Annotated in this window: 103 protein-coding genes, 5 tRNA genes and 1 pseudogene (1 of these 109 cut by a window edge); 65 read left to right on the top strand and 44 right to left on the bottom strand. The window is 67.0% G+C overall.

The window, feature by feature from the left end; all coding sequences use genetic code 11:
- Together aroC and GA0116996_RS16210 are read left to right on the top strand one after the other, a co-directional pair.
- Positions 1–257, top strand: the final stretch of a protein-coding gene (gene aroC, locus GA0116996_RS16215; RefSeq protein WP_026164292.1) for a chorismate synthase. Its footprint begins 853 nt before the window's first position; only the last 257 of its 1110 coding nucleotides appear in the window; its start codon lies off the left edge, out of view; it ends in the stop codon at positions 255–257.
- A gap of 1 nt (position 258) precedes the next feature.
- The gene (locus GA0116996_RS16210) at positions 259–1530 is read left to right on the top strand and encodes an MFS transporter (protein WP_092313648.1); all 1272 of its coding nucleotides are present in this window, start codon (positions 259–261) and stop codon (positions 1528–1530) included.
- Here GA0116996_RS16210 and GA0116996_RS16205 read toward each other — a convergent pair.
- Both GA0116996_RS16205 and GA0116996_RS16200 read right to left on the bottom strand, forming a co-directional pair.
- Positions 1452–2558 carry an NAD(P)/FAD-dependent oxidoreductase gene (locus tag GA0116996_RS16205; RefSeq protein ID WP_092313645.1) on the bottom strand — a complete coding sequence of 369 codons (1107 nt, stop codon included), beginning with the start codon at positions 2556–2558 and terminating at the stop codon, positions 1452–1454. The genes GA0116996_RS16210 and GA0116996_RS16205 overlap by 79 nt on opposite strands.
- A 38-nt stretch (positions 2559–2596) precedes the next feature.
- On the bottom strand, positions 2597–3313 hold the full coding sequence (locus GA0116996_RS16200) for a FadR/GntR family transcriptional regulator (RefSeq protein WP_092313642.1): 717 nt from the start codon (positions 3311–3313) through the stop codon (positions 2597–2599).
- A 243-nt stretch (positions 3314–3556) separates the two neighbouring features.
- Between GA0116996_RS16200 and GA0116996_RS16195 the strand changes: the two genes are divergently transcribed.
- From GA0116996_RS16195 to GA0116996_RS16185, 3 genes are all read left to right on the top strand, one after another.
- A complete protein-coding gene (locus GA0116996_RS16195) occupies positions 3557–4453 on the top strand; it encodes a flagellar brake domain-containing protein (protein ID WP_092313639.1) in 897 nt (298 codons plus the stop codon).
- A gap of 89 nt (positions 4454–4542) precedes the next feature.
- Positions 4543–5664: an esterase/lipase family protein gene (locus GA0116996_RS16190; RefSeq protein ID WP_092313636.1), complete on the top strand. Its 1122-nt coding sequence runs from the start codon at positions 4543–4545 to the stop codon at positions 5662–5664.
- Entirely contained in the window at positions 5651–6697 is a 1047-nt protein-coding gene (locus GA0116996_RS16185; protein WP_092313633.1) for a lipase secretion chaperone, read from the top strand. Before GA0116996_RS16190 ends, GA0116996_RS16185 begins: the two co-directional genes overlap by 14 nt.
- Positions 6698–6779: 82 nt before the next feature.
- On the opposite strand, the gene GA0116996_RS16180 is transcribed toward GA0116996_RS16185, so the two are convergent.
- Positions 6780–8468 carry an electron transfer flavoprotein-ubiquinone oxidoreductase gene (locus tag GA0116996_RS16180; protein ID WP_092313630.1) on the bottom strand — a complete coding sequence of 563 codons (1689 nt, stop codon included), beginning with the start codon at positions 8466–8468 and terminating at the stop codon, positions 6780–6782.
- Positions 8469–8842: 374 nt separating this feature from the next.
- Between GA0116996_RS16180 and GA0116996_RS16175 the strand changes: the two genes are divergently transcribed.
- The 5 genes from GA0116996_RS16175 (at position 8843) to GA0116996_RS16155 (ending at position 13347) form a co-directional block, all read left to right on the top strand.
- Entirely contained in the window at positions 8843–9628 is a 786-nt protein-coding gene (locus GA0116996_RS16175) for an SDR family oxidoreductase (protein WP_092313627.1), read from the top strand.
- Between the two features lie 267 nt (positions 9629–9895).
- Entirely contained in the window at positions 9896–10498 is a 603-nt protein-coding gene (locus tag GA0116996_RS16170; RefSeq protein ID WP_092313624.1) for a TRAP transporter small permease, read from the top strand.
- Positions 10495–11799 carry a TRAP transporter large permease gene (locus GA0116996_RS16165; RefSeq protein WP_174549297.1) on the top strand — a complete coding sequence of 435 codons (1305 nt, stop codon included), beginning with the start codon at positions 10495–10497 and terminating at the stop codon, positions 11797–11799. The genes GA0116996_RS16170 and GA0116996_RS16165 overlap by 4 nt, the downstream gene beginning before the upstream one ends.
- Before the next feature lie 65 nt (positions 11800–11864).
- Positions 11865–12893: a DctP family TRAP transporter solute-binding subunit gene (locus GA0116996_RS16160; protein WP_092313621.1), complete on the top strand. Its 1029-nt coding sequence runs from the start codon at positions 11865–11867 to the stop codon at positions 12891–12893.
- 52 nt (positions 12894–12945) lie between these two features.
- The gene (locus tag GA0116996_RS16155) at positions 12946–13347 is read left to right on the top strand and encodes an acyl-CoA thioesterase (RefSeq protein ID WP_092313618.1); all 402 of its coding nucleotides are present in this window, start codon (positions 12946–12948) and stop codon (positions 13345–13347) included.
- 12 nt (positions 13348–13359) lie between these two features.
- On the opposite strand, the gene GA0116996_RS16150 is transcribed toward GA0116996_RS16155, so the two are convergent.
- Positions 13360–13905 carry a PAS and helix-turn-helix domain-containing protein gene (locus GA0116996_RS16150; protein WP_092313615.1) on the bottom strand — a complete coding sequence of 182 codons (546 nt, stop codon included), beginning with the start codon at positions 13903–13905 and terminating at the stop codon, positions 13360–13362.
- A 181-nt stretch (positions 13906–14086) separates the two neighbouring features.
- Between GA0116996_RS16150 and GA0116996_RS16145 the strand changes: the two genes are divergently transcribed.
- The 3 genes from GA0116996_RS16145 (at position 14087) to GA0116996_RS16135 (ending at position 16022) form a co-directional block, all read left to right on the top strand.
- On the top strand, positions 14087–14788 hold the full coding sequence (locus tag GA0116996_RS16145; protein ID WP_092313612.1) for a CoA transferase subunit A: 702 nt from the start codon (positions 14087–14089) through the stop codon (positions 14786–14788).
- 11 nt (positions 14789–14799) lie between these two features.
- Positions 14800–15438 (top strand): CoA transferase subunit B, encoded by a 639-nt coding sequence (locus GA0116996_RS16140; protein ID WP_092313609.1) that lies wholly within the window; start codon positions 14800–14802, stop codon positions 15436–15438.
- Between the two features lie 203 nt (positions 15439–15641).
- Positions 15642–16022, top strand: coding sequence for a putative zinc-binding protein (locus tag GA0116996_RS16135; protein ID WP_092313606.1), 381 nt, complete (start codon positions 15642–15644; stop codon positions 16020–16022).
- Between the two features lie 43 nt (positions 16023–16065).
- Here the strand turns inward: GA0116996_RS16135 and GA0116996_RS16130 are convergent, their stop codons facing one another.
- Entirely contained in the window at positions 16066–16557 is a 492-nt protein-coding gene (locus GA0116996_RS16130; protein ID WP_092313603.1) for a DUF411 domain-containing protein, read from the bottom strand.
- A gap of 39 nt (positions 16558–16596) precedes the next feature.
- On the bottom strand, positions 16597–17373 hold the full coding sequence (locus GA0116996_RS16125) for a 3-hydroxybutyrate dehydrogenase (RefSeq protein WP_092313600.1): 777 nt from the start codon (positions 17371–17373) through the stop codon (positions 16597–16599).
- Positions 17374–17576: 203 nt separating this feature from the next.
- Between GA0116996_RS16125 and GA0116996_RS16120 the strand changes: the two genes are divergently transcribed.
- The 13 genes from GA0116996_RS16120 (at position 17577) to GA0116996_RS16060 (ending at position 29781) form a co-directional block, all read left to right on the top strand.
- Positions 17577–18458 carry an alpha/beta fold hydrolase gene (locus tag GA0116996_RS16120; RefSeq protein WP_092313597.1) on the top strand — a complete coding sequence of 294 codons (882 nt, stop codon included), beginning with the start codon at positions 17577–17579 and terminating at the stop codon, positions 18456–18458.
- A gap of 70 nt (positions 18459–18528) precedes the next feature.
- On the top strand, positions 18529–18891 hold the full coding sequence (locus GA0116996_RS16115; RefSeq protein ID WP_092313594.1) for a RidA family protein: 363 nt from the start codon (positions 18529–18531) through the stop codon (positions 18889–18891).
- Positions 18892–18906: 15 nt separating this feature from the next.
- Positions 18907–21135, top strand: a complete 2229-nt coding sequence (locus GA0116996_RS16110) for a RelA/SpoT family protein (RefSeq protein ID WP_092313591.1) — start codon at positions 18907–18909, stop codon at positions 21133–21135.
- Between the two features lie 21 nt (positions 21136–21156).
- A tRNA-Val gene (locus GA0116996_RS16105) sits at positions 21157–21233 on the top strand.
- A 360-nt stretch (positions 21234–21593) separates the two neighbouring features.
- The gene (gene thrS / locus GA0116996_RS16100; protein WP_092313588.1) at positions 21594–23501 is read left to right on the top strand and encodes a threonine--tRNA ligase; all 1908 of its coding nucleotides are present in this window, start codon (positions 21594–21596) and stop codon (positions 23499–23501) included.
- Between the two features lie 47 nt (positions 23502–23548).
- Positions 23549–24070 (top strand): translation initiation factor IF-3, encoded by a 522-nt coding sequence (gene infC, locus GA0116996_RS16095; protein WP_081479471.1) that lies wholly within the window; start codon positions 23549–23551, stop codon positions 24068–24070.
- A gap of 167 nt (positions 24071–24237) precedes the next feature.
- The gene (gene rpmI, locus GA0116996_RS16090; RefSeq protein WP_006575466.1) at positions 24238–24435 is read left to right on the top strand and encodes a 50S ribosomal protein L35; all 198 of its coding nucleotides are present in this window, start codon (positions 24238–24240) and stop codon (positions 24433–24435) included.
- A 28-nt stretch (positions 24436–24463) separates the two neighbouring features.
- Positions 24464–24820 (top strand): 50S ribosomal protein L20, encoded by a 357-nt coding sequence (gene rplT, locus GA0116996_RS16085; RefSeq protein ID WP_008650487.1) that lies wholly within the window; start codon positions 24464–24466, stop codon positions 24818–24820.
- A 250-nt stretch (positions 24821–25070) separates the two neighbouring features.
- A complete protein-coding gene (pheS, locus tag GA0116996_RS16080; protein ID WP_012352553.1) occupies positions 25071–26102 on the top strand; it encodes a phenylalanine--tRNA ligase subunit alpha in 1032 nt (343 codons plus the stop codon).
- Between the two features lie 59 nt (positions 26103–26161).
- Complete coding sequence (gene pheT, locus GA0116996_RS16075) at positions 26162–28609, top strand: phenylalanine--tRNA ligase subunit beta (protein ID WP_092313585.1); 2448 nt, start codon at positions 26162–26164, stop codon at positions 28607–28609.
- A gap of 87 nt (positions 28610–28696) precedes the next feature.
- Positions 28697–29107 carry an integration host factor subunit alpha gene (locus tag GA0116996_RS16070; protein WP_026200608.1) on the top strand — a complete coding sequence of 137 codons (411 nt, stop codon included), beginning with the start codon at positions 28697–28699 and terminating at the stop codon, positions 29105–29107.
- A gap of 116 nt (positions 29108–29223) precedes the next feature.
- Complete coding sequence (locus GA0116996_RS16065) at positions 29224–29649, top strand: MerR family transcriptional regulator (protein ID WP_092313582.1); 426 nt, start codon at positions 29224–29226, stop codon at positions 29647–29649.
- A 55-nt stretch (positions 29650–29704) separates the two neighbouring features.
- A tRNA-Pro gene (locus GA0116996_RS16060) sits at positions 29705–29781 on the top strand.
- Positions 29782–29889: 108 nt separating this feature from the next.
- On the opposite strand, the gene GA0116996_RS16055 is transcribed toward GA0116996_RS16060, so the two are convergent.
- Positions 29890–30417: a hypothetical protein gene (locus GA0116996_RS16055; RefSeq protein WP_092313579.1), complete on the bottom strand. Its 528-nt coding sequence runs from the start codon at positions 30415–30417 to the stop codon at positions 29890–29892.
- The gene (locus GA0116996_RS16050; RefSeq protein ID WP_244159892.1) at positions 30405–30797 is read right to left on the bottom strand and encodes a tyrosine-type recombinase/integrase; all 393 of its coding nucleotides are present in this window, start codon (positions 30795–30797) and stop codon (positions 30405–30407) included. Before GA0116996_RS16050 ends, GA0116996_RS16055 begins: the two co-directional genes overlap by 13 nt.
- 90 nt (positions 30798–30887) lie before the next feature.
- Between GA0116996_RS16050 and GA0116996_RS28065 the strand changes: the two genes are divergently transcribed.
- The 4 genes from GA0116996_RS28065 to GA0116996_RS28285 all read left to right on the top strand — a co-directional run bounded on the left by GA0116996_RS28065 (position 30888) and on the right by GA0116996_RS28285 (position 34529).
- Positions 30888–31307 carry a lysozyme gene (locus GA0116996_RS28065; protein ID WP_141693746.1) on the top strand — a complete coding sequence of 140 codons (420 nt, stop codon included), beginning with the start codon at positions 30888–30890 and terminating at the stop codon, positions 31305–31307.
- 561 nt (positions 31308–31868) lie between these two features.
- Positions 31869–32276, top strand: a complete 408-nt coding sequence (locus GA0116996_RS28060) for a hypothetical protein (RefSeq protein ID WP_133250545.1) — start codon at positions 31869–31871, stop codon at positions 32274–32276.
- A gap of 274 nt (positions 32277–32550) precedes the next feature.
- Complete coding sequence (locus tag GA0116996_RS16035) at positions 32551–33687, top strand: acyltransferase family protein (protein WP_092313570.1); 1137 nt, start codon at positions 32551–32553, stop codon at positions 33685–33687.
- 701 nt (positions 33688–34388) lie between these two features.
- Complete coding sequence (locus tag GA0116996_RS28285) at positions 34389–34529, top strand: hypothetical protein (protein ID WP_165835159.1); 141 nt, start codon at positions 34389–34391, stop codon at positions 34527–34529.
- Between the two features lie 15 nt (positions 34530–34544).
- On the opposite strand, the gene GA0116996_RS16030 is transcribed toward GA0116996_RS28285, so the two are convergent.
- The 3 genes from GA0116996_RS16030 to GA0116996_RS16020 form a co-directional block, all read right to left on the bottom strand.
- Positions 34545–34769, bottom strand: a complete 225-nt coding sequence (locus GA0116996_RS16030; protein ID WP_092313567.1) for a DUF2188 domain-containing protein — start codon at positions 34767–34769, stop codon at positions 34545–34547.
- Positions 34770–35034: 265 nt separating this feature from the next.
- Positions 35035–35541 carry a cupin domain-containing protein gene (locus tag GA0116996_RS16025; RefSeq protein ID WP_092313564.1) on the bottom strand — a complete coding sequence of 169 codons (507 nt, stop codon included), beginning with the start codon at positions 35539–35541 and terminating at the stop codon, positions 35035–35037.
- A 44-nt stretch (positions 35542–35585) separates the two neighbouring features.
- Entirely contained in the window at positions 35586–35846 is a 261-nt protein-coding gene (locus GA0116996_RS16020) for a hypothetical protein (RefSeq protein ID WP_092313561.1), read from the bottom strand.
- Between the two features lie 185 nt (positions 35847–36031).
- On the opposite strand from GA0116996_RS16020, the gene GA0116996_RS16015 reads away from it, so the two are divergent.
- From GA0116996_RS16015 to GA0116996_RS16005, 3 genes are all read left to right on the top strand, one after another.
- Positions 36032–36418, top strand: coding sequence for a hypothetical protein (locus tag GA0116996_RS16015; RefSeq protein ID WP_092313558.1), 387 nt, complete (start codon positions 36032–36034; stop codon positions 36416–36418).
- A 130-nt stretch (positions 36419–36548) separates the two neighbouring features.
- Positions 36549–36749, top strand: coding sequence for a hypothetical protein (locus GA0116996_RS16010; RefSeq protein WP_167355519.1), 201 nt, complete (start codon positions 36549–36551; stop codon positions 36747–36749).
- A gap of 169 nt (positions 36750–36918) precedes the next feature.
- A complete protein-coding gene (locus GA0116996_RS16005; RefSeq protein WP_092313555.1) occupies positions 36919–37272 on the top strand; it encodes a hypothetical protein in 354 nt (117 codons plus the stop codon).
- A gap of 21 nt (positions 37273–37293) precedes the next feature.
- Here GA0116996_RS16005 and GA0116996_RS16000 read toward each other — a convergent pair whose 3' ends face one another.
- Both GA0116996_RS16000 and GA0116996_RS15995 read right to left on the bottom strand, forming a co-directional pair.
- Entirely contained in the window at positions 37294–42147 is a 4854-nt protein-coding gene (locus GA0116996_RS16000; RefSeq protein WP_092313552.1) for an NAD-glutamate dehydrogenase, read from the bottom strand.
- 165 nt (positions 42148–42312) lie between these two features.
- Positions 42313–42873 (bottom strand): MarR family transcriptional regulator, encoded by a 561-nt coding sequence (locus GA0116996_RS15995; protein WP_092313549.1) that lies wholly within the window; start codon positions 42871–42873, stop codon positions 42313–42315.
- Between the two features lie 386 nt (positions 42874–43259).
- Here GA0116996_RS15995 and GA0116996_RS15990 point away from each other — a divergent pair, with 386 nt between their 5' ends.
- Complete coding sequence (locus GA0116996_RS15990) at positions 43260–44777, top strand: acetyl-CoA hydrolase/transferase family protein (RefSeq protein ID WP_092313547.1); 1518 nt, start codon at positions 43260–43262, stop codon at positions 44775–44777.
- A gap of 66 nt (positions 44778–44843) precedes the next feature.
- On the opposite strand, the gene GA0116996_RS15985 is transcribed toward GA0116996_RS15990, so the two are convergent.
- The 3 genes from GA0116996_RS15985 to GA0116996_RS15975 all read right to left on the bottom strand — a co-directional run bounded on the left by GA0116996_RS15985 (position 44844) and on the right by GA0116996_RS15975 (position 46923).
- Positions 44844–45203 (bottom strand): hypothetical protein, encoded by a 360-nt coding sequence (locus GA0116996_RS15985; protein WP_092313544.1) that lies wholly within the window; start codon positions 45201–45203, stop codon positions 44844–44846.
- A 320-nt stretch (positions 45204–45523) separates the two neighbouring features.
- Complete coding sequence (locus GA0116996_RS15980; RefSeq protein WP_092313541.1) at positions 45524–46504, bottom strand: tripartite tricarboxylate transporter substrate binding protein BugE; 981 nt, start codon at positions 46502–46504, stop codon at positions 45524–45526.
- 343 nt (positions 46505–46847) lie between these two features.
- Positions 46848–46923 (bottom strand) — tRNA-Lys (locus GA0116996_RS15975).
- 140 nt (positions 46924–47063) lie between these two features.
- Between GA0116996_RS15975 and GA0116996_RS15970 the strand changes: the two genes are divergently transcribed.
- Positions 47064–47972 carry a LysR substrate-binding domain-containing protein gene (locus GA0116996_RS15970; RefSeq protein WP_092313538.1) on the top strand — a complete coding sequence of 303 codons (909 nt, stop codon included), beginning with the start codon at positions 47064–47066 and terminating at the stop codon, positions 47970–47972.
- A 138-nt stretch (positions 47973–48110) separates the two neighbouring features.
- Positions 48111–49499, top strand: a complete 1389-nt coding sequence (locus GA0116996_RS15965) for an 8-oxoguanine deaminase (RefSeq protein ID WP_092313535.1) — start codon at positions 48111–48113, stop codon at positions 49497–49499.
- 108 nt (positions 49500–49607) lie between these two features.
- On the opposite strand, the gene GA0116996_RS15960 is transcribed toward GA0116996_RS15965, so the two are convergent.
- Positions 49608–49683: transfer RNA gene (locus GA0116996_RS15960), tRNA-Lys, on the bottom strand.
- A 227-nt stretch (positions 49684–49910) separates the two neighbouring features.
- Between GA0116996_RS15960 and GA0116996_RS15955 the strand changes: the two genes are divergently transcribed.
- Positions 49911–50174 (top strand): DUF1488 family protein, encoded by a 264-nt coding sequence (locus GA0116996_RS15955; protein ID WP_018006788.1) that lies wholly within the window; start codon positions 49911–49913, stop codon positions 50172–50174.
- Positions 50175–50356: 182 nt separating this feature from the next.
- On the opposite strand, the gene GA0116996_RS15950 is transcribed toward GA0116996_RS15955, so the two are convergent.
- From GA0116996_RS15950 to folD, 5 genes are all read right to left on the bottom strand, one after another.
- On the bottom strand, positions 50357–52150 hold the full coding sequence (locus tag GA0116996_RS15950; RefSeq protein ID WP_092313532.1) for a SulP family inorganic anion transporter: 1794 nt from the start codon (positions 52148–52150) through the stop codon (positions 50357–50359).
- Positions 52151–52170: 20 nt separating this feature from the next.
- Positions 52171–52689: a homoprotocatechuate degradation operon regulator HpaR gene (gene hpaR, locus GA0116996_RS15945; RefSeq protein WP_092313529.1), complete on the bottom strand. Its 519-nt coding sequence runs from the start codon at positions 52687–52689 to the stop codon at positions 52171–52173.
- A gap of 109 nt (positions 52690–52798) precedes the next feature.
- Positions 52799–53629, bottom strand: coding sequence for an exodeoxyribonuclease III (xth, locus tag GA0116996_RS15940; protein ID WP_181487010.1), 831 nt, complete (start codon positions 53627–53629; stop codon positions 52799–52801).
- Complete coding sequence (locus GA0116996_RS15935) at positions 53626–55710, bottom strand: M3 family metallopeptidase (protein ID WP_092313526.1); 2085 nt, start codon at positions 55708–55710, stop codon at positions 53626–53628. Before GA0116996_RS15935 ends, xth begins: the two co-directional genes overlap by 4 nt.
- A gap of 128 nt (positions 55711–55838) precedes the next feature.
- Entirely contained in the window at positions 55839–56690 is an 852-nt protein-coding gene (gene folD, locus GA0116996_RS15930; protein WP_092313523.1) for a bifunctional methylenetetrahydrofolate dehydrogenase/methenyltetrahydrofolate cyclohydrolase FolD, read from the bottom strand.
- Between the two features lie 159 nt (positions 56691–56849).
- Between folD and GA0116996_RS15925 the strand changes: the two genes are divergently transcribed.
- Entirely contained in the window at positions 56850–57530 is a 681-nt protein-coding gene (locus GA0116996_RS15925; protein WP_092313519.1) for a hypothetical protein, read from the top strand.
- A gap of 85 nt (positions 57531–57615) precedes the next feature.
- Here GA0116996_RS15925 and GA0116996_RS15920 read toward each other — a convergent pair whose 3' ends face one another.
- Positions 57616–58248, bottom strand: coding sequence for a response regulator transcription factor (locus GA0116996_RS15920; RefSeq protein ID WP_092313516.1), 633 nt, complete (start codon positions 58246–58248; stop codon positions 57616–57618).
- 159 nt (positions 58249–58407) lie between these two features.
- Entirely contained in the window at positions 58408–61020 is a 2613-nt protein-coding gene (locus tag GA0116996_RS15915; protein ID WP_092313513.1) for a PAS domain S-box protein, read from the bottom strand.
- Positions 61021–61445: 425 nt separating this feature from the next.
- Between GA0116996_RS15915 and aceE the strand changes: the two genes are divergently transcribed.
- The 4 genes from aceE (at position 61446) to lpdA (ending at position 68539) form a co-directional block, all read left to right on the top strand.
- Entirely contained in the window at positions 61446–64133 is a 2688-nt protein-coding gene (aceE, locus tag GA0116996_RS15910; protein ID WP_092313510.1) for a pyruvate dehydrogenase (acetyl-transferring), homodimeric type, read from the top strand.
- A gap of 167 nt (positions 64134–64300) precedes the next feature.
- On the top strand, positions 64301–65974 hold the full coding sequence (gene aceF, locus GA0116996_RS15905; protein WP_092313507.1) for a dihydrolipoyllysine-residue acetyltransferase: 1674 nt from the start codon (positions 64301–64303) through the stop codon (positions 65972–65974).
- A gap of 72 nt (positions 65975–66046) precedes the next feature.
- Positions 66047–66721, top strand: coding sequence for an Ntn hydrolase family protein (locus GA0116996_RS15900; protein WP_092313504.1), 675 nt, complete (start codon positions 66047–66049; stop codon positions 66719–66721).
- A 33-nt stretch (positions 66722–66754) separates the two neighbouring features.
- Positions 66755–68539, top strand: coding sequence for a dihydrolipoyl dehydrogenase (lpdA, locus tag GA0116996_RS15895; protein ID WP_092313501.1), 1785 nt, complete (start codon positions 66755–66757; stop codon positions 68537–68539).
- A gap of 359 nt (positions 68540–68898) precedes the next feature.
- On the opposite strand, the gene phaP1 is transcribed toward lpdA, so the two are convergent.
- Positions 68899–69477 carry a TIGR01841 family phasin PhaP1 gene (gene phaP1 / locus GA0116996_RS15890; RefSeq protein ID WP_092313498.1) on the bottom strand — a complete coding sequence of 193 codons (579 nt, stop codon included), beginning with the start codon at positions 69475–69477 and terminating at the stop codon, positions 68899–68901.
- A gap of 358 nt (positions 69478–69835) precedes the next feature.
- On the opposite strand from phaP1, the gene GA0116996_RS15885 reads away from it, so the two are divergent.
- From GA0116996_RS15885 to pbpG, 5 genes are all read left to right on the top strand, one after another.
- Positions 69836–70762: a histone deacetylase family protein gene (locus tag GA0116996_RS15885; protein ID WP_092313495.1), complete on the top strand. Its 927-nt coding sequence runs from the start codon at positions 69836–69838 to the stop codon at positions 70760–70762.
- Positions 70759–71685, top strand: coding sequence for a DMT family transporter (locus GA0116996_RS15880; protein WP_092313492.1), 927 nt, complete (start codon positions 70759–70761; stop codon positions 71683–71685). Before GA0116996_RS15885 ends, GA0116996_RS15880 begins: the two co-directional genes overlap by 4 nt.
- 84 nt (positions 71686–71769) lie before the next feature.
- Positions 71770–72228, top strand: a complete 459-nt coding sequence (locus GA0116996_RS15875) for an acyl-CoA thioesterase (protein ID WP_092313489.1) — start codon at positions 71770–71772, stop codon at positions 72226–72228.
- 16 nt (positions 72229–72244) lie between these two features.
- A complete protein-coding gene (locus GA0116996_RS15870; RefSeq protein WP_092313486.1) occupies positions 72245–72967 on the top strand; it encodes a nitroreductase in 723 nt (240 codons plus the stop codon).
- A gap of 273 nt (positions 72968–73240) precedes the next feature.
- Positions 73241–74458: a D-alanyl-D-alanine endopeptidase gene (pbpG, locus tag GA0116996_RS15865; protein WP_133250546.1), complete on the top strand. Its 1218-nt coding sequence runs from the start codon at positions 73241–73243 to the stop codon at positions 74456–74458.
- Between the two features lie 67 nt (positions 74459–74525).
- Here the strand turns inward: pbpG and GA0116996_RS15860 are convergent, their stop codons facing one another.
- The 3 genes from GA0116996_RS15860 to GA0116996_RS15850 form a co-directional block, all read right to left on the bottom strand.
- Positions 74526–75938, bottom strand: a complete 1413-nt coding sequence (locus GA0116996_RS15860; RefSeq protein WP_092313483.1) for an FAD-binding oxidoreductase — start codon at positions 75936–75938, stop codon at positions 74526–74528.
- Between the two features lie 15 nt (positions 75939–75953).
- Positions 75954–76703 carry a FadR/GntR family transcriptional regulator gene (locus GA0116996_RS15855; RefSeq protein WP_092313480.1) on the bottom strand — a complete coding sequence of 250 codons (750 nt, stop codon included), beginning with the start codon at positions 76701–76703 and terminating at the stop codon, positions 75954–75956.
- 141 nt (positions 76704–76844) lie between these two features.
- The gene (locus GA0116996_RS15850) at positions 76845–77630 is read right to left on the bottom strand and encodes an IclR family transcriptional regulator (RefSeq protein WP_092313477.1); all 786 of its coding nucleotides are present in this window, start codon (positions 77628–77630) and stop codon (positions 76845–76847) included.
- Positions 77631–77867: 237 nt separating this feature from the next.
- Here GA0116996_RS15850 and GA0116996_RS15845 point away from each other — a divergent pair, with 237 nt between their 5' ends.
- Genes GA0116996_RS15845 through GA0116996_RS15835 form a run of 3 tightly spaced genes read left to right on the top strand, consistent with a single transcriptional unit; the run spans position 77868 to position 80302 of the window.
- The gene (locus GA0116996_RS15845; protein ID WP_092313474.1) at positions 77868–78593 is read left to right on the top strand and encodes a (Fe-S)-binding protein; all 726 of its coding nucleotides are present in this window, start codon (positions 77868–77870) and stop codon (positions 78591–78593) included.
- A 30-nt stretch (positions 78594–78623) separates the two neighbouring features.
- Positions 78624–80036 carry a LutB/LldF family L-lactate oxidation iron-sulfur protein gene (locus GA0116996_RS15840; protein WP_092313471.1) on the top strand — a complete coding sequence of 471 codons (1413 nt, stop codon included), beginning with the start codon at positions 78624–78626 and terminating at the stop codon, positions 80034–80036.
- Entirely contained in the window at positions 80033–80302 is a 270-nt protein-coding gene (locus GA0116996_RS15835; protein WP_092313468.1) for a hypothetical protein, read from the top strand. The genes GA0116996_RS15840 and GA0116996_RS15835 overlap by 4 nt, the downstream gene beginning before the upstream one ends.
- A gap of 46 nt (positions 80303–80348) precedes the next feature.
- Here GA0116996_RS15835 and GA0116996_RS15830 read toward each other — a convergent pair whose 3' ends face one another.
- The gene (locus GA0116996_RS15830; protein WP_092313465.1) at positions 80349–81236 is read right to left on the bottom strand and encodes a LysR family transcriptional regulator; all 888 of its coding nucleotides are present in this window, start codon (positions 81234–81236) and stop codon (positions 80349–80351) included.
- Between the two features lie 116 nt (positions 81237–81352).
- Between GA0116996_RS15830 and GA0116996_RS15825 the strand changes: the two genes are divergently transcribed.
- The 3 genes from GA0116996_RS15825 to GA0116996_RS15815 are packed head-to-tail and all read left to right on the top strand — an operon-like array spanning position 81353 to position 84251.
- Complete coding sequence (locus tag GA0116996_RS15825) at positions 81353–82354, top strand: ornithine cyclodeaminase family protein (RefSeq protein WP_092313462.1); 1002 nt, start codon at positions 81353–81355, stop codon at positions 82352–82354.
- A complete protein-coding gene (locus GA0116996_RS15820) occupies positions 82351–83208 on the top strand; it encodes a phosphate/phosphite/phosphonate ABC transporter substrate-binding protein (RefSeq protein WP_092313459.1) in 858 nt (285 codons plus the stop codon). Before GA0116996_RS15825 ends, GA0116996_RS15820 begins: the two co-directional genes overlap by 4 nt.
- A complete protein-coding gene (locus GA0116996_RS15815; protein WP_092313456.1) occupies positions 83205–84251 on the top strand; it encodes a Bug family tripartite tricarboxylate transporter substrate binding protein in 1047 nt (348 codons plus the stop codon). Before GA0116996_RS15820 ends, GA0116996_RS15815 begins: the two co-directional genes overlap by 4 nt.
- An 81-nt stretch (positions 84252–84332) precedes the next feature.
- Here the strand turns inward: GA0116996_RS15815 and GA0116996_RS15810 are convergent, their stop codons facing one another.
- The 14 genes from GA0116996_RS15810 to GA0116996_RS15745 form a co-directional block, all read right to left on the bottom strand.
- A complete protein-coding gene (locus GA0116996_RS15810; RefSeq protein WP_062798235.1) occupies positions 84333–85127 on the bottom strand; it encodes an ABC transporter ATP-binding protein in 795 nt (264 codons plus the stop codon).
- Position 85128: 1 nt separating this feature from the next.
- Positions 85129–86025 (bottom strand): ABC transporter permease, encoded by an 897-nt coding sequence (locus GA0116996_RS15805; protein ID WP_012352597.1) that lies wholly within the window; start codon positions 86023–86025, stop codon positions 85129–85131.
- 179 nt (positions 86026–86204) lie between these two features.
- Positions 86205–87182: an ABC transporter substrate-binding protein gene (locus GA0116996_RS15800; protein ID WP_092313453.1), complete on the bottom strand. Its 978-nt coding sequence runs from the start codon at positions 87180–87182 to the stop codon at positions 86205–86207.
- 436 nt (positions 87183–87618) lie between these two features.
- On the bottom strand, positions 87619–88653 hold the full coding sequence (locus tag GA0116996_RS15795; protein WP_092313450.1) for a quinone-dependent dihydroorotate dehydrogenase: 1035 nt from the start codon (positions 88651–88653) through the stop codon (positions 87619–87621).
- A gap of 108 nt (positions 88654–88761) precedes the next feature.
- On the bottom strand, positions 88762–89559 hold the full coding sequence (locus tag GA0116996_RS15790; RefSeq protein WP_092313447.1) for an arginyltransferase: 798 nt from the start codon (positions 89557–89559) through the stop codon (positions 88762–88764).
- A gap of 77 nt (positions 89560–89636) precedes the next feature.
- Positions 89637–90389, bottom strand: coding sequence for a leucyl/phenylalanyl-tRNA--protein transferase (gene aat / locus GA0116996_RS15785; RefSeq protein ID WP_092313444.1), 753 nt, complete (start codon positions 90387–90389; stop codon positions 89637–89639).
- A gap of 40 nt (positions 90390–90429) precedes the next feature.
- The gene (locus GA0116996_RS15780; protein WP_062798246.1) at positions 90430–91014 is read right to left on the bottom strand and encodes an NUDIX hydrolase; all 585 of its coding nucleotides are present in this window, start codon (positions 91012–91014) and stop codon (positions 90430–90432) included.
- A 196-nt stretch (positions 91015–91210) separates the two neighbouring features.
- Positions 91211–91286: transfer RNA gene (locus GA0116996_RS15775), tRNA-Met, on the bottom strand.
- A 122-nt stretch (positions 91287–91408) separates the two neighbouring features.
- The gene (locus GA0116996_RS15770) at positions 91409–92161 is read right to left on the bottom strand and encodes an RES family NAD+ phosphorylase (RefSeq protein WP_092313441.1); all 753 of its coding nucleotides are present in this window, start codon (positions 92159–92161) and stop codon (positions 91409–91411) included.
- Entirely contained in the window at positions 92121–92510 is a 390-nt protein-coding gene (locus tag GA0116996_RS15765) for an MbcA/ParS/Xre antitoxin family protein (RefSeq protein WP_018004354.1), read from the bottom strand. The genes GA0116996_RS15770 and GA0116996_RS15765 overlap by 41 nt, the downstream gene beginning before the upstream one ends.
- A gap of 111 nt (positions 92511–92621) precedes the next feature.
- Entirely contained in the window at positions 92622–93866 is a 1245-nt protein-coding gene (gene boxA, locus GA0116996_RS15760) for a benzoyl-CoA 2,3-epoxidase subunit BoxA (protein WP_092313438.1), read from the bottom strand.
- Positions 93867–93879: 13 nt separating this feature from the next.
- A complete protein-coding gene (gene boxB, locus GA0116996_RS15755; RefSeq protein ID WP_092313435.1) occupies positions 93880–95304 on the bottom strand; it encodes a benzoyl-CoA 2,3-epoxidase subunit BoxB in 1425 nt (474 codons plus the stop codon).
- Positions 95305–95337: 33 nt separating this feature from the next.
- A complete protein-coding gene (gene boxC / locus GA0116996_RS15750; RefSeq protein WP_092313432.1) occupies positions 95338–97035 on the bottom strand; it encodes a 2,3-epoxybenzoyl-CoA dihydrolase in 1698 nt (565 codons plus the stop codon).
- Positions 97036–97138: 103 nt separating this feature from the next.
- On the bottom strand, positions 97139–98083 hold the full coding sequence (locus tag GA0116996_RS15745) for a helix-turn-helix transcriptional regulator (protein WP_092313430.1): 945 nt from the start codon (positions 98081–98083) through the stop codon (positions 97139–97141).
- Positions 98084–98367: 284 nt separating this feature from the next.
- On the opposite strand from GA0116996_RS15745, the gene GA0116996_RS15740 reads away from it, so the two are divergent.
- From GA0116996_RS15740 to GA0116996_RS15685, 12 genes are all read left to right on the top strand, one after another.
- On the top strand, positions 98368–99981 hold the full coding sequence (locus tag GA0116996_RS15740; protein ID WP_092313427.1) for a benzoate-CoA ligase family protein: 1614 nt from the start codon (positions 98368–98370) through the stop codon (positions 99979–99981).
- A gap of 34 nt (positions 99982–100015) precedes the next feature.
- Positions 100016–100831, top strand: coding sequence for an alpha/beta fold hydrolase (locus GA0116996_RS15735; RefSeq protein WP_092313424.1), 816 nt, complete (start codon positions 100016–100018; stop codon positions 100829–100831).
- 121 nt (positions 100832–100952) lie between these two features.
- A complete protein-coding gene (locus GA0116996_RS15730; RefSeq protein WP_092313421.1) occupies positions 100953–102158 on the top strand; it encodes an ABC transporter substrate-binding protein in 1206 nt (401 codons plus the stop codon).
- A 259-nt stretch (positions 102159–102417) separates the two neighbouring features.
- Positions 102418–103284 (top strand): branched-chain amino acid ABC transporter permease, encoded by an 867-nt coding sequence (locus GA0116996_RS15725; protein ID WP_012352611.1) that lies wholly within the window; start codon positions 102418–102420, stop codon positions 103282–103284.
- A gap of 1 nt (position 103285) precedes the next feature.
- Entirely contained in the window at positions 103286–104365 is a 1080-nt protein-coding gene (locus GA0116996_RS15720; protein ID WP_092313417.1) for a branched-chain amino acid ABC transporter permease, read from the top strand.
- Complete coding sequence (locus GA0116996_RS15715) at positions 104362–105132, top strand: ABC transporter ATP-binding protein (protein ID WP_092313414.1); 771 nt, start codon at positions 104362–104364, stop codon at positions 105130–105132. Before GA0116996_RS15720 ends, GA0116996_RS15715 begins: the two co-directional genes overlap by 4 nt.
- Positions 105129–105869: an ABC transporter ATP-binding protein gene (locus GA0116996_RS15710; protein WP_092313411.1), complete on the top strand. Its 741-nt coding sequence runs from the start codon at positions 105129–105131 to the stop codon at positions 105867–105869. Before GA0116996_RS15715 ends, GA0116996_RS15710 begins: the two co-directional genes overlap by 4 nt.
- A gap of 320 nt (positions 105870–106189) precedes the next feature.
- Positions 106190–108088 carry a potassium transporter Kup gene (locus GA0116996_RS15705; protein ID WP_092313409.1) on the top strand — a complete coding sequence of 633 codons (1899 nt, stop codon included), beginning with the start codon at positions 106190–106192 and terminating at the stop codon, positions 108086–108088.
- Between the two features lie 446 nt (positions 108089–108534).
- On the top strand, positions 108535–108924 hold the full coding sequence (locus tag GA0116996_RS15700; protein WP_092313406.1) for a hypothetical protein: 390 nt from the start codon (positions 108535–108537) through the stop codon (positions 108922–108924).
- 123 nt (positions 108925–109047) lie between these two features.
- Positions 109048–110136 carry an alpha/beta fold hydrolase gene (locus tag GA0116996_RS15695; protein ID WP_092313404.1) on the top strand — a complete coding sequence of 363 codons (1089 nt, stop codon included), beginning with the start codon at positions 109048–109050 and terminating at the stop codon, positions 110134–110136.
- Between the two features lie 172 nt (positions 110137–110308).
- Positions 110309–110749: an Hsp20/alpha crystallin family protein gene (locus GA0116996_RS15690; RefSeq protein ID WP_092313401.1), complete on the top strand. Its 441-nt coding sequence runs from the start codon at positions 110309–110311 to the stop codon at positions 110747–110749.
- A gap of 15 nt (positions 110750–110764) precedes the next feature.
- Positions 110765–111187, top strand: a complete 423-nt coding sequence (locus tag GA0116996_RS15685) for an Hsp20/alpha crystallin family protein (RefSeq protein ID WP_092313398.1) — start codon at positions 110765–110767, stop codon at positions 111185–111187.
- Positions 111188–111253: 66 nt separating this feature from the next.
- Here GA0116996_RS15685 and GA0116996_RS15680 read toward each other — a convergent pair.
- A pseudogene (locus GA0116996_RS15680) lies at positions 111254–111565 on the bottom strand (bifunctional UDP-4-keto-pentose/UDP-xylose synthase); the annotation flags it as partial.

Below are 111565 nucleotides of genomic sequence, written 5' to 3'. Positions count from 1 at the left end.
ACGTCACCGTGTCGCTGGCGATCAAGCCGACCTCGTCGATCCGCACCCCGCGCGAATCGATCGACAAGGCCGGCAACGCCGCCACCGTCGAGACCTTCGGCCGCCACGATCCGTGCGTGGGCATCCGCGCCACGCCGATCGCCGAGGCCATGCTGGCGCTGGTGCTGATCGACCACGCGCTGCGCCACCGCGCCCAGTGCGGCGACGTCCGCGTCGAAACGCCGCGCATCCCCGCGCAGGCCGGCCAGACCCGCTGACTTGACGCCGCAGCGCGCGGGCGGCCAAAGCGGGGCCGGCGGCCCCGACCATGCCCGCTTCGGGCTCTTTTACCTGGGCTATTACGGCTACGTCGGCCTGATCTCGCCCTACGTCAGCCTGTACTTCGCCGATCGCGGTTTCGACCCGGTGCAGATCGGCGTGCTGATGGCCAGCTTCCAGGTCAGCCGCATCGTCGGGCCCTACCTCTGGGGCTGGCTGTCCGACGTCATGCACACGCGCGTGCGCATCCTGCGCGTGAGCGCGTTCACGTCGCTGCTGGCGTTCCTGATGCTGCCCGGCGTCGGCAGCTACGGCGGCATGATGGCGATGATGCTGACGCTGAGCCTCTTGACCAGCGCGATGTCGCCGCTGGGCGATGCCCTCACCATTTCCACGCTGCGCCGTCACGGCGCCTTCGACCACAGCTACGGCCGCATCCGCATGTTCGGCTCGCTCGGCTTTATCGGCGCGGTGCTGGCCGGCGGGGCGTTGTTCGAGGCGGTCGGCATGCGCGCGTTCCCGTGGGTGGCAAGCGCCGTGCTCGCGATCCTGGCCGGGGTGGTGCTGACCATGCGCGATGCCGCCGACGAGGGCCCGCGCACGGCGCCGCCGCGCGCCTTGCCGCTGCTGCGCCGCCCGGACGTGGCCTGGTTCCTGGCCTCGGCCTTCCTGATGATGTTCGCGCACGCCGCGCTCTACGTGTTCTATTCGCTGTGGCTGGAGACGCTGGGCTACAGCAAGTTCGCCATCGGCATGATGTGGACCATCGGCGTGGTCGCCGAGATCGTCTTCTTCTACTACCAGGGGCTGCTGTTCGCGCGCCTGGCGCTGCGCACCATCCTGGCGGGCACCTTCGTGCTGGCGGCGCTGCGCTTCGGGCTGACCGGCTACTTCGCGCAGTTGGCATGGCTGATGGCGCTGGTGCAGGTGCTGCACGCGGCGACTTTTGCCGCGCACCACAGCGCCAGCCTGAAGCGCCTGCAGGCCTGGTTTGCCGGGCCGCTGCAGGGGCGCGGGCAGGCGCTGTACACCGGCATCTCCTACGGCGTCGGCGGCACGCTGGGCGGGCTGGCGATGGGCTGGACCTGGAACGCGCTGGCGCCGGCGCACACCTTCGGGCTCGCCGCCGCGGCCGCGGCGGCGGGGGCGTTCTGCGCGGTGATGAGCTTTCGCGCGGAAGGCGACGGCGCGCTTCAGTCCAGCGCCGCGCAGACCCGCTCGGCAATCGCCAGCGACGAGGTCAGCCCGGGCGATTCGATGCCGAACAGGTGAACCAGGCCCGGCACGCCGTGCACGGCGGGGCCGTCGATGCGGAAGTCCGCCGCGGCTTCATGCGGGCCGCTGATCTTGGGGCGGATGCCGGCGTAGCCGGGCTGCAGCGCGTCGTCGGCCAGTCCCGGCCAATAGCGGCGCACCTCGTCATAGAAGGCGTCGGCGTCCGCCGCATCCACGCCGTATTCGATCTCGTCGATCCAGCGCACATTGGGGCCGAAGCGCGCCTGGCCGCCCAGGTCGATGGTCAGGTGCACGCCAAGGCCGGCGGCCTCGGGCACGGGATAGATCAGCCGTGAGAACGGCGCGCGGCCGGCTAGCGTGAAATAGCAGCCCTTGGCGTAGTACTGCGGCGGGATGTGGGCTTCGGGCATGCCGTCGATGCGGCGCGCCAGTTCCGGTGCCGTGAGCCCGGCCGAATTGACCACCGTGCGCGCCAGCAGCGTGGTGGCGCTGCCGTCTTCCGCGCCGATCTCCAGCCGGATGCCGTCCGCCGTGACCGCGCCGCCCAGCACCGGCGACTGCACCGCCAGCATTGCGCCGGCGTTTTCCGCATCGCCCAGCAGCGCCGTCATCAGGCCATGGCTGTCGACGATGCCGGTCGACGGCGACAGCAGCGCCGCGTGGCACTGCAGCTGAGGCTCCAGCGCCTGCGCTTCGGCGCGGTCGAGCAGGCGCAGGTCGTCCACGCCATTGGCGGCGGCCTTGGCGCGGATGCCTTCGAGCGTCGCCACCTGCGCCGCGCTGGTGGCGACGATCAGCTTGCCGCAGCGCTGGTGCGCCACGTGCCGGCTGGCGCAGTAATCGTACAGCATGGCCTTGCCGCGCACGCACAGCTGCGCCTTGAGCGAGCCGGCCGGATAGTAGATGCCGGCATGGATGACCTCGCTGTTGCGCGCGCTGGTGATGGTGCCGAAGGCGTTCTCGGCTTCCAGGATGATCACTTCGCGGCCTTGCAGCGCCAGCGCGCGCGCGACCGCCAGTCCCACCACGCCGGCGCCGATTACGACGCAATCCACTGTTTCCATGGTTGTTCCTTGCTTCAGGGGTCTCGATATATCCGGGTTCAGGCAGGCAGGCCCAGGCGCGCGGCGGCGGCTGCCAGGTGCTGCTGCGCGGCGTTGCGCGCGGCCGTGGCGTTGCCGGCGGCAATGGCTTCGGCCAGGGCCGCGTGTTCCTGGTCGGCGGCGCGCGGCGCGCCGGTGGCGTTGCTCAGCCGCGCGGTGTTCTCCCACGCGCGCTGGCGCGCGGCCAGCATCTGCTGGCTGACGAAATCCGTCAGCCCGGTAAAGCAGGGGTTGTGCGCGGCTTCGGCAATGGCATGGTGGAACGCCATGTCGGCCGCGGCGGCGCTGGCCATGTCGCCGTGCCCGTCGGCCTGCGCCTGCATTGCCGCCAGCGCGGCGCGGATGGCCTCGATGTCGGCCTCGGTGCGCCGCCGCGCCGCCATTTCGGCGCAGGCGGTCTCCACCACGCGGCGCAGCTCGAACAGCTGCGCCAGCGTCGGGCCGCCGTCGGGCGCGCTGGCCACGCGCCAGGCCTGGCCGCCCGGGGTCTCCGACACATAGGCGCCGGAGCCCTTGCGCGTGACCAGCACGCCGTCGGCCTTCAGCTGGGCAATGGCCTCACGCACGATCGGGCGGCTGACGCCGAAGGCGTCGGCCAGCGCGGACTCGGCCGGCAGGCGCGCGCCCGCGCCGTAGCGGCCGGCAAGGATGTCGTCATGCAGGGTCTGCGCGATGCGTGTGGCAAGCGAAGCCGGACGGGGCAGGAGAGTGGTCATGGCGCTCGATGTGTCAGGCTGTCTGACAGGTTTTCGCGATTCTGGACTCAACTTTGCGGCGCGTCAAGCTTGCATCAGGTAGCCGATGCTACACATGCGGCCTCGGTATCTATTGCCCGGCACTAAATTTCGCTGCACGGACGCCGATAGAAGCCCAATACAGGCGGCGGAGTCCGTGCGTCAGTTCCGCCCAGGGCTCGTCGCGTCCCAGCACGCCCACGCCGGGGCCAACTGCAAACAGCCATGATCCAGCTCACCCCTAACGATCTTCCCGTCGGCCACCCGCTGCCCTGGTCATTGCTCGATGGCGAGGGCAACCTGGTGCTCGGCAGCGGCAACATCATTCCCGATGCGCGCGACCTGGCGCTGGTGTTCCGCCACGGCACGGTGTGCCGCGACGACGCCGGCGACGAGGTTGCCGAGGACTTGCGCCCGGCCACCGGGCCGCTCGGCCTGCAGGTCGGCACGCTGCTGCATGTCAAGCTCGACGGCGAGTCCGCGCGCCCGGCCGCCAGCCGCCTGATCGGCTTTATCGAGCAGGGGCTCTTTGTCACCTGGCCGCAACTGGGCGGGCGCGACCTGCCGCTGCAGGCCGGTGATGGCGTGGTGCTGCGCGGCTTCTCGGGACACGCCATCCACAGCTTCACCTCGACCATTACCGCCGTGTGCCGCAGCCCGTTCCGCTACCTGGTGCTGTCGGCGCCGGTGCAGCGGCACGCGACGCCGGTGCGCAAGGCCGCGCGCGTGCCCACCCGCCTGGCCGCTTACCTGACCGAACCCGGCGATGATGACGGCAGCGCCGGCAGCGCCGGCAGCGCCGCGCGCCTGTCGCTGCTGTCCGACCTCAGCACCGGCGGCGCGCTGGTGCAGACCACCTCTCCGGCCCCCGCGCCGGGCAGCCGCGTGCGGCTGCGCTTCAAGCTGCGTACCGCGTCGCTGGACAGCGAGGTGGTGATCGACGGCTGGGTCCGCATGGCGCCAGCCGGCGCCGCCGGCGACGATGCCGACTTCCCCGCGTTCGGCGTGGCCTTCGATGTCCTGGCCGAGCGCGAACTGACGCTGCTGCAGTGCTACATCTACGAGCAGCTGCTTTCCAGCACCCGCATGCCCGTGCAACCGGCGGCTGTAGCGGCCGTTTAGAGGAAATCCGCTAATGTTTTGATTGTCTCCCCGGGGCGGGCCGTCTTTACTGCTTCCAACATAAAAAGACCCACCACCGAGGAGACCAGATGGAGCACGGCGAACCCCACGCGTGCGGGCAACGCACGCCCGTACCACGCGTGCAGCAGCCCCGTAATTCCCTGCGCAGGCTGGCAGGCACCGCCGCGGCACTGGCCGCCGCGGCCATGCTGGCGCAACCGGCGCCGGCCGCCGCCGCCGTCACCGCTAATGGCGACTACGCAAAGACGCGCTACCCGATCGTGCTGGTCCACGGGCTGACCGGCGCGGCGAAGATGGCCGGCGTGCTCGACTACTGGTATGGCATCCCCGAAGTGCTGCGGGCCCATGGCGCGCAGGTCTATGTCGCCACGGTGCCGTCGTTCAACAGCGACGCCGAGCGCGCGCTGGCGCTGCAGGCTTATGTGCGCGCGGTCAAGCTGGAAAGCGGCGCCGACAAGGTCAACCTGATCGGCCACAGCCAGGGCGGGCCCACCTCGCGCGTGCTGGCGGCGATGTCGCCGCAGGACGTGGCTTCGGTCACCACCATCGGCAGCCCCCACCGCGGCAGCGAAGTGGCCGACACCGTGCTCGACCTGATCAACGGCATCGGCACCATCCCGATCGCCGGCCCGGTGCTGGTCAGCCTGATCCAGGGCGTGTTCGATACGGTCGGCTGGTTCAACGGCATCAGCAACGGGCAGGCGCTGGACCAGGATGCGCTGGCGTCGCTCAAGAGCCTGACCACGCGCGGCGCCGCCGAGCAGAATGCGCGGCTTGACGCCACGCTGGTGCCAGGGACCAGGTCGGCGCTGGGCGCGGACTGCGACAGCGCCGGCGCAGTGTCCGAGCAGCGCCAGGCGCGCGACGCCGCGGGCAATCTCGTCACCCATACCCAGGCCGCGTATTCGTGGACCGGGCAGGGCGGCCCGCTCAGCCTGCTGCGCTCCAACTTGCTGGATCCGTCCACGGTGATGATGTCGACCTCGGCAGGGCTGATGGCGCTGAAGGGCGCCGGCGCCAATGACGGGCTGGTCTCGGTGTGCAGCAGCAAGTGGGGGCGGGTGCTGGCCACCGGCTATTACTGGAACCATCTCGACGAGGTCAACCAGATGGCGGGGCTGTACCAGGATGCGGATCCGCGCACGGTCATCCTGAACCACGCCAACCGGCTGCGCAATGACCAGCTCTGAGCGATCGCCGCGGATCTGGCTGGCCCTGCTGCCGGCCGGCGCCGCGGCCGCAGCGGTGTACTGGCTGACCCTGCCGGCGGATCCGGCGCCCGTGCCGCGGCAGGCGGCAGTGGCGAACGCCGCGGCTCCGCTTGCGCCATCGGCGGATCCGGTGCCCGCTGTCGACGCCGCCTGGCCATCGCTGGCCGGTGTGGAGATGCCCGCAGGCCCCCAGGCCGATGCCGCGGGCAACCTGCGGCTGACGCGAGCACTGCGCACCTATTTCGATTATTTCCTGAGTGCGCGCCACGACGCCGGCGGCATCGATGCGCTCGACGCGGTGGTGCATGACGATATCCGCCGCCATGTGCCGCAGCCCGCGGCCGGGCAGGCCTGGCAGCTGTGGCGCCGCTACGTGGCCTGCCTGGCCGAGAGCCAGCCCGAGGCCGCGCGCAAGCCGCTGGCGGATACGGACGGCACGCTGGATGCGCAGCAGGTGCGGCAGCTGCGCGCGCTGCTGGCGCAGCGCCATGCAGCGCGCCAGCGCTGGCTGCCCGAGGTCGCACAGGCCTGGTTCGGCGACGAGCACGCCCATGACGAGGCCATGCTGGCGCGGCTGGAGATCGCGGCGCAGGCCGGCCTGGACGACGCGCAGCGGCGGCAGCGGCTGGCCGAGCTCGACGCCACGCTGCCAGAGCCCTTGCGCGCCGCGCGCGAAGCCAGCGCACGCCCGCGGGCTATCAGCCAGACCATCGCCGACCTGCAGGCTGCCGGCCGCGGCGCGCAGGACATCGGCGCGGCGCTGGCGCAGGCCTACGGCCCCGAGGTGGCGCAGCGCTACCAGCAGCAGGCGCAGGCCGAGCAGTCATGGCAGCAGCGCTACGACGACTATGCCGCGCGCCGCGCGCAGATCGAGGCGTTTGCGGGGTTGTCGGAGCAGGATCGGCGGCAGCAGCTGGACACGCTGCGCAGGCAGGCTTTCGACAATCCGAGCGAGGCGCTGCAGGCGGAGGTGGTCGACCAGGCGATGGCAGCGCGGCGGCAGGCACGCTAACGCGTGCCGCGGTCGAATAAAAAGAAAACGGCACCGGGAATCCGGTGCCGTTGTCACTTGCCAGCGCGCTTGCGCGGCCGTCTTACATGCCGACGTAGTTCGGGCCGCCGCCACCCTCCGGGGTCACCCACACAATGTTCTGCGTCGGGTCCTTAATGTCGCAGGTCTTGCAGTGCACGCAGTTCTGCGCGTTGATCTGCAGGCGTTCCTTGCCCGAGGTCTCGTCCTGCACGAACTCATACACGCCCGCCGGGCAGTAGCGCGACTCGGGGCCGGCGTACTTGTCCAGGTTGATGTCGACCGGCACGCTGGCGTCCTTCAGCGTCAGGTGCGCCGGCTGGTTTTCTTCATGGTTGGTGTTGCTGATGAAGACCGAGCTGAGGCGGTCGAAGGTCAGCTTGCCGTCCGGCTTCGGATACTCGATCTTCTGGCATTCGGCGGCCGGCTTCAGGTAGACGTGGTCCGGCTTCTGGCGATGCAGGGTCCAGGGCGGGTTGCGCACGCCCAGCTTGGGCAGCAGCCATTGCTCGATGCCGGTCATCAGCGTGGCGGTGGTGCGGCCCTTCTTGAACCACTGCTTGAAGTTCTTGGCCTGCAGCAGCTCCTTGTACAGCCAGCTCTGCTCGAACGCGGCCGGGTAGGCGCTCAGCTCGTCGTGCTGGCGGCCGGCCTGCAGCGCGTCATAGGCGGCCTCGGCGGCGAGCATGCCGGTCTTGATCGCGGCGTGGCTGCCCTTGATGCGCGAGGCGTTCAGGTAGCCAGCATCGCAGCCGACCAGCGCGCCGCCCGGGAACACGGTCTTGGGCAGCGACAGCAGGCCGCCGGCGGTGATGGCGCGCGCGCCATACGAGAGACGCTTGCCGCCTTCGAAGTACTGGCGGATCTCCGGATGGGTCTTGAAGCGCTGGAATTCCTCGAACGGCGACAGCCACGGGTTGGTGTAGTCCAGGCCGACCACGAAGCCGACCGCGACCTTGTTGTCTTCCATGTGGTACAGGAACGAGCCGCCGTAGGTGGCCGGGTCCAGCGGCCAGCCGGCGGTATGCACCACCAGGCCGGGCTTGTGCTTGGCCGGATCGATTTCCCACAGTTCCTTCAGGCCGATGCCGTAGCTCTGCGGATCCTTGCCGGCATCCAGGCCGAACTTGTCGATCAGCTGCTTGCCCAGGTGGCCGCGCGCGCCTTCGGCGAAGATCGTGTACTTGGCATGCAGCTCCATGCCGAGCTGGAAGTTGTCGGTCGGCTCGCCTTCCTTGTTGATGCCCATGTTGCCGGTGGCCACGCCCTTGACCGAGCCGTCTTCGTTGTACAGCACCTCGGCGGCCGGGAAGCCCGGGAAGATCTCGACGCCGAGCGCCTCGGCCTGCTGGCCCAGCCAGCGCACGAAGTTCGACAGGCTGACGATGTAGTTGCCTTCGTTGTGGAAGCACTCGGGCAGCAGCGCCGGGGGCGTGCCCTTGGAGCCGGTCTCGTTCAGGAACAGGAACTTGTCCTCGGTCACGGCCTGGTTCAGCGGCGCGCCCAGCTCCTTCCAGTTCGGGATCAGCTCATTCAGGGCGCGCGGGTCCATGATGGCGCCCGACAGGATGTGCGCGCCGGGCTCGGAGCCCTTTTCCAGCACGCACACGTTGACGTCGGCGCCTTTCTCCTGCGCGAGTTGCTTCAGGCGGATGGCGGTGGCCAGGCCGGCGGGGCCGCCGCCGACGATGACCACGTCGTATTCCATGGCTTCGCGCGGGCCGAACTGCTCCAGGAGCTGTTGCTGATCCATTTGTCTCTAACCCTCTGTTTCTTTGCTGCTAGCTGGCAATTGTGGGAAATGCGGTGATCTTTTTGCTGAGAACCCGGCCCGGGCGAGGCGTGGGGGCCGCCCGGGGAGCCGCGCGGGCCCGGCGGTGAATCGGCGCCGATTCGCGATCGGACGGCGATCGAACGGCGACGGAACAACGCTGGAACGGCGTCCGAAGGCGGCCGGATCGCGCGTTTTCCCTCTTTCCCTTTGCGGGCCAAGTTCTTAGAATCTCCGGCATTGTCCGGGACTCGCCACCCACAGGCAAGGATTTTTTTGGAACGGTCGTTCTTTTTTTTGATATGCTGCCTTCTGCTCCTGATGAGGCCAGAGGGGCTCCCGCACAAGAGGTAATCATGGGTTTGTCGATCAATCTGGAAGGCAAGGTGGCGCTGGTGACCGGCGCGTCCAGCGGGCTGGGCTCGCGTTTCGCCACGGTGCTCGCTGCCGCCGGGGCCAAGGTGGTGCTGGCCTCGCGCCGCACCGAGCGGCTCAAGGAACTGCGCGCCGCGATCGAGGCCGAGGGCGGCAGCGCGCACGTGGTGCGCCTGGACGTGACCGACCCCGACAGCATCCGCGCCGCGGTGGCGCACGCCGAGACCGAAGCCGGCGCCATCGATATCCTGGTCAACAACTCCGGCGTGTCCACCACGCAGAAGCTGACCGAGGTGGCCCCGGAAGACTTCGACTTCGTCTTCGACACCAATACCCGCGGGGCGTTTTTCGTCGCGCAGGAAGTCGCCAAGCGCATGATCGCGCGCGCCAAGGGCGCCGAGCGCAACGGCAGCCCGCTGCCGCAGGCGCGTATCGTCAATATCGCGTCGGTGGCGGGGCTGAAGGTGCTGTCGCAGATCGGCGTGTATTGCATGAGCAAGGCGGCGGTGGTGCACATGACCAGGGCCATGGCGCTGGAATGGGCGCGCCATGGCATCAATTCCAACGCCATCTGCCCCGGCTATATCGACACCGATATCAATCACCACCATTGGGATTCCGACGCCGGGCAGAAGCTGATCCAGATGCTGCCGCGCAAGCGCCTGGGCAAGCCGGAAGACCTCGACGGCCTGTTGCTGCTGCTGGCATCGGACCAGTCGCAGTTCATCAACGGCGCCGTCATCACCGCCGACGACGGCATGGTCTGAGCGCCCGCGCGCTGACACCGGGGGCGCAAGTCCCCCGCATCCCGCCCACGCGCCAAAAGCGCCGCGGGATGCCCGAGCGCCAACCCAGGGCTTATCCGGTCCCCTTGGGCGCGCCGTCGTCAGTACGCGTCAAACTTCAGAAATTTCGTGCGTGGCAGGCCAGTCTTGGCATAATCCGCCATGTCTGCAGATTAAGTCTTTACATACAAAGCGAGAACGCCGCGGTGGCCGCATGGCCCGAGCGGCCCTGGACCGGAGGCCGGGGAGATGGAGCAACAAACAGAGGCACGGCGCAACGCCGTGCCGCAACACGTCGTCGATTCCGCGGTGATCCCGCGGGCCGCCGACGAAGCGCAGGACGCTGAATTCCGGGTATCGCCCCGCCTCGAGGACTGGATTGGCGTGATCGTGATGGTGCTGCTGGTCGGCATCACCTTCGCCAACGTGGTGGTCCGCTATTTCACCGACGAGTCGTTCGCCTGGACCGAGGAATTCTCGGTCTTCCTGATGATCGTGCTGGCCCTGGTGGCCGGCAGCGCCGCGGTGGCGCGCGACCGCAATATCCGCATCGAATTCTTCTTCGAACGCGGCAGCGCCGCGCGGCAGCGGCGCCTGGCGGTCCTGTCGGCGCTGGCGGTGGCGGTGATGTTTATCGCTCTGGCGGTGCTGGGGGCGCGCATTACCTGGGATGAGTACACCTTCGGCGAGACCTCGCCAGGCATCGGCGTGCCGAGCTGGTGGTACTCGATCTGGCTGCCGGTGCTGTCGGCCGGCATCGCGCTGCGCGCGCTGGCCCTGATGGTGCGCAACGTGCGCGCGCTCAAGGCGCTGCATCAACAGAGCCAGTCGGCGACGGAGCGTGCGCCATGACGCTGGTTGCCATCATCCTGTTCGTGGTCTTTATTGGCCTGATGCTGCTTGGGGTGCCGATCGGCGTGTCGCTGGGGCTGGGCGGCCTGGTTGCGATCGGCCTGTCCAATCTCGATACGCAGATGTTCGGCCTGCTGGCGGTGCCGCAGAATTTCTACGCAGGCCTGGCCAAGTATCCGCTGCTGGCGATCCCGATGTTCGTGCTGGTGGGCTCGATCTTCGACCGCTCCGGCGTGGCGCAGCGGCTGGTGACCTTTGCCATCGCCGTGGTCGGCCGTGGCCCTGGCATGCTGCCGCTGGTGGCGATCCTGGTGGCGATGTTCCTCGGCGGCATTTCCGGTTCGGGCCCGGCCAACGCGGCCGCGGTCGGCGGCGTGATGATCGCGGCGATGTCGCGCGCGGGCTATCCCGGCTCGTACAGCGCGGCGGTGGTCGGCGCGGCGGCCGCGACCGACATCCTGATCCCGCCGTCGGTGGCATTCATCATCTACAGCGTGCTGGTGCCGGGCGCATCGGTGCCGGCGCTGTTCGCGGCCGGCATGATCCCGGGCGTGCTCGCGGGCATCGCGCTGATCGTGCCGGCGGTCTGGCTGGCGCGCAAGCACAATATGGGCGCCGCCGAAGCCGCGCTGCCGCGCCCGCCGTTCTGGAAAAGCCTGCGCGAGGCCGCGTGGGGCCTGGTGGCGCCGTTTCTGATCCTGGGCGGCATGCGCGCCGGCTGGTTCACGCCGACCGAAGCCGCCGTGGTGGCGGTGGTCTATGGCCTGTTCGTCGGCATGGTGGTGTACCGCAGCATCGGCATGCGCGACCTGTTCACGATCTTCCAGGAAGCGGCCGAGACCTCGGCGGTGATCCTGCTGGTGGTGGCGCTGGCCGGCATCTTTGCCTATGCGCTGTCGACGCTGGGCGTGATCGACCCGCTGGCGCAGGCAATCGCCACCTCCGGGCTGGGCGAATACGGCGTGCTGGCGCTGATCGTGCTGCTGCTGATGACGGTGGGCATGTTCCTCGACGGCATTTCGATCTTCCTGATCTTCGTGCCGCTGCTGCTGCCGATCGCCAATGCCTTCCAGTGGAACCCGGTGTGGTTCGGCGTGGTGCTGACGCTGAAGGTGGCGCTGGGCCAGTTCACGCCGCCGCTGGCCGTGAACCTGATGGTGTCGTGCCGGATCGCCCGCGTGCGCATGGAAGAAACCGTGCCCTGGGTGATCTGGATGCTGCTGGCGATGTTTATCGCCATGCTGATGGTGCTGGCTTATCCGCCGCTGGCGACGTGGCTGCCGGAGTACCTCGGCTATTGACCGCTGTCGATGCCGTGTTTGCATTCACCAACAAGAACCTGACGCTTTTCCCCTGAGGAGATGAAATGAAACGTCGTGCCCTGATGCTCGCAACGGCCGCCGCCCTGGCCGCCTCCGCCTTCGCCCCCGCCGGTGCGATGGCCCAGACCTACAAGTCCGAGTACAAGATGTCGCTGGTGCTCGGCCCGGCCTTCCCGTGGGGCAAGGGCGGCGAGATCTGGGCCGACCTGGTCAAACAGCGTACCAACGGCCGCATCAACATCAAGCTGTACCCGGGCACTTCGTTGGTGGCCGGCGACCAGACCCGCGAGTTCTCGGCGATCCGCCAGGGCGTGATCGACATGGCGGTGGGCTCCACCATCAACTGGTCGCCGCAGGTCAAGGAACTGAACCTGTTCTCGCTGCCGTTCCTGATGCCCGACTACAAGGCGCTGGACGCGCTGACGCAGGGCGAGGTCGGCAAGTCGATCTTCGCCACGCTGGAGAAGGCCGGCGTGGTGCCGCTGGCGTGGGGCGAGAACGGCTTCCGCGAGGTGTCGAACTCCAAGCGCGAGATCCGCAAGCCGGAAGACCTCAAGGGCCTGAAGCTGCGCGTTGTGGGCTCGCCGCTGTACATCGAGACCTTCAACGCGCTGGGCGCCAACCCGACCCAGATGAGCTGGGCCGACGCGCAGCCGGCGATGGCCTCGGGCGCGGTCGACGGCCAGGAGAATCCGCAGTCGGTGTTCGCCGCCGCCAAGCTGTACACGGTCGGCCAGAAGTACGTCACCACCTGGGGCTACGTCGCCGATCCGCTGATTTTCGTGGTCAACAAGCAGATCTGGGAAAGCTGGACCCCGGCCGACCGCGAGATCGTCAAGCAGGCCGCCATCGATGCCGGCAAGCAGGAAATCGCGCTGGCCCGCAAGGGCCTGGCCGAGGCCGGCACGCCCGCGTGGAAGGACATGGAGGCCCACGGCGTCAAGGTCACGCACCTGACCCCGGCCGAGCATGACGCCTTCCGCAAGGCTACCGCCAAGGTCTACGACAAGTGGAAGAAGCAGATCGGCACCGACCTGGTGACCAAGGCTGAAGGCGCGATCGCCAAGCGCTAAGTCATTAAGCAGGCCCGCCAGTGTTGGCGGGCCTGTTGCTTTGGAGGCTGAGATGAAGCACGTCTATACGGTGGTGATGCCGATCCGGTGGGGCGACATGGATGCGATGGGCCATGTCAACAACACCGTCTATTTCCAGTACCTGGAGCAGGCGCGCATCGAATGGTTCGCGTCGCTGGGCCGCGGCGGCAAGGATGCGAACGGGCAGGGGCCGGTCATCATCAATGCGCATATGACCTTCCTGAAGCAGTTGCGCTATCCGGGCGAGATCGAATGCCGGGTCTATGCCGGGCAGCTGGGGCGCACCAGTTTCGAGACGCGCATGGAAATCCGCCGCACCGATCTGCCCGAGGTGGTATGGGCCGAGGGTGGGGCCAAGGTGGTGTGGTGCGACTATGCGGCGGAGAAATCGGTGCCGGTGCCGGCGGAGATCCGGGCGATCATCGAAGGGTGATCGTTTTCGGCGTCAGTGGGCCACCAGCCGCTGCACCAGATCCACCGACGTACTCGCCCCATACTTCTTCATCAGCCGCGCCCGATAGATGTCGACCGTGCGCGGGCTGATCGCCAGCAGCTTGCCGATCTGCTTGCTGGTCTTGCCTTCCACCAGTTGCGCCGCGATCTCGCGTTCGCGCGCGGTCAGTTCGGCGGTGACCTGGCGTTTCTGCGACAAGTCCTCGAAGGTCCAGATTCCTGCGCCGAGCGGCTGCGCCCGGTCCAGCGCGCGACCGGTAACGTGGCACCAGAACAGTTCCCCGCCGGCGCGCTTCATGATGCGTTCGTCCGAATACATGCCGCGCTTGCCCATGATCGGCGCGATGCGCGCGCCGGTGCGCTCGAATTCGTCGGCGGTGGGGTAGAGCACCTGGAACGACTGGCCCAGCAGGGCCTCGCGCGTGGTGCCGAAGATGCGGCAGACCTCTTCGTTGCAGTCCTCGATCACGCGCTCGCGTGACAGCACCAGGCCCACGGGGGCGAGCTGGAAGGCGGTCTGGTAGTCGATGGCGGGCATCTGCTTATGTATTTTTACGTAATGGCGTAGCCGGCTGTGCTTGCGTATGCTGTCGGTCGGACGCGTTACGGCGACGGCCGACCGCCCGTTGCCGATTGTACCGTTACAATTTCCCTGCGTCGCCCGCCGCACTACCCGCCGGCGGGGAGATCGACAGGGACTACCGAGGAAGGAGCGAAGCATGAACAAGGTCTACGCCAGCGCCGCAGAAGCGCTTGCAGGCGTCGTCCGCGACGGCCAGACGATCGCCGTGGGCGGTTTCGGCCTGTGCGGCATCCCCGAGGCGCTGATCGGCGCGCTGCGCGACAGCGGCGCCAAGCAGCTGACCTGCATCTCCAACAACGCCGGCGTCGACGGCTTCGGCCTGGGCCTGCTGCTGGCCACGCGCCAGATCAAGAAGATGATCTCGTCCTACGTGGGCGAGAACAAGGAGTTCGAGCGCCAGTACCTGGCCGGCGAACTGGAACTGGAATTCACCCCGCAGGGCACGCTGGCCGAAAAGCTGCGCGCCGGCGGCTCGGGCATCCCGGCCTTCTTCACCAAGACCGGTGTCGGCACCATCGTCGCCGAAGGCAAGGAAATCCGCGAATTCGACGGCGAAAAGTACGTGATGGAACGTTCGCTGACCGCCGACGTGGCGCTGGTCAAGGCCTGGAAGGCCGACAAGGCCGGCAACCTGGTGTTCCGCCGCACCGCGCGCAACTTCAATCCGATGTGCGCGATGGCGGGCAAGGTCACCGTGGCCGAGGTCGAGCAGATCGTCGAGACCGGCGAACTCGATCCCGACGAGATCCACCTGGCCGGCATCTTCGTGCAGCGCCTGGTGCTCAACGCCCACCCCGAGAAACGCATCGAGCAGCGCACCGTGCGCGCGGCCAGCTAAGGAGACCCATCATGGCATGGACACGTGACGAAATGGCCGCGCGCGCCGCGGCCGAGCTGCAGGACGGTTTCTACGTCAACCTGGGCATCGGGCTGCCGACGCTGGTGGCCAACTGGGTGCCCGAAGGCATGGAAGTCTGGCTGCAATCCGAGAACGGCCTGCTCGGCATCGGCCCGTTCCCGACCGAGGCCGAGGTCGACGCCGACATGATCAATGCCGGCAAGCAGACCGTGACCACGCTGCCGGGCTCGTCGATCTTCTCGTCGGCCGACTCGTTCGCGATGATCCGCGGCGGCCACATCAACCTGGCCATCCTGGGCGCGATGCAGGTCAGCGAGAAGGGCGACCTCGCCAACTGGATGATCCCCGGCAAGATGGTCAAGGGCATGGGCGGCGCGATGGACCTGGTCGCCGGCGTCGGCCGCGTGGTGGTGCTGATGGAACACACCGCCAAGAAGAAGGACGGCACCGAGGACATCAAGATCCTGAAGCAGTGCAACCTGCCGCTGACCGGCGTGGGCGTGGTCAATCGCATCATCACTGACCTGGGTGTGATGGACGTGACTGCCGACGGCCTGAAGCTGGTCGAAACCGCACCGGGCGTCAGCCGCGAGGAAATCCAGGCGAAGACCGGGGCGTCGCTGCTGTAAGCAACCCTTCGGCATTGCGTGACAGGCCCTGTGGCGCATTGCGCCACAGGGCTTTTTTCATTTGGTGCCCGGCAGCTGGCTACGCAGATCGGCCGTGCGGGCTAGCTCTATCGGCGAATGGCCCGTCCCCGCACAAGTCACTATGCTGGCCGCTTCCCAGCAGGCGTGGTCCTGTCAACACAAGTCCTGACGGAAGGAGCGCGATGCCGGCTTCCCCCACCCGATCCCTGCCCCTGGTGTACGCCTGCTCCGGCTGCTCCAGCGTGGCGCAACTGGCCAATGCCTGCGCGGTGCGGCTGGACCGAACCGGCCGCGCGGAAATGTCGTGCATCAGCGGCGTGGGCGGCGGCGTGCCGGCGCTGACGCGGGTGGCGCGATCGGGCCGGCCGATCCTGGCGCTGGACGGGTGTCCGCTGGCTTGCGTGCAGGTCTGCCTGGCCAATGCGGGCGTGGTGCCGGGGCAGCACCTGGTGCTGAACCGGCTGGGCGCGGTCAAGCGCCAGCATGGGGAATGCACCGAGGGCGAGACCGAGGCGGTGTGGCGGGAGGTCGAGGCGGCGCTGGAGCGCCTCGCACAGGGGTAGGGCATTGCCGGATGCGCCGCGGCGCATCCGGAGCCGCGACACGTCAGGCCGCCGGCCTGTTGTGGCGGCTGAACACCGAGGCCGCGCCGTCGGCCTTGACCAGCAGCACGTCGAAGGGATCCTTGCGCGGACCCTGTTCCATGCCCGGCGAGCCGACCGGCATGCCCGGTACTGCCAGCCCGACCGCCTTGGGTTTGGCGGCCAGCAGCTTGCGGATATCGGCGGCGGGCACGTGACCCTCGATCGCATAGCCGGCGATATGGCCGGTATGGCAGGAGCCGAAGCGCTCGGGCATGCCGAAGCGCTTGCGGTATTCGCCGGTATCCTCGACGTCATGCACCGTCACGGTGAAGCCGTTGGCGCGCAGGTGCTTGACCCATTCCTCGCAGCAGCCGCACAGCGGACTCTTGTAGACGTCGATGGCCAGCGGCTTCGCCTGCGCGAAGGCATCGGCCGCCGGGCCCAGCACACCCACGGCGAGCGTGCCGAGCGCGAGCGCGCCCAGGGTGCCGAGAAAACGTCGTCGTTGCATCATTGCTTGCTGCTCCTTGCTGTCGTGCGCCGGTGTGGCACCTTACTGCGCCACCCAGCCGCCATCCATGTTCCAGATCGCGCCGCGCACCTGGCGGGCCGCCTCGGACGACAGGAACACGGCCAGCGCGCCCAGTTCATCGGGGGTGACGAACTGGCCCGAGGGCTGCTTCTCCAGCACCAGCTCGCGCTTGGCCTGCTCGACCGGGATGCCTTCCTTCTGCGCGCGGGCTTCGACCTGCTTCTGCACTAGCGGCGTCAGCACCCAGCCCGGGCAGATCGCGTTGGCGGTGACGCCGGTCTGCGCGGTTTCCAGCGCGGTCACCTTGGTGAAGCCGACGATGCCATGCTTGGCCGCCACATAGGCGGATTTCTGCGCCGAGGCCACCAGCCCGTGGGTGGAGGCGACGTTGATGATGCGGCCCCAGTTCTTCTGCTTCATGCCGGGCAGCGCCAGGCGCGTGGTATGGAAGGCCGAGGTCAGGTTGATGGCGATGATCGCGTCCCAGCGCTCGGGCGGGAAATCCTCGATGGCGGCGACGTGCTGGATGCCGGCGTTGTTGACCAGGATGTCGGCGCCGCCGAAATCCGACTGCGCGTAGCGCATCATGTCTTCGATCTCGGCCGCCTTGCTCATGTCGGCGCCGTGGTAGCCCACGCGGATGCCCTGGCCCGCCTGCGCGATCTCGTTCTTTGCGGCGTCCGCGTCACCAAAGCCATTGACGATGATGTTGGCGCCCTGCGCCGCCAGCGCCTTTGCGATGCCGAGCCCGATGCCGCTGGTCGAGCCAGTTACCAGTGCGGTCTTGCCGTTGAGCATGTAAGCCTCCGTCGAGAGAAAGGGGATGCCACGGCAGGACAGCCGCCGGATTGGCAGCGCGCGCCGTGGCGTGCGCGGCCGCGCGCGGGGCGCGGACACTGTGCTGTGGCATTGTACCCGCTGCGGCGTACAATCCAGCTTTGCTCAACTTCCGGCGGCGGCGTTTCCTGGCGCTGTGCGGTCCGGTTTGCCAGGGAGTCCAGATGTCTGCCAGTCCGCGTCTCGGTTTCGTCCAGTGCATCAGTCCGGCGGGCCTGCACCGCATGGCCTACCACGAGTGGGGCGATCCCGCCAATCCGCGCGTGCTGGTGTGCGCGCATGGCCTGACGCGCACCGGGCGCGACTTCGACGCCGTGGCCCGCGCGCTGTGCGGCGACTACCGCGTGGTGTGCCCGGATGTGGTCGGCCGCGGCCGTTCCGAATGGCTGGCCGATGCCAGCGGCTACGTGGTGCCGCAGTATGTCTCCGACATGGTCACGCTGATTGCACGGCTCAATGTGGAGAAGGTGGACTGGTTCGGCACCTCGATGGGCGGACTGATCGGCATGGGCCTGGCCGGGCTGCCGAAGTCGCCGGTGCGCAAGCTGCTGCTCAATGACGTCGGCCCCCGCATCGCGCCCTCGGCGGTCGAGCGTATCGGCGCCTACCTCGGCCTGCCGGTGCGCTTCAAGACCTTCGAGGAAGGGCTGGCGTACCTGCAGACCATCAGCGCGTCGTTCGGCCGCCACAGCGCCGAGCAGTGGCGCGAGCTCAACGCCGCCATCCTGAAACCGATGCAGGGCGCAGATGGCCTGGAATGGGGCTTGCATTACGATCCGCAGCTGGCGCTGCCGTTCCGCAAGTCCACGCCCGAGGCCATCGCCGCCGGCGAAGCCGCGCTGTGGCGCAGCTTCGAAGCCATCGAGGCGCCGGTGCTGGTGGTGCGCGGCGCGCAGTCCGACCTGCTGCTGCGCGAGACCGTGGCCGAGATGGTGGCGCGCGGCAAGCATGTGAGCTCGGTGGAAGTGCCCGACGTGGGCCACGCCCCGACCTTTGTCGATCCGGCGCAGATCGCGATCGTGCGCCAGTTCTTTACCGGCGCCTGAGCGCGCCCGCTGCCGGCCTGGTTACCGGCCTGATTGTGATCCGGCTGTTTTTATTGAGTTACGCATTGCCATGAGTCTTACTGAACTGAAGCGCGCCCACGTGGGCAAGCGCCTGTCCGAATACGCGGTCTACAACGGCGTGGTGTATCTGGCCGGCCAGGTGCCCGAGGTCGATCCCAAGGCCGATATCCGCGGCCAGACGCGCGAGGTGCTGGGCCATATCGACCGCCTGCTGGCCGAGGCCGGCAGCGACAAGACCCGCATCCTGTCGTGCCAGATTTTCCTGACCAACATCGATCTTATCGGCGAGATGAACGAGGTCTGGGACGCCTGGGTGCCGCAAGGCAACACGCCGCCGCGCGCCACCGTCGAAGCCCGCCTGGCCAATCCCGATTACCTGATCGAAGTGGTGGTGACCGCTGCGCTCAACTGATGCAGGCGCTGTGACATGGTGACGTCGACCGACCTGGCTGGCCGGGTCGCGGGCATTCCGGATACCGAGCTGGTCGAGCGCGCGCTGGCCTACGTGCGCGAGCACGGCGCCGGCGTTGCGCTGCCCACCGGCGAGACCGTGCAGTCGCACGCGGAGGGGATGCTGCGCATCCTCGACGGCCTGCGCGTGGACGATTCCGCGCGCGCGGCCGCGTGCCTGTTCGGCCTGGCGGCATTCGTGCCCGAGACCGACGCCGAGATCGAGCCGCGCTTCGGCGAGGAAGTGGCGCGGCTGGTCAATGGCGTGCGGCAGCTGCTGCGCATCGGCGCCATCGCCGGCAATCGCCCTGAGGTGGAGTCGGCCGCGCCGTCGAAGAACGAAGCCCAGGCGCGCCACGAGCAGGTCGAGGCGCTGCGCAAGATGCTGCTGGCCTTCGCGCAGGATATCCGCGTGGTGCTGGTGCGGCTGGCGTCGCGCCTGCAGACGCTGCGCTGGCTGGCCGAGACCAAGCAGGCGCCGCTGCCCGGCGTGGCGCGCGAAACGCTCGACATCTACGCGCCGCTGGCCAACCGCCTGGGCATCTGGCAGATGAAGTGGGAGCTGGAAGACCTGGCCTTCCGCTTCGAGCAGCCCGATACCTACAAGCGCATCGCCCGCCTGCTGGATGAAAAGCGCATCGAGCGCGAAGGCTATATCGCCGGCGCGATCGCGCGGCTGCAGTCCGAGCTGACCGCCGCGGGCATCCGCGCCGAGGTGAGCGGCCGGCCCAAGCACATCTACAGCATCTGGAAGAAGATGCGCGGCAAGGAGCTGGATTTTGCCGACCTGTACGATGTGCGTGCGTTCCGCGTGATCGTCGACGATATCAAGGATTGCTATACGGTGCTCGGCATCGTCCACCATATCTGGCAGCCGATCCCGCGCGAGTTCGACGACTACATTTCACGGCCCAAGGCCAACGGCTACAAGTCGCTGCACACGGTGGTGATCGGCGACGACGGGCGCGCCTTCGAGGTGCAGATCCGCACCCACGAGATGCACCACTTCGCCGAATACGGCGTGGCCGCGCACTGGCGCTACAAGGAGGCGGGCAGCCGCGGCTATGCCGGGCAGTTTTCCGCCAGCGAGCGCTATGACGAAAAGATCGCCTGGCTGCGCCAGCTGCTGGCGTGGAAGGACGATGCCGACCACAGCGTGGCGCACGACGAATCGTGGGAGCAGATCAAGCACGCCGCGATCGACGACCACATCTACGTGCTGACGCCGCAGGCGCGCGTGGTGGCGCTGCCGCAGGGCGCGACCGCGGTGGATTTCGCCTACTACCTGCACAGCGACCTCGGCCACCGCTGCCGCGGCGCGCGCGTGGACGGCACCATGGTGCCGCTGAACACGCCGCTCAAGAACGGCCAGACCGTCGAAATCATCGTGGTCAAGCAGGGCGGGCCGTCGCGCGACTGGCTCAATGCCGATCTCGGCTACCTGGCCAGCAGCCGCGCCCGCGCCAAGGTGCGCGCGTGGTTCAACGCGATGGACTCGCAGGAAACCATTGCGCAAGGCCGCGCGCTGATCGACAAGACCCTGCAGCGCGAAGGCAAGACCGCGGTCAAGCTGGAAGACCTGGCGACGCGGCTGGGCTTCAAGACCCCCGACGAGCTGTTCGCCGCGGTGGCCAAGGACGAGTTCAGCCTGCGCCATGTGGAGCACGCGCTGCGCCACCCCGAGGGCGAAGTCCAGGCGCCGCTGAGCGAGGAAGACGCCGTTACCAAGAAGAGCCGCGCCACCAGCGTGGCACGCGGCGCCAAGAGCGGCGTGCTGGTGGTGGGCGTCGATTCGCTGATGACGCAGATGTCGCGCTGCTGCAAGCCGGCGCCGCCGGACGAGATCGTCGGCTTTGTCACGCGCGGACGCGGGGTGTCGATCCATCGCCGCAACTGCCATACCTTCCAGCAGCTGTCGGCGCGCGCGCCCGAGCGCGTGATCCAGACCGAGTGGGGCAAGAAGAGCCACGCCGCGGTCTATCCGGTCGACATCCAGGTCGAGGCGATCGACCGGCAGGGCCTGCTGCGCGACATCTCCGAAGTGCTGTCGCGCGAGAAGATCAACGTCACCGGGGTCAAGACGCTGTCGAGCAAGGGCGTGGCGCGCATGCAGTTCACCGCCGAGGTGTCCGAGGCGACGCAGCTGCAGCGGGCACTGCTGATGATCGAAGAGGTCCAGGGGGTGTTGCAGGCGAAAAGAAAGTGATGCTATACTTGCGGCTTCGCTAGGCTCGTAGCTCAGCTGGTTAGAGCACCACCTTGACATGGTGGGGGTCGTTGGTTCGAGTCCAATCGAGCCTACCAACGAATTGCAGTAAAGCAGTAACAAGAAGTGCGGCAAGTCCGATTCAACCCCATACGGAACGGAAGGGCATCATGGTTATGACACCGCGAACTACTACCGCTGGCAAGCGACAGTAGTCGAGGTGCGCCTTCGACCCGGTTGGATCGGGTTTGACAAAGAGAAACGCGGCCTTGGCCGCGTTTTTTTTTCGTCCGTCGCTTGCCAGCAGCCCTGATAAGCTGCCGCCTTCCCGTGCGGCAGCGCGGGGCAGCCAAGAACCAATCGCCGGCGCGCAGGCATGCGGGCCGACGCCACAAGATGCAGTTTGATCCGCCCGGGCAAAGGCGCAAGGCGCCGCCGGCGGAACCTGGAGAGTCGAAATGATCGCAATCACGCTGCCGGACGGGTCCCGCCGCGAGTTTCCCGGACCGGTGACGGTTGCCGAAGTGGCGCAGAGCATCGGCGCCGGCCTGGCCAAGGCCGCGCTGGCCGGCAAGGTGGATGGCCAGCTGGTCGACACCAGCTACAGGATCGAGCGCGATGCGGAACTGGCCATCGTCACGGACAAGGATGCCGATGGCGTCGATGTGATCCGCCACTCCACGGCGCACTTGCTGGCCTATGCCGTCAAGGAGCTGTATCCGGAGGCGCAGGTGACGATCGGGCCGGTGATCGAGAACGGCTTCTACTACGACTTCGCCTACAAGCGCCCCTTCACGCCGGAAGACCTCGCCGCCATCGAGAAGAAGATGACGGAGCTGGCGCGCAAGGACGAAAAGGTCACGCGCGAAGTGTGGAACCGCGACGAAGCGGTGGCGCTGTTCGAGTCGATGGGCGAGAAGTACAAGGCCGAGATCATCGGCTCGATCCCTGCCGACCAGGAAATCGGCCTGTATCGCGAAGGCAATTTCGTCGACCTGTGCCGCGGGCCGCACGTGCCGTCGACGGGCAAGCTCAAGGTCTTCAAGCTGATGAAGGTGGCCGGCGCCTACTGGCGCGGCGATGCCAACAACGAGATGCTCCAGCGCATCTACGGCACGGCATGGGCCAGGAAGGAAGACCAGGAAGCCTACCTGCACATGCTGGAAGAGGCCGAGAAGCGCGACCACCGCAAGCTGGGCAAGACGCTGGACCTGTTCCACCTGCAGGAAGAGGCGCCCGGCATGGTGTTCTGGCACCCCAAGGGCTGGCAGGTGTGGCAGGCCGTCGAGCAGTACATGCGCGGCCGCCTGACGGACGCCGGCTACGACGAGGTGCGCACGCCGCAGGTGATGGACCGTTCGCTGTGGGAGAAGTCGGGCCACTGGGAGAACTACAAGGAGAATATGTTCGTCACGGAGTCGGAGAAGCGCGACTACGCGATCAAGCCGATGAACTGCCCGGGCCATGTTCAGATCTTCAACCACGGCTTGCGCTCGTACCGCGACCTGCCGCTGCGCCTCGCCGAGTTCGGCGCCTGCCATCGCAACGAGCCGTCCGGCGCGCTGCACGGGCTGATGCGCGTGCGCGGCTTTGTGCAGGACGATGCGCATATCTTCTGCACGGAAGAGCAGATCGTTGCCGAGGCCAAGGCCTTCAACGAACTGGCTTTCTCCGTTTATGACGACTTCGGCTTCAAGGATGTGAAGGTCAAGCTGTCGCTGCGCCCGGACCAGCGCGCCGGCTCGGACGAGGTCTGGGGCCACGCCGAAGAAGGCCTGCGCCTGGCGCTGCGCGCCTGCGGCGTGGACTGGGAAGAGCTGCCGGGCGAGGGCGCCTTCTATGGCCCGAAGGTCGAGTACCACATCAAGGACGCCATCGGCCGCTCGTGGCAGTGCGGCACGCTGCAGCTGGACCTGGTGCTGCCCGAGCGCCTGGGTGCCGAGTACGTCTCCGAGGACAACTCGCGCAAGCGCCCGGTGATGCTTCATCGCGCCATCCTGGGCTCGTTCGAGCGCTTCTTGGGGATCCTGCTGGAAAACCATGCCGGCGCGCTGCCGGCCTGGCTGGCCCCGGACCAGGTGGTGGTGATGAATATTGCGGATTCGCAGGCAGAGTACGCCGAAAGCGTCGTGCAATTGCTGCAAAAACAAGGGTTTAGGGCCAAGGCCGATTTGCGTAACGAGAAAATTACGTATAAAATCCGCGAGCATTCGCTTCAAAAGGTCCCCTACCTGCTGGTAGTGGGCGACAAGGAGCGGGATGCCAATCAAGTGGCCGTGCGTGCCCGTGGCAACGTGGATCTGGGTGTGATGCCCGTCTCCGCGTTTGTTGAGCGTCTGCAACACGACGTCGCCAGCAAAGCCTGAGGGTGGTGAGCACGGCTTGTTTTTTTGTCTTCTTGAGGTAACGCAACATCGCTACGGACAAAGGTCATCGCATCAACCGGGAAATCAGCGCGCCTGAATTGCGCCTGGTAGGGGTTGATAACGAGCAGCTCGGCATCGTCAAGTTCATGGACGCTCTGCGGCTGGCTGAGGACAAGGACTTGGACCTGGTGGAGATCGCCCCCAACGCGACTCCGCCCGTCGCCCGGATCATGGATTACGGGAAGTTCAAGTACGAGGAAGCCAAGCGCGCCCACGAGGCCAAGCTGAAGCAGAAGATCATCCAGGTCAAGGAAGTCAAGTTCCGGCCGGGTACGGATGATGGCGACTACAACGTCAAGCTGCGCAACCTGAAGCGCTTCCTGGAAGATGGCGACAAGACCAAGATCACGCTGCGGTTCCGTGGTCGCGAGATGGCCCACCAGGAAATCGGCGCGCGCATGCTCGAACGCCTGAAGGCGGACCTGGAAGAGATCGGCCAGGTCGAGCAGATGCCGAAGATGGAAGGGCGCCAGATGGTGATGGTGCTCGCCCCCAAGAAGAAGAAGTAATTCCTGCGCGGTGCGGCGGCCGGGATGCCAGTCATCCCGGCGTTGCTTCGTGCGGAAGTCGCGCGGGGTCCGCCAGGGCCATCGTGCAACAACAAGTGGATGCGGGTCTTGCAAGCGTCGGCGTCAGTCGTCCACCTGCATGCATGTCATATGAGCTGGAGTTTTTCATGCCGAAGATGAAGACGAAGAAAAGCGCCTCCAAGCGCTTTACTGCCCGTCCGAACGGTTCGTTCAAGCGTGGCCAGGCCTTCAAGCGTCACATCCTGACCAAGAAGACCACCAAGAACAAGCGTCAACTGCGCGGTACTCAGGACGTCCATGAGACGAACCTGAAGTCGGTGCGCGCGATGATGCCTTACGCATAACCCCTGACGACAACGAAAGGAGAATTACATGCCTCGAGTAAAGCGTGGGGTCACTGCACGGGCCCGTCACAAGAAGGTTATCGACGCTGCCAAGGGTTACCGCGGCCGTCGCAATAATGTCTATCGCATCGCCAAGCAGGCGGTCATGCGTGCTGGCCAGTACGCGTACCGCGATCGCCGCAACAAGAAGCGCGTGTTCCGCGCGCTGTGGATTGCGCGTATCAATGCCGCGACGCGTGAGCATGGCATGACCTACAGCGTGTTCATGAACGGTCTGAAGAAGGCCTCGATTGAACTGGACCGCAAGGTGCTGTCGGACATGGCTATCCACGACAAGCCTGCCTTTGCCGCCATCGTCAACCAGGTGAAAGCCACCGTTGCCTGATGCCGGCTCCGGTCGCGCGCAAGCGCTGCCGGGCAAGCACCGACCGCAAGGTCGACCGCTGACCGCAAGGTCTGCTGAAACGGGGCTCCTCACCGAGCCCCGTTTTTATTTGCGGTTCCGGATGCCGTTTTGCGATTGTTGATGAAACCGCATCCGGAAACGCATACCGCACGAAGTGCCAACCCACGTCGGGCCGGCCTTGTCGCATGACAGGGTTCGGCCGACGCCAGAACACTCCACGACCGCCGCCATGTCTCAGGATCTGGACCAAATCGTCGCCGACGCCCAGGCCGCTTTCGCCGCCGCCAATGACAACGCCACGCTGGAAAACGAGAAGGCCCGCTTCCTCGGCAAGACCGGCGCGCTGACCGAACTGCTCAAGGGCCTCGGCAAGCTCGACCCGGAGACCCGCAAGAGCGAGGGCGCGCGCATCAACCAGGTCAAGCAGCAGGTGGAAGCCGCGCTGCAGGCGCGCCGCCAGGCGCTGGCCGACGCGCTGATGAACGCGCGCCTGGCCGCCGAAGCCATCGACGTCACGCTGCCGGGCCGCGCGGTGGCGCGCGGCAGCCTGCATCCGGTGATGCGCACCTGGGAGCGCGTCGAGCAGATCTTCGGCTCGATCGGCTTCGACGTGGCCGACGGCCCCGAGATCGAAACCGACTGGATGAACTTCACCGCGCTGAACAACCCGGACAACCATCCGGCGCGTTCGATGCAGGACACCTTCTACGTGGACGGCCGCGACAGCGAAGACAAGCTGCTGCTCCTGCGCACGCATACCAGCCCGATGCAGGTGCGCTACGCCAGGATGCACGTGGAGAAGTACGCGGGCAAGGCGATGCCGCCGATCAAGGTGATCTGCCCGGGCCGCACCTATCGCGTCGACAGCGACGCCACCCACTCGCCGATGTTCAACCAGGTCGAAGGCCTGTGGATCGGCGAGGACGTCAGCTTCGCCGACCTGAAGGGCGTGTACACCGACTTCCTGCGCAAGTTCTTCGAGCGTGACGACATCCAGGTGCGCTTCCGTCCTTCGTACTTCCCGTTCACCGAGCCGTCGGCGGAGATCGACATGGCCTTCGGCAATGGGAAGTGGCTGGAAATCTCCGGTTCGGGCCAGGTGCATCCGAACGTGCTGCGCAACATGGGCCTCGATCCCGAGCGCTATATCGGTTTCGCGTTCGGCTCCGGCCTCGAGCGCCTGACCATGCTGCGCTACGGCATCAACGACCTGCGCCTGTTCTTCGAGGGCGACGTGCGCTTCCTGCGCCAGTTCGCCTGAACAGGCGACCGTCAAACTCGTCACCGACTACACAGAATACTTACCGGATCAGAAGCGCCATGCAATTCTCGGAATCCTGGCTTCGCACCTTCGCCAACCCTGAAAAGATCTCCACCGACGCGCTCTCGCACAGCCTGACCATGGCCGGCCTGGAAGTGGAAGAGGTAGGCCCGGTCGCGCCGCCGTTCGACAAGGTGGTGGTCGCGCACGTGCTGTCGACCGAGCGCCATCCCAACGCCGACCGTCTCAACGTGTGCCAGGTCGACGCCGGCACCGGCGAGACCCTGCAGATCGTCTGCGGCGCGCCCAACGTCAAGCCGGGCATCAAGGTGCCGTGCGCGCTGGTCGGCGCGGTGCTGCCGCCGGCAGAGGACGGCGGCAAGCCGTTCGAGATCAAGGTCGGCAAGCTGCGTGGTGTCGACAGCTACGGCATGCTGTGCTCGGCGCGCGAACTGAAGCTGTCGGAAGACCACGGCGGCCTGATGGTGCTGCCGGAAGACGCGGCCGTCGGCCAGAACATCCGCCAGTACCTGGACCTCGACGACCAGGTCTTCGTCATCAAGCTGACGCCGAACAAGGCCGACTGCCTGTCGATCCATGGCGTGGCGCGCGAGGTGTCGGCGCTGACCGGTGCCGCGCTGAACCTGCCCGACATGAAGCCGGTGCCGGTGACGATCCAGGACAAGCTGCCGGTCAAGGTATCGGCCCCCGATCTTTGCGGCCGCTTCTCCGGCCGCGTCATCCGCGGCGTCAACGCGCGTGCCGCCACCCCGTTGTGGATGGTTCAGCGTCTGGAGCGCTCGGGCCAGCGCAGCGTGTCGGCGCTGGTCGATATCTCCAACTACGTGATGCTGGAGCTGGGCCGTCCCTCGCACGTGTTCGACCTGCACAAGATCCATGGTGGCCTGGATGTGCGCTGGGGCCGCAAGGGGGAACAGATCAAGCTGCTGAACGGCAATACCATCGAAGTCGACGAGCAGGTCGGCGTGATCGCCGATGACAAGGAGATCGAGAGCCTGGCCGGCATCATGGGCGGCGACAGCACCGCGGTGACGCTGGACACCACCGACATCTACCTCGAGGCAGCGTTCTGGTGGCCGGCCGCGATCCAGGGCCGCAGCCGTCGCTACAACTTCTCGACCGACGCCGGACACCGTTTCGAGCGCGGCGTGGACTACGCCACCACGGTCGAGCATATCGAGCGCATCACCGCGCTGATCCTCGACATCTGCGGCGGCCAGGCCGGCCCGGTGGACGACCACGTGGTCAACCTGCCGGTGCGCAAGCCGGTCAGCCTGCGCGTGGCGCGCGCCGAGCGCGTGCTCGGAATCGAGCTGTCGCCGGCGGCCATCGCCGACGTGTTCCAGCGCCTGCAGCTGCCGTTCACGCGTGCGCAGGGCGCCGAGGGCGAAGTGTTCGAAGTCACGCCGCCGAGCTACCGCTTCGATATCGAGATCGAGGAAGACCTGATCGAGGAAGTCGCGCGCATCTACGGTTTCGAGCGCATCCCGGCGCGCCCGCCGGTTGCCGAAAGCGAAATGCGCCCGACCGACGAAGCCCGCCGCTCGACCCACGTGGTGCGCCATGCCGTGGCCGCGCGCGACTACCAGGAAGTGATCAACTTCGCCTTCGTCGAAGAGAAGTGGGAGCGCGACTTCGCCGCCAACGACAAGCCGATCCGCCTGCTCAACCCGATCGCCAGCCAGCTGGCGGTGATGCGCTCGACGCTGATCGGCGGGCTGGTCGAGAAGGTGCGCTACAACCTCAACCGCAAGGCCGCGCGCGTGCGCATGTTCGAGGTGGGCCGCGTGTTCCATCGCGACGCCGAGGTCAGCGATGGCGGTCTCACCGTGGCCGGCTATGACCAGCCGATGATGGCTGCGGGCATCGCCTACGGCCCGGCGTTCGAGGAGCAGTGGGGCGTCGCCACGCGCAATGTCGACTTCTTCGACATCAAGGGCGACGTCGAGGCGCTGTTCCATCCGCGCGTGCCGCGCTTCGAGCCGGTATCGCACCCGGCGCTGCATCCGGGCCGCGCCGCGCGCGTGCTGCTCGACGGCGAGCCGGTGGGCGTGGTCGGCGAACTGCATCCGCGCTGGCTGCAGGAGTATGAGCTGGCGCATGCGCCGGTGCTGTTCGAACTGCAACTCGACGCGCTGCGCGCCACCGGCCTGCCGGCATACACCGAGATCTCCAAGTTCCCCGCTGCCGTGCGTGACCTGGCCGTGGTCGTGAAGCAATCGGTACGCGTGCAGGACCTGCTCGACACCATGCGCGCGGCCCTGGAAAAACAGGGTTACGGCCGCTTCTGCCAGGGCCTGGTGCTGTTCGACGAGTTCCGTCCCAAGGGGGCTTCCACGGCCATCGGCGCGGACGAGAAAAGCCTTGCGTTCCGGGTGACCTTGCAAGATACTGGGTCGACCCTTCAGGACGAAACCGTCGACAGCGCGGTGCGCTGCATGGTCGACGCGCTGGCCGAAGCCTTCCAGGCGCGGCTGCGCGGCTGATCCGTCGCCAGGACCGACGGACCACGATAAAAAGGGCGCCCGGGCTCGCCCCGGGCGGATCGCCAGACAGACACTCGAGCGATCGACATGAATGATCGAGACGCGAATTCCATGACCGCTGCAGCACTGGGTGAGATGAGCGACCGGCAGGCATCCTCCCTTGACGATGCAATGCCGGACGCCCGCGCGACCGAAGTTCCCACGCTGACCAAGGCCGAGCTTGCCGAGATGCTGTTCGACCAGGTGGGCCTGAACAAGCGCGAGTCGAAGGACATGGTCGAGGCCTTCTTCGATGTCATCCGCGAAGCGCTGGAGCAGGGTGACAGCGTCAAGCTTTCCGGCTTCGGCAACTTCCAGTTGCGCGACAAGCCGCAGCGGCCCGGCCGCAATCCCAAGACCGGCGAAGTCATCCCCATCACCGCGCGCCGCGTGGTGACGTTCCACGCCAGCCAGAAGCTCAAGGGCCTGGTCGAAGAACGCGCCGGCATCGCCGGCTGACCCGTCACCCGAACGGCGGATTGCTTCCCGAGGCCGGCATCGGTATTCTTCTGGGCGCGCGCGCGAGGCGCGCCAACCTCCTGGCCGGCATGGCCTGACGCTCGTCTACACACTGCATGTCGGACAAACCCAGCGACCGCATCGCGTTGCCGCCGATCCCGGCCAAGCGCTACTTCACCATCGGTGAGGTGAGCGAGCTGTGCGCCGTCAAGCCGCACGTGCTGCGCTATTGGGAACAGGAGTTCACGCAGCTCAAGCCGGTCAAGCGCCGCGGCAACCGCCGCTACTACCAGCACCATGAAGTCCTGCTGATCCGCCGCATCCGCGAGCTGCTCTACGAGCAGGGCTTCACCATCAACGGCGCGCGCAACCGCCTCGACGAAGGCCGTCATCACAGCGCGGCCACGACGACGCAAATGTCGATGGAAGCCGGCGCGGAAAAGGCCCCGGCACTGTCGGTCGACATCGCCGGCTTACGCAATGAGTTGGTCGACGTGCAGCACCTGCTGGCGCAGCTGCGCGAGATCGCGAAGCACGGATAATTTCCACGTCAGGAGCTAGTCATACGAGAAATGCTTCTGTTATAATCTTTTGCTTCGGGGCGTAGCGCAGCCTGGTAGCGTACCTGCATGGGGTGCAGGTGGTCGGAGGTTCAAATCCTCTCGCCCCGACCAGACAGAACCCGCTTGGTATAAGGCCAAGCGGGTTTTTTATTGTCCCGCAGGGTAGCGTTGCCACCCACCTTTTTGGATGACATCCAATATTCTGGGGCGATCCAGGGATCAGCTACCAGTCGCGGCTGGCGTTGCAATCCAGAAGTCTTGCCTTGGTTCCAGCGGGTACTGAGGCGTGAAATGACCGCCGAACCCGGTCAGGTAGACGTATACCGCGATGCGATGATTCCCGTCCATGATGCGCAAGCCCGACGCCTCTTGGATCAGCGCTGGGGCTTTGGGAAGCCTTCCATGCGCTAGGGTGTACTGAAGGATGCTTGTTAGCCTCTCTCGGCTGTTAGAAATCGCCGAGTACTCATTTTGCTCGCCCAGCAGGCCCGCCCGTAACAGTCCATTGATTTTTCCAACCTCGCCGTCGGCCAGCGTGTCGGGCACCAGCGAACGGTTCTCCAGGGTCCATGACAAGCTGCGGTAGAACCTGAGGGGGCGCATCCCCAGCAGGTACCGCCACCTTTTCATTGGCATGCCATCCTCATCCTTGAGAGGAGGCCATCCTTCCGACTTGGCGTAGGGTAGCAGCCAGTCGGTCGACACCTCATCCGGAAAATTTGGTAGATCACGCTTCAGAGCGTCCATGGGCGGCTGTAGGGCAGGTGGGCGGGGTTGCCAGAATTGTATGCGAGGGAATCACGCGGCCGGCAGCCGCTGGTGAGCAGTCGAAAGCGGTACCTCGCGCTGCTTGCGTAGCCCTCGGTGGTCGCGCGATCGGTATGCGCGCCGGCCACCTGCAGGGCCTCGATGTCGTATCCCGCCTTCTTCGCGTCCGTGAGCGCCTTGGCCCGGATGTCCTTCACTGTGTAGTCCTTGCCCTCCAGCTTTGCCCGCACCAGCGCATCGCGCCACGCATCCCGGCATGCCGCCGCGGTCTTCGGCTTCCCGTTGCGGTCGGTTACGACGTGACCGGTCAGCGACTGCACCTTGAGGTCGCGCTGGAGTTCCTTGGCACGGCGCAGCACCTCGTCGATTTCCGGCGTGATCGGCCAGTCGACCGCCTCGCCGCTACTGTCCGCCGTCTTGCTGGGGATGAAAAGGCCCTCAAGGAGAACGTGGCCGAGAACACCGAGTGCACGCGCCGGACCGAAGCCAACACACAGGGACTGGTCGAGCTGTTCGACGCCCTCTCTGGTGGATTCAAGGTCATCGCGTGGCTTGGGCGGGCTGCAAAGCCAATCTGGCTACATCGCAGGCGCGCTGGCGGCGGTCATTGGCCTGTGGACGGCCATCAAGGGAGGTGGAATCTAATGAGCGAGGCCAAGTTGATCGCGCTGGTCGGCGCGCCAACGGCGGCTTGGCTACTTGCCATCACGCCTCAGCTTGAGGGCAAGGTCCTGCCCGGGTACAGGGAGCCGATCGGCATTGTCACCGCTTGTTCCCCGTTGTGCGATCCGGGCGTTGTGGCTGATGCGATCCGAGAATGGTTCGATTGCTTCGATGATGCCGCAGGCCGCGGTTGCATGCGGTGGTGACGGGGCCAAGCTGGGGCGCATAAGATGTCGCTCGAGGCGCGGATGCCTACATTTTGTCGCACTCGCGCATATAGAGATACTCGCTTTGGGCTCGCTTATCGAAGCGATTGGGGCCATTTCGAGCGCCGGGCACAACGTCGATGTTTCCAACGAGGGCGGGTAGCCGGATTGCTGGCTTGGGGCCGCCTAACGGTGAAGCTGCATCCCCTTCGACGCGTGCTTGGAGCCCTGCGCATCTCGTCGATTTTGTATCACGCTCGTCCCTCTCGTGAAGAACTCTATTGGCCTTAGCCGCGGCGCCCAAGTCAGAGCTGGCCACCTCCGCATCGCCCACCGCGATTGTGTTTGCTTTCCCTATTTCGCTCGCTGCCGCCAAAGTCAACAGCAAGACACCATAGCAAGCAGCGCGTGAAATCATGAGACGTTTCCGTTTTGTCAAATCGCTATTAGAGCGCAATCAAATCGATGAACTTGTGATGAGCGTCACGTGAAAGTGCGGGATGCTGTGATATTTGTTTCGCCGCTGCAGACCTAACGGCGCCTTCAAAAAGGAGATGCTCAATGAAAAAACGTGCTCTTGCTGCGTTGTTGATATGCGCTATTTCAATTTCATCATACGCATCGGATCGTCTAAATTTAGGTCAAAAGTTATATTTTGGGCAAAATATAGAGTCGCCGAATGGGCAATACCGTTTGCACATGGAAAGTGACCAGCGCCTGGTTCTTCGTCAGAGTGGAGTGGAAATTTGGCATGTGAAAGGTCAATATTCCGAGGATCGTGGCGCTGTGCGTGCCGAGCTTCGTAGCATACTTGGCATAATCTCATTGGATTTGATAAATTACAGAGATGAGACGGTTTGGAGTAATCCGAGATGGAATTATCCAGGTGGGGTTGTTCCAAGGTTGACGCATTTGCAAGTGCAGAATGACGGAAACGTTGTTTTGTATACAAGGCTTAATGCAGAGTGATGGGAACTTCGTCATCTGCGCCAACGAGACCCCGATTTGGGCAACTAATACGGATGGAAGACCAAATTCTGCGCTAGCTTTTCAGCCGGATGGCAACTTGGTTCTTTATCATCTCATGCCAATTTGGGCGAGATTCGGAATGGCGCCGGGATTTCAGCCGGGGCCCGCTGAGCCACCCAGCACATTCAAGATCTGGGAGTGGTTGTTTTAAGAGCTAAATGAAGAAGGGGTATGCCATACTCTTCTTCTGAGTCAATTTTTTCAGAACTTTTGAATGACCATCTCGCCGTGGCAGATAAGAATTCGTGATTCGGAACTTCGGTTCAGTAATATAGACGCACTTCGTGCGATAGCTGCATTGCTAGTGCTTTGGATGCACGCGTCAGAAGTCTTCATCTACTTGGTGCGTGAAAAAGACGCTGGCGGTGAGTGGGTTTATAGACTGTCTGACATTTTTGACTTTGGTCGTATCGGTGTTGTTAGCTTTTTTGCGATTAGTGGATTTGTTGTCCCTATGAGTCTGAAGGGCCCCGCTAGTGCGACTGAACTGAAGTTGTTCGCTATTGGGAGGTTTTTCCGACTTTACCCGGCGTTTTGGGTTTCGATTGTTCCTGGTGCTGTTACGTTCTACTGGATATGGGGCAAGTCGTTTACCATTTGGGATCTGCTGCTGAATTTTACAATGATGCCGGAGTGGCTTGGTGCACTCCCGGCAGAAGGTTTGTATTGGACGCTGCAGATTGAAATGGTTTTTTACGCCATTTGTGCGATTTTATTTTGGATGGATTGGATTCGTAATGCAGATCGCCTCTTCCAAGTCTGCTTCACATTTTTTATCGGCTATGCGCTACTCCGAGATAAAGCATATGCTATTAACCTTGCACATTTGTCGATCATGTTTTTTGGGGCGCTATGCAGGCAGTTGGTCAGCATGAATGACGGGATTGGAAGGAGGAGGTTGCTACGAGCGATAGGGCTATATGCATCGCTTTGGTTGATATTTATACCGGCGTACGGTGTAGTCGCCATAATGCTTGGAAAATATGATTATTCAGTTAGTCGTTTCTTTCTGGCATATGGAATTGGAATCCTGCTTTTCCTGCTCGTGTTGGCTTTGCCGAACCTTAATGCTGCATGCCTGGTTTGGCTTGGGCGTATCAGTTATTCGATTTATCTCTTGCATCCGATTGTACTATTTTCGCTTTACTGGATAATTGGCCGCGGATACGTGCCGTGGATGCAGGCACTGAATCTCGGCGTGTATGTCGCTCTATGTGCGTTGATAACGATAGTACTTGCTGCGGTCAACTTCTATCTCGTAGAAGAGCCAGCCAGGCGCTTAGGGCAGCGAATAAAGCGGAGGATCCGATTGCAATCCCAAGGCGATGCTTCGCTGCTTCGCCCGAATTGACGACCCAGCCCCGACCCCAGCGCGAGCGCATAGCTATACAGCCAAGCGCCATCCTCGGCGATGTCCAGACAGAGCAACCTGGGTGTAGCCTTGGCCTCCAACCCCCTGCAGTGTGCGGTCCTGCGCCTCTCAATGGCCTGCTCGGTCAGGTCCTTCCCCTTACCAACCAACAGATCGAAGATGCAATTCGTGAATTTGGTCGGGGCCGCGGTACCAACCTTTACATTTGGGGTGATTCACGAATGAACCTACGCCTTCGCGCTATCCGCCGAAGTCGGCGGGATTGGTCCTCTCGGCGCGGAGCCGGACGCCGCCGGCCAGTGGCTGGATGTGCAGCTCGATGTTTTCGCGCCGCGCGCGAGCCCAGCCCGCGCTGATCGCGGCTTCAAGCGTAGGGAAAAATTGACGCGGCTCGGACGTGCGGCAAGTTAGAGGGATTGAGCTAAGCTATTGTCTTTTTGTTACGTTTTATACCTATATGGGGTGCAGCTGGTCGGAGGTTCCTCTCGCCCCGACCAGACAAAAAACCCGCTTGGTAAATCGCCAAGCGGGTTTTTTTATTTCCGTGTCTTGTGGCGCGCGTGTGCTGCTTCGCGCCTGGAACCAGCGTGGTCACCTGAACGCAGCAGTGGCCGTTTTTCGATTCAGCCCATTGCACCTATAGTGGTGGCACAGTGGACTTCATCGCGACGGAGGCTGTAATGACCGACAAGGGCAACGGGATCGCCGGCACCACATGCATCGCCTTGGCAGTAGCTGGCCTGGCACTGACCGCATCGCTGGTGCTTGCTTATTACGCGACGCGCGCGCGTGTGGAAGGGCTGCGCGCCAGCGGCGGCTGACGCGCGGCGGACTGTTCAGCCCTGGATATCGCGAGGATCGTTGCCAAAGCTGTTGCGCATCCGGATGCGGCCGTCGCGGCCGTGGACGAGCAGTTCTGCATGGAGCTGCCGGGCTTTCTCGGTGCCCGCCGCGATCGCGTCTTCTTGCGTCGCGTAGAGTTGGCGCCCGCCCGCGCCGTCTTCGGATTCAATGGCCCAGCCGTTGTCGAGCGGTACGACGTGGATGTTCTTGGCCGGCATGGCGCACCTCCGTGGTGGAAGATGCCCTAGTCTCCACGCTGCTTACTGTGGCCGGTATCGGTGCCCGTCTGACAGCGCCGGTGTCTTTTGCGGCGCAGTGCCCTTGGCAGCATTGGCCATGTGACCCCTCGGCCCTCAAATCAGAAAAGGCGCCCGGATACCGGGATGCTCCGGGCATGGCGCCGACGCAGGTGCACGTAGACTGGCTGCGCTGTACTCACCAGCCCGCCCGCACCCCGCCTCGGCGGGCTGTTTTTTTGCGGCGCTAGCGGAGTAGCCGCTGCCACCGCATGTCATGTCCGCGCACGAGACCGGCAAGCGTCGCCGCGCTGGCCAGTTCGAATTCGCTGAACTGGAAGGCCGGCGCCACGGTGCAGCCGACCAGCGCAAAGTCCTCGGGGCCGCCAGCGTCCGCGCGTTCGGCGGCAAACCACTGGCCACCCGGCACCAGCGCCTGGAACGCCGCGCCGGGATGCCGCAGCGGGTCGCCCAGGCGCTGGGTGACGATGGTGCCGTCGACGATGCGGTGCACGTCCAGCGGGGAGCCGGCGTGGTAGTGCCACAGCTCGTCGGAGCGGATGCGATGCCAGGCGGAATAGTCGTTGCCGCAAAGCATGTAGTGGATGGCGGTGCAGGCTTCGCGCGTGCGTCCGTCCTGGCATGCGACGCGTTCCTCGCTGCGATAGGTTTCGCGGTAGTAGCCGCCTTCTGGATGCGGCCGCAGGTCGAGTGCGTGGATCAGCTGGCGGGCGGTCGGACTCAGGTCTGGCATGGGGGCACGGCGCGCGGCGCATTGGCGGAATCGGAAGGCGTAGCTTAAAGCAGGGCGAAGCGCGCCTGCGCGGGGCCGACCAGCGCCGGGCGGCTCACCGGATAGCGGTGGCGCATGCCTTGCGCCTCGAACGAGAGGAAGTCCGGGATCCAGCGCAGCGACTGCAGCTGGCGCGGCTCGATGCCGTCGACCAGGATGGCGCCGGCGTTCACGCACACGCTGCCGCAGCGCAGGCGCACGGATTCGGTGTCGTCGCCGAAGTAGTGGGCTTCCAGCAGGATGGAATCGGACTGGTACAAGGGCATGGCAGTGTCCGGATACTGTATGAATGTACAGTATAGCCGCGGCGTGCCGTTCGGTCATCCTCCCGATTCTCAATTTCCGGCGGCGGCGCGGCGGTACGTGGTCGCTGCCTGGTATAACCTGAAACCGGTGACAGTTCCTCACGACGTTGCCTTGCCGCGACCGCCGGGTCGCTACAGGAGATGCCATGGCTGCGAGCGGAAGCAAAGCCTGCTGGTTCGGCCTGGGCGTGCTGCTTGGCGTGGCGGCCGGCGGCGCGTTGGCGCGGGCGGCGCGCGCGGACGCCGCTCAGCGCGAACCGCTTCAGTCCGATGCGCCGCTGCTGCCTGCCGATGTCACCGCGGACCAGGTGCTGACCGATGCCGCCACCGACGTATTGGAGTACCGCGGCTTCGTCATCCACGTGTTCTGCCATGCGCTGGGCATGGGGCGGTTCAAGGCGCTGTGCGATATCTGGGAATCGGGCGCCGTGGTGCTCGAAGGCGGGGCGCCGCCGACCACCCATGCCACGCCGGACGAGGCGCGGTCCGCGGCGATTGCGTGGGCGCAGCAATGGGTGCAGCGCAATGGCTGAAGCGCGCGGCCATGCCGGCCGACCGGCGCAATCCGCGCAATCGGCGGCAAATCGACCCGCTGGCGCGCGACAGGCCTGATAATCGCGTCCGTGCCGGCAGTCGATCGGCACGAATCCTCCAGGAGAATTCATGTTTGTTTGTGGGAACCAGGCTTGCGGCGCCAGCTGGGAGCCGGACGAGGTGCAGATCCGCGATGAAGGGCAGGGACTGGTGTTCCGCTGCCCGCAGTGTGGCGCGCGCAACCATGTCGTGGCGCGCACGGCGAAGGATGGCAGCACGACCTATCGCCAGGTACCCGCCGGCGCAGCGCAAAAGGCACCGGCGAAGTAGCCCGCCGGAGCGCGGCCGAAGGTGCCGGGGAAGGCACCGGCCCAGGGCCGCGCCAAGCCCGCATCGCGATAACGGGCACCGGCGGCAGGCCATGTTACCCCACCTGTGTGGGGTCAAATTCACATCGTTGGCGGCTTAAGCTAGTTTAGGCAGGACCGTTAAACACAACATGGACTTTGCCGACCTCCCCAACGACCCCGCTTCCAATGCCGAGCGCATGGGCTGGGCCAACGCTTCGCCCGAAGTTATCGCGAAGGTGTTGAACTCGGCGCTGGCGGCGCAGGACCTGTCCGGCTTTGCCGCGCTGCTGTCGGACATCGCGCGCGACCGCGGCCTGAAGGGCGAGCGCGCGGCGCACCAGTCGATCTACGACATGCCGTACGCCAGCCTGTTGCCGCGGCAGAAGCACCTGCTGTCCGATGCCTTCGAGCTGCTGATCGTGCTTGGCCTCGAGCTGCGTCCGCGCAGCGCCGACGCCGATGCGGACCTCGGCGCTGACCCTGACACTGACACCGACGCGTAAGCCGCCACGCAGCCGGCGCGGCTAGCTTCGCTCCAGCATGCCGATCTCGCGCACAGCGACTGACAGCATTGACAGTCCCGCGGCCCCCGAGGCGCGCTGGTCCGCCAGCATGCGCGTGAAGCGCTCGAGCGCGCCGTGGCGGCTGGCGCGCCAGGCGTCGATCATCGCTTCCGGCGAGGTCTGATCGCCCGCCTGCGAGAGCACGCTGACCGTCAGCGCGCGCTTGAGCCGTCCCAGGTCTTCCAGCGTGGTGGTGCGCGCCAGCAGGTCCCAATGGGTGTCCGACGGCAGCGCCAGCGCGCGTTCGCGCAGCCAGCTGAAGCTCAGGTGGCTGTCCAGCGCGAAGTAGACGCCGGCCACCAGATCCAGGCTGCGCTCGCACGCCGCGGCGACTTCGGCAATGTCGAGCGCCGCGGCGGAAATCTCGCTGCCGGCCACGCGCGCGGCCAGCGTCTCGCCTACTCCCGCTTCGATCAACGCACGCGTATGCTCGGTCAACGCCGCGGCATCGGCCTGCGGCAATAGTTGCGGCAAGCGGGGCCCCAGCCACTGTGCCGCCTGTGCAAAGCGCGCCAGGTCTTCGGCGGCGCTGCTGCCGCTGCGCAGATAGCGGATGAACCACAGGCACGCGCGCTCCAGCAGCAGCGCCACCGAGCCGAACATGCGCGCCTGTTCGGCGTCGGCGACGCGATTGTCGAGCGCGTCGATCTCTTGCCACAGCGCGGTCAGCCCGAACACGTCGCGCGCGATCAGGCAGGCGCGCACGATATCGGCGGGTCGCGCATCGGTTTCTTCCATGATCCGGTGCACGAAGGTGGCGCCGATGCGGTTGACCAGCATATTGGTCAGATGCGTCGACAGGATCTCGCGCCGCAGCGGATGGCGCTGCATGGCCTCGCCGTAGCGCTGGCGCAGCGGCACCGGGAAGTAATCCACAAGCAGTCCGGACACCAGCCCGTCCTCCGGCACGTCGGAGCCCAGCAGTTCGTCGTACAGCCACATCTTGCTGTAGGCCAGCAGCACCGCGCGCTCGGGCGAGGTCAGGCCTTCGCCGGCGAGCTTGCGCTCGGCAATGTCCTCGTCCGACGGCAGGAATTCCAGCGCGCGGTTCAGCCGCCCGGCGCGTTCCAGCCAGCGCACCAGGCGTGCCTCGCCGTCGAGCAGCGCGCCGCTGCTGCGGCCGGCTACCGACAGCGCCTGGGTCTGGTAGTAGTTGTCCTGCAGCACCAGCAGGCCGACTTCGTCGGTCATCTCGGCCAGCAGCTTGTTGCGCTGCTTCTCGGTCATCTCGCCGTCGGCCACCACCAGACCCAGCAGGATCTTGATGTTGACCTCGTGGTCAGAGCAGTCGACGCCCGCCGAGTTGTCGATGGCATCGGTGTTGATGCGGCCGCCCTTGCGCGCGAACTCGATGCGGCCGAGCTGGGTGAAGCCGAGATTGCCGCCTTCGCCGACTACCTTGCAGCGCAGGTCGCTGCCATTGACCCGCACCGCGTCGTTGGTGCGGTCGCCGGCCTGCAGGTGCGTTTCCTGGCTGGACTTGACGTAGGTGCCGATGCCGCCGTTGTAGAGCAGGTCCACCGGCGCCATCAGGATGGCGTGGATCAGTTCGGCCGGCGACAGCGCGCTCGCCGTGATGCCGAGCACCTTCTGCACCTGCGGCGACAGCGGGATGGTCTTGGCGGTGCGAGGAAAAATGCCGCCGCCGCCGGAGATCAGCGTGGCGTCGTAGTCGGCCCAGCTCGAACGCGGCAGCCCGAACAGGCGCGCGCGTTCCTGCAGGCTGCGCGCCGGATCCGGATCCGGGTCGAGGAAGACGTGGCGGTGGTCGAACGCGGCCACCAGCCGGATATGCGGCGACAGCAGCATGCCATTGCCGAACACGTCGCCCGACATGTCGCCGATGCCGGCCACGGTGAAGTCCGTGGCCTGGATGTCGATGCCCATCTCGCGAAAATGCCGCTTCACCGATTCCCACGCGCCGCGCGCGGTGATGCCCATCTTCTTGTGGTCGTAGCCGACCGAGCCGCCGGAGGCGAAGGCATCGTCCAGCCAGAACCCATACTCGGCCGAGATCGCGTTGGCGAAGTCAGAGAACGTAGCCGTGCCCTTGTCCGCGGCCACCACCAGGTAGGGGTCGTTGTCGTCGTGGCGCACCACCTCGGGCGGCGGCACCAGCTCGCCGCCGACGAGGTTGTCGGTCAGGTCCAGCAGCCCGCGCAGGAAGGTCTGGTAGCAGGCGATGCCTTCGCGCAGGAAGGCGTCGCGGTCGGTGGGCGGCGGCGGGCGCTTGACCACGAAGCCGCCCTTGGAGCCGACCGGCACGATCACCGTGTTCTTGACCATCTGCGCCTTCATCAGGCCCAGCACTTCGGTGCGGAAGTCCTCGCGCCGGTCCGACCAGCGCAGCCCGCCGCGCGCCACGCGTCCGCCGCGCAGGTGCACTCCCTCCACGCGCGGCGAGTAGACCCAGATCTCGAACATCGGGCGCGGCTCGGGCAGGCCCGGCACCAGGGCCGGATTGAACTTGAACGACAGGTACGGACGGGGCTGGCCGTCCTCGCCGCGGTGGAAATAATTGGTGCGCACGGTGGCGTTGATCACGCCGAGAAAGAGCCGCAGGATGCGGTCTTCGTCGAGGTTGGGGACCTTGTCCAGCGCCGTGCCGATGTCGGCCAGCAGCTTGTCGCAGCGCGCCTGGCGCGCGGTGTCGGCGGCCACCTGGCTGAAGGTGTCGAAGCGCGCCACGAACAGCGCCACCAGCATCGCGGCAATGCCCGCATTGCCGGTCAGCGCGCGTTCGATATAGGCGTCGCTGAAGGTGGAGCCTACCTGGCGCAGGTAGCGCGCGTAGGCGCGCAGGATGGTCACGTCGCGCGCGGCCAGCTCGGCGCGCAGCACCAGGCGGTTGAGGTCGTCGTTCTCGATCTCGCCGTGCCATGCGCGCGCGAAGGCGTCCTCGAACAGCGCCTTGACGCGCGCGATGTCGAACTCCGCGGCAGCGCCGCCGTCGGCGATTTCGAGCCCGAAGTCGTGCACCCAGACCAGCGCGCCGCTGTCGGGCTCGATCCGGTACGGGCGTTCTTCATCGACGCGCACGCCCAGGTGCTCCAGCATCGGCAGGCTCAGCGACAGCGCGATCGGTTCGCCGGCGCGGTACACCTTGAAGCGGAAGGCACCGGGCGCGGCTTCGATCGGGCGGTACAGGTTCATCGCCATGCCGTTGCCGCGCACCGCGTGCTCCATCAGCTCGATATCGCGCACCGCGGTGCGCGCCGGATAGTCTTCGCGATAGCCGGCGGGGAACGAGCCGCCATAGCGCTGCAGCAGCCGGTTGCCGTGCTCTTCGCCGTGGCTTTCGTGCAGCGCCTCGGCGAGGTCGTCCTGCCAGCGGCGGCTGGCATGCACGATGCGCGCTTCCAGCTCCTGCGTGTCGACCTTGGGCATGGTGCCGGGCTCGCCGCGAACGGTCAGCTGGATGCGCGCCAGCGGCGATTCCGACAGCAAGGGCGTGAACTCGCAGCTGGTGCCGTGGAACGCGGCGGTCAGCAGCTTCTGGATCTTCTGGCGCAGGTCGGTGTTGTATTTGTCGCGCGGCACGAACACCAGGCACGAGACAAAGCGGTCGAAGCGGTCGCGCCGCACGAACAGCCGCGTGCGCTGGTGTTCCTGCAGCCGCAGGATGCCGGTGGTGATGTCGAACAGCTCGTCCTCGGTCGCCTGGAACAGTTCGTCGCGCGGATATTGCTCGAGGATCGTGACCAGCGACTTGTACAGGTGGCCCTTGGCGAGGAACCCTGCGCGCGCCAGGATGTTGGCGCATTTGCGCCGCACCAGCGGGATGTCGGCGATCGGCGCCATGTAGGCGGTCGAGGTGTAGAGGCCGACGAAGCGCCGCTCGCCGAACAGCTGCCCGTTTTCGTCGAGCAGCTTGACCCCGACGTAGTCGAGATAGCCGGGCCGGTGCACGGTGGCGCGCGAATTGGCCTTGGTCACGAAGATCGGCGAGCTGCCTTCGATGATCGCGGTGGCCGCGGCGGGCAGCGGGGTCAGGTCTTCGGCGTCGGGCTCGCGCAGGCTTTCGCGCAGGATGCCGGCGCCGGAGCCGGCCACGCCGCGCAGGAAGTAGCGCCCGTCGCGCGCCACCAGCTGGTAGTCGCGCTGTCCCAGAAACGAGAAATGGTCGTCCATCATCCATTCCAGGAAGGCGCGCGCCTCGACGCTTTCCGCTGAGGCCGCGTCGGGCGACTGCGCCATGGCATCGATGGTGGCGCGAGTGATGTCGCACATCTCCGGCCAGTCTTCCACCGCGGCGCGCACGTCGACCAGCACCTGCGAGATGCCGCTGCGCAAGGCGTCGAGGCGCGACGACTCGCCGGTGCGGTCGATCTCGAAATGGATAAAGGACTCCAGGCGCGAGCTGTCGCCGGCTTCGCCGGCGCCGCCAGGAGCGATCCGCTCGATGCCGGCGCCGCCGCGCCAGACCCTGAACACCGGATGGATGGCGGAATGCAGCGCCAGGCCCTGGCGATTGATCTCCATCGTCACGGAGTCGACCAGGAACGGCATGTCGTCGTTGACGATCTCCACCACGGTATGGTCGGAGTGCCAGCCGTGCTCTTCCAGGTTGGGGTTGTAGACGCGGATGCGCGCGCTGCCGGGGGTGAACTTCTGCGCTGTCTGCCAGTGCGCCATCACGGCGCCGTACAGGTCGGCCACTTCGCGCCGCAGCAGGTCTTCGGCGTCGGCCTGGTCGTAGTAATGCAGCAGGAAGGGCTCGACCACGCTGAACATCGCCGCCGGCAGCCTCCCGCGCGCGAAGTTGGCCAATTCGTCCAGCAGGTGCGCGACCTTGTCTTCGTTCTCCTGCGGCATGTTCCCCTCCTCGCGGTGTCGATGGGCCGCCGGGGCATGTGCCGGGGCATGCTCATACTTTAGGAAAAATCCGAGTGCCCGGCGCAACAAAGTGGCGGGCACCGGCGATCGCGAGGGAGGGGCATGGAAGGGTCCCGACGGCGAGCCGCGGGACCCGGGCAGCGCTCAGAAGCGCGTGGCGAGGCTGGGGCAGGAGGACGGGCGGTGGGCGACCGGCGGCACGCCGGGGCAGGGCAGCGGCTGGCCATGCTGGCTGTGCCGTTCCTGCCGGGGGGCCTCGGAGACGGCTCTGACCTGGCGCGAGGTGTGGCCGTCCAGCGTGGTTTTCATCCGATCCAGCAGGCCGGCCAGCGCGGCACGTTCCTGCGAATTGAAGGAGGCGACCGAGACGCTGTGCAGCGCGCTCAGGGCCTGCGCGGTACGTTGCACCCGCGCGGTGGCGCCTTCGGCGATGCGGGGCGCCAGTGTCGCGGTGTACTCGATCCAGCCGTCGCGGCGCAGTTCGTCGAGCATGGTCTCCGACTGCGCCGCGTCGAGCGGCATCGGACCAGCAAGCGGCAAGCCACGCTTGAAGGCACCCTGGCGGATGGCCCGCAGCAGCAGCCACTGGGAATAGTTAAGGCCCGAGGCGCGCAGGGTCTGGTCCAACGCACCTTGCCAGGCGGTGACTGCATCAATCAGGGCAAGGACAACCGGCTCGCTGGGTTCGAGGGGTCTTGGCTGCATGAATGGCGTCTCCTGTTGTGGTTTGCCGCCACCGCAATGCACAGGCACCCGCAGGGGTGCAAGGGGCCGGAGCATGGCCGGCCCGGGCGGCCCGGCCGCCGCAGCCTCTGGGGCGGGCTGGGTCGACCGAACGGCGAGACTAACAGAAACTTTTGGCGGATTTGTGACACTGCGGGAATGTCCTGAGCCGGCAGCGCGCGATAGTGGCGGCGGCTGCGCGCGCCCTCTGCCGAACTATGAAAAATGCGACTTGGATGGATAACTTTAAATCATCGCTGGAATAGGCGTGTCTGGCTACACTGCCTGCCGGAGACCCCGCAACCAGGCGCAGGCCAGCACGGGGCGAACGGCGCAGGCACGGGCCGGCCGTCAGACCGGAGATCAAGATGTACAAGGAACGTATTCGCCTTGCCAGGCTGCATGACAAGGTAGTCTCGGCCGACGAAGCCGCCGCGCTGATCCGCGACGGCATGACGGTAGGCATGAGCGGATTCACGCGCGCGGGCGATTGCAAGGAAGTGCCGTTCGCGCTGGCGCGGCGCGCCGCCACCGAGCCGCTGCGCATCACCCTGATGACCGGCGCCTCGCTCGGCAACGACATCGACCGGGTGCTGGCGGAGGCCGACGTGATCGCGCGCCGCCTGCCGTTCCAGTCCGATGCCACGCTGCGTCGCAAGATCAATGCGGGTGAAGTGATGTTCATCGACCAGCATCTGTCGGAGACCGTGGAGCAGCTGCGCTCGGGCCAGATCGCGCCGGTGGACGTCGCGGTGGTGGAAGCGGTGGCGATCACCGAGCAGGGCGGCATCATCCCCAGCACCTCGGTGGGCAACTCGGCCAGTTTCGCCATGCTGGCGCGCAAGGTGATCGTCGAGATCAACCTGAACATGCCGCTGGCGCTGGAAGGGCTGCACGACATCTATTTCCCGGTGCAGCGCCCGTACCGCCAGCCGATCCCGCTGATCGCGCCGGCGCAGCGCATCGGCCTGCCGTATATCCCGATCGATCCCGAGAAGATCGCCGCCATTGTCATCACCGCCAAGGACGACAGCCCGTCCAACGCGCTGCCGCCGGATGCCGATACCAGCCAGATCGCCGGCCATCTCAATGAGTTCCTGCTGCGCGAGGTGCGCGCCGGGCGGCTCTCGCCGTCGCTGCAGCCGTTGCAGGCCGGCATCGGCACCATTGCCAACGCGGTGCTGCACGGGATGGTCGAGTCGCCGTTCCGCGATCTGCAGATGTACTCGGAAGTGCTCCAGGACAGCACCATCGAGCTGCTGGATGCGGGGCGCCTCGCCTTTGCCTCGGCCTCGTCGGTGACGCTGACGCGCGAGGTGTACCAGCGCTTCCTGGCGAACCTGGACCGTTACCGTTCGCGCCTGCTGCTGCGGCCGCAGGAAATCAGCAACCATCCGGAGATCCTGCGCCGGCTGGGGCTGATCACCATCAACACGGCGCTCGAGTGCGATATCTACGGCAACGTCAACTCGACCCATGTGGGCGGCACGCACATGATGAACGGCATCGGCGGTTCGGGTGACTTTGCCCGCAATGCGCACCTGTCGGTGTTCGTGACCAAGTCGGTGGCCAAGGGTGGCGATATCTCCAGCATCGTGCCGATGGTGGCGCACGTCGACCACACCGAGCACGATGTCGACATCATCGTCACCGAGCACGGCCTGGCCGACCTGCGCGGCCTGGCGCCGCGCGAGCGCGCGCGCACCGTCATCGCCAACTGCGCCGACCCGCAATACCGTGACCTGCTGGGCGATTACTTCCGCCGCGCCTGCGCGCATGGCGGCCAGACCCCGCACCTGGTGGAAGAGGCGCTGTCCTGGCATGCCGCCTTCCGCGACCGCGGCACCATGCAGCCGGTGCGGCCGGCACCGGCGCTGGCCGCCTGAGGTCAGGGCAATCCCCAAAACAAAACAGCCCGCGCAGGCGGGCTGTGTGACCGGGCGAGGGCGGTGTTACTGCGCCTTGGTGCCCTGGCTGGCGGGCGCCTTGGCGCCGTCGGTGTAGGGATCGGCCTTGCCGGCCTTGGCGCCGTCGGTGTATGGATCGAACTTGCCGGACTTGGCGCCATCGGTGTTCGGATCGAACTTCTTGCCCGAGTTGGTCAGCTCCGACTTGGTCGATTGCTTGGCGCCGTCGGTGTACGGGTCGAACTTGCCGGACTTGGCCGCGCTCTGGTTCGGGCCGGCTTTCTTGGTGTGGCTGCCGCTGTAGAGATCGCCGCCGTCGGTGTAGTTTTTCTGCGCATACACCTGGGTCGCGCCGAGCGCGGCCAGTGCTGCAACGATCAGGGTCGAAACGGACTTCTTCAGCATCTTGTTAATCCTCGCGAATGACGGTCGCGCAGCGCCTGCGCGAAACCGGTTTGGGGCCGGACGTTGGCCGGTCGACTGCCGGCGCGGGTTGCGGAGCACCCGGTAAATGTACCGAGTCGGCGCATGTCCGCAAAGTGAAAGTTTCTTCTAGACGTATTGAACGTTACCGACACGGCCGGCGTGCTGCGCGGGATCAAACGCGCGCGCAATAGGAATAATCTGAGTGGCGCGCCGGGCATTTTCGGATGCCGCGCATAAAAAAACCGGCTGCCGTGGCAGCCGGTTTCCAGTTCGGGAGGCGGCTCGCGCCGCCTGGCCGTTTATTCCAGCGTGATGTTCTGGTCGCGCGCGATCTTCTTGCGCAGGTCCAGCTCGCGCTTGATCTGCGTGGCGTATTGCTGCGGCGTGTTGCCGTCGGTGTAGGCCCCGCTGTCGGCCAGGCGGCGCTTGACGTTGGGATCCTGCAGCGCCTTGACCGCGGCGTCATGCACGCGCGTGATGATCGCCGCCGGCGTGCCGGCCGGGGCCACCAGGCCGTACCAGGCCATGTTGTTCATGTCCTTCATGCCGGCTTCGGCAAAGGTCGGCACGTCGGGCAAGCCTTCGACGCGCTTGGGCGCCGCCACCGCCAGCGCGCGCAGCTTGCCGGCCTGGATATGCGGCATCGACGACGGCAGGTTGTCGAACTGAGCGTTGACCTGGCCGGCCAGCGTGTCGTTCAGCGCCGGGCCCGATCCGCGGTAGGGGATGTGGACCATGTCGGTCTGGGTGATGTCCTTGAACAACTCCCCATCCAGGTGCGAGATGCTGCCCTTGCCGGCCGAGGCGTAGCTGTACTTGCCCGGGTTGGCCTTCAGCATCGCCACGAATTCCTTCAGGGTCTTGGCCGGAACCTTGGGATTTACCGTCAGCACGTTGGGCACGTTGACCAGGTTGGTGATCGGCGCGAAGTCCTTGAGCGGATCGTACGGGTTCTTGGGGTTGGTGGCCGGGTTGGTCGCCATGGTGCTGACCGTGGCGATGCCCAGGGTGTAGCCGTCCGGCGCCGACTTGGCGAGCGCATCGGCACCGATGGCGCCGCCGCCGCCGCCGCGGTTTTCCACCACCACCGGCTGGCCCAGTTCACGGCCCAGGCCGTCGGACACCGCGCGCGCCACGATATCGGTGGTGCCGCCGGCCGCGAACGGCACGATCAGGCGGATCGGCTTGGCAGGGTAGGACTGGGCGTGCGCCAGGCCGGCGTGGGCCAGGCCGAGGGCCGCGATGCATGCGGCTGCGCCGGCGTTAAGGACTGCTTTCAAGGAGGGCCTCCATTCTTCTTTCACTGATTCGCCAGCCAGGCTGCAGGCGTGTCCGCGGATCGGCAGCGGATCCGGCGCCCCGCGCTGTCAGGGTTTCCCGGGCTGGCATGACCGGGCCATATCGGGATGCGGTACGGCCGGCGCCTTTGGATAGTTCCGCGATACGGAACTATGTTCCACAATGGCGCGGGAGCGATTCAACCGGGAAAGCGCCTTCAGGGGAATTGGTGAGAACCCGCGTATCAAGAATCGGGCTGCGCTGCCGATCGCGCGCGTGGCCGGGATGGAGGCAAGCGCAAAAGCAAAAAGCCGGAAGCAAGGCTTCCGGCTTTTCTGAATTCGCTGGTGGGGCGTGAGTGACTCGAACACTCGACCTACGGATTAAGAGTCCGCTGCTCTACCAACTGAGCTAACGCCCCAACGAAGAAAAAGATTGTAGCAAGGTATCGGATGCGGCGCAATAGCCTTTGCGGCATTTTTTACGGTGTCTGACCGCTACAATGCAGGCCGCCGTCATGCGCCTCCGCGCCGGCACCGCACCCACCAGTTTGCCAGCTCCATGCACGCCAGAGTCCTACGCTATCTCGACGAGGTCGTCCGCCGCGGTTCCATCCGCAAGGCGGCCGAACACCTGCACGTAGCGCCGACCGCGGTCAACCGGCAGATCCTGGACCTGGAGGCCGAACTGGGCGCGCCGCTGTTCGAACGCATCAACAAGCGCCTGCGACTGACGCCACTGGGCGAGATGGTGCTGGCGCACGTCCGCCAGACGCTGCGCGAGCACGACGCGCTGCGCGAGCGTATCGAGGACTTCAAGGGGGCGCGCCGGGGCGAGGTCACGGTGGCGGTGACGGCAGGCCTGGCGGGCTCGCTGATGCCGTCGCTGGTGCATGACTTCCGCCAGCGCTATCCGGGCATCGTCGTGCGCGTCAACGACCTGCCGGTGGCCGACATCGTGGCGGCGGTGGAGCAGGGCGATGCCGACCTCGGCCTGGGCTATGACCTGCCGGAACTGCCGGCCTTTCGTGCGCTGGCCAGCAGCGACTGGCAGATCGGCGCGGTGGTGCCGCCTGGCCATGCGCTGGCGGCGCGGCCATCGGTGCTGCTGAGCGAGTGCGTCGGCTATCCGCTGATCCTGCCGGCACCCTCCCTGTCGATCCGCGGCCTCCTCGATGCGGCCTTTGCGCGCAATGCGATCGAGGTCTCGCCGGTGGCGGAATCGACCTCGACCGTGCTGATCCGGCAACTGGTGCTGCTGGGGACCGGCATTGCGCTGCTGAACCCGCTCGATGTGATGGAGGAGCGCGCACGCCAGGCCCTGGTGTACGTGCCGTTGCGCGACCGCCACCTGCAGGGCCAGACGCTGACGCTGGTGGCGCGCGCCGGCGGCCAGCTCAGCGCCGCGGCCGGGCTGATGGCGGAGCGCATCGGCGACGCGCTGGCGATGCTGTTCGCGCAAGCGCGCTGAGCCGGGCTCGGCGGCTGTCCACTTTTTGTGGACAGGCTGCTCGGAATTCTATGCTTGGGACGCGGCATCGCGCCGCCGTAGACTGGCGGCGATCGTATCTGCCCTCAATCCCATCCGCTTCACAGAAGGAATTCCGCCATGACCCTGATAGCCCTCAATGCCGACGTCCTGGTGACCATGGACGCCCAGCGTCGCGAGATCCGCGACGGTGCGCTGGTCGCCGAAGGCCCCGCGGTGCAATGGGTCGGCCCCACCGCTGAACTGCCGCCGCAATACCGGCGCATGGTCGACGACGGCAGCGCGCAGGTGCTGGACATGCGCGGCCGCGTGGTCACGCCCGGGCTGGTCAACACGCACCATCACATGTACCAGAGCCTGACGCGCGCGGTGCCCGCGGCGCAGGACGCCGAGCTGTTCTCGTGGCTGACCAACCTGTACATGCTGTGGTCGCACCTGACGCCGGAAATGATCGCGGTGTCGACCAAGACCGCGATGGCCGAGCTGATGCTGTCGGGCTGCACCACCACCAGCGACCACCTCTACCTGTTTCCCAACGGTTCGCGCCTGGACGATTCGATCGCCGCGGCGCAGGAGATGGGCATGCGCTTCCATGCCGCGCGCGGCTCGATGAGCGTGGGGCGCAGCAAGGGCGGGCTGCCGCCTGACGTCGTGGTGGAAGAGGAAGCTGCGATCCTGCGCGACAGCCAGCGGCTGGTGGAGCAGTACCACGACAGCGCGCGCCACGCGATGCTGCGCGTGGTGCTGGCGCCGTGCTCGCCGTTCTCGGTATCGCGCGACCTGATGCGCGAATCGGCGGTGATGGCGCGGCACTATGGCGTGTCGCTGCATACGCACCTGGCCGAGAACGACAACGACATTGCCTATTCGCGCGAGAAATTCGGCCTGACGCCGGCGCAGTATGCCGAGGACCTGGGCTGGGTCGGCCACGATGTGTGGCACGCGCACTGCGTCAAGCTGGACGACGACGGCATCGCGCTGTTCGCCCGGACCGGCACCGGGGTGGCGCATTGCCCGTGCTCGAACATGCGGCTGGCATCGGGCATTGCGCCGGTGCGTGCGATGCGCGATGCGGGCGTGCCGGTGGGCCTGGGGGTGGACGGCAGCGCGTCGAACGACGGCGCACATATGCTGGGCGAGGCGCGCCAGGCGATGCTGCTGCAGCGGGTGGGCTACGGTCCGGCCGCGATGAGCGCGCGCGAGGCGCTGGAAATCGCCACGCTGGGCGGCGCGCGCGTGCTCAATCGGGACGATATCGGCGCGCTGGCGCCGGGCATGTCGGCGGACTTCGTCGCCTTCGATCTGTCGTCGGCCGGGTTTGCCGGCGCCGGCCATGACCCGGTGGCGGCGCTGGTGTTCTGCACGCCGGCCAATGTCGCGGCCAGCGTGATCAATGGCAAGGAAGTAGTGCGCGACGGCGAGCTGCTCACGGCCGACCTGCCAACGGTGCTGCTGCGCCATCGCGCGCTGGCGCGCACGCTGTTCGAACGAGCCAGCGTCGGCGCGTGACGAAGTGCCACTGCGGCACCGGCCGGTGCCGCAGCGCATCCGCGCCGCCAGTGGCGTCCAAAGCAAAAGGCCGGAAGCATTGCTGCTTCCGGCCTTTCTTGTATTCGCTGGTGGGGCGTGAGTGACTCGAACACTCGACCTACGGATTAAGAGTCCGCTGCTCTACCAACTGAGCTAACGCCCCAACGAAGAACGAGATTTTAGCATGATTTCCGGCGCTGTCAATTGCCTGACGCAATTGCCATGGCAAGCTGCGCGAACGTGCCCCGCATGCGGAGGGGTTGGCCGATGGAACCGAACGGCGGTCGCGATTGTCTTCCGAATGAACCCTGTCGCATAGGGTTCTACCCATACGATTTTGCCGGAGCCATGTTAGGATGTTTCTCCACTTGCATATGGAGGGCTGCACCGATGGATATCAAATTCCAAGAGCAAGAGCGCTACGACATCAATAACGAAGGCTTGTTGTTCCAGGCACTTGTCAATGGCGAGAAGGTGACTTGCGTGGTGACACGCGAAGCACTGTGGGAAGGTTTCAGCGCCGACCAGGTGCTGTCACTTGAAGAAGCATTCCGCGCCGGCCGCGAAACCATCGAACGCGCCGCTGTGGTGCTGATCGAGCAGGGCGCGCCGCAGCCTATCGTCGTCAAGCGCGCCCACGTGGCGCCGATCTGATGCGGATGGATGCCCCGGCCAGCCCCAGGCAAGCCGCGGGCGCCCATCTGGTATCAGGTCTCAGAGCATAGGCCGTCCGGCCTTGCTTGCCAGCCGGCGCCGCCGGCGCAGGCAATCCCCAGTTTCTTCCGTTTTTTTTGCCGCCGTGACCGTGGCGAAGCGCGCCTGTGCGGGCGCTCCGTTCATGGCTGCGCGCAAGCTGCCGGCGCCGACGTGGCGCCCGGCCGCGACGCGCATTCCTCGAAGATGCGCACGGTACAGCGCGCGCAGACTTGCGGCGACAGCTGATCGATGATGGTGTGCAGCGCCTGCCGCTTGGTCGGAAACACATGGTCGGCGCCGAGCTTGTCGGTAAAGCCGGTCTGCGCCCAGGTCTGCAGCACCTGCGTGCGCGGGCGGTGGAAGTACAGGTCGCCGCCGAGCGCGCGGCGCTCGCTCAGCTCGTATTCCCACATTTCCGCGCCGGCGAGGTCGATGAAATTCATGCTCTTGGTCATCGCCAGCAGGTGGGTCTGCCCGGGGTTGACAGTGCGCAGCCAGTGCAGGCGATCCGTCACGTATTGCACCGCGCCGAAGTAGATTGCGCCTTCCATGCGCAGCAGCTTGAGCTGCGGGCATTCCGGTTGCGGGCGGCGCAGCTCGTCCAGCGGCGTGAAGCGACGGCCGGGATCGTCGGCATCCGGCACCAGGCTGCGCACCGCGGGCCGCGAGGTGCGGTACAGGTAGGCCACCAGCGACAGCACGGTGCCGAGCAGCACCGCCATTTCCAGCCGGATCACCAGCGTGGCGGCAAAGGTGCCGATGGCGATCGCGAACTCGGTGCGGCTGAGCGTGAAGATGCGGCGCAGCCGCGCGAGGTCGAGCAGGCCCCACGCCACCAGCAGCAGCATCGCCGCGATCGCCGCCATCGGGATCTGCGCCAGCAGCGGGGCGCTGACCGCGACCAGCGCCACCAGCCACAGTGCCGAGAACACGCTCGCCAGCGGCGTGCGCGCGCCGGCCTCGAAGTTGGGCACCGAGCGGTTGAGCGAGCCGCAGGAGATATAGCCGGAGAAAAAGCCGCCGGCGATATTGGACAGGCCCTGGCCGATGAACTCGCGGTTGGCATCGATATGCTGGCCCGAGCGCAACGCCACGGCCTTGGCGATCGAGATCGACTGGCCCAGCGCGACGATGGTCAGCGCCGCGGCAATGCCGAGCAAGTCGGGCAGCTTGCGCCAGTCCATGTCCGGCAGCTGGAAGCGCGGCAGCGCCGAAGGAATCGGCCCGACCACGCTGACCTGGTGGCTGCCAGACTGGTTGAGCAGCAGCGCCACGCCGTAACCGGCCAGCAGGCCCAGCAGCATGAACGGCAGCCGCCGCCACAGCCGCTTGCACAACAGCGTGACCGCCAGCGTGACCGCGCCTACCATGGCCGCGTTCCAGTTGATGGTGCCGGCATGCTCGACCAGGTGGCGCAGCACGCCGAAGGCGCTGGTGCCGGTCGGCACCGACAGGCCGAACAGGTCCTTCAGCGCGTACAGGCCGATCAGCGTCGCGGCGCCGCAGGTAAAGCCGAGCAGCACCGACGGCGAAATAAAGTTGGCCAGCGAGCCCAGCCGCAGCGTGCCCACCGCGAGCTGCATCACCCCCACCACGATGGTGACCGCCAGCGCCAGTCCGATATAAGCAGGACTGCCCGCGAACGCGAGCGGACTCAGCATCGCGAACAGCGCCAGCGAGTTGGCGTTGGTGGGCCCCGACATGACGTGCCAGCTGGAGCCGAACAGTGCCGCCACGATGCACGGCACCACCGCGCTGTAGATGCCATATTGCGGTGGCAGGCCGGCGAGCGTGGCGAAGGCCACCCCTTGCGGCAACACCAGCACGGCGCCGAGCAGTCCCGCCACCAGGTCGGCGCGCAGCGTGGTCGGGTCGACGCGCTGGCTCCATGGGAACAGGCGCGGCAGCAGGGATCCGGTGGTCGGCGCTGGCATCGGCAAGGAACCTGGGCGGGCTAGCCCGCTTCGCCGCCGCGCCCGGATGGCGGCAAGGCGGCGGAGGCGGGAGGTGTGGATGGGGCAGGGGCCGGCTGCGGGCCCAGGCTGGCCAGCATGGCGTCGAGCGCGCGATAGACCTCGGCCAGCCGCTCGGCACCCAACTGCTGTTCGAGCTGCTGGTAGCGCGCCTCGATCAGCGGTTCCATTCCAGCGACGACCTCGTACGCCGCAGCGGTCAGGTTCACCAGCTGGCGACGCTGGTCGGTGGCGGAGCGGGTGCGCTCCACCAGCCCGGCGTCTTCCATGCCCGCCAGCATGCGGGTCAGGCTGGGGCTCAGGATCAGGCAGGCCTCGGCAAGCTGGTTGGGCTCCATCGGCCCGCGCTCGTTGAGCGTGCGCAGCACGCGCCATTGCTGCTCGGTCACGCCGAACTGCCGCAGGATCGGCCGGAAGCCGGCCAGCAACGCTTCGCGCGCTTGCAGCAGCAGGTGGGGGAGATTGCGATGGCGAAACATGGCCTGGCTGGGAGGGCTCATGCCCGCAGTGTAGCGGGCGCGGCCGGGCGCGGCGAGCGGGGCTTGCCCGGGCTTGCCTGAACCCGCGCCACGCGCCAGTGTGACCGGCGGGCACGCACGCCGCGCCGGGTCAGCCGCAATGCAGTGTCGCAACCACCGGGGTGTGGTCGGACGGCTGCTCCCACGTGCGCGGCACCCGGTCGATCACGCACGCGGTGCACTGCCCGGTCAGCGCCGGAGACAGCAGGATATGGTCGATGCGCAGCCCGGCATTGCGCCGGAACGCCAGCATGCGGTAGTCCCACCACGAGAATGCCTTCTCCGGCTGCTCGAACTTGCGGAACGCATCGGCCAGGCCCAGTTCGAGCAGCGCGGCAAAGGCGGCGCGCTCCGGCGGCGAGACCAGGTTCTGGCCTTCCCACTTGGCCGGGTCGTGCACGTCGCGGTCCTCCGGCGCGATATTGAAGTCGCCCAGCAGCGCCAGCCGCGGGTGGCGCACCATTTCCTCGCGCAGCCACGCGGTCATCGCTTCCAGCCATTGCAGCTTGTAGGCGAATTTCTCCGAGTCGGGCGCCTGCCCGTTGGGGAAGTAGGCGCAGACCAGCCGCAGGTCGCCATAGGTGGCGGCGATTACGCGCTGCTGCGCGTCCTCGAAGCCGGGGATGTTGCGCACCACGTCGACGGGGCCGGGCATGCTCGCGTCGCGTGCCAGGATGGCGACGCCGTTGTAGGTCTTCTGGCCGGTGTAGATGCTGTGGAAACCGGCGTTTTCCAGTTCGGCCAGCGGGTATTTGTCGTCGGGCAGCTTCAGTTCCTGCAGGCACAGGGCGTCGATCGGCGCGCCGGCCTGGTCCTGCTCGGCCAGCCACTGCAGCACCTGCGGCAGGCGCACCTTGAGCGAATTGACGTTCCAGCTGGCGATGCGCAGCGGGCCCTGGCCCGGCAGTCCCAGCGCGCTCATGCCGCCATCCCGCCATGACGCAGCAGCGCGTCGATCTGCGGCGCGCGGCCGCGGAAGGCCACGAACGAGTCCATCGCGGGGCGGCTGCCGCCCACCGACAGGATCTCGCGCTGGTAGCGCGCGCCGGTTTCGCTGTCGAGCACGGTGCCGGACAGTTGCGCGGCCTCTTCGAACGCCGCGTAGACGTCGGCCGACAGCACTTCGGCCCACTTGTAGCTGTAATAGCCCGCCGCATAGCCGCCGGCGAAGATATGGCTGAAGGTGTTCGGCCAGCGCGACAGCGGATGCTGCGGCACCACGTGGACGCGGTCGTTGATCTGGCGCGACAGCTCCAGCACCGAGGTGGCGCCGGCCGGATCGAAGTCGGTGTGCAGGTGCATGTCGAACGACGAGAACACGATCTGGCGCAGCGTCATCATGCCGTTCTGGAAGTTCTTGGCCGCCAGCATGCGGTCGAACAGCGCGCGCGGCAGCGGCTCGCCGGTGTCGACGTGCTGCGTCATGCCGGTCAGCACTTCGTACTCCCAGCAGAAGTTCTCCATGAACTGCGACGGCAGTTCCACCGCATCCCACTCCACGCCGTTGATGCCCGACACGCCCAGCTCGCCCACCTGCGTCAGCATGTGGTGCAGGCCGTGGCCGAACTCGTGGAACAGCGTGATGACCTCATCGTGCGTAAACAAGGCGGGCTTGCCGCCGACCGGCGCCGAGAAATTGCAGGTCAGGTAGGCCACCGGGGTCTGCACGCCGCCGTGCTCGAGCACCTTGCGGCCGCGCGCATCGTCCATCCACGCGCCGCCGCGCTTGCCTTCGCGCGCATACAGGTCGATATAGAACTGGGCCAGCAGCGTGCCGTCGGCGGTGCTGACGCGGAAGAAGCGCGCGTCCGGGTGCCAGGTCTGCGCCGGCTCGGATTCGATGCGCACCGAGAACAGCTTCTGCACCACGCCGAACAGGCCCTCGAGCACCTTGGCTTCCGGGAAGTACTGCTTGACCTCGTGCTCCGAGAACGAATAGCGCTGCTGGCGCAGCTTCTCCGAGGCATAGGCCACGTCCCACGGCGCCAGTTCCGGCAGGCCCAGTTCCGCCGCGGCGAAGGCCTTCAGCTCGGTCCAGTCCTGCTCGGCGTAGGGGCGCGCCTTGACCGCCAGTTCGTCGAGGAACTTGAGCACCTCGGCGGGCGACTCGGCCATCTTCGGCACCAGCGAGACTTCGCCATAGCACTGGTAGCCCAGCATCTGCGCCTCTTCGCGGCGCAGCGCCAGCTGCTCGCGCATATTGGCGGTGTTGTCCCAGTCGGCCTGGCCCTGGCCGTGCTGCGGCCCGAGCTCGGACGCGCGCGTGACGTTGGCCTCGTACAGGGTCTGGCGCAGGGCGCGGTCGTCCGCGTACTGCAGCACCGGGAAGTAGGAGGGGAAGTGCAGCGTGAACTTCCAGCCGGCCTTGCCATCCTTTTCCGCGGCGTGGCGGGCGGCTTCACGGGCATCGTCGGGCAGGCCGGATAGGCGCGCCTCGTCCTCGATCACCAGCGCGTAGGCGTTGGTCGCGTCCAGCACGTGGTCGGAGAAGGCCTTGGACAGCTGGGCCTGCTGCTCCTGGATCTCGGCAAAGCGCGGCTTCTTGTCCTCGGGCAGTTCGGCACCGCCCAGGCGGAAGCCGCGCAGCTCGTTCTCGATCAACTGGTGGCGCGCCGCGCTCATGCCGGCGAACTCGGGGCTCGCCGCCAACGCCTTGTATTTTTCATACAGCGCCAGGCTCTGGCCGAGCGACGACCAGAACTCGGTCATGCGCGGCAGGTTCTCGGCATGCGCCTGGCGCAGCTCGGGCGTATCGGCGACGGCGCTGAGGTGGCTGACCACGCCCCAGGCGCGGCCCAGCGGCTCGGTGGCGGCTTCCAGCGCCTGCACGGCGTTGGCCCAGTCGGCGGGCGTGGCGGGATCCTCGGCGCGGGCGACGGCCTGCTGCGCGCGCTCCAGCAGCACGTCGAGCGCGGGGCTGATGTGCTCCGGCCGGATCTCGGCAAAGCGGGGCAGGTCGGAAAAGTCCAGCAGCGGATTGGTAGCGTTGGCGGCGTGGTCCATGGCGTGTTCTCGGTTGGCTGCGCGGTTGGCTGGTCTTGGTCAGGCAATATTCCCGCAGATGGGGCCGGGGCGGTGGATTTTCCAGTGCCCCGGGTGGCGCATCGGGCGCCGGCGGCAAGGGCGCGCGCTCAGCCCGCGGCGCGCTCGGCGGCTTCCAGCGTATTGATCAGCAGCATGGTGATGGTCATCGGCCCGACGCCGCCCGGCACCGGCGTGATGTAGCCGGCGACTTCGCGCACGCCGGCGAAGTCGACATCGCCGCACAGCTTGCCGTGGTCATCGCGGTTCATGCCGACATCGATCACCACCGCGCCGGGCTTGACCATGTCGGCCGTGATCAGGTTGCGCTTGCCGACCGCGGCCACCACCACGTCGGCGTCGCGGGTGTGGGCGCCGATATCGCGGGTCTTGCTGTTGCAGATGGTGACGGTGGCGCCGGCCTGCAGCAGCAGCATCGCCATCGGCTTGCCGACGATATTGGAAGCGCCCACCACCACGGCGCGCGCGCCGCGCAGCGGGTACTGGATCGATTCCAGCATCTTCATGCAGCCATAGGGCGTGCACGGGCGGAACAGCGGGGCGCCCGTCATCAGCGCGCCGGCGTTGGCCACGTGGAAGCCGTCGACGTCTTTTTCCGGTGCGATCGCTTCGAGCACCTTGTGGCTGTCGATGTGCCTGGGCAGCGGCAGCTGCACCAGGATGCCGTGGATGCGCGGATCGCGGTTGAGTGCGTCGATGCGGGCCAGCAGGTCGGCCTCGGACAGGTCGGCCGGATAGCGGTCCAGCGACGAATGGAAGCCGTTGTCCTCGCAGGCCTTGACCTTGTTGCGCACGTAGACCTGGCTGGCCGGGTCTTCGCCGACCAGGACCACGGCCAGGCCGGGCTGGTGGCCGCGTTCGGTCAGGCGGGCGGCGCGCTGGGCGGCTTCGGAGCGGATTTGCTTGGCAAGGGCGTTGCCGTCGATCAGTTGGGCAGGCATGGAGGCAGGCGGGGTGATGGCGAGAAGTTGGAAGCGCCGGGCCGCGCGGGCGCGCGGCAGGGGCCAAAGGCGGAATTATAAAGGTTGCGCGAGGCCTGTCGCACTGAGCTTGACCGCCGGCAGCGATCACCCCGCCCCGGCACTGGTAGCATCGGCCGCATGCCTACCGCGCTTGCCTCGACGCTTTCCGATCCGCTGCTGGTGCTGCTGTCCGTGTGCGGACTGCTATGGGCGCTGACGCGCCGCCCCTGGCGGCTGCTGCGCCGCGATGCGCTGCAGAATGCCTGGCTGGGCGCGATGCTGCTGGTGGCGCTGCTGTGGACGGTGCGCGCGACGCTGGCAGGCGGCATGGTGATCCAGCTGCTCGGCGCCACGCTGATGGTGACGCTGTTCGGGCTGCCGCTGGCGCTGCTGTCGCTGTTCGCCGCGGACGTGGTCTCGCTGCTGGGACTCGAGTACCTGGCCGGCCACGGCTGGAGCCAGTTCGACTGGGCCGCGCTGTGGGTCCGCTATGTCTGGCTGGCGCTGCTGCCGGCGCTGCTTTCGGCGGGCCTGCAGGCGGCGATGCGGCGCCTGCTGCCGCGCCACCCGTTCGTCTTCATCCTGGGGCACGGGTATTTCACCGCCGGGCTGGCCGCGCTGGGGGCGGGGGCGGCGCAGGCGGCCTGGCGCTACCTGACCATGCCGGGACAGCCGCTGAGCATTGCCGACGCCCTGCTCGGTGCCGTGATCCTGGCCTTTGGCGAGGCCTTCCTCACCGGCATGCTGGTGGCTGTGTTTGTGGTCTATCGGCCACAGTGGGTGGTCACCTTCCGCGACGAGGATTACCTCGGGCGCTGAACGGTGTGCGGCAGGACGCGGGGATGGGCGCAGGGGGCACCGGTGCGGCCCTGGGCCGCACCAGGCGAGGGCGGGCGCCGGCCGATCAGCTGTTGCGCGACAGCGCGAGGCGCAGCAGGTCGGCGACGGTGTTGACGTTGAGCTTTTCCATGATGTTGGCGCGGTGCGCCTCCACGGTCTTGATGGAAATGCCCAGGTCGTCGGCGATCTGCTTGTTCAGGCGCCCGGCCACGATGCGCTCCAGCACCTGCTGCTCGCGCGTGGTCAGCTTGCCCAGCAGGTCCTTGGCGGCGCGCTGCTCGCGTGCGGTGGAGTGGTCGGCACGGGCCTTCTGCAGCATGCGCTCGACCAGCGCGCGCAGCTCGGACTCGTCGAAGGGCTTTTCGATAAAGTCGATCGCGCCGCGCTTCATCGTCGACACCGCCATCGGCACGTCGCCGTGGCCGGTGATGAAGACGATCGGGATGTCGATCTGCTCGGCCAGCATGCGCTCCTGCAGTTCCGGCCCGCTCATGCCGGGCATGCGCACGTCCAGGATCAGGCAGGACACCTGGCTGGCGTCGTAGGCGGCGAGGAACTGCTCGGCGCTGGTGAAGCTGCGCACCTGATAGCCATTGCCCTCCAGCAGCCAGGTCAGCGAGTCGCGCATGGCTTCATCGTCGTCGACGATGAACACGGTCTCGCCGCGGTGGGGCGTGGGGTTTGGCGTTGCGGTCATGTAGTCTCCTCGGGACAACAATTCATTGCTGCGAAGTGTAACCGGCAGCAGCCCTCTGTGGCGAGACAGGCCCCCCACGTCGGAGGGGAAGCGGCGCGGCCGGCGCCAGGCATCCGATGATGCGCAAGGGTGCGCGTGGCCCGCGCGCGCGGGCTCTGCTTATTCGGCCACGGTTTCGGCCGGCGCCGCCTGCAGCGGCAGCATGATCTTGAATGTACAACCGATGCCGTCGACATTGTTCTCGACCCACAGCCGGCCCTGGTGCGACTCGATGATCGAGCGGCAGATGTTCAGCCCCATGCCCATGCCGTCGGACTTGGTGCTGAAGAAGGGCTCGAACAGCCGCTCCTTGGTGGCCTCGTCGACACCCGGGCCCTGGTCGATCACGTCGATATGGACGTTGTCGCCGATCTCGCCGGCCTCGACCCGCGCGTGCAGCCGAACCACGCCGCCGGCGCGCATCGCCGGCAGCCCGGCCATGGCCTCGACCGCGTTCTTGAGCAGGTTCACCAGGACCTGTTCGATCAGCACCGGATCGACATAGACCGTCATCGGCGGCGCCGGCAGCCGGGTCAGGATGGTGACGCGGCGGCGGGTGGCCTCCAGGTCGGCCAGGCCTACCGCGTCGGCGACGATGTCGTGCAGCGCGGCCTCGCGCCGCTGCGGCTGGCTGCGCTTCACGAAGCCGCGGATGCGGCTGATGATGGTGCCGGCCCGCACCGCCTGCGCCGAGGTCTTCTCGAGCACCGGGATCAGGTCCTCGGGCGTGCTGCGCCCCGAATGCAGCCGCGCCACCGCGCCCATGCAGTAGTTGTTGATCGCGGCCAGCGGCTGGTTCAGCTCGTGCGCCAGCGACGACGCCATTTCGCCCATGGTGGTCAGGCGGCTGGTGAACTGCAGGCGCTCTTCATGCTGGCGCGCCATTTCCTCGGCGGCCTTGCGCACGGTGATGTCGGTGGCGATCTGCATCTGCGCCAGGTGGCCGTCGACCCACTGGATATAGCGGCGGCGCACTTCGAACCATTTCTGCATGTCGGGCACGAACACCTCGCGCGCATCCGACGCGTACGGCATCAGCTCCGATGCCGGCAGGCCAGCATAGGCATCGACATAGTCGGTGTTGTCGCTGGAGACCTGGTCCTTGTCGAGTTCGTCGCCGGCCAGCTTGACGTGGCCCTCGGCCTCCCAGCCGAACAGCTGGCGGTAGTAGCGGTTGGCGAACAGCAGCTCGGCCTTGTCGGTGGCCAGCACCGACACCGCGGCGTCCAGGCTTTCCAGCACGGTGGTGAAGCGGTCGTGCGCGGCGGCCAGTTCCTCGCGCGCGCGCTTGGGCTCGGTGATGTCCGTCATCGAGCTCATCCAGCCGGTATGGCGGCCGCGGCTGTCGACCAGCGGCGACACATACATGCGGGCATAGAAGCTGCTGCCGTCGCGGCGCATCACGCGCATCTCGTAGCCGCCGGCGGGCGACTTGCCCTGCAGCGTCAGGTCGATCTGCTTCTGCATCTCCTGCTGGTCGTTGGGCGGCCAGTAGGGGAAGGGCGGCAGGCGCCCGACCAGGTCGTTTTCCTGCCACCCGGTCATGCGGCAGAAGGCCGGGTTGACGTAGGTGATGCGGCCGTTCAGGTCGAGCGCGCGCAGGCCGATCAGCATGGAGTTTTCCATTGCGCGCCGGAACGAGGTCTCGGCCAGCAGCGCGCGCTGCGCCTCGGAGCGGCGGCTGGTGTGCCGCCACATGCTCCACAGGCTCCACAGCAGGAAGCAGGACAGCCCCACCACCAGCCACAGCAGCATGTTGTTGGGCAGGTTCGATGCCGGCGGGTAGGCATCGGCGCGCAGCGACAGCGAATGGCCCGGCGGGTCGAGCAGCACTTCGTACGACAGCGCGTTGCCCGGCACCGGCCGCAGCGAGGTGCTGGCGCGGGTCTGGTTGTTCTTGTCGATCAGCGAGAAGCGGTAGCGCTCGGTCAGCTCGGGCGGCAGCAGGTGGGTCAGGATGCCGTTGATCGAGTACAGCGCGCCCAGCGTGCCGAGGAACTCGTTGTCGCGCACGATCGGCACTTCCATCAGCATGAAGCTGTCGCCGCGCTCATTGACCAGCGGGCGCGAGTAGACCACGCGCTGGGTCTCGCGCGCGGCGTCGAAGGTGTCGAGCACTTCGGGCTCGAGCGGCTGGTCCTGGTTCTCGCGCAGGCGGCTGGCGAACTCGGAGGTCGACGGCAGCGACCAGCGGCCGCGCTTGGTGGCGTCGAGCCAGTTGATGAAGACGATCTCGGGATTCTCGCGCAGGATTTCCTGCGCCGCGGTGCGGTAGGCGCCTTGCTCAAGCTGCGCGGCGGCGATGTCGCGCGCGAGCGAGGCCAGCTGGTCCTGGTTGCTCAGCAGCGACAGGCGCACGCGCTGCTGCGCCCAGGCCGCGTCGCGGTACAGCGCGTCGCGCTGCTGCTGGCGTTCGGTCTCGTGCAGCGACCACAGGATCACGCCCATCGCCACGGTGAAGAGCACAATGGCAACCAGCGGGATGAACATGAACCAGCTGGTGGCGACCAGGTTGCGCCAGCGCAGCCACCACAGGCCGCGCGGCGGCGCCACCGGGACGCCATCGTCCGGTCCCAGCGCTTCGATCGGCCCCAGGCCGGCCGCCGGGGAAGGCGCATGCGGGACATGCGCGGACTCGCCGCCGGCGGCCTTGGCTGTACCCGACGCATCGGAGGGAAGCATGGCGGCACGCAGGCTGCGGAAAAGACGGTCGAGGCGGTTGAAAAACGGCATGGGAGGGATTGACGGCTGACCGACCAGTGTACCGAGATTATTGCGGTGCGTCGCTTGGGGAAAGCGCCAATGAAATCCCGGCGCCGCGTGCCGGCGCTGGCAGGGTGAAGGCACGGGGCATGCGGCTTCGGCAGTGATTCTTGGTGCGCTGCCGCATAATTCCACATTATAAAAAACGATATCGCAATTTGAAAATTTCCCTTGTGCTCGACATTGGGCTTCCATAGAATCGGTCCGACCCAAGAATGCGGGCGGTAGCCATGCGCCTGCCGCGCGGAGAAACCGGAACAGGTTTCCCGGCGGCGGCCCCGATGCAAGGCGGCAATGGCGCCGATCCTCCGCAAGTCGGTGCGAGTCATACGTTGAGTCGTGTCCGGCGCTGCCAGCGCGGACGCGGAAGCCAAGAATTCACCCAGGAGACAGTCATGTCCGCCGTACCAGAGCAGATCCTCGGCGCCTCGAGCGCCAACGACGCCGATCCCCAGGAAACCCATGAATGGCTCGACGCCCTGCAGGGCGTGCTGGCCGCGGAAGGCCCGGCGCGCGCCGCCTTCCTGATCGACAAGCAGATCGAATACGCCCGCGTGAACGGCGTGACCCAGCCGTTCCACGCCGAGACCCAGTACATCAACACCATCCCGGTCGAGCAGCAGGCCCGCATCCCCGGCGACCAGGACATCGAGCACCGGATCCGCTCGTACACCCGCTGGAACGCCATGGCGATGGTGCTGCGCGCCAACAAGCACACCAATGTCGGCGGCCATATCTCGTCGTTTGCCTCGGCGGCCACGCTGTACGACGTCGGCTACAACCATTTCTGGCGCGCCCCGTCGGAGCAGAGCGGCGGCGACCTGGTCTTCGTGCAGGGCCACTCGGCACCGGGCGTGTACTCGCGCGCCTTCCTGCTGGGCCGCCTGAGCCAGGACCAGCTCGACAACTTCCGCCAGGAAGTCGACGGCAAGGGCATCTCGTCGTACCCGCACCCGTGGCTGATGCCGGACTTCTGGCAGTTCCCGACGGTGTCGATGGGCCTGGGCCCGATCATGGCCATCTACCAGGCCCGCTTCATGAAGTACCTGGACAGCCGCGGCCTGGCCAAGGCCGGCGACCGCAAGGTCTGGGCCTTCCTGGGCGACGGCGAGACCGACGAGCCGGAATCGCTGGGCGCGATCGGCATGGCCGGCCGCGAGAAGCTCGACAACCTGGTCTTCGTCATCAACTGCAACCTGCAGCGCCTGGACGGCCCGGTGCGCGGCAACGGCAAGATCATCCAGGAACTGGAGTCCGAGTTCCGCGGCGCCGGCTGGAACGTGATCAAGGTGGTGTGGGGCAGCAAGTGGGACGCGCTGCTGGCGCGCGACACCAAGGGCCTGCTGATGAAGCGCATGATGGAATGCGTGGACGGCGAGTACCAGACCATGAAGGCCAAGGACGGCGCCTACGTGCGCGAGCACTTCTTCAACACGCCTGAGCTGAAGGCGATGGTCGCCGACTGGTCCGACGAGGACATCTGGCGCCTGAACCGCGGCGGCCACGACCCGCACAAGATCTACGCCGCCTACAAGGCCGCCAGCGAGCACAAGGGCCAGCCCACGCTGATCCTGGCCAAGACCATCAAGGGCTATGGCATGGGCGACGCCGGCCAGGCCATGAACGTCGCGCACCAGCAGAAGAAGATGCCGGTCGACGCGATCCGCAAGTTCCGCGACCAGTTCAACCTCCCGGTCGCCGACGACAAGCTGGAAGAAGTACCGTACATCACCTTCGAGGAAGGCTCGAAGGAACTGGAATACATGCGCCAGGCGCGCATGAACCTGGGCGGCTATCTGCCCGCGCGCCGGCAGAAGGCCGAAGCGCTGCAGGTGCCCGAGCTGAAGGCGTTCGAAGCCCTGCTCAAGGCCACCGGCGAAGGCCGCGAAGTGTCCACCACCATGGCCTTCGTGCGGATCCTGAACACGCTGCTCAAGGACAAGCAGATCGGCAAGCACGTGGTGCCCATCGTTCCGGACGAGTCGCGCACCTTCGGCATGGAAGGCCTGTTCCGCCAGGTCGGCATCTGGAACCAGGAAGGCCAGAAGTACGTGCCGGAAGACCATGACCAGCTGATGTTCTACAAGGAATCGCAGACTGGCCAGGTGCTGCAGGAAGGCATCAACGAAGCCGGCGCCATGTGCGACTGGATCGCCGCCGCCACGTCGTACTCGACCCACGGCGTGCAGATGATCCCGTTCTACATCTACTACTCGATGTTCGGCATCCAGCGTATCGGCGACCTGTGCTGGGCCGCCGCCGACATGCGCTCGCGCGGCTTCCTGCTGGGCGGCACCGCCGGCCGCACCACGCTGAACGGCGAAGGCCTGCAGCATGAAGACGGCCATTCGCACGTGTTCCACGCGGTCATCCCCAACTGCATCTCGTACGACCCGACCTTCCAGTACGAGCTGGCGGTGATCATGCAGGACGGCCTGCGCCGCATGTACGCCGAGCAGGAAGACGTCTACTACTACCTGACGGTGATGAACGAGAACTACGAGCATCCGGAAATGCCGGCTGGCGTAGAGCAGGACATCGTCAAGGGCATGTACCAGTTCCGCAAGGGCGTCGAGAACAGCAACGCGCCGCGCGTGCAGCTGCTGGGCTCGGGCACGATCTTCCGCGAGGTGATCGCCGCCGCCGAGCTGCTGAAGAAGGACTGGGGCGTCGAGTCCGACCTGTGGGGCTGCCCGAGCTTCACCGAGCTGGCGCGCGACGGCCAGGCCGCCGAGCGCTTCAACCTGCTGCACCCGACCGAGACCCAGCGCGAAGCCTTTGTCACGCAGAAGCTGAAGTCGGCGCGCGGCCCGGTGATCGCCTCGACCGACTACGTGCGCACCTTCGCCGAGCAGATCCGTCCGTTCGTGCCGCGCCGCTACGTGGTGCTGGGCACCGACGGCTTCGGCCGCTCGGACACGCGCGAGAAGCTGCGCCACTTCTTCGAAGTGGACCGCTACTGGGTCACGCTGGCCGCGCTCAAGGCGCTGGCCGACGAGGGCGCGATCGGTCGCGACAAGGTCGCCGAGGCCATCAAGAAGTACAACCTCGACCCGAACAAGCCCAACCCGATGTCGGTCTGATCCGGCAGCCTGCACCCACCCCCGCAGTACGGCAGCGCCGTGCCGCGGGCGCCCCGGGCATGGTCCCGATGGCGCCTTGCGGCACGGCGGCGTGACAGAAGCGGGCGGCGAAGGTAATCTCGCCGCTTGCGGACGTCGCGCGTGCCGGCCTGCCCAGGAGACACTGAATGAGTCAAGCGATTGAAATCAAGGTGCCGGATATCGGCGACTATGACGCCGTTCCCGTCATTGAAGTGCATGTGAAACCCGGCGACAGCATCAACGCGGAAGACGCGCTGGTGACGCTGGAGTCCGACAAGGCCACCATGGACGTGCCCTCGCCGCAGGCCGGCGTGGTCAAGGACGTCAAGATCAAGGTGGGCGACAACGTGGCCGAAGGCTCGCTGCTGGTGATGCTGGAACCGGCCGGCCAGGCCGCTGCCGCCCCCGCACCGGCGGCTGCGCCCGCTCCCGCCCCCGCTCCGGCACCTGCCGCAGCGGCTCCGGCCCCCGCTCCCGCGCCGGCTCCCGCCGCGGCACCGGCCGGCGCCGGCGGCACCATCGAAGTCAAGGTGCCCGATATCGGCGACTACGACGCCGTGCCCGTGATCGAAGTCCACGTCAAGCCGGGCGACACCATCAGCGCGGAAGACGCGGTGGTGACGCTGGAATCGGACAAGGCCACCATGGACGTGCCCTCGCCGCAGGGCGGCGTGGTCAAGGAAGTCAAGGTCAAGGTCGGCGACAACGTGTCGGAAGGCACGCTGCTGCTGATCCTGGAAGGCGCTGCCAGCGCCGCTGCTGCCGCACCGGCCGCCGCCGCCGCGGCACCGGCCCCGGCTGCCAGCGCGCCGGCACCGGCCCCGGCTGCGGCAGCCGCCCCGGCGCCAGCCGCCGCGCCCGCTGCTGCGCCGGCCGCCGCCGCCGGCGCAACCGGCAAGGCCGCCCATGCCAGCCCCTCGGTGCGCAAGTTCGCGCGCGAGCTGGGCGTGGATGTTTCGCGCGTGCCTGGCACCGGTCCCAAGGGCCGCATCACCCAGGAAGACGTGCAGAACTACGTCAAGGGCGTGATGACCGGCCAGGCCGCCGCGCCGGCCCAGGCTGCCGCTGCCGGCGCCGGTGGTGGCGAGCTGGGCCTGCTGCCGTGGCCGAAGGTCGATTTCACCCGCTTCGGCGAGGTCGAAAGCAAGGCCCTGTCGCGCATCAAGAAGATCTCGGGTGCCAACCTGCACCGCAACTGGGTCATGATCCCGCACGTCACCAACCATGACGAAGCGGACATCACCGAGCTCGAGGCCTTCCGCGTGCAGCTGAACAAGGAGAACGAGAAGGCCGGCATCAAGGTGACCATGCTGGCGTTCATGATCAAGGCCACGGTCGCGGCCCTGAAGAAGTTCCCGAACTTCAATGCCTCGCTCGACGGCGACAATCTGGTGCTGAAGAAATACTTCAACATCGGCTTCGCCGCCGACACCCCGAACGGCCTGGTCGTGCCGGTGATCAAGGACGCCGACAAGAAGGGCGTGCTCGAGATCAGCCAGGAAATGAGCGAGCTGGCCAAGCTGGCGCGCGACGGCAAGCTCAAGCCCGACCAGATGCAGGGCGGCTGCTTCTCGATCTCGTCGCTGGGCGGCATCGGCGGCACGTACTTCACGCCGATCATCAATGCGCCCGAAGTGGCCATCATGGGCGTGTGCAAGTCGTACATGAAGCCGGTGTGGGACGGCAAGCAATTCGCGCCGCGCCTGACGCTGCCGCTGTCGCTGTCGTGGGACCACCGCGTCATCGACGGTGCCGAGGCCGCGCGCTTCAACACGTACTTCGCGCAATTGCTGGCGGACTTCCGCCGCATCCTGCTCTAAGCGGGGTGGCGCCGCGCGGGCGGGGCAAAGGCCCGGCCCGCGCGGCGCGCCACGCGCAACCGGGAGCAAGCCATGACTACCTGTGTTGTCGTCAGGAAGGGCGCCGAGGTGGCGATCGCGGCCGACGCGCTCGTGACCTTCGGCGATACGCGCCTGTCGCGCGCGTACGAGCGCAACCAGAAAGTGTTTCCGGTGGGCGACGGCTTTATCGCGCTGGCCGGGACCACGGCGCACTTCCCGGTCATGCGCACGCTGCTGGCTGGGCTGGGCGACGAGTGCCGGCTGGGCTCGCGCGACGACGTGTTCCGCACCTTCCTGAAGGTGCACGAGAAGCTGAAGTCGGACTACTTCGTCAATACCAAGGAAGACGATGACGACCCTTACGAGTCGTCGCAGATCGTATGCCTGCTCGCCAATCCGGCGGGCATCTTCGGCGTCTACTCGTATCGCGAGGTGTTTTCGTTCGACCGCTTCTGGGGCATCGGCTCGGGCCGCAACTACGCGCTGGGCGCGATGCACGCGGTCTATGACCGGCCGGACCTCGGCGCGGGCGAGATCGCGCGCATCGGCGTCGATGCCGGCGTGGAGTTCGACAAGAGCTCGTCCGGACCGATCGAGGTGCATACCGTGCGGCTGCACGAGCAGGATGCCACGGCGACCCCGGACCAGGACGATGGCGCGGACGACGGCGCGGGCGGCAATCCGGCGAGCGGCAACGCAGCAACCAACAACGACGGCGCGCCCTGAAGCCGAGAGGCGGGCGCGCATAGAGGAGCAAACATGAGTGTGATCGAAGTCAAGGTCCCGGATATCGGCGATTTCGACGCGGTGGAAGTGATCGAGGTGCTGGTCAAGGCCGGCGACACGGTCGAGGTGGAGCAGTCCCTGATCGTGCTGGAATCCGACAAGGCCAGCATGGACGTGCCGTCGTCGGCCGCCGGCAAGGTGGTCGAGGTCAAGGTCAAGGTCGGCGACAAGGTGGGCCAGGGCGCGGTGATCTGCACCATCGAGGCCCAGGCCGGCGCAGCCGCCGCGCCTGCCCCCGCACCGGCCCCGGCGCCCGCGCAGGCCGCCGCGCCGGCCCCCGCTGCGGCGCCGGCTCCCGCCGCCGCCAGCCACGCGGGCGGTGCCGATATCCAGTGCGAGGTGCTGGTGCTGGGCGCCGGTCCCGGCGGCTATTCGGCTGCCTTCCGCGCCGCCGACCTGGGCATGAATACCGTGCTGGTGGAGCGTTACGGCACGCTCGGCGGGGTCTGCCTGAACGTCGGCTGCATCCCGTCCAAGGCGCTGCTGCACAACGCCGCGGTGATCGACGAAGCCAAGGCGCTGGCCGCGCACGGCATCCTGTTCGGCGAAGCCAAGATCGACCTGGACGGCCTGCGCCACTACAAGGACCAGGTGGTCGGCAAGCTGACCGGCGGCCTGGCCGGCATGGCCAAGGCGCGCAAGGTGCAGGTGGTGCGCGGCGTCGGCAATTTCCTCGACCCGCATCACCTGGAAGTGGAGCTGACCGAAGGCGAAGGCAAGCAGACCACCGGCAAGAAGACCGTGATCCGCTTCGACAAGGCCATCATCGCCGCCGGCAGCCAGGCGGTGAAGCTGCCCTTCATCCCGGAAGACCCGCGCATCGTCGACTCGACCGGCGCGCTGGAACTGCCCGAAGTGCCCAACAAGATGCTGGTCATCGGCGGCGGCATCATCGGCCTGGAAATGGCGACGGTGTACAGCACGCTGGGTGCCGATATCGATGTCGTCGAAATGCTGCCGGGCCTGATGAACGGCGCCGACCGCGACCTGGTCAAGGTCTGGGAAAAGAAGAACAAGGACCGCTTCGGCAAGGTGATGCTCAACACCAAGACGGTAGCGGTGGAAGCCAAGCCGGACGGCATCTACGTCAGGTTCGAGGGCGAGCAGGCGCCGGCCGAGGCGCAGCGCTATGACCTGGTGCTGGTGTCGGTGGGCCGCTCGCCCAACGGCAAGCGCATCAGCGCCGAGAAGGCCGGCGTTGCCGTGACCGAACGCGGCTTTATCGACGTCGACAAGCAGATGCGCACCAACGTGCCGCACATCTACGCGATCGGCGATATCGTCGGCCAGCCGATGCTGGCGCACAAGGCAGTGCACGAGGCCCACGTGGCCGCGGAAGCCGCCCATGGCGAAAAGGCCTACTTCGATGTCAAGCAGATCCCCTCGGTGGCCTTCACCGATCCGGAAGTTGCCTGGGCCGGCCTGACCGAGGACGAGTGCAAGGCGCAGGGCATCAAGTACAGCAAGGGCGTGTTCCCGTGGGCCGCTTCGGGCCGCGCCATCGCCAACGGCCGCGACGAGGGTTTCACCAAGCTGATCTTCGACGAGGAAACGCATCGCGTGATCGGCGGCGGCATCGTCGGCACGCATGCCGGCGACCTGATCAGCGAAGTGTGCCTGGCGATCGAGATGGGCGCCGACGCGGTGGATATCGGCAAGACCATCCATCCGCACCCGACGCTGGGCGAGTCGATCGGCATGGCGGCCGAGATCTACGAAGGCACGTGTACCGACGTGCCGCCGCCGCGCAAGCGTTGAGGCGCTGCCCGCTGCGATGACAAAGCCCGCCTTGTTGCGGGCTTTGTTTTGCGCGATTTCGCAATTAACCGCCTTAAGTTACCAGCGTCAATATCCAGTGGCTTGCAGCGAAAGCGGGGAGTGCAGCGAGAAGGCTGGCCGGGAGAGAGAGGGCCAAAAAAAACCCGACCTGTAGGGGTCGGGTTTAACGATACCTTTGGACAAGGAGACCGCGGTACCGAGGAGACATCGGCAGACAAGGCAGCGCCGGGCCGGTCGGTCAGGGCACTTCCTTTATCGTTGGCAAAGCCCACTGCATCGCATGGCGATGGGCTTTGCCAACGGACCGGCCGCAGCCGGTCCATCTTCAACACTGGCTATCAGGCAGCAGTGGCCTTCTTCGCCGTGGCCGTGCGGGCCGTGGCGCTGGCTTGCTGGGCAGCCTTGGTCGCAGCCGAAGCAGCGGCCTGGAAGTTGGTTTCAGCGATTTCGACCGCTTGCTTGGTCGCCTTCTGCACCGACTCGTAGGCGTTGTTGGCAGCGGAGATTGCCGACTTCACGATGGCCACGGTCGATTCCGAACCGGCCGGGGCGTTCTTGGCGAAGTTCTCGACCAGGGCCTGAACGTTCTTCGAGCCTTCGGCCAGCTGGGCCTCGGCCACCTTGGCGAATTCGCTCTGGGTTTCCGAAGCGATCTCGTACAGGTGACGGGTGTAGGCCAGGGTCTTTTCGGCGACCGGCTGCACGGCTGCGGCCTGGAGGGCCAGCAGTTCCTGCGCATCCTTGGCCGACAGCGCCTTCTTGGCGTTTTCCACGTTTTCGGCGAAGGTGGTCTTGACGACCTGCAGGTTCAGTTCGACAAGCTTTTCGACGCCTTCAAACGCCTTGGTGGTCAGGCCGAACAGCGTTTCGAGGTTAGCCTTTTGTGCTGCTGCGACTTGTTCCGGGGTGAGGATCATTGCTGGTCTCCAGTGGTGAACTTCAAGGTCAAGCAAATTAAGCCGCCTAGATGTCAGGACCGTGACGGTGTTTCGCCCGTTTCGGCCAGCCCAGGCGTGTGGGTGGGTCAGGGCGCCAATCCGTTTGTGCGCCGCAACAAGCCGTATTTTAGGGGCGGCCAAACCAATGTCAAGGATATTTTGTGCGACGCACAAAATCCCGCAGGCCGGGCTTGCTGCAAGTGACGCCCTAGCCATTCCCAGTCCCGCCGGCAATGCCCGGACAGGGGTGCTACCATGCCAGGCTGCCCGCGCCGGCACGGCCGGCCGAGGCCGGAACCCCAACAAGATGTGAACAGAATCGCCCAGGCCTCTTTCCATGCTCGCTTTCTACGCCGACCACTTCGTGCTGCCGTTGCCGCCCGGACATCGCTTCCCGATGCGCAAGTACAGCATGCTGCGCGACGCGGTGTCGGCCCAGGTGCCGGGGCTGCGCCTGTCCGAGGCGCCGCGCGCCGGCGACGATGCGCTGCTGCTGGCACACACGGCGGAATACGTGGCGGCCGCCTCGGCTGGCACCCTCGACGCCGCGCGCCAGCGCGAGATCGGCTTTCCCTGGTCCGAAGCGATGGTGGAGCGCTCGCGCCGCTCGGCAGGCGCCACCATCGAGGCCTGCCGCGGCGCGCTGCGTGAAGGCATAGCCGTGAATCTGGCGGGCGGCACGCACCACGCGTACGCCGACAAGGGCGGCGGCTTCTGCGTCTTCAACGATGCCGCGATCGCCGCGCGCGTGCTGCAGCGCGACGGCGCCGTGCGCCGCGTGGCGGTGATCGACCTGGACGTGCATCAGGGCAACGGCACCGCATCGATCCTGCACGGCGACCCATCGGTATTCACGCTGTCTCTGCATGGCGAGAAGAACTACCCGTTCCGCAAGGAAGCGAGCGACCTCGACGTCGGCCTGCCGGATGGCTGCGACGACGAGGCTTACGCGCAGGCGCTGCAGGCCGCGCTGGACACGCTGTTCCGCCGCTTTGAGCCGGACCTGCTGATTTACCTGGCCGGCGCGGACCCGCACGAGGGTGACCGGCTCGGGCGGTTGAAACTGACCATGGCTGGCCTGGCACGACGCGACCGCCTCGTGTTCGACGCCGCGCAAGCACGCCGCCTGCCGGTGGCGGTGACCATGGCGGGCGGCTATGGCAACCAGATCGAGGACACCGTTGCGGTCCATGCGCAGACCGTGCGGCTCGCCGCGCAATATCACGCCCGGTACGCGCAGCTTGCCGCGCAACTTGCATCATGAGCGAGCTGATCGAGTCAGGCCGCGGCGGCGCGGCCCGCCCGCGCGCCACCCTATGGGTCGCATCGATGCCGTGGCTGTTCGTGCTGATCTGGAGCACCGGCTTTATTGTCGCCAAATACGGCATGCCGTATGCGGAGCCGATGACCTTCCTGTTCCTGCGCTTTGCCGGCGTGCTGGTACTGATGGTGCCGTTCGTATTGCTGGCGCGCGTGCCGCTGCCGCGCGTGACGGGGTCGACGGCAACCGACTGGCGCTCGGTCGGGCATATCGCCGTGGCCGGCCTGCTGCTGCAGGCGGGGTACCTCGGCGGCGTATGGGCCGCGATCAAGCTCGGCATGCCGGCAGGCGTATCGGCGCTGATCGTCGGCATGCAGCCGATCCTGACCGCGCTGATTGCCACGCGCATGGGCGAGCGCATCGGAGCACGCCAGTGGCTGGGCCTGCTGTTGGGCATTGCCGGCGTGGCGCTGGTGGTGGCGAACAAGCTCGGTGCCAGCGGCTTGACGCCGGCCAGCCTCGCGCTGGCCGCCGGGGCCTTGTTCAGCATCACCGTGGGCACGGTCTACCAGCGGCATTTCTGTCCGGTGTTCGACCTGCGCATGGGTTCGGTGATCCAGTTCGCCGCGGCGGCGCTTGCCTGCGTGCCGTTCATGTTCCTGTTCGAGACGCGGGAGGTGCAGTGGACTGCCGCGATGCTCGGCGCGCTGGCGTGGTCGGTGGTGGCGTTGTCGATCGGCGCGATCTCGCTGCTGTTCCTGCTGATCCGCCAGGGTGCGGCCACCAAGGTGTCCAGCCTGATGTACCTGACCCCGCCCACGACGGCGGTGATGGCCTGGCTGCTGTTCGGCGAGCGCTTCCCGCCGCTGGCGGCCGCCGGCATGGTGCTGGCCGCGCTGGGTGTCGCGCTTGTCATCCGTCGCTAGCGACAGCGCGTTCGTATCGCGTAGGCCGCTGGTTCAGAATATTCACATTTCGTACCGTCTCGCGCCCTGTCTCCTTCTCGCCCCATGAAACCCCAAGCCGAATCCCGCAGTGCCTATCCGTATTTCCAACCGATCACTACGCGTTGGATGGACAACGATGTCTATGGCCACGTTAACAACGTTGTCTACTACAGTTATTTTGACACCGTGGTGAATACCTACCTGATCCGGCAGGGCGTGCTCGATGTCACGTCGGGCGAGACCATCGGGCTGGTGATCGAGACGCAGTGCAACTACTTCTCGTCGCTCAGCTTTCCCGAGACCGTGATAGCGGGTTTACGCGTAGCCAGGCTGGGCACGTCGAGCGTGCGCTATGAGGTCGGCCTGTTCAGCGGCGACAACGAGGTCGCTGCCGCGCAAGGACATTTCATCCACGTCTATGTCGATCGCGCTACGCGCCGGCCGGTACCGTTGCCGGGCGCGTTGCGCGAAGCGCTGCTGCCGTTGGCGGCGGCGGGCGCGGTGACGGGCGCACGGGAATAGGACGGGGCAACAGGAGATGAACAAGATGTCCCACGAGAAGCAACTCGGCTCGCAGGATGCCGTGGACTGCGTGGATCGTGCGATCCTGACGCGGCGTTCGGTGCGGGCCTTTCTCGATACGCACGTGCCGCGCAGCACCGTGGAAGAGATCCTGGCGGTCGCCAGCCGCGCGCCGTCCGGTACCAATACGCAGCCGTGGCGCGTCTATGTGCTGTCGGGCGAGGCCAAGGCGAAGCTGTGCGCCGACGTGCTGGCCGCCTATGAAGATCCCGAGCGCGACAGCAAGTACCGCGAGGAGTACCCGTACTATCCGCGCGAATGGGCCGATCCGTATCTGTCGCGGCGGCGCAAGGTGGGCTGGGACCTGTACGGGCTGCTCGAGATCAGCCGCGAAGACAAGGCGCGCATGCACGAACAGCATGCGCGCAATTTCCGTTTCTTCGATGCGCCGGTGGGCCTCATCTTCACCATCGACCGCATCATGGAGCAGGGCAGCTGGCTCGACTACGGCATGTTCCTGCAAAGCATCATGGTCGCCGCCCGGGCGCGCGGGCTCGATACCTGCCCGCAGGCGGCGTTCACGCAGTTCCACAAGATCATCGCCAGCCACCTGCGGCTGCCACCGGAAGAAATGGTGGTGTGCGGCATGTCGCTGGGTTTTGCCGATCCGGAGGCCATCGCAAACCGCCTCACCACGGAACGGGAGCCAGTCAGCGGGTTTGCGCGTTTTCTCTCATAGTGAAATTTGTTTCAACATGTAACGATGGAGGCCGATAACCAGCCACGGCTGTGCGTATTGGCTTCGTCGCTGCGAAGGGGTAGCAAGGGTGAACCGGACTGCGCTTGGGTCAAGCCTGCCGGTGTTCGATTACAGACGTGATGCATCGCGAACTTTTTTCGTAATGTGGAAATGTATGTGAATCGAACTTTAAGGAGCGTCTGTAAGTCTTTAATCTTGCTAACAATTTCTTTATTTCCTACACTAGCGCCATTCCTATGCGCTGAACGAATCATGTTCCGGTCTGATTCCATTTTCTCCAGATTCTTCGGCTCCACACCCTTGTCCGCCGTCGCCGCCGCGGTACTGGTGTCGGTGTCGATGGTCGCGGTGCCCGTGGCCGAAGCGGCCACCAAGGCCGCATCCACGCAAAAAACAACCAAAAAGCAGGCTCAATCCGCTAAAGCCGAGAAAAAGACTGCGGCCAAGCCAGTTGCCAAAAGCTCGCGAAACGCCAAGGTTGCCAAGAGCGAAGCACGATCGGCGCGCAAGGTGGTGGTGCTGAAGAAGGGCAAGCGCCACGTCGTGGTGGCGCAGCGCGCTGCCCCCGTGCGGGCGGCGTTTACGCCGTCCAAGCCCTCGCTGGGCGAAGCCATGGGCCTGCGCGACACCGACGACGCCCTGGCTCTGCGCTCCAGCGTGGCCCTGGTGATGGACCAGAACTCCAACGAGGTGCTGTTCCAGAAGAATGCCGGCGCGGTGCTGCCGATTGCATCGATCACCAAGCTGATGACCGCGCTGGTGGTGATGGACTCGCGCCTGCCGATGGACGAGGTGCTGACCATCACCGAGGAAGACCGCGACACCGAGAAGCACAGCAGCTCGCGCCTGCGCTTCGGCACGCAGCTGACGCGCCAGGAACTGCTGCTGCTGGCGCTGATGTCGTCCGAGAACCGCGCTGCTTCGGCGCTGGGCCGCCATTACCCGGGCGGCCTGCCGGCCTTTGTGCAGGCCATGAACCGCAAGGCGCGCGAGCTCGGCATGAACGACAGCCATTTCGTCGATTCCAGCGGCCTGTCGAGCAGCAACGTGTCGAGCGCGACCGACCTGGTGCGGATGGTCAATGCCGCGTACCGCAACCCGACCATCCGCGAGTACTCGACCCAGACCGAGCACGAAGTCAACGTGTTGGGCCGCACCCAGCATTACGTCAGCACCAACCGCCTGGTGCGCGGCGGCAACTGGGAGATCGGCCTGCAGAAGACCGGCTTTATCTCCGAGGCTGGCCAGTGCCTGGTGATGCAGGCCCGTGTGCATGGGCGCAACGTGGTGATGGTGTTCCTGGATTCGGCCGGCAAGCTGTCGCGCTTTGCCGATGCCAACCGGGTCAAGGACTGGCTCGAGCATTCGCCGTCCTCGCCGCAGCGCGGCTTCCCGTCCTCGCCGAACCTGACGCAGGGTCCGGGCAGCGCCCACGCGGTGCTGGCCTCGCAGCAATCGCGCGGCATCTGAGCCGGCACGCCTGACCGGAAAAAAAACGCGCCGCATTGCGGCGCGTTTTGCTTTGGTGCGGCAGCGGTCAGAGCAGCTTGCCGGGGTTCATGATCCCGGCGGGATCGAACACCGACTTGATCTCGCGCATCAGGCGCAATTCCAGCGGATCCTTCACCGCCAGGAAGGCATGGCGCTTGAGCTGGCCGATGCCATGCTCGGCGCTGATGCTGCCGCCGTAACGCATCACCTCGTCCAGCACCGCATCGGTCACGGCATCGCCCTGCGTGGCCGCCCAGTCCTTGGGGGCGCCGGCCGGGCGCGACAGGTTGTAGTGCAGGTTGCCGTCGCCGAAGTGCCCGAACACGAAGGGCCGGATCGCGGCATCGAGCGCGCGCAGCCGGGCTTGCATCGATGCCATGAAGGCCGGGATCTGCTCGATCGGCAGCGACACGTCGTGCTTGAGATGCGGACCGTCGGCGCGCTGCGCTTCGGAGATTTCCTCGCGCAGCTTCCACAGCGCCTGCAGTTGCGCCAGCGAAGCGGAGACCGCGGCATCGAGGCACAGCTCGCGCTCCAGCGCCTCGCCGATGACGCGTTCCAGCAGCGCGTTCAGCGCGGCCTCATCGGTGGTGTCGGCCAGTTCCACCAGCACGTAGGCCGGGTAGCGCTGCGCGAACGGTTCCTGCACGCCTTCCGCATGCGCCAGCACCAGGTCCAGGCAATCGCCGGTAAAGAACTCGAAGGCCTGCAGGCGTGCGCCGCATTGCTCGAACAGCAGTTCATAGAGCGCCAGCGATTGCGCGGGCGATGCCACCGCCGCCAGCACCACGCTGCGCGTATCGGTGCGCGGGAACAGGCGCAGCGCCGCTGCGGTGATCACGCCGAGCGTGCCTTCGGAGCCGATCAGCAGCTGTTTCAGGTCGTAGCCGGTATTGTCCTTGCGCAGCGTGCGCAGGCCGTGGAAGACCTCGCCGTTGGGCAGCACGGCCTCGACCCCCAGCACCAGTTCGCGCGTCATGCCATAGCGCACTACGTTGACGCCGCCGGCATTGGTCGCCAGGTTGCCGCCGATCTGGCACGAGTCCTCGGCGGCCAGCGACAGCGGCAGCAAGCGGTTGGCGTCCTGCGCCGCGCGGCGCAGGTTGCCCAGGATGCAGCCGGCCTCGGCCACCATGGTATTGGCGATGGTGTCGAGCGAGCGCACCGCATTCATGCGGTCCAGACTCAGCACCACGTTCTGCGCGCGCGCGTCGGGCGTGGCGCCGCCGCACAGGCCGGTATTGCCGCCGCGCGGCACCACCGGCACCGCGGCCTGCTGGCACAGCGCCAGCGCGCGCGACACTTCGTCGACGCTGCGGGGCCGCAGCACCGCCTGGGCCTGGCCGCGGTAGATGCCGCGCCAGTCCGACAGCCAGGGCGCGATGTCGTCGGGGTTGGTCAGCGCAGTGTCGGGGCCGAGGGCTTCGGTGAGCCGCTGGGCAAAGGATCCGTTTTGCATGATGGTGGTGTCGTCTCAGGAAAGGGATGCGGGGCTGGCGGCGCGCGCCGACGTTGCTGCGTCGGCGCGCGTGCGTAGCGACAACCCCAGGCGGTGCGCGGCGCTTTGCAGGTGCGCCACCGCCGCCGCGCGCGCCGCGCCGGCATCGCCGCGGCGGATGGCCGCGACGATGGCCTCGTGTTCGGCCTGCACGGTCTCGGCCAGCCCTGGCTGGCGCAGCGTATTGGCACGCGCGGTGGCGACCGCCTGGTGCAGCTGCAGGTTCAGGTACTGCAGCAGCTGGCGGTAGTACGGGTTGTGCGTGGCGGCGGCGATGCCGATATGGAAAGCCGCGTCGAGATCGGCAGCCGGCTGCGGGTCATAGAGCCGGGCCTGCAGGCGCTGCAGCAGCGCCGTCAGCGCGGCTACGTCGTCATCGGTGCGGCGCACCGCGGCCAGCGCCGCGGCGGCGCCTTCCAGGTCGATGCGCAGGTCGTACAGGTCGGCCAACTCGCCCGCGTCGAGCTCGGGGTCGCGCGGCAGCTGGAAGCCGGCTGCGCCGGTGCGCGAGCGCACCGTGCAGCCAACGCCCTGGCGCGACTCGACAAAGCCCTGCGAACGCAGGTGTTCGGTGACTTCACGGATCACGGCGGCGCTGACGCCGAATTGCTCGGCCAGCTGCCGCCCGGTCGGCAGGCGGCTGCCGACGGGGTAGGTGCCGCTTTCGATATCGGCGCGCAGCTGGCGCGTGACCTGTTCGGTAAGGGTGACGGTGCGGGTTCGCATGACCGTCGATTATAAGGTTTGCTGGTTATCTGAAAACAAAGGGTAAACCCTTGGATCAAGATTTCGCCATTCCACCAAAGCAAAACGCGCGGACTGCCTTGTCGGCAGCCCGCGCGCAGGCGGTGCGTGGCCGGGTGGGCCTCAGGCAGCGGCTTCGGTCACGTAGCCCATGCCGCGCGAGATCTGCAGGGCGGTATCCTTCAGGTTCTGCAGCCAGCTGTCCTGCAGCCGGTCAGCCGGCGCCGACAGCGACAGGCCCGCCACCAGCCGGCGCGAGTCGTCATAGATGCCGGCGGCGATGCAGCGCACCCCCAGTTCCAGCTCTTCGTTGTCGCGGGCATAGCCGTTGGTGCGGACCCAGTTGAGTTCGCGTTCGAGCTTGGTCAGGTCGGTGATCGAGGTGCGGGTGTGGCCGGCCAGCCCGGTGCGGGTGGCGTAGTTGCGCACGCGCGCCGACTCGTCTGCGGCCAGGAACAGCTTGCCCACCGAGGTCAGGTGCAGCGGGGCGCGGCCGCCGATGGCGCGCACCACCTGCATGCCCGAGCGCTCGCTGTACGCGCGCTCGATATAGACGATCTCGTCGCCCTGGCGCACCGACAGGTTGACGGTCTGGCCGGTGACACGGTGCAGCGCGCGCATCGGCGCCAGCGCCGCGTCGCGCACCGACAGGCGCGCCTTGACCAGGTTGCCCAGCTCCAGCAGCCGCATGCCGAGCCGGTAGCTGCCGGGATCGGAGCGGTCGACAAAGCGACAGGCGACCATGTCGTTGAGGATGCGGTGCGCGGTGGAAGGATGCAGGCCGGTGGCCAGCGACAGCTCTTTCAGGCTGACCGGGTCGGCATGCTGCGCAAGCGCGTCGAGCAGGGTCATCATGCGCTCGATGACCTGGATGGACGTCTTGCCGGGTGACTTGTCTGCGTCGGACATGGTTGGGAAAAGTAGAAATGTTGCCTTGCGGCATTTTTAAGCGTCTGCCTGATTCTATCTCGCATCGTGAAAATTTCAATAGGTGAAATGACATTCCGGTAAGAAACCGCCCGTGATGTCGCACCCCCGGGTGCCGTGCATGGCACCGCATTCATGGCGCCGATGAACGCTTTGTGCGCCACCCGCGGCGCCGAACGCGCATAATTGCGGGGTTTCAGGGTCTGGGAGAAGTCAACAATGCGAGTCGGTCTGTTCCACACGTGCCTGGTGGACCTGATGCGCCCGGAGATCGGTTTTTCGGTGCTGAAGCTACTGGAAGCCGCCGGCTACGAGGTCATGGTGCCCGAGGCGCAGACCTGCTGCGGCCAGCCGGCCTACAACTCGGGGGAGCGCGCGGTATCGCGCGACCTGGCCGAGAAATTCCTGCGCGAGTTCGAAATGTTCGACTACATCGTGGTGCCGTCGGGCAGTTGCGGCGGCATGATCCGGCACCACTACGCCGATCTGCTGCGCGACGATCCGGAGCTGAACGGCCGCTACGAGCGCCTGCGCGAACGCGTATTCGAACTGACCGACTTCCTCGCCAACGTGGCCCGGATCGAGACCCTGCCGTCGACGTTCGCGGGCGCGATCACATACCACGATTCGTGTTCCGGCCTGCGCGAACTTGGGGTCAAGCAGCAGCCGCGCGCCTTGCTGTCGCGCCTGCCCGGCGTGCAGCTGACCGAGATGAAGGACTGCGAGGCCTGCTGCGGTTTCGGCGGCACCTTCTCGGTCAAGTACGGCAATATCTCCACGGCCATCGTCGACGAGAAATGCGCCAACATCCAGGCCACCGGCGCCGATGCCGTGGTGCTGGGCGACCTGGGCTGCATGCTCAATATCGAAGGCCGCCTGCGCCGCACCGGCGACAACCGCACCCGCGTGCTGCATATCGCGCAGGTGCTGGCAGGCGACGCCTGACCGCGACGACACCATCAGGAATTCGCCACGATGCAAGTCCACAGCATGGAATTCAAGGCGCGCGCCGGGCAGAAGCTGGCCGACCAGCGCCTGCAGCAGAACCTGAAGAAGCTTTCGACCAAGTTCGTCACGGCGCGCGCCGATGCGATCCGCGATATCGATTTCGATGCCACGCGCGAGGCCCTGAAAGAGCGCCGCAACCGCGCGCTGGAAAACCTCGACGTCTGGCTCGCCACGTTCGAAGAGAACGCCACCCGCCGCGGCGCTACCGTGCTGTTTGCCGAAACCACTGCCGACGCCGCGCGGCTGGTCGCCGAGATCGCGCAGAAGCACGGCGTGAAGAAGGTCATCAAGAGCAAGTCGATGGTGACCGAGGAAATGCGCCTGAACCAGGTGCTCGGCGAGATGGGCGTGCAGAGCATCGAGACCGACCTGGGCGAGTACATCCTGCAGATCAACGACTCGGAGCCGCCGTCGCACATCATTGCGCCGGTGGTGCACAAGGACAAGGACGAGATCGCCGACCTGTTCGCGAGGGTCCACCACAAGCCGCGACTGACCGAGATCCCGGAGATGACGCGCGAAGCGCGCGAAGTGCTGCGTCCGGAATTCCTCAGCGCCGACATGGGCGTCACCGGCGGCAACTTCATCATCGCCGAGACCGGCTCGGTGGCGGTGGTCACCAACGAGGGCAATGAAGGCATGTGCACGGTAATGCCGCGGGTGCATGTGGCTGTGACCGGCATCGAGAAGGTGCTGCCGACGCTGGAAGACCTGGCCACGGTGATGCGCTTGCTGCCGCGCTCGGCCACCGGCCAGGCGATTTCCAACTACTTTTCGCTGCTGACCGGGCCGCGCGCCGAGGGCGAGCGCGACGGTCCCGAGCATATGTACTTCGTGCTGGTCGATGGCGGCCGCAGCGGGCTGATCGGCGGCGAGTTCCAGGAGATGCTGCGCTGCATCCGCTGCGGCGCCTGCATGAACCACTGTCCGGTCTACCAGAAGATCGGTGGCCATGCCTATGGCTGGGTCTATCCCGGGCCGATGGGCAGCGTGCTGACGCCGAGCTACGTCGGGCTGGCCAACACGATCGACCTGCCGCAGGCGGCCACCATGTGCGGCGAATGCAATCGCGTCTGCCCGGCGTCGATCCCGTTGTCCGACCTGCTGCGCAAGCTGCGCGAGAAGCAGATGGAGCGCGGCCTGCGGCCGTGGCAGGAGCGCTTTGCGCTGAAGGCCTGGGGCTACGTGGCGAAGCGGCCCGAACTCTATGCGCTGACTGCCCGCATCGGTGCCTGGCTGCTGGGCCGCATGGGCGGCAGCAACGGATTGATCGCCAGCCTGCCGATGGCCGGCAAGGGCTGGACCGAAACGCGCGACATGCCGGCGCCGTCGGGCCGCACGTTCCGCGAACTCTACAAGGAAAGGAGGGCGCGTTCATGAGCGCTGAAAATACGGAAGCCCTGGCGCGCATGCGCGCCGCGCTGGAGCAGCACGTGGCCGGCGCAAAGCCGGCGCAGGAGCTGGTAAGCGAATGGCGCGCTGCCGGCAGCGCGCTGGCCTTGCCGCCGGTCTACGGCCAGGCCATGGAAGAACTGCTGCGCCGGCTGGAGATGGCGGCGGTGTTCGCGCAGGACAGCTGCTCGTTCTCGAGCAGCGCGGTGACGGACCAGCTGGCGCGGTGGCTGGACAAGGCGGCGACGGCCTGAGGCCGCAGCGCTTCGCCGCGGCCGCTTCCGCAGTCGCTTCCGCGGCTCAACACTTCATCATTCCCGTCAGCGTTTCCACGAATTCCAGCGACAGCCGCGACAGCGGCTCGGTCTGCACATGGAAGATCTGCACCGAGGCATTGACCTTGGTGCGGATCGGCACGGCGACGATATTGGGCCAGTTCGCGCCGAATACCGTCATGGCGTCGACCAGCGCAATGCCGGCGCCGGCCTGCGCCAGCGCGCGCGCCACATGCGCCTGCTCCACCTGCACCCGCATGTCGGGCTGGTCGCCATCGTTGCCGAACATCTCGTGCACCAGCAGCGCGAACGGCACTTCGGGGCCATAGCCGATCAGGTCCTCGCCGATCAGGTCGGCGGGACGCACCCATTTGCGCGCCGCCAGCCGGTGCCCCACCGGCACCAGCGCCACGATCTCGTTCTTCACCAGCAGCCGCGCCTCCAGGTTGGGATGCACCAGCGGCATGTTCGATACCGCCAGGTCGACCTGTCCCGATAGCAGCGCGCGCAGCATATTGCCGGGAATCTGCGTGCGCACCACCACGCGCACCGCCGGGTGCGCGGCGCGGAAGCTGGCGATCGCGCGCGGCAGCACGGTCTGGCCCAGGTTGGGGCTGCAGGTGATGCGCAGGCTGCCGGTGCGGTTGGCGGCGAGATCCTCGGCGATCTCGTTGACGCGCTCGATCCCTTCATAGACCGCATTGACTTCGCCCAGCAGCCGCCGCGCTTCCGGCGTGGGGTAGAGCCGCCCCTTGGTGCGCCGGAACAGCTCGAGACCGAGCCGCTGTTCGGTGTGCGACATCAGCCGGCTGATCGCCGGTTGCGACACATAAAGCAGCTTGGACGCGCCGCTGATCGAGCCGGTCAGCATCACCGCGCGGAACACCTCGATCTGGCGCAGGTTCATTTTCATGGCATTAACCTGATGTTAAGGCAGGTGGACATATAAGCATATGACAGTCAATGGCGCCATACCTAAACTGGATTCATCGCAACACCACACACTTTGATCTGGAGAGCGGGGACCGCATGGCTGATATTTATCTCACCTACCTCAACGGCCGGGACATCGCGCGGCTGGAAATGACCGATGCCGAAATCATCCACGCGGTGGAGCAGGCACTGGTGGCGCAGGGCAACGGCCAGACCGTGATCGAGCCGCGCGTGCACCTGATGCCGGACCCCGCCTTCAACGGCCACTTCAACGTGCTGCGCGGCTACGTGGCGCCGCTGGGCCTGGCCGGGGTCAAGGTGGTCGGCGATTTCGTCGACAACTACAAGCTCGGCCTGCCGTCGGAGATGGCCATGCTGAACCTGTTCGATCCACGCACCGGCATGCCGGTGGCGGTGATCGACGCGACCTTTATCACCGATGCCCGCACCGGCGCGCTGACCGCGCTCGGCGCCAGGCACCTGGCGCGCCGCGACAGCAAGGTGCTGGGCCATATCGGCGCGCGCGGCACCTCGTACTGGAACGTGCGGCTGCTCGACAGCCTCTATGATTTCGACGAGATCCGCGTGCATTCGCGCCGCCCGGAGAGCCGCAATGCCTTTGCCGCGCGGCTGGAGCGCGATCTCGGCAAGAAGATCGTGGTGACCGAGGACTGGGAGTCGTGCGTGCGAGGCGCCGATATCGTGGTCGAGGCATCGCGGCTGGAGCGTCCGACGCCGATGCTCAAGACCGAATGGATCAAGCCCGGTGCCTTCGTCGTGCCCTACGGCACCATGAGCGCGGTCGAGCTGTCGCTGACCGACATCATGACGCGGATGGTGGTGGACGACTGGGGGCAGTGCAAGGGCGGCGTGTTCGGCTCGCTGCGCGCGCATGTCGAAGCGGGCAAGCTCTCGGAACGGACGCTTTACGGCGAACTTGGCGAGATCGTCGCGGGCCGCAAGCCGGGCCGCCAGAGCAACGACGAAACCAACCTGTTCTGGCACCGCGGCCTGTCGCTGAGCGATATCGCGCTCGGACATGCCATCCTGAAGAAGGCCGAGGAGCGCGGGCTGGGCCAGAAGCTGGTGTACGCATGATCGCCAATGCCCGCATGTACGCGGTGACGCCGCAGGCCGAAGCGGCCTGGCGTGCGCTGCTGGCACGCGTGTCCGAGCGCGCCGGCGTGGCGTTGCCGTATGCCGAGCATGCCGCGCCCGCGCCGGTCAGCGCGTTGTGGGCGCGGCCCGACTGCGGCTGCGTGTTCATGTGCGGCTATCCGTATGCGAGCGCGCCGGTCACGCCGCAGCTGCTGGCCGCGCCGGTTCCGGCGCAGGCGCGTTACGACGGCAGGCCGGTCTATTTCACCGAGTTCATCGTGCGCGCCGATGCGCCGGTGCAGTCGCTGGCGCAGACCTTCGGCGGGCGACTGGCATGCATGTTGCCTGAGTCGAACTCGGGCTATAACGCGCCGCGCCACTACCTGATGCGGCTGGCACCGGCGGATGCGCAGGCGCTGTACCGGCCCGCGGCCATGGCGACGCCAACGCCGCGCGAGGTCATCGACGCGGTGCTCGCCGGCGACGCCGAGGTGGGGGTCGTCGACAGCTATGTGATGGACCTGCTGCGCCGCTATGACCCGGTGCTTGCCGCGCAACTGAAGACGCTGGCGCTGACGCCGCCGGCACCGATCCCGGTGCTGGTCGCGTCGGCGGATGCCGATCCGCGGCAGTGCATGCGTGTGCGCGCGACATTGCTGGGCATGCATGAGGATGCCACCGGCACTGCGCTGCTGGCGTCGCTGGGGCTGGCGCGCTTCGTCGCGGTGCAGCCCGCCGACTATGCCTGCCTGCCCGCGATGGCGGACGAAGCCGACCGGGCGGGCTTTGCACTGACCGATGCCGCGGCCGGGGAACCATCGCCTGATCACTGCCAATTGAGGGAGCCGTCATGAAATCCGCTGTGAATGTTGCGGTATTCGCCGCTGTAAAGCCTTTCGTGCATCCTGACATCCGGCGCCTTGCCCTGCATGGCCTGCTCGCCTGCGCGGCGGCCTGCGCGACATGGCTCGGTGCGGGGGCGGCCCACGCCCAGCCGCCGGCTTATCCGGCAAAGCCGGTACGCCTGATCGTGCCGTTTGCCGCGGGAGGGCCGGCCGACGTGCTGGCGCGTGCGGTCGGAGAAGGCCTGTCCAAGGCCACCGGTCAGAGCGTGCTGGTCGAGAACAAGGCCGGCGCGGCCGGCACCATCGGCGTCGACATGGTGGCCAAGGCCGCGCCGGACGGCTACACCGTCGCCCTGGTGCCGGTCGGCAATATCGCGGTGAATCCCGCGCTGATGCCCAACCTGCCCTACAAGCCGTCCGACCTGGCGCCGGTGGCGATGCTCGCCACCGCTGAAAACGTACTGGTGGTCAACGCAGCCACGCCGGTGAGGTCGCTGGCGGAACTGCTCAAGCTCGCCGCGCAGAAACCGGGCGAACTGAGCTTCGCCTCTCCCGGGGCCGGCAGCCAGGCGCACCTTGCCGGCGAACTGCTGCAGCTCGATGCCAACGTCAAGCTCAACCACGTACCGTACAAGGGCGTAAGCCCGGCCATGACCGATCTGGTCGGCGGGCAGGTGACGATGATGTTTGCGCAGCTGTCGGCGGCACTGCCCTATATCAAGGCGGGCAAGCTGCGCACACTGGGCATGGCCAGCGCCAGGCGCTCGACGGTGCTGCCCGAGGTGCCGACGATCGCCGAGCAGGGCTTCCCGAAGTTCGAGGCGGTGTCGTGGTATGCGTTGATGGTGCCGGCCGGTACGCCGCCGGAAATCGTGCGCAAGCTTAGTCAGCACGCCGACGCGGTGCTGGCCGATGCCGCGCTGAAGGAGAAGCTGGCGACGCTGGGGATGGAAGCGGCGGGCGGCACGCCGCAGCAACTGGCGGCGGCGATCCAGAAGGAGAGCACGCGGTGGGCAGGCGTGATCAAGCAGCGGCGCATCACGATCGACTGATTGTCGGCAACATCGGGATGCTCAAGCGCCAGCGAGCAAAAAACGGGGAGCCGAAGCTCCCCGTTTTTCTTGCCAGCGCTATCACCCCAGCAACAGCGCATCGTCATCCAGCTGCTCATGCCGTGTCTGCTCGAACATCTTGAGCAGGTCCGGCACATCGAGCCCCTTGCGCTTGTCGCCCGAGACATCCAGCACTACCTGGCCCTGGTGCAGCATCACCGTGCGCTGGCCGTAGTCGAGCGCCTGGCGCATGCTGTGCGTCACCATCATCGTCGTCAGCTTGCTTTCCTCGACGATGCGCGCGGTCAGCTCCAGCACGAACGCGGCGGTCTTCGGGTCCAGCGCGGCGGTGTGCTCGTCCAGCAGCAGGATGCGCGACGGCTGCAGCGAGGCCATCAGCAGGCTCACCGCCTGGCGCTGGCCGCCGGAGAGCAGGCCGATGCGGTCGGTCAGGCGGTTTTCCAGGCCCAGGTTGAGCAGCCGCAGCTTCTCGCGGAACAGCTCGCGCGAGGCACGGTTGAGCGCCGGGCGGAAGCCCCGGCGGCTGCCGCGCGCCATCGCCAGCGCCATGTTCTCCTCGATCGTCAGCGCTTCGCAGGTGCCAGCCATGGGGTCCTGGAACACGCGCGCCACCAGGTGGGCGCGGTCCCAGGCGGGCTTGCGCGTGACGTCGGTGTCATCGATGGTGATGCGCCCGGCGTCGACCATCTGGTCGCCGCTGATCGCATTCAGGAAGGTCGACTTGCCGGCGCCGTTGGAACCGATCACGGCCACGAACTGGCCGCTCGGGATTTCCAGGCTGAGGCCGCGCAGCGCGCGGGTCTCGATCGGGGTGCCCGGGTTGAAGGTGAGCTTCAGGTCTTGTGCGCGCAGCATCTCAGGCACCTCCGTTCTTGCGGGCAAACAGCTTCTTGCGCGTCGCCGGCAGCACCAGCGCGATCGTCACCAGCGCGGCGGTGACCAGGTTCAGGTCCTGCGCCTTGAGGCCGATGAAGTCGCTGTTCAGCGCCAGAGCGATGAAGAAGCGGTACAGGATGGCGCCCAGCACCACGGCCAGCGTGGTCCAGATCAGCCGGCGTGCCGGCAGGATGGTCTCGCCGATGATCACCGCGGCCAGGCCGATCACGATGGTGCCGATGCCCATCGAGATATCCGAGCCGCCCTGGGTCTGCGCGAACAGCGCGCCGGCCAGCGCCACCAGCGCATTGGACAGTGCCATGCCGGCCAGCGTGGCGCGGCCGGTCGGGATGCCCTGCGCGCGCGCCATGCGCGGGTTGGCGCCGGTGGCGCGCATCGCCAGGCCCAGCTGCGAGCTGAAGAACCAGTCCAGGCCGACCTTGGCGACCACCACCACCACGAACAGCACCAGCGGGCGCAGCACGTAGTCGGGCAGCCACTCCGGCTGCAGCACGGTGAACAGCGTGGGCTCGGTGATCAGCGGCACATTGGGGCGGCCCATGATGCGCAGGTTGACCGAGTACAGCGCGATCATCATCAGGATACTGGCGAGCAGGTCCATGATCTTGAGGCGCACGTTGAGCCAGCCGGTGATCCAGCCGGCCAGCGCGCCGGCGGCGATCGCGACCACGGTCGCCAGGAACGGATCCTGGCCGGCGGCGATCAGGGTCGCGGCCACGGCGCCGCCCAGCGGGAAGCTGCCGTCAACGGTCAGGTCGGGAAAATTGAGGATGCGGAAGGAAATCAGCACCCCGAGCGCCACCAGGCTGAAGATCAGGCCGATCTCCAGGGCGCCCAGAAGGGAAAAGAGGGACATGGGGGGAATCCTGTTGCGGGGTCCGGCGTCTGCCCTGGCGCCGGTTTCGGGGCGGAGCGGCCGGCACGCCCGGATGGGGCCGCCGGCCGCCTCGCCCTGGTCTCTCCGGCCCGGCCGGGTAGGCCTGGCCGGCGCATCCGCCGCCTTGCGGCGACGGCATGGCAGGGCGTGGCTGTGCTTTACTTGATGACCGTCTTCGCTTCCTTGACCAGCTCCGGCGACAGCGTCACGCCTTGCTTGGCGGCCGCGCCGGTGTTGACGAACAGTTCCAGGTTGTCGCTGGTCTGCGAGGCGATCGCGCCCGGCTTCTCGCCCTTCAGGATGCGCACCACCACCTTGCCGGTCTGGTGGCCCAGGTCGCCGTAGTTGACGCCGAGTGCCGCCACGGCGCCGCGCTTGACGCTGTCGGTATCGGCCGCGACCAGGGGGATCTTCGATTCGTTGGCGACCTTGACCAGGGCCTCGTACGCCGACACCACGTTGTTGTCGGTGTTGGTGTAGATCACGTCGACCTTGCCGATCAGGCTCTTGGCGGCCGGGCCGATATCGACGGTGCGCGGCGCGGCGGCTTCCTTGAGCGTCAGGCCTTCCTTGGCCAGCAGCGCGCTCAGTTCCTTGACCACCACCACCGAGTTGGCTTCACCCGGGTTGTAGACCATGCCCACGGTCTTGGCCTTGGGCACCACGCGCTTGATCAGGGCGACCTGCTTGTCCAGCGGCAGCTTGTCCGAGACCCCGGTGACGTTGGTGCCCGACGCCGACCAGCTCTTGACCAGCTGCGCCGCGACCGGATCGGTCACGCCCGAGTACACCACCGGCACGGTCTTGGTGGCGGCGACCACGGCCTGCGCCGACGGCGTGGCGATGGCGACGATCGCGTTCGGGTTGTCGCCGACGAACTTGCGGGCGATCTGCGCCGCGGTGCCGGTGTTGCCCTGGGCGCTCTGGTATTCCCACTTCAGGCTCTTGTCGGCGTCGTAGCCGGCTGCCTTCAGTTCAGCGCGCACGCCGTCGCGGATGGCGTCCAGCGCGGGATGGTCGACGATCGACAGCACCTTGACGGTCTGGGCCTGCACGGCGCCGCCGTACAGCAGTGCCAGCGCCACGGCGCCGCCCAGGATGGACTTGGATGCTGCGAGACCCTTGGTGGATTTCATTATGTGTGCTCCCCCGAAACTCGGTTCTGGATTGGATACGGCCGCGGATGGTTCGGTCCGCCGTCCTGGACCATGCGCCGGCTGGCGCACGATGCCGGTCCGGGCGGGCGCGGCGGCTTCCTGCGGCGGGAGGGAGCGTGCGCGGACGCGTCGGATGCGACAGCGATAAGCCTGCGAGGATACCACTTCCCGCGCACGAAATGGATAGTCATCATGCGGAAGTGGGGCATCCGATGCTGTCAGATGCCCGCTATCCGCCATCGAGGCGCATTTAATTGCGCGGGAACCGGGATTTGCTTGTGGATTACCCTGATTGCGGTGGCCGCCTCTTCATGCAATTGCGCGCCACCAGCGCGTCGAGGTTTTCCTCCACCCGGGCGATGCGGGTGGCGCATCGGCCGGGCGGAAACCAGGGCCAGTGGGCGCCCCGAGGGGCTTAGCGGCGCAGCGCCGCGGCGCACTCGCGCACCAGCGCCGGGCCGCGATAGATCAGGCCGCTGTAGACCTGCACCAGGCTGGCGCCGGCGTCGGTCTTGGCGCGTGCGTCGGCGCCGCCGAAGATGCCGCCCACGCCGATGATCGGCACCGCATCGCCGACCACGCCGTGCAGCGCGCGCACCACGCGGGTCGAGGCTTCGAACACCGGGCGCCCGGACAGGCCGCCGGCTTCGTCGGCATGCGGGAGGCCCTTGACCGCGTCGCGCGAGATGGTGGTGTTGGTGGCGATCACGCCGTCGATCCTGTGGCGCACCAGCGCGTCGCCGATATTGCCGATCTGGTCGGCGTCGAGGTCCGGCGCGATCTTCAGCGCCAGCGGCACATAACGCTTGTGCTGGTCGGCCAGGCGCTGCTGCGCATCCTTCAGCGACGACAGCAGGCTGTCGAGCTCGCTCGCGCCCTGCAGCTGGCGCAGGTTCTTGGTGTTGGGCGAGGAGATATTGACCGTCACGTAGCTGGCGTGCGGGTAGACGCGCTCGAGGCAGTACAGGTAGTCGTCGTTGGCGCGCTCGATCGGGGTATCGGCGTTTTTGCCGATATTCAGCCCCAGCACGCCGCCCTCGGCCTTCCAGCGCGACGCCTGCACGTTGGCGACGAAGGCATCGACGCCGCCGTTGTTGAAGCCCATGCGGTTGATCAGCGCATCCGCCTGCGGCAGCCGGAACATGCGCGGGCGCGGGTTGCCCGGCTGCGCGCGCGGCGTGACCGTGCCCACCTCGATAAAGCCGAAGCCGAGCGCGGCCAGGCCGTCGATATAGGCGCCGTCCTTGTCCAGTCCCGCGGCCAGGCCGACCGGGTTGGGAAAGCACACCCCCATGACCGTGCGCGGATCGTCGGCGATGCGGTTGCCGATGCAGCCGCCCAGGCCCATGCGGTGGGCGCGCAGCAGGTTGTTCAGCGTGAAATGGTGGGCGTCCTCGGCATCCATCGAGAACAGGGCGGGACGAAACAGGGGGTAGAGCGCGTTGAGCACGTGGGCAGGCGGCCGGCGGGGCGGCGCGGAAGTCGGGACCAGGGCGGCATTGTAGCGGCTGGCCCGTCCGCGAGGGCGGCCGCGGCGGCGGCCGGTGGCCCGGCCCGGCTAGGGCTGCGTCGCGGGCGGCACCGGCGCGGTGGCTTCCGGGGCCTCGCCGGCGACGTCCTCGAACGCGTGCCAGTGGTTGCCGGTCAGCACCTGCAGCGGCCGGAAGCGCGCCTTGTACGCCATCTTGCGGCTGTCGGCGATCCAGTAGCCCAGGTACAGGTGCGGAAGGCCCAGCGCATGGGTCTGGCGGATCTGCCACAGGATGTTGTAGGTGCCGTAGCTGGCGTTGTGCTCGAGCGGATCGTAGAAGGTGTAGACCGACGACAGCCCGTCGTCGAGCACGTCGATCATGCTGACCATGCGCAGCCGCCCGGCCTCGGGCGAGCCGGGCGGATCGCGGAATTCGACCAGGCGCGAGTTGACGCGGCTCTGCAGCAGGAACTGCTCGTACTGGTCGCGGCTGTCCTGGTCCATGCCGCCGCCGGCGTGGCGCATCGACTGGTACAGCAGGTACAGGGAATAGTGCTCTTCGACGTAGGTGAGCGGCGCCACCAGCGCCTGCAGGTGCTGATGGCGGTTCCACGCGCGGCGCTGCGAGCGGTCCGGCGTGAACTGGTCGACCAGCACGCGGCACGGCGTGCAGGCGTGGCAATCGTCGCAATACGGCCGGTAGGTAAAGATGCCGCTGCGGCGAAAGCCCGCGCGCACCAGGCGCGAATAGACGTCGGCATTGATCAGGTGCGCCGGCGTAGCCACCTGGGAGCGCGCCATGCGGCCGTCGAGATAGCTGCAAGCGTAGGGCGCCGTGGCATAGAACTGCAGCGCGGACAGCGGTAGTTCCTTCAGCTTGCTCATGACTCAGGGGGCTCCGGGCGGGACGGCGCGGTTTGCACGGTGGTCCGCAGCGTCAGCGTCGGCACCCGTGCCGGGATTCAGCCTGCCGGCGCGGCGGGTGTCCCGGCCCAGCGCTCCAGCACCGATTTGTCGAACCGCCACGGACTGATCGCCGGCTGTGCCGTTGCCGCGCGCACATGGGCCACGAATTCGGCGCGGGGGATAGGGCGCGCACCCAGCGAAGCCAGGTGGTCGGTTTCCTGCTGGCAGTCTATCATCGCCACGCCGTGGTTGCCGAGGAACGCGCACAGCGCCGCCAGCGCGATCTTGGAGGCGTCGGTACGGTGCGCAAACATCGATTCGCCAAAGAACATCCGCCCCAGCGCCACGCCATACAGGCCGCCGACGCGCTCGCCCCGGTACCAGCTTTCGACCGAGTGAGCCAGGCCGTTGCGGTGCAGGGTGCCATACGCGGCGATGATGGCGTCGGTGATCCAGGTACCGTCCTGGCCCTCGCGCGGGGTGGTCGCGCAGGCGCGCATCACCGCCAGGAAATCGTGGTCGACGCGGATTTCCCAGTCGGCATCGCGCAGCACGCGCCGCAGCGTCTTGCGCAGGTTGGCCGAGACGCGCAACGCCGGCGGCGGCAGCACCATGCGCGGATCGGTGCTCCACCACAGCACCGGCTGGCCGCTCGAATACCACGGGAAGATGCCCTGGCGATACGCCAGCAGCAGCCGCTGCGGCGACAGCTCGCGGCTGGCGGCAAGCAGGCCGGGCGCCTCGGAATCGGGTCCGAGCGCGTGCTCGACCGGGGGAAACGGATCTTGCGGGTCCAGCCAGGCAATCATGCGGGCTGCGCCGGGGGGCGGTGCGCGGCGGGCCCGCCGCTCAGGGGGTGACCGTGGCCCGGCTGGTCAGCGGGCGCATGGGCTTGTCGATGTCCAGGCTGTGCAGCCGGAAGCTGCCGTCCTGCAGGCGGCCGGCGGCGCGGTCGGCGAAGAAGCAGCGCAGGGTATGGATCACGGTGGGGAAGGCCAGTTCATCCCAGGGCACATCGGCCTCCGCCACCAGCTTCACTTCCAGGCTTTCCTCGCCGGGCGCAATGTCGAGGTCGTCGAGCGTGGCGAGGTAGAACAGGTGCACCTGGTGCACATGCGGCACGTTCAGGATCGAGAACAGCTCGCCCACCTGCACGCGCGCGCCGGCTTCTTCCAGCGTTTCGCGCGAGGCCGCCTGGGCGGTGGTCTCGCCGATCTCCATGAAGCCCGCCGGCAGGGTCCAGAAGCCGTAGCGGGGCTCGATCGCGCGCTTGCACAGCAGGATCTTGTCTTCCCAGACCGGGATCGTGCCGACAACGTTGCGGGGATTGACGTAGTGGATGGTGCCGCAGTTGTCGCAAACACTGCGCGGGCGGTTGTCGCCGTCAGGCACGCGCAACACGACCGCATGACCACAGTTCGAGCAGAATTTCATGAGGGGCGTCCGGGAGAATGGCGAAAGTGTATCACCCTCGCGGAGCGCACCGGCGGGCCGTAGGAGTGCTGGTGCACCATGGGCCGGCAGTGCCGCGCAGGCACCTGCCGCGATGCCGGCTGGCGACACAAAACAAAAAACCCGCCGAGGCGGGTTTGTCTGCTGTGACGGCGCCACAGATGTGCATCTGTGCGGTTGGTTGCGGGGGCAGGACTTGAACCTGCGACCTTCGGGTTATGAGCCCGACGAGCTGCCAACTGCTCCACCCCGCGTCCGTCGAAGAAAAGATTATATGGCATCCGGTTGCGCAATGCAACACCTGTTTAACAAAACCTGCAGGCGATGCGTATTGCCGCGTGCCATAACGATTAGATCGCCGCGGCGGGGCGGAGGTTCAGCCGGCTTCGGGGGTATCGCTTGTGCGCTGCCACAGCGCGGCCTCGAACTCGAAGCTGTCGCGCTGCTGCAGGTCGTCGCGTTGCCACATCACGCGGTCGCGGCGCACGGTCAGCATCCACGTGGTGGTGGCGAGCGGCGCCGGATGCGAGAACGCGCGCGGCGTCAGCACCGCCCCGCACGGGCCGTGCTGCGGATCGCGCACGGAGGTGTAGCGAATCATGCCGAGGCCGGCTTCGCGCGCGATGCGGCCGAACGCCTGGCAGGGTTCGTGGTGATCCGGATCGGTCCAGGCGGCGCGGTCCCGGTCGAACGGCGGCTGGTCCAGCGCCACGCCGGAGGTATCGACGCGCACTTCGAACAGCGTCTGGGCGCGCGCGTCGATGCGGGGCAGCGCCGGGCTGTCGTTGAGGAAGCGCCAGCGCCAGTAGCCGAGCTCGGCACAGGCCGTGCGGATCTCGTTGGCGCCATAGAACACGCCCGGGTCCTGGCTGGCGCGGAAGCGCGAGCCCCAGGGCGAGGGCGGGTAGCGAAACGGGGTGAATAGCAGATAGTGCAGATGGCGTGCCTCGACCGGCACGACGGGCTTGCCGGCATCCAGCACGGCTTCGAGTACCGCCTGTTCCTCCAGGCTGTCGACCAGCGGCATGGTGGAGACCACATGCTGGGCTTCCACCGCCCGCCACAGCGTGAGCGCGAACTGCCGGCGCTCAGATGCGACCGCGGGTGGCGTCCAGGTAGTGAACGACACGGACCAGACCTTCGGTTGTGCGGATCAGCTCGAGCGGCTTGCCGCCCAGCGCGAGGTTGTCGTGGGTAAGCCATAGCCGGGCCTGGTCGCCATGGCCCAGGATGGCGTCGAGCGAGCGGAACAAGCGCACGAACAGGACGCCGAACTCCCACTCCTTGCGATGCGCGTCGAGCACATAGCCGCCGGACGCCATGCGCGAGACCGAGGCCGTGCTGATGCCCAGCACGCTTGCCACCATGGCCTGGCTGATGCCCAGGAAGCCGGCGGCGCGCATGACCGCCTTGGTCAGCGTGGTGCCGGGGTCGGGGCCGCCGGCGGGATCGGTTTCCGGAATCCGCCTGGATTGCATCGCCTATGCTCCTGTTTCTTCAGAAAGATTATAGGCGATGAATTTCAGAAGGGAAGGGGCTGCTCAAAGATTCGCGCCGATGATGCGGCGCGCCAGTGTCGCAGGACGCGGCTAATAGGTTTCGATATGCAGCCGTCCTTCGGCCTTCATGGTGGTTTCCAGCGCCTTCCAGTTAAGACCGGCGCCGGCGCAGACCGTTTCAAATGCGGCCAGCACGCCGTCCTCCATGCCTTTCAGGCCGCAGATATAGACATGGCCGTTGGCGTCGCCCAGCAGCGCCGCGACGCTGTCCGCGGCTTCGCGGATCGCGTCCTGGACATAGCGGCGCGGCGTGGCAGGGTCGCGCGAGAAGGCGAAGTGGATGTCGAGGAAATCCCGGGGCAGCTTCAGCAGCGGGCCGAAGTAGGGCAGTTCGGCGGCATTGCGCGCGCCGAAGAACAGCAGCCGGCGCCCGCTGAATTGCGCCAGGTTGCGGCGCATGCGCTCGGTCATGGCGCGCATCGGTGCCGAGCCGGTGCCGGTGCAGATCATCATCACGCTGGCTTCGGCGTGGTTGGGCATCAGGAAGGTCGAGCCGAACGGGCCCACCACCTGCACCGTGTCGCCCTTGGCCAGGTCGCACAGGTAGTTGGAGGCCACGCCGCGCACCGGCTTGCCGTCGTGGTCCTGCTCGACCCGCTTGACCGTCAGCGCGAGGTTGTTATAGCCGGGGCGCTCGCCGTCGCGAGGGCTGGCGACCGAATACATGCGGATGTAGTGCGGCTTGCCCGCGGCATCGGTGCCGGGTGGCAGGATGCCGATCGACTGGCCTTCCAGGATCGGGAAAAAGTGGGTGCCGAGATCCAGCACGATATGGTGGATGTCGCTCGAGGCATCCGCTGCGGTGAGCCGGTAGTTGCCGGCCACGGTGGCGGCCACCGGGGCGCGCACGCCGTGCAGGTTCACATAGGGATGGGCGGCCGACCACGGTGCGCGCGGCGAGGTATGGCGGCTGGTTTCGACCGACTGGATCGCGGCGTCGTCGGCTGCGGTGGTGCCGCTGCCGGCGGGGGCCGGCGCGCCCTGGTCCATGCTGTCCAGCTCCGGCAACGGCGCTTCGGCCGGCAGCTCGTCCCACAGCAGCTGCGCCTCGATCGAATAGGCCTGGCCGCGCAGCATGGTGCGCCAGTTGTCGATGGCGCCGGTCGGGCACGGCGACAGGCAGGCGTTGCAGCCGTTGCATACGTCCGCCCGGACCACGTAGTTGCGGTCGTCATGGGTGATGGCATCGATCGGGCAGGTGTCTTCGCAGGTGTTGCAGCGAATGCAGATTTCCGGATCGATCAGGTGCTGCTTGATGAGGTCGCGGGCGCCCATGGCGGTTCGGGTTTCAGTTGAAGCGCACGTATTCGAAATCCATCGGCTGGCGGTTGATGCCCACCGCCGGCGGGGCAATCCAGTTGGCGTACTTGCCGGGCTCGGTGACGCGGCCCATCAGCGAGGCGACGAAGGCGCGGTCTTCGTCGGTCGCCAGCCAGTCGCGCTCGTTGGCCTTCCATTCGGCCTCCGGTATCAGCCTGCCGTCGGGCGCGACATGGACGTTGGCCAGCGTGCCGATCCTGCGGTTGAAGGCCTTGTGCGGCACGGTCAGGCGGAACGGGATGCCGGCCTTCTCGATGACCTTGTTCCAGCGCGCCACGCCGCCCATGCTGTCCTTGATGTAGTCGTCGCGCAGCACTTCGTTGAGCGCGTTGAGCATCGGCACCTCGCGCTCGCCGAGGCGGCCGTCGCGCACTTCGAGCACGCGGTAGACCTCGCCCTTGAGCACATGGTCGTCGGCGCGCTTGCCTTCCTCGAAGCGTCCCTTCAGGCCCGCGCTGTAGAAGGTGGCGGCGTTAGACGACTGGTCGGCGCCGAACAGGTCGATGGTGACGCTGTAGTGGAAGTTCAGGTAGCGCTGGATGGTCGGCAGGTCGATCACGCCGGCGGCGCGCACTTCGGCCGGGTCTTCGATGCCGCGCTCGCGCATGACCTCGCAGGTGCGCTGGATCACGCGCGATACGCCCGATTCGCCGACGAACATGTGGTGCGCTTCCTCGGTCAGCATGAAGCGCGTGGTGCGGGCGAGCGGATCGAAGCCGGACTCGGCCAGCGCGCACAGCTGGAACTTGCCGTCGCGGTCGGTGAAGTAGGTGAACATGAAGAACGACAGCCAGTCCGGCGTGCGCTCGTTGAAGGCGCCGAGGATGCGCGGGTTGTCCTGGTCGCCGGAACGGCGCGCCAGCAGCGCCTCGGCTTCCTCGCGGCCGTCGCGGCCGAAATAGCGGTGCAGCAGGTACACCATCGCCCACAGGTGGCGGCCCTCTTCCACGTTGACCTGGAACAGGTTGCGCAGATCGTACAGGCTGGGCGCGGTCAGCCCGAGGTGGCGCTGCTGCTCGACCGAGGCGGGCTCGGTGTCGCCCTGGGTCACGATGATGCGGCGCAGGTTGGCGCGGTGCTCGCCCGGCACCTCCTGCCATGCGGCCTCGCCCTTGTGCTCGCCGAAGTGGATGCGGCGGTCGGGATCGGCCGGCTGCAGGAAGATGCCCCAGCGGTAGTCCGGCATCCTGACGTGGTCGAAATGCGCCCAGCCGGATGGGTCGACCGACACCGCGGTGCGCAGGTACACCTCGAAGTCGTGCGAGCCCTCGGGCCCCATGTCGCGCCACCAGTCGAGGAACGCCGGTTGCCAGTGTTCCAGAGCGCGCTGCAGCGCGCGGTCGTCGGACAGGTTGACGTTGTTGGGGATCTTCTGGCTGTAGTCGATGCTCACGGGGGGTGTCTCCTGTGTGGGCTGGCGGGCGCGCTAGACGCGGTCCCAGTCGAAGCGGGCCTTGTTGCCGCTGCCGAAGACCTTCAGCGCGCCGTTCTCGCCGACGGCGTTGGGGCGCTGGAAGATCCAGTTCTGCCAGGCGGTGAGCCGGCCGAAGATGCGGGTCTCCATGGTCTCGGCGCCGCCGAAGCGCAGGTTGGCCTCCATCCCCGTCAGCGCATCCGGCGACAGGCTGGCGCGTTCCTCCAGCGCGATGCGGATCTCGTCTTCCCAGTCGATATCGTCCGGCGCCGCGGTGATGAGGCCGAGCGAATCGGCGCTGAGCGCATCCAGCGGCGCGCCGATGTGGTCGCGCACCGGGCCCAGCGCGGCCTCGTCGCCGTAGAAGCGCGCGGCCAGCCGGGTCTGGCCGTTGGGCATGGGGTAGTGGCCGAAGTTGAGCGGCGAGACGAACACGCGCGGCGCGTCGTCGGGCGCGTCGGGCAGGTGCAGCATGTAGCTGCGGTCGGCGGCCAGCGCCAGTTCCAGCAGTGTGCCGGCAAAGCAGGAATCGGGCTCGATCAGCGCGATCAGGCTGCGCGACGACACATCCAGCCGTGCCAGCGTGCGGCGCAGCATGCCCAGGGTCTCGCGCACGAACCAGTGGCCGGCATGCGCCTGCAGCAGGGCATCGGCGGCCAGCACCGCGGCCGGGTCGCCATCGGTCTTCAGCACCCAGATGCCGATGTCGAGATGGTTGGTGCGCAGCGTCAGGATGGCGTCGTCGAGTTCGCGCGCCATCTTCAGCGGCCACCATTGCGCACCCGCCGCGACCACGCCGGCAAGGTCGCCGGGCTGGTGCTTGTCCGGGCCGAACACGGTCAGCGTGGCCTTGCGCGCGTTGGCATCGACATGCACGCGCACGGTCTCGTAGCGATAGCCGTCCGGCTCGACGGTGCGCGACAGCGGCGTCAGGGTGATGCCGTGGTGGCCTTGCGGGCGGTCGCTGGTGGCCGCCAGCGCCGCGGCGCGCTCGGCCACGTATTCGGCGAAGCGCGCCGGCTTGACCACCTCGTCGACCAGCTTCCAGTCCCTGGCGCGCTGGCCGCGCACGCCTTCGGTGGTGGTGCAGAAGATGTCGGCGTGGTCGCGGCGCACATGGCGCTTGTCGGTCACGCGCGTAAGGCCGCCGGTGCCGGGCAGCACCCCCAGCAGCGGCACCTCGGGCAGGCTTACCGCCGACGAGCGGTCGTCGACCAGCACGATCTCGTCGCACGCCAGCGCCAGCTCATAGCCGCCGCCGGCGGTGGTGCCGTTGCAGGCGGCGATGAACTTCAGTCCCGAGTGCCGGCTGGCGTCCTCGATGGCATTGCGGGTCTCGTTGGTGAACTTGCAGAAGTTGACCTTCCACGCGTGCGACGACTGCCCCAGCATGAAGATATTGGCGCCCGAGCAAAAGATGCGCTCGCGCGCGCTGGTCAGCACCACGGTGCGGACCTCGGGATGCTCGAAGCGGATGCGCTGCAGAGCGTCGTGCAGCTCGATGTCGACGCCGAGGTCGTAGGAATTGAGCTTGAGCGCATAGCCCGGACGCAGGCCGCCTTCTTCATCGACATCCATCGCCAGCGTGGCGATCGGACCGTTGAAGCTCAGTTTCCAGTGGCGGTACTGGTCGGGGTGGCGCTCGAACGTGACCGGCGCGGGCGCGTCTGCCTGGCCGGGGTGATGCGGGGCGATTGCCGGCGTGGACATGGCTGTCTCCAGAGTGCACTATCGTGCCTTGCGGCTTTTGATGAAATATAGTGCATGGAGACGGGCGGTGCAACGTCTTTGTCGGCGCGCTCCGGGGGCGGGCTCAGGCGCCCGCGGCCTGCAGCTGGGCCCGCAGTTGCTGCAGCGAGGCCGCGGCGTCCTGGCCGCTGGTGTCGATCGAGAGGTCGGCGCGGTCATACAGCGGCGCGCGCGCCTCGAGGATGCGGCGCAGGTCGGCCATGGCCTCGCGGTTGCCTTCCATCGGCCGCATGTCGCCCTGGGCCACCACGCGCGCCATGTGTTCTTCGGGCGAGGTGCGCACCCAGATGGTGTAGCACTGCGCCAGCAGCAGGTTGAAGGTGGCCGGCTCCGACACCAGGCTGCCGGGGGTGGCCAGCACCATGCGGTCGTGTTCGCGCAGGGTCCGCTCCAGCGCGCGCATTTCATAGCGGCGATAGGCGGCCTGCCCGTACAGCGAGTGGATCTCGGACAGGCTGGCGCCCGCTTCCTGCTCGATCACGGCATTCAGTTCGACGAAGGGCACGTCGCGCACGGCCGCGAGCGCGCGCCCCAGCGTCGACTTGCCGGCGCCGCGCAGGCCGATCAGCGCGATGCGGCGGTGGCGCGCATCGCCGGACTGTTCCGGCGCCAGCGCATGGCGGCAGGCTTCGCGCACGCGCGCCAGGTCGCCGGCGGGCAGTTGCGCCAGCCACTGCACCATCTGCGCGAACTCCGACGCCTGCTGGCCGTTGAGGGTGTCCACCTCGGCCAGCACCACCGGCAGCGGCACATCGAGCGCGCGCGCCACCTGCCGCAACAGCAGCACCGAGGCATTGCCGGTGCCGGTTTCCAGGTTGGCCAGATAGCGTTCGGACACGGCCGCGCCGCGCGCCAGGTCCTTGCGCGACATGCCGCGCGAGGCGCGCAGCGAACGGATGCGCTCGCCCAGCCGGGTCAGGTAGGGGTCGCGTTCGGCGTTGGCGGCGGGCGCGGCAGGGGTGTCGGCCTCGGTGCTGGCGGCGGGCAGCGGTGCGGAATCGCGGCGCATGGTGTCGGTCGGGTTGGTGCGGCCAAAGCAGGCACGGGCAAAAGCAGGGGCGCATTATACGTTCAGCACGGTCGCGCCAAGTGGTGCCGCGGGCAGCTGCCAGCGCGAACCCTGTCCTATAGTGCATTCCCTTGGTTGCATAATAGTTGATGTGAAATAAAATGCATCAACAAGCGGATCCCGGCTGCGACCCGGCCGGTTCCCATAACAGCGACTGGCCTGGCGCCGGCGCGCGCCCGCCGGTCAGCAGCGGGCCGCGGCGCGCGACACCGAGGAGTGCAGACATGACGCCCCCCACCCTTGCCGCGGCCGCGGCCGGCACCGCTGGTGCCATCGCGGCGCTGCCGTCACGCTATAACGCCGCCGACGACCTGCTGTCGCGCAACCTCGCGGCGGGCCGCGGGGCCAAGACCGCTTATCGCGACGACACCACCGCGCTGACCTACGCCGAACTCGACGACCGGGCCCGCCGCTTCGCCGGCGCGCTGCGCGCGGCCGGCTTGCGCCAGGAAGAGCGCTTGTTGCTGTGCGCGCTGGATACGGTCGACTTTCCGGTGGTGTTCCTCGGCTGCCTGCTGGCGGGCGTGGTGCCGGTGGCGGTCAATACCCTGCTGACCGCGGACGACTACGCCTACATGCTTGAACACAGCGGCGCGCGCGCGGTGGTGGTGTCCGAGCCACTGCTGCCGGTGATGCAGGCCGCGATCGACAAGAGCGGGCTGTCGCCGACCGTGATCCAGGCGGCACCGCACGGGGGTGCCGCGCCGTCGTGCAGCGTCGGCGCGATGCTGGCGCGCACGCGCACACCGGCGCCGGCTGCCAGCACCGGGCCCGACGACATGGCGTTCTGGCTGTACTCGTCCGGCTCCACCGGCCGGCCCAAGGGAACCGTGCATACCCACGCCAACCTGTTCCATACCGCCGACCTCTATGCGCGGCAAGTGCTGGGCATCCGCGAGGACGACGTGGTGTTCTCCGCCGCAAAGCTGTTCTTTGCCTACGGGCTGGGCAATGCGCTGACCTTCCCGATGTCGGTCGGCGCCACCACCGTGCTGATGGCCGAACGCCCCACGCCCGCGGCCGTGTTCAAACGGCTGTGCGAGCACAAGCCGACGGTGTTCTGCGGCGTGCCGACGCTGTACGCCGGCATGCTGGCCGCGCCCGGGCTGCCGCCGCGCGCGCAGGTGGCCCTGCGCGTGTGCACCTCGGCCGGCGAGGCGCTGCCGCGCGATATCGGCGAGCGCTTCCTGGCGCATTTCGGCTGCGACATCCTCGACGGCATCGGCTCCACCGAGATGCTGCATATTTTCCTGTCGAACCGGCCGGGCGCGGTGCGCTACGGCACCACCGGCGTGCCGGTCCCCGGCTACGAAATCAGGCTGCTCGACGAGCAGGGCCAGCCCTGCGCCGCGGGCGAGATCGGCGACCTCTACATCAAGGGCCCGAGCGCCGCGCTGATGTACTGGTGCAACCGCGACAAGACCCGCGAGACCTTTGTCGGCGCCTGGACGCGCAGCGGCGACAAGTACCTGCGCGATGCGGACGGCTACTACACCTACGCCGGGCGCAGCGACGACATGCTGAAGGTGGGCGGTATCTACGTCTCGCCGTTCGAGGTCGAGGCCGCGCTGGCACAGCACCCGGCAGTGCTGGAAGCTGCGGTGATCGGCGTGACCGATGCCGACCAACTGGTCAAGCCCAAGGCCTTCGTGGTGCTGCGTCCCGGCCAGCAATGGCACGACGGCATGGCGGCGGAACTGCAGGCCTTTATCAAGTCGCGCCTGGCGCCGTACAAGTACCCGCGCCAGATCGAATGCGTGCCGGAACTGCCCAAGACCGCGACCGGCAAGATCCAGCGCTTCCGCCTGCGCCAGCGCGAGCAAGCCGCGCGCGGCTGAACTTCCTTAACCGATGCAACCAGAAAAGATATCCATGCCCGGCAGCATGGTCGAGATCCCGTTCGACAACCGCAGTATCCAGATCGAGTACCAGTGGCTGCGCCCGGAGCGCGCGCAACGCCCGCTGGTGGTGTTCCTGCACGAGGGCCTCGGCTCGATCAGCATGTGGCGCGACTTTCCGCTGGAGTTCTGCGAGGCCGGCGATTACCGCGGGCTGGTGTTTTCCCGCTACGGCTACGGCCGCTCGACGCCGCGGCCGCACAAGGAGAAGTGGCGCCCCGATTTCATGCACCGGCAGGCGCGCGAGGCGCTGCCCGCGCTGTTCGACGCGCTCGAGATCGGACCCGGCCGCGCGCGCGGCACCCCCTGGCTGCTCGGCCACAGCGACGGCGCTTCGATCGCGCTCATCCATGCGGCCAGCTTTCCGCGCGCGGTGGCGGGCATCACCGTGCTGGCGCCGCATATCGTGGTCGAAGACCTGTCGGTGCGCAGCATCGCGGCGACGCGCCAGGCCTATCTCGAAACCGACCTGCGCGAGCGGCTGGCGCGCCACCACGCCGATGTCGATTCCGCCTTCTGGGGCTGGAACGATATCTGGCTCGACCCGGATTTCCGCCACTGGGACCTGCGGCCGTTGCTGTCCGGCATCCAATGCCCGGTGCTGGCGGTGCAGGGCGAGGACGACGAGTACGGCACCATGGCGCAGATCGAGGGTATCCATCGATATGCCCCCCAGACCACCTTGCTTAAACTCGCGCGATGCGGACATTCGCCCCATCGCGACCAAAAAGATCCGTTGACGCTGGCCGCGGTTCGGCATATAAACGCATATACTTCAAACCTAAAATAATTCGGCTTCCCGCCGATTGCGCGGGGGTTCCCGGTGCCAGATGCGCCGGGGGCCCGTGGCAAGGGCAGGGGTGACCGGCAACGGTCCAGCGAGCCAACCGGCTTGACCACCAGGAGACACCATGCGTCGCTTCCCATCGCGCAGGCTCGCGCCTGCCTGCCTTGCCGCCGCCACCGTCTTTGCCATGGCCAGCGCTTCCGCGCAGACCGCGGCCCCCGCGGCCGGTGCCCCCGCCGGCGGCAAGATCAAGGTCGGCTTCATGCTGCCGTACACCGGCACCTACGCCGCGCTGGGCAACGCCATCGAGAACGGCTTCCGCATGTACGTGCAGCAGCAGGGTGGCAAGCTGGGCGGGCGCGAGATCGAATACTTCAAGGTCGACGACGAGTCCGATCCGGCCAAGGCGCCGGAGAATGCCACCAAGCTGGTCAAGCGCGACCAGGTCGACGTGGTGGTCGGCACGGTGCATTCCGGCGTGCAGATGGGCATCGTCAAGGTGGCCAAGGAAAACAACACGCTGCTGATCATTCCGAACGCGGGCGTCGACGAGGCCACCGGGCCGCTGTGCGGGCCCAACATCTTCCGCACCTCGTTCTCGAACTGGCAGCCGGGCTATGCCATGGGCCAGGTGCTGGGCGAGCGCGGCCTGAAGAAGGTGGTGACCCTGACCTGGAAATACGCGGCCGGCGAGCAGTCGGTCAAGGGCTTCAAGGAGGCGTTCGAGGCCAAGGGCGGCAAGGTGGTGAAGGAGCTGAGCCTGCCGTTCCCCAATGTCGAGTTCCAGGCGCTGATCACGGAAGTGGCGTCGCTCAAGCCCGATGCCGTGTTCGTGTTCTTTGCCGGCGGCGGCGCGGTCAAGTTCGTCAAGGACTGGGCCGCGGCCGGGCTGAAGGACAAGATCCCGCTGTATGGCTCGGGCTTCCTGACCGACGGCACGCTCGAGGCGCAGGGCAACGCCGCGCAAGGCCTGGAAACCACGCTGCATTACGCTGACGGTCTGACCAACGCGCGCGACAAGAACTTCCGCCTGGACTACGCCAAGACCTACAAGCTGCAGCCCGACGTGTACGCAGTGCAGGGCTACGATGCCGCGCAGCTGCTGGCGGCCGGCGCGACCGCGGTAAAGGGCGACATGACGCGCAAGGCCGACCTGTACAAGGCCATGGGCGGCGCCAGGATCGACAGCCCGCGCGGCACCTTCACGCTGTCCAAGGCGCACAACCCGGTGCAGGATTTCTACCTGCGCAAGGTGGACGGACGCGAGAACAAGGTCAGCTCGGTGGCGGTGAAGGCGCTGGCTGACCCGGCGCGCGGGTGTCGGCTGTAAGACTTCCCATTCCCGCGTGTTTGCTCCCTTCTCCCGCCTGCGGGAGAGGTGCAGGGGGTGAGGGCGGGCGGGTCAAAGGCTGAAGGCCGCAGTTTTCAAAAAACCTTTGGCCCCGCTTGGTCTGGCTCGTTGCTAAACCACCCCTCACCCCGACCCTCTCCCCATGCGGGGAGAGGGAGAACACCTTGCTGAGGCAAGTTCGGGCGGCTTTGGTGCACCCAAAAGCCGTCATCCTGTCGTAGTTTGCAGAAGTGCCCGCATGGACATCGTCTCCTTCCTCATCCAGTGCCTGAACAGCGTCCAGTACGGCCTGCTGCTGTTCCTGGTCGCCAGCGGCCTGACGCTGATCTTCGGCATCATGGGCGTGATCAACCTGGCCCACGGCAGCTTCTACATGCTGGGCGCCTATCTGGCCTTCACGCTGGCCGGGCTGACCGGCAACCTGTTCATCGCCATTCCGCTGGGCATCGTGCTGGCGGTGGCGTTCGGCTATGTGCTCGAGTGGGCCTTCTTCAGCTACCTGTACGAGCGCGACCACCTGCAGCAGGTCCTGATGACCTATGGCCTGATCCTGGTGTTCGAGGAGCTGCGCAGCATCCTGGTCGGCGACGACGTACACGGCGTGCAGGTGCCGGCGTTGCTCGACGGCGCGCTGCCGATCGGCAATGACATGACGTATCCGGTGTACCGCCTGTTCATCTCCGCCGTCTGCCTGGTGGTGGCGCTGGCGATGTACTACGTGATCCGCCGCACCCGCCTGGGCATGATGATCCGCGCCGGCGCGACCAATCGCGAGATGGTGCAGTCGCTCGGCATCAATATCACGGTGCTGTACCGCTTCGTGTTTGCGCTTGGCGTGGCGCTGGCGGTGCTGGCCGGCATGATCGCCGCGCCGGTGTCGTCGGTCTATCCGGGCATGGGTGCGCAGGTGCTGATCGTCTGTTTCGTGGTGGTGGTGATCGGCGGCATCGGCTCGGTCAAGGGCGCGCTGGTGGCGTCGCTGTTGCTGGGCTTTGTCGATACCTTCGGCAAGGTGTTCTGGCAGGAGGCAGCCGGCGTGCTGATCTACCTGCTGATGGCGGTGATCCTGCTGTGGAAGCCGCAGGGGCTGTTCAAGGCGGGATGACATGAATCCGACGACATTGCCGGCGCGCCGGCACGCTGCGCGCAACGCCACGCTGGCCACCGCGCTGGGCTGGGTGGTGGCCTTCGCGGTGCTGGCCGGGCTGCCGCTGCTGCTGACCGCGGACAGCCACAAGTTCTATATCGAGCTGCTCAGCAAGGTGATGATCATGGCGATCTTCGCGCTGTCGCTGCAGCTGCTGATCGGCTACACCGGGCTGGTCAGCCTGGGCCATGCCGCCTACTTCGCCATGGCCGCCTATGCCACCGCCATGCTGGCGCCGCAGAGCGGGCCCGGCAACGGCTGGGTGCTGCTGGTCGGGGCGCTGGCGGCATCGGCCGCGCTGGCGCTGGTGGTGGGCGCGCTGGTGCTGCGCACGCGCGGCGTGTATTTCATCATGGTGACGCTGGCGTTCGCGCAGATGGTGTACTTCGTGTTCCACGACACCAAGGTCGCGGGCGGCAGCGACGGCACCTATATCTACTTCCGCCCGGAATTTCCCGTGCCCGGCGAGCACCTGCTGACGGTGAACGACCCGATGCATTTCTACTGGCTGGTGTGGCTGGGACTGGTGGCGACCGTGGCGGTGCTGATGCTGGTGCTGCGCTCGCGCTTCGGCCACGCGCTGGTCGGCATCCGCCACAACGAGCAGCGCATGCGCGCGGCCGGCTATGCCACCTACCGCTACCAGCTTGGCGCCTTTGTCGCGGGCGGGTTGCTGGCGGGGCTGGCCGGGTTTCTCTATGCGATCCAGTTCGGCTTCGTCAATCCGGAGATCGCGTCGTGGCACCAGTCGGGCAACGCCATGCTGATGGTGATCCTGGGCGGCGTCGGCAGCCTGGCCGGCGCGGTGCTGGGCGCGTTCTCGTTCGTGCTGCTGGCCGAGTGGTTCAGCACGCTGACCAAGCACTGGCAGCTGCTGATGGGCGGCTTCATCATTGTCGCGGTGGCGCTGTTGCCGCGCGGGCTGGTCAGCCTGCCGTCGGTGCTGCGGCACGGGCGCCGGCGCCGCCGCAATGGCGATGCGGGCTCCGGCACCGGCGAAGCCCCCGCGGAGCCGCGCAGCCATACGGAGGCCGCATGAACGCGCCCGCCACCACCATCCTCGAGGCGCAGCAACTGACCCGGCGCTTCGGCGGCCTGACCGCCGTGGCCGGGGTCGACCTGACGCTGGCGCTGCATGAGATCCACGCCGTGATCGGCACCAATGGCGCCGGCAAGTCGACCCTGATCAATATGCTGTCCGGCGAATTGCCGGCGTCGTCCGGCCGCCTGCGCCTGAAGGGCGAGGACGTGACCGGCTGGTCGCAGCCGCGGCTGGCGCGCCATGGGGTGGGGCGCAGCTACCAGCGCAACAACATCTTTCTGCCGCTGACGGTGCGCGAGAACTGCCGGCTGGCGGCGCAGTCGCGCGCGCAGCGCGCCTGGCGGCTGTGGGAAAGCGCCCAGGGCTGCCGCACTGCCGCGACGCTGGCCGACGAGGCCATGGAGCGCGCCGGGCTGGAGCATCTGGCGGACCGGCGCGCCAGCGATCTCGCGCACGGGCAGAAGCGCCAGCTCGAGGTGGCGATGTGCCTGGCCACGCAGCCGGTCGCGCTGCTGCTGGACGAGCCGCTGGCGGGCATGGGCGCGGAGGAGTCGGCACGGATGCTGGCACTGCTGCGCGGCCTGCGCGAAGGCCACGCCATCCTGCTGGTGGAGCACGACATGGACGCGGTGTTCTCGGTCGCCGACCGCATCACCGTGATGGTAAACGGCGCCGTGATCGCCACCGGCAGCCCCGAGGCGATCCGCACCAACCACGAAGTCCAGGTCGCCTACCTGGGCGAGGAAGAGGACGAGGCCGCATGAACCAGCAGAACCCCGCGGCGGCTGCGGCCGCGCCGATGATCGAGGCCACCGGCATCAACGCCTGGTATGGCTCGAGCCACGTGCTGCGCGACATCGACTTCACCGTCGGCGCGGGCGAGACGGTCGGGCTGCTGGGGCGCAACGGCATGGGCAAGAGCACGCTGTTGCGCACGCTGCTGGGCCACGTGCGCCAGCGCCAGGGCCGCATCGTGGTGGCCGGCCGCGAGGTCTCGCGCGCGCAGCCGTTCGAGGTGGCGCGCCTGGGCGTGGCCTACGTGCCCGAGGGGCGCGGCATCTTCCCCAGCCTGTCGGTGCGCGAGAACCTGCTGATGGCCGCGCGCAAGGGCTGCCATGGCCGCAACGACTGGGACGAGGCGCGCGTGCTCGACCTGTTCCCGCGCCTGAAGGAACGCCTGTCCCATGGTGGCCAGCAGCTGTCCGGTGGCGAACAGCAGATGCTGTCGATCGGCCGCGCGCTGATGACCAATCCCGACTGCCTGGTGCTGGACGAGGCCACTGAGGGGCTGGCGCCGCGCATCGTGCGCGAGATCTGGGCGGTGATTGCCACGGTGCGGGCCACCGGTATCGCGTCGGTGGTGGTCGACCGCAATTTCCGCTCGGTGCTGGCACACGCCGACCGGGCCGTGGTGCTGGAAAAGGGCCGGGTGGTGTTGTCCGGTCCCGCCTCGGACCTGGCCGGCAAGCCGGAAGCGCTGGACCGCTACCTCGGCGTCTGACCTCATTGAAGTGCTCTATAAGGCGCTATTGTTGCCATGCCGCAACGGCACTTGCGGGCGCAAGGTATCGCTGTTTTGCTCCCGCAGGGCTTGACCATCCGCCACATCCCTCCCATTCTTGCGAAGTCACGAAAGCGGCATCCATTTTTGCCGCAGTGGTCGATAGTCGACAGTTCCACTAGAATTGCGCGCGTTTGTGCAATGCAATAAGAACCGCAACCAGCACCGGCCCCGGGCGCAGCAAGCTGTTGCGCCGGATCGGACCGCCCGCGGCAGAGCCAACAAACCTGCCGGCGCTCCGGTCGGGCAGACCCAACTTCATGACCCAATCCACAACCAGCCACTATTTTGTCGAGAGCCCCAGCACGCGCGCACTGGTGCTCGGCGCGGTAGGCGTCGTCTTCGGCGACATCGGCACCAGCCCGCTCTACGCCCTCAAGGAATGCTTCAGCAAGGAGCACGGCATCGCCTTCAGCACGGATGCCGTGCTGGGCGTGATCTCCATGCTGTTCTGGGCCATGATTGTCGTGGTCTCGATCAAGTACGTGGTGTTCGTGATGCGGGCCGACAACGACGGTGAAGGCGGGGTGCTGGCGCTGATGGCGCTGGTGCTGCGCACCGTGGCGGCGCGTTCCGGCAAGGCGAAGCTGCTGATGATGCTGGGCATCTTCGGTGCCTGTATGTTCTACGGCGACGCGGTGATCACGCCGGCGATCTCGGTGCTGTCGGCGGTGGAGGGGCTGGAGATCGCCGCGCCGCAGCTGTCGCAATTCGTCATACCGATCACGCTGGTGATCCTGGCGGCGCTGTTTCTGATCCAGCGCCACGGCACCACGGCGGTGGGCAAGCTGTTCGGGCCGGTCATGACGGCGTGGTTCCTGGCACTGGGCGCATTGGGCATCTACAACCTGGTGCAGGCGCCGGAAATCCTGAAGGCGGTAAATCCCTACTACGGCATCACCTTCCTGGTGGAGCACGCGCTGCAGGCGTTTATCGTGCTCGGCTCGGTGTTCCTGGTGCTGACCGGGGCCGAGGCCCTGTATGTCGACATGGGCCACTTCGGCGCGCGCCCGATCCGCATCGGCTGGTTCATCCTGGTGATGCCGTGCCTGATGCTGAACTACTTTGGCCAGGGCGCGATGCTGCTGAACAATCCGGCCGGCACCGAGAACCCGTTCTACCTGATGGTGCCGGAACTGCTGCTGATTCCGATGGTGCTGCTGGCCACCTGCGCCACCGTGATCGCCTCGCAGGCGGTCATCTCGGGCGCGTACTCGCTGACCAGCCAGGCGATCCAGCTCGGTTTCCTGCCGCGCATGCGGGTGCGCTATACCTCGGCGGCCGAGATTGGCCAGATCTACCTGCCGGTGGTGAACTGGATGCTGCTGGCGCTGGTGTTCGCCGTCGTGATCTCGTTCAAGAAGTCCGAAAACCTGGCGGCTGCCTATGGCATCGCGGTGACCACGACCATGGTCATCACCACCATCCTGGCGACGGTGTGCATGCGCAATGTCTGGAAATGGAACCCCGCGCTGGTCGCGGTGCTGGGCGCGGCCTTCCTGGTGGTGGACTTGTCGTTCTTCGCGGCGAACCTGCTCAAGATTGCCGAAGGCGGCTGGTTCCCCCTGCTGCTGGGCAGCAGTGCGTTCTTCCTGCTGATGACGTGGTACAGCGGCCGCAAGCTGCTGCGCGCGCGCAGCCTGGAAGATGGCATCCCGCTGGAGCCGTTCATCGCCGGCCTGCTGGCGCACCCGCCGCACCGCGTCGAAGGCACCGCGGTGTTCCTGACCGGCAACACGGATTCGGTGCCGGTATCGCTGCTGCACAATCTGAAGCACAACCGCGTGCTGCATGAGCGCGTGGTGTTCCTGAACTTCATCACGCGCGACGTCCCGTACGTGGACGACGACCATCGCCTGAGCTGCAAGGACCTGGGCGGCGGCGTGTTTATCCTGAAGTCCGAGTATGGCTTCAAGGAGACGCCCGACGTGCAGAAGGTGCTGGACCTGGCCGATCGCAAGCTGGACATGCATTTCGAGCTGATGGAGACCTCGTTCTTCATCGCCCGCGAATCGGTGATTCCGTCGAAGCTGCCGGGCATGCCGATGTGGCGCGAAAGCCTGTTCGCATGGATGCACCAGAACGGCGCCAAGCCGTCGGACTTCTTCCAGATTCCGGCCAACCGGGTCGTCGAACTGGGCACCAAGGTCGAAATCTGAGCGCGGGCGGGCGGCGCCCGCCGCTCGCTCCGCCAGCCCCCGGGCCGCGCCGCCAAGGCGCCCCGGGGGCTTTTCTTTGGGCCGTAGGGCCCGGCAGCGGGGCACAGGTCCCGGAAAGCGGCCAGCCGGCAGCCCGAACCGGGACCGTGGCCTCATGCGGCGAGCCTGCCCGCGTCCGACAATGCGTCCCTCAGCTTGTCTCAGCCCCGCGCCTTGCGGCAGTTCCCTCATCGGCGCGGCGGTATCCAGACTGCACCAGCACATCCCCGGACCCCGGAGTCCGGCGCCACGCCGCTGCCCTGATGGGATGGCAGCCGGCCGGCGCCAGGCCATGGCTTGCACGGCACAGGCGATCCCGTGCGGCCGCGCCGTTTCGTTGTCGATCGCCTGAATGACGGACCTGCCGGGGCAGACCCTGCCGCCGGCCACCGCAGTTGGAGATTGCAATGCACAGGAATCTTGCCCACACCCTCGTTGCCGCTGCCGCACTCGCCGCCGGCTTGAGCCAGCCGGCCCAGGCCGGGGCCTACGGCGAAGCGCTGGCCGCTGCCATGCCGCGCCACGCCGCCCAGCGCGATGCGTTTGCCGAGGGCGCGCGCAGTCCGGACGCAGAGACCGCGCTGCTGCCCGTGGTGGCGCGCGGCAACCTTTCCGTGTGCCGGGTGCGCGGCTTCGACGCAGGCCAGGACGGAATGCGCAAGCCGGACCCCTATACGGAGGGCGCGCGCATGGGCCGCTTCGACGTCTTCACCGAGGGCGCGCGCGCCGGCTCGCGCGACCCTTATGCCGACGGCGCGCGCAGCGATGCGCGCGGCAGCGGGGAATGCCTGTCCTGAACCCGCGGCGGCGCTTTTGCGCCGCCCCTCCTTTGCCTAAGCTAGGGAAGTCACGCGGCGCCCCCGCATGGCGGCCGCGGCCCGCGGTCGCCAGCCGGCAGCTCCTGCCCGCGCGGCCCCGACATGCCGATGTTCAAGCAGCAGATCCGCCTGTGCACCAGCCGCGATGGCGTGCGGCTGGCCTATGCCATCACCGGCAGCGGCGCGCCGCTGGTCAAGGCGGCCAACTGGATGAGCCATCTGGAGTTCGACGTCGGCAGCCCGGTGTGGAGCCACATGATCACGGCGCTGTCCGACACCCATACGCTGATCCGCTATGACGAGCGCGGCTGCGGACTGTCCGACCGCGACATCGAGGACCTGTCCTTCGATGCCTGGCTGCGCGATCTCGAAACCATCGTCGACGCCACTGGCGTGGATCATTTCCCGCTGCTGGGTATCTCGCAGGGCGCATCGATCGCCGTGGCCTACGCGGTCGCGCATCCGCGGCGCGTCAGCCACCTCGTGCTGCACGGCGGATACGCGCGCGGGCGCCTGAAACGCGACCACCTGAGCCAGCGCCTGCTGGAGGAAGCCGAACTGATGAACAAGCTGGCCGAACTCGGCTGGGGCCAGGAGAACCCCGCCTTCCGCCAGTTTTTCACCACCCAGTTCATCCCCGGTGGTACCGCCGAACAGCATGCCTGGTTCAACGAACTGGAGCGGGTGTCGACCTCGCCGCTGAATGCCGCGCGCTTCATGCGCGTGTTCAACGACATCGACGTGGTGGCGCTGCTGCCGCGCGTGTCTTGCCCGACGCTGGTGCTGCACGCGGTGCGCGATGCGCGCGTGCCGTTCGATGAGGGCCGCCTGATCGCCAGCGAGATTCCCGGCGCACGCTTCGTGCCGCTGGAAAGCGGGAACCACCTGCTGCTGGAGGGCGAGCCGGCGTGGCGCCGCTGGCTTGACGAGGTGCGCGCGTTCCTGCCGTCGGCGCAGCCGGCGAGCTGCCCTGCGTTCACCGCGTTTGCGACGCTCACGCGCCGCGAGCGCGATATCGTCGAACTGATCGCGCAGGGGCGCGACAACGCGCAGATTGCTGCGCACCTGGACCTGTGCGAGAAGACCGTGCGCAACCATATCACCAGCATTTTCGCCAAGCTGGAAGTGGAAAACCGCGGACAGGCCATCGTGCTGGCGCGCAAGGCCGGCTTCGATCGCGCCGGTGCCTGAGGCGTCGGGCAGCATGCACCAACCCCTCTTGAAATCCTCCTGCCCGGACACTAATTAGGGATTGCCCAGCCGCTGCAGCAACGCGCTGTGGCTTCCCCGCCAGCCGGCGCGCCGGCGGCGGGGAGACAAGGCGTCCGTGCGCCTCCCCGCTGCACAGAAGGAGGATCCAACCATGAGTGACTTCATTTTCGGGACTGATCTGTTCAGTGAATTCGACCGGATGCAACGGCAGATGGCCAGCGTGTTCGGCGGCTTTCCGTCGAGCCTGCGCTCCGGGCGTTTCGGTGCGTTTCCGCCGCTCAATATCGGCACCACCGACGACTCCATCGAGATCGTGGTGTTTGCCCCGGGCCTGAAGGCGGAGCAGTTCGAGGTGTCGGTGGACAAGGGCTTGCTGACCATCAGCGGCGAGCGCGCCGCGACCCAGCCGGAGGGCGACGCCGAGGCGCGGCCCTACGCGCAGGAGCGCTTCGCGGGCAGCTTCCGCCGTGTGATCGAGTTGCCGCAGGCGGCGGACCCCGACAAGGTGCAGGCACGCTACGCCAACGGCTGCCTGTCGATCAGCGTCGGCAAGCGCGAGGCCTCGCGCCCGCGTGCCATCACCGTCAGCTAATGTGAGGAGGTAGCCATGACCGATTCGAATCAAGTCGTCCAGCGCGACCAGGCCAATGCGGCCGGGCAGGGCGGTGCCGTGGCGCAGCGCCGCGACGAGGCGCCGGCCATGACGCTGGTCCCTGCCGTCGACATCTTCGAGACCGCCGCCGGCGTTACGCTGTGGGCGGACCTGCCGGGGGTGCCGCGCGAGAAGCTCGAGGTAAACGTCCACGACAGCAGCCTGCGCATCGAGGGCGAGGCGGTGCTGCCGATGCCGGCCGGCCTGCGCGTGCAGCATGCCGAGGTACGGCAGCCGCGCTATGCGCGCACATTCACGCTCAGCCCCGACCTGGACGCGTCCGGGATCGAGGCCAACCTGCAGGATGGCGTGCTGAAGCTGACCATCCCGCGCCGCGATGAAGCGCGGCCGCGCCGGATCGAGGTCTCGGTGGGCTAAGCCTGCCCGAATGCAGGACGGCGGGGCCAGGGCGCCGCCGTCTTGCTTTGCGTCGGGCGCGAGCGCTCAGCCCTGGTTGACCAGCACGCGGGCATCGCTCACATGCCCGCGGTACGCTTCGAAGATGCGGCGCAGCGCCGCTTCCATGCCGATCTCGGGGCGCCAGCCCAGCTCCGCGATGGTGTTGTCGATCTTCGGCACGCGGTGCTGCACGTCCTGGTAGCCCTTGCCGTAGAACTCGCCCGACGAGGTTTCGACGATCCGGGTGTGGCGCGCTTCCTGGGCGTATTCCGGGTAGTCGGCGGCCATCTTCAGCATCATCTCGGCGAGCTCGCGCACCGAGTGGATATTGCCCGGGTTGCCGATGTTGTAGATCTT

Origin of the sequence: Cupriavidus alkaliphilus (genome assembly GCF_900094595.1) — a bacterium.
In the GTDB taxonomy this organism is placed as follows: Bacteria; Pseudomonadota; Gammaproteobacteria; order Burkholderiales; family Burkholderiaceae; genus Cupriavidus; species Cupriavidus alkaliphilus.
This window is presented reverse-complemented; position numbering and strand designations above follow the sequence as displayed.

Excerpts from the sequence above, each read along its gene's own strand:
- GA0116996_RS16205 (WP_092313645.1), bottom strand. The coding sequence starts at position 2,558 with ATGGAAACAGTGGATTGCGTCGTAATCGGCGCCGGCGTGGTGGGACTG.
- GA0116996_RS16200 (WP_092313642.1), bottom strand. The coding sequence starts at position 3,313 with ATGACCACTCTCCTGCCCCGTCCGGCTTCGCTTGCCACACGCATCGCG.
- GA0116996_RS16195 (WP_092313639.1), top strand. The coding sequence starts at position 3,557 with ATGATCCAGCTCACCCCTAACGATCTTCCCGTCGGCCACCCGCTGCCC.
- GA0116996_RS16190 (WP_092313636.1), top strand. The coding sequence starts at position 4,543 with ATGGAGCACGGCGAACCCCACGCGTGCGGGCAACGCACGCCCGTACCA.
- GA0116996_RS16185 (WP_092313633.1), top strand. The coding sequence starts at position 5,651 with ATGACCAGCTCTGAGCGATCGCCGCGGATCTGGCTGGCCCTGCTGCCG.
- GA0116996_RS16180 (WP_092313630.1), bottom strand. The coding sequence starts at position 8,468 with ATGGATCAGCAACAGCTCCTGGAGCAGTTCGGCCCGCGCGAAGCCATG.
- GA0116996_RS16175 (WP_092313627.1), top strand. The coding sequence starts at position 8,843 with ATGGGTTTGTCGATCAATCTGGAAGGCAAGGTGGCGCTGGTGACCGGC.
- GA0116996_RS16170 (WP_092313624.1), top strand. The coding sequence starts at position 9,896 with ATGGAGCAACAAACAGAGGCACGGCGCAACGCCGTGCCGCAACACGTC.
- GA0116996_RS16165 (WP_174549297.1), top strand. The coding sequence starts at position 10,495 with ATGACGCTGGTTGCCATCATCCTGTTCGTGGTCTTTATTGGCCTGATG.
- GA0116996_RS16160 (WP_092313621.1), top strand. The coding sequence starts at position 11,865 with ATGAAACGTCGTGCCCTGATGCTCGCAACGGCCGCCGCCCTGGCCGCC.
- GA0116996_RS16155 (WP_092313618.1), top strand. The coding sequence starts at position 12,946 with ATGAAGCACGTCTATACGGTGGTGATGCCGATCCGGTGGGGCGACATG.
- GA0116996_RS16150 (WP_092313615.1), bottom strand. The coding sequence starts at position 13,905 with ATGCCCGCCATCGACTACCAGACCGCCTTCCAGCTCGCCCCCGTGGGC.
- GA0116996_RS16145 (WP_092313612.1), top strand. The coding sequence starts at position 14,087 with ATGAACAAGGTCTACGCCAGCGCCGCAGAAGCGCTTGCAGGCGTCGTC.
- GA0116996_RS16140 (WP_092313609.1), top strand. The coding sequence starts at position 14,800 with ATGGCATGGACACGTGACGAAATGGCCGCGCGCGCCGCGGCCGAGCTG.
- GA0116996_RS16135 (WP_092313606.1), top strand. The coding sequence starts at position 15,642 with ATGCCGGCTTCCCCCACCCGATCCCTGCCCCTGGTGTACGCCTGCTCC.
- GA0116996_RS16130 (WP_092313603.1), bottom strand. The coding sequence starts at position 16,557 with ATGATGCAACGACGACGTTTTCTCGGCACCCTGGGCGCGCTCGCGCTC.
- GA0116996_RS16125 (WP_092313600.1), bottom strand. The coding sequence starts at position 17,373 with ATGCTCAACGGCAAGACCGCACTGGTAACTGGCTCGACCAGCGGCATC.
- GA0116996_RS16120 (WP_092313597.1), top strand. The coding sequence starts at position 17,577 with ATGTCTGCCAGTCCGCGTCTCGGTTTCGTCCAGTGCATCAGTCCGGCG.
- GA0116996_RS16115 (WP_092313594.1), top strand. The coding sequence starts at position 18,529 with ATGAGTCTTACTGAACTGAAGCGCGCCCACGTGGGCAAGCGCCTGTCC.
- GA0116996_RS16110 (WP_092313591.1), top strand. The coding sequence starts at position 18,907 with ATGGTGACGTCGACCGACCTGGCTGGCCGGGTCGCGGGCATTCCGGAT.
- thrS (WP_092313588.1), top strand. The coding sequence starts at position 21,594 with ATGATCGCAATCACGCTGCCGGACGGGTCCCGCCGCGAGTTTCCCGGA.
- rpmI (WP_006575466.1), top strand. The coding sequence starts at position 24,238 with ATGCCGAAGATGAAGACGAAGAAAAGCGCCTCCAAGCGCTTTACTGCC.
- rplT (WP_008650487.1), top strand. The coding sequence starts at position 24,464 with ATGCCTCGAGTAAAGCGTGGGGTCACTGCACGGGCCCGTCACAAGAAG.
- pheS (WP_012352553.1), top strand. The coding sequence starts at position 25,071 with ATGTCTCAGGATCTGGACCAAATCGTCGCCGACGCCCAGGCCGCTTTC.
- pheT (WP_092313585.1), top strand. The coding sequence starts at position 26,162 with ATGCAATTCTCGGAATCCTGGCTTCGCACCTTCGCCAACCCTGAAAAG.
- GA0116996_RS16070 (WP_026200608.1), top strand. The coding sequence starts at position 28,697 with ATGAATGATCGAGACGCGAATTCCATGACCGCTGCAGCACTGGGTGAG.
- GA0116996_RS16065 (WP_092313582.1), top strand. The coding sequence starts at position 29,224 with ATGTCGGACAAACCCAGCGACCGCATCGCGTTGCCGCCGATCCCGGCC.
- GA0116996_RS16055 (WP_092313579.1), bottom strand. The coding sequence starts at position 30,417 with ATGGACGCTCTGAAGCGTGATCTACCAAATTTTCCGGATGAGGTGTCG.
- GA0116996_RS28060 (WP_133250545.1), top strand. The coding sequence starts at position 31,869 with ATGAAAAAACGTGCTCTTGCTGCGTTGTTGATATGCGCTATTTCAATT.
- GA0116996_RS16035 (WP_092313570.1), top strand. The coding sequence starts at position 32,551 with ATGACCATCTCGCCGTGGCAGATAAGAATTCGTGATTCGGAACTTCGG.
- GA0116996_RS28285 (WP_165835159.1), top strand. The coding sequence starts at position 34,389 with ATGACCGACAAGGGCAACGGGATCGCCGGCACCACATGCATCGCCTTG.
- GA0116996_RS16030 (WP_092313567.1), bottom strand. The coding sequence starts at position 34,769 with ATGCCGGCCAAGAACATCCACGTCGTACCGCTCGACAACGGCTGGGCC.
- GA0116996_RS16025 (WP_092313564.1), bottom strand. The coding sequence starts at position 35,541 with ATGCCAGACCTGAGTCCGACCGCCCGCCAGCTGATCCACGCACTCGAC.
- GA0116996_RS16020 (WP_092313561.1), bottom strand. The coding sequence starts at position 35,846 with ATGCCCTTGTACCAGTCCGATTCCATCCTGCTGGAAGCCCACTACTTC.
- GA0116996_RS16015 (WP_092313558.1), top strand. The coding sequence starts at position 36,032 with ATGGCTGCGAGCGGAAGCAAAGCCTGCTGGTTCGGCCTGGGCGTGCTG.
- GA0116996_RS16010 (WP_167355519.1), top strand. The coding sequence starts at position 36,549 with ATGTTTGTTTGTGGGAACCAGGCTTGCGGCGCCAGCTGGGAGCCGGAC.
- GA0116996_RS16005 (WP_092313555.1), top strand. The coding sequence starts at position 36,919 with ATGGACTTTGCCGACCTCCCCAACGACCCCGCTTCCAATGCCGAGCGC.
- GA0116996_RS16000 (WP_092313552.1), bottom strand. The coding sequence starts at position 42,147 with ATGCCGCAGGAGAACGAAGACAAGGTCGCGCACCTGCTGGACGAATTG.
- GA0116996_RS15995 (WP_092313549.1), bottom strand. The coding sequence starts at position 42,873 with ATGCAGCCAAGACCCCTCGAACCCAGCGAGCCGGTTGTCCTTGCCCTG.
- GA0116996_RS15990 (WP_092313547.1), top strand. The coding sequence starts at position 43,260 with ATGTACAAGGAACGTATTCGCCTTGCCAGGCTGCATGACAAGGTAGTC.
- GA0116996_RS15985 (WP_092313544.1), bottom strand. The coding sequence starts at position 45,203 with ATGCTGAAGAAGTCCGTTTCGACCCTGATCGTTGCAGCACTGGCCGCG.
- GA0116996_RS15970 (WP_092313538.1), top strand. The coding sequence starts at position 47,064 with ATGCACGCCAGAGTCCTACGCTATCTCGACGAGGTCGTCCGCCGCGGT.
- GA0116996_RS15965 (WP_092313535.1), top strand. The coding sequence starts at position 48,111 with ATGACCCTGATAGCCCTCAATGCCGACGTCCTGGTGACCATGGACGCC.
- GA0116996_RS15955 (WP_018006788.1), top strand. The coding sequence starts at position 49,911 with ATGGATATCAAATTCCAAGAGCAAGAGCGCTACGACATCAATAACGAA.
- GA0116996_RS15950 (WP_092313532.1), bottom strand. The coding sequence starts at position 52,150 with ATGCCAGCGCCGACCACCGGATCCCTGCTGCCGCGCCTGTTCCCATGG.
- hpaR (WP_092313529.1), bottom strand. The coding sequence starts at position 52,689 with ATGAGCCCTCCCAGCCAGGCCATGTTTCGCCATCGCAATCTCCCCCAC.
- xth (WP_181487010.1), bottom strand. The coding sequence starts at position 53,629 with ATGAGCGCGCTGGGACTGCCGGGCCAGGGCCCGCTGCGCATCGCCAGC.
- GA0116996_RS15935 (WP_092313526.1), bottom strand. The coding sequence starts at position 55,710 with ATGGACCACGCCGCCAACGCTACCAATCCGCTGCTGGACTTTTCCGAC.
- folD (WP_092313523.1), bottom strand. The coding sequence starts at position 56,690 with ATGCCTGCCCAACTGATCGACGGCAACGCCCTTGCCAAGCAAATCCGC.
- GA0116996_RS15925 (WP_092313519.1), top strand. The coding sequence starts at position 56,850 with ATGCCTACCGCGCTTGCCTCGACGCTTTCCGATCCGCTGCTGGTGCTG.
- GA0116996_RS15920 (WP_092313516.1), bottom strand. The coding sequence starts at position 58,248 with ATGACCGCAACGCCAAACCCCACGCCCCACCGCGGCGAGACCGTGTTC.
- GA0116996_RS15915 (WP_092313513.1), bottom strand. The coding sequence starts at position 61,020 with ATGCCGTTTTTCAACCGCCTCGACCGTCTTTTCCGCAGCCTGCGTGCC.
- aceE (WP_092313510.1), top strand. The coding sequence starts at position 61,446 with ATGTCCGCCGTACCAGAGCAGATCCTCGGCGCCTCGAGCGCCAACGAC.
- aceF (WP_092313507.1), top strand. The coding sequence starts at position 64,301 with ATGAGTCAAGCGATTGAAATCAAGGTGCCGGATATCGGCGACTATGAC.
- GA0116996_RS15900 (WP_092313504.1), top strand. The coding sequence starts at position 66,047 with ATGACTACCTGTGTTGTCGTCAGGAAGGGCGCCGAGGTGGCGATCGCG.
- lpdA (WP_092313501.1), top strand. The coding sequence starts at position 66,755 with ATGAGTGTGATCGAAGTCAAGGTCCCGGATATCGGCGATTTCGACGCG.
- phaP1 (WP_092313498.1), bottom strand. The coding sequence starts at position 69,477 with ATGATCCTCACCCCGGAACAAGTCGCAGCAGCACAAAAGGCTAACCTC.
- GA0116996_RS15885 (WP_092313495.1), top strand. The coding sequence starts at position 69,836 with ATGCTCGCTTTCTACGCCGACCACTTCGTGCTGCCGTTGCCGCCCGGA.
- GA0116996_RS15880 (WP_092313492.1), top strand. The coding sequence starts at position 70,759 with ATGAGCGAGCTGATCGAGTCAGGCCGCGGCGGCGCGGCCCGCCCGCGC.
- GA0116996_RS15875 (WP_092313489.1), top strand. The coding sequence starts at position 71,770 with ATGAAACCCCAAGCCGAATCCCGCAGTGCCTATCCGTATTTCCAACCG.
- GA0116996_RS15870 (WP_092313486.1), top strand. The coding sequence starts at position 72,245 with ATGAACAAGATGTCCCACGAGAAGCAACTCGGCTCGCAGGATGCCGTG.
- pbpG (WP_133250546.1), top strand. The coding sequence starts at position 73,241 with ATGTTCCGGTCTGATTCCATTTTCTCCAGATTCTTCGGCTCCACACCC.
- GA0116996_RS15860 (WP_092313483.1), bottom strand. The coding sequence starts at position 75,938 with ATGCAAAACGGATCCTTTGCCCAGCGGCTCACCGAAGCCCTCGGCCCC.
- GA0116996_RS15855 (WP_092313480.1), bottom strand. The coding sequence starts at position 76,703 with ATGCGAACCCGCACCGTCACCCTTACCGAACAGGTCACGCGCCAGCTG.
- GA0116996_RS15850 (WP_092313477.1), bottom strand. The coding sequence starts at position 77,630 with ATGTCCGACGCAGACAAGTCACCCGGCAAGACGTCCATCCAGGTCATC.
- GA0116996_RS15845 (WP_092313474.1), top strand. The coding sequence starts at position 77,868 with ATGCGAGTCGGTCTGTTCCACACGTGCCTGGTGGACCTGATGCGCCCG.
- GA0116996_RS15840 (WP_092313471.1), top strand. The coding sequence starts at position 78,624 with ATGCAAGTCCACAGCATGGAATTCAAGGCGCGCGCCGGGCAGAAGCTG.
- GA0116996_RS15835 (WP_092313468.1), top strand. The coding sequence starts at position 80,033 with ATGAGCGCTGAAAATACGGAAGCCCTGGCGCGCATGCGCGCCGCGCTG.
- GA0116996_RS15830 (WP_092313465.1), bottom strand. The coding sequence starts at position 81,236 with ATGAAAATGAACCTGCGCCAGATCGAGGTGTTCCGCGCGGTGATGCTG.
- GA0116996_RS15825 (WP_092313462.1), top strand. The coding sequence starts at position 81,353 with ATGGCTGATATTTATCTCACCTACCTCAACGGCCGGGACATCGCGCGG.
- GA0116996_RS15820 (WP_092313459.1), top strand. The coding sequence starts at position 82,351 with ATGATCGCCAATGCCCGCATGTACGCGGTGACGCCGCAGGCCGAAGCG.
- GA0116996_RS15815 (WP_092313456.1), top strand. The coding sequence starts at position 83,205 with ATGAAATCCGCTGTGAATGTTGCGGTATTCGCCGCTGTAAAGCCTTTC.
- GA0116996_RS15810 (WP_062798235.1), bottom strand. The coding sequence starts at position 85,127 with ATGCTGCGCGCACAAGACCTGAAGCTCACCTTCAACCCGGGCACCCCG.
- GA0116996_RS15805 (WP_012352597.1), bottom strand. The coding sequence starts at position 86,025 with ATGTCCCTCTTTTCCCTTCTGGGCGCCCTGGAGATCGGCCTGATCTTC.
- GA0116996_RS15800 (WP_092313453.1), bottom strand. The coding sequence starts at position 87,182 with ATGAAATCCACCAAGGGTCTCGCAGCATCCAAGTCCATCCTGGGCGGC.
- GA0116996_RS15790 (WP_092313447.1), bottom strand. The coding sequence starts at position 89,559 with ATGAGCAAGCTGAAGGAACTACCGCTGTCCGCGCTGCAGTTCTATGCC.
- aat (WP_092313444.1), bottom strand. The coding sequence starts at position 90,389 with ATGATTGCCTGGCTGGACCCGCAAGATCCGTTTCCCCCGGTCGAGCAC.
- GA0116996_RS15780 (WP_062798246.1), bottom strand. The coding sequence starts at position 91,014 with ATGAAATTCTGCTCGAACTGTGGTCATGCGGTCGTGTTGCGCGTGCCT.
- GA0116996_RS15765 (WP_018004354.1), bottom strand. The coding sequence starts at position 92,510 with ATGCAATCCAGGCGGATTCCGGAAACCGATCCCGCCGGCGGCCCCGAC.
- boxA (WP_092313438.1), bottom strand. The coding sequence starts at position 93,866 with ATGGGCGCCCGCGACCTCATCAAGCAGCACCTGATCGATCCGGAAATC.
- boxC (WP_092313432.1), bottom strand. The coding sequence starts at position 97,035 with ATGTCCACGCCGGCAATCGCCCCGCATCACCCCGGCCAGGCAGACGCG.
- GA0116996_RS15745 (WP_092313430.1), bottom strand. The coding sequence starts at position 98,083 with ATGCGCCGCGATTCCGCACCGCTGCCCGCCGCCAGCACCGAGGCCGAC.
- GA0116996_RS15740 (WP_092313427.1), top strand. The coding sequence starts at position 98,368 with ATGACGCCCCCCACCCTTGCCGCGGCCGCGGCCGGCACCGCTGGTGCC.
- GA0116996_RS15735 (WP_092313424.1), top strand. The coding sequence starts at position 100,016 with ATGCCCGGCAGCATGGTCGAGATCCCGTTCGACAACCGCAGTATCCAG.
- GA0116996_RS15730 (WP_092313421.1), top strand. The coding sequence starts at position 100,953 with ATGCGTCGCTTCCCATCGCGCAGGCTCGCGCCTGCCTGCCTTGCCGCC.
- GA0116996_RS15725 (WP_012352611.1), top strand. The coding sequence starts at position 102,418 with ATGGACATCGTCTCCTTCCTCATCCAGTGCCTGAACAGCGTCCAGTAC.
- GA0116996_RS15720 (WP_092313417.1), top strand. The coding sequence starts at position 103,286 with ATGAATCCGACGACATTGCCGGCGCGCCGGCACGCTGCGCGCAACGCC.
- GA0116996_RS15715 (WP_092313414.1), top strand. The coding sequence starts at position 104,362 with ATGAACGCGCCCGCCACCACCATCCTCGAGGCGCAGCAACTGACCCGG.
- GA0116996_RS15710 (WP_092313411.1), top strand. The coding sequence starts at position 105,129 with ATGAACCAGCAGAACCCCGCGGCGGCTGCGGCCGCGCCGATGATCGAG.
- GA0116996_RS15705 (WP_092313409.1), top strand. The coding sequence starts at position 106,190 with ATGACCCAATCCACAACCAGCCACTATTTTGTCGAGAGCCCCAGCACG.
- GA0116996_RS15700 (WP_092313406.1), top strand. The coding sequence starts at position 108,535 with ATGCACAGGAATCTTGCCCACACCCTCGTTGCCGCTGCCGCACTCGCC.
- GA0116996_RS15695 (WP_092313404.1), top strand. The coding sequence starts at position 109,048 with ATGCCGATGTTCAAGCAGCAGATCCGCCTGTGCACCAGCCGCGATGGC.
- GA0116996_RS15690 (WP_092313401.1), top strand. The coding sequence starts at position 110,309 with ATGAGTGACTTCATTTTCGGGACTGATCTGTTCAGTGAATTCGACCGG.
- GA0116996_RS15685 (WP_092313398.1), top strand. The coding sequence starts at position 110,765 with ATGACCGATTCGAATCAAGTCGTCCAGCGCGACCAGGCCAATGCGGCC.